This is a genomic window from Cohnella nanjingensis (assembly GCF_014212125.1).
GTDB lineage: Bacteria > Bacillota > Bacilli > Paenibacillales > Paenibacillaceae > Cohnella > Cohnella nanjingensis.
On sequence record NZ_JACJVP010000006.1, the window covers coordinates 1 to 115,343 of the forward strand.

The window sequence follows — 115,343 nt, forward strand, 5'->3', positions numbered from 1 at the left end:
GAATGGCCCCCTCCCGCTGATATCGCCACTACGCCGGACTGCGCTCCCGTTGGCACGGTCGTTTGTCCGTAAACATTATATCCCCAAGCAACAACGGAGCCGTCTGTTTTGAGCGCCATGGAATGATTCGATCCCGCTGCTATCGCCACTACGCCGGACTGCGCCCCCGTTGGCGCGGTCGTTTGACCGCTACCATTATTTCCCCAAGCGACAACGGAGCCGTCTGTTTTGAGTGCCAGGGAATGAGTCCCTCCCCCAGCAATCCTGATCGCTTTGACAGGAGAAGCTATATTCGCCGGCACGTTCATTTGACCGTAACCATTATTTCCCCAAGCGACGACCGAGCCGTCTGTCTTGAGCGCCAGGGAATGGTCCTCTCCCGCTGCTATCGCCGCCACGCCGGACTGCGCTCCCGTTGGCACGGTCGTTTGTCCGTAATCGTTTTTTCCCCAAGCGACAACGGAGCCGTCCGATTTGAGCGCCAGGGAATGATCCCCTCCCGCTGCGATCGCCACTACGCCGGACTGCGCTCCCGTTGGCACGGTCGTTTGTCCGTAACGATTATCTCCCCAAGCGACGACTGAGCCGTCCGATTTAAGAGCTAGAGAACGAAACCATCCCGCTGCTATCGCCACTACGCCGGACTGCGCTCCCGTTGGCACGGTCGTTTGTCCGTAACCATTATTTCCCCAAGTGACAACGGAGCCGTCCGATTTGAGCGCCAGGGAATGATACCCTCCCGCTGCGATCGCCACTACGCCGGACTGCGCTCCCGTTGGCACGGTCGTTTGCCCCCAGCTATTAGCCCCCCAAGCGACAACGGAGCCGTCTGTCTTGAGCGCCAGGGAATGATACCCTCCTGCTGCGATCGACACTACGCCGGACTGCGCTCCCGTTGGCACGGTCGTTTGACCGCTACCATTATTTCCCCATGCGACAACGGAGCCGTCTGTCTTGAGCGCCAGGGAATTATTCCCTCCTGCTGCGATCGACACTACGCCGGACTGCGCTCCCGTTGGCACGGTCGTTTGACCGTAATCGTTATTTCCCCAAGCGACGACCGAACCGTCTGTTTTGAGCGCCAGGGAATGATACGTTCCCGCGGCAATCTTCACGACCGACGCCCGGCTTCCGCTCCCCATTTGCGCTCCCTGTGCCGATCCGGAATCGAATGGAACCGCAATACTTAGAAGCATAACGATAAGCATGGCAACTTGAACGAGTTTACGAAACCAAATTCGTAACATGAAGTGCCCTCCCACTGCGTTTTTTCTCAGTAGGACAACCATACAGCATCGCTCTGACAATATTCTGACGAAATAAAAAAGCGGCTTACACCGTCTAAAAATAGTCGGCGTTGCCGCTGCACAAACGCTGGTACAATTGAACCGTGGATGCCTTCGGTTCCATGTTGGCGGCGAGTGATGCTGTGCAGGCTTAGGTATAATGAAGTAAGCTGCTCCTGACAGCATGAATGTTATGAATGACTAGGATTATTTCAAAAAAAGAAACCCCAGAAACTTCTGGAGTTTGATTGCAGGCATACGACATTCCGTCTCCCGGAGCGCATGCGCAGAAGCCAGCGGAGTGTCCGCTGGCTTCTGCGACGTCGTATGGGCCGATGTATGATTAACGGCGAATAGGGTATGATAATCATGTCGAACAATAGTGATTGTTCGACATTTTCTGTTTAATTATCCCTGCTTTGTTACTCATTATAAACGACCTAATCCTTCATAACAATACATGTTTCAGCACATTATGCACGCTCTCGGCCACAAAATCCGGCGCGGTCTTCTTCATCAGCTCGACCGTGTGCAGGTAGCGCTGGGTCGTATTGATTTGTACGTGGCCTAGCGTATGCTGCACCTGTTGAAGCGATGCGCCATTAAGAAGCGCCAGGGTGGCATTCGTATGACGCAGCCAATGGGGTGTCACCGGTTTGGCAATTCCGCATTCTTTGCTCGTCCGGCTGACAATGCGCTCTACTTGGCGAATCGTAATCGGAAAAATACGGCTATTCGGATGGATATGCGCAACATCCCCTTGCAACCATTGCCGGGTGGAAGGGTCGTTATGGAGTCTCCATAACGCCTCCGGTATTTTTACCTGCCTCGTCCTGCCTCCTTTACCGTTCGCGATGGTTAACCACGCACCGCTTTCCAATGGATCCGTAACAAAATCGCTCCATTTCATCTGCACAAGCTCCGATACCCTTAGTCCCAGTATGACCATATAAAGAACCATCATCCACTCCCGGATGTTCTTGGAGCTCAGGTGGGTCAACAGGTTTGCAAGCTCGCGTTGCGTCAGAAAATGATGTCCGCTCGTCACCTGAACCTTGGGCAAGCGGATGGACGAGGCGGGATTATGCGCGAACAAGGCGATATTGGCGTCGCTGCCCCATCTGTAAAACGAGCGCAGCGGAGCGATCAAGCTGGCGATAGTCGACGCGCTAAGCGGTCTTCTTGAAGAGGTTCCCCGCAAAAGGGATGTTTTGTACCGCTCCAGATCGTGCCAGGTCGCATCGCTGAGCGAGGTTGTCCCAATGAACGATCGGAAAAGGCGAAGCGCCCGTTCGTAATTGCGAATCGTATTCGGGCGATGGTATCCGGCCAGAAAGCTCTGGATCATCTGCTCCTCGTCCATGCCGACCGCATTGCGTTCCGCATTCATGAATGGTTGGCTCCTTTCTACTTGCTAACTTCGCACAATCACTATTGTTCGACCTCGCTTGTCAGAGCGGCTCTGCCACTATGTATATAAGGAAAGGGAGGCTTTGCAGATGCCGAGCTTGATTCGTTCGGAACTTAAAGCCCTGGGACTGCGGAGGGATCCTACCACTTTCTCGCATAGCGTGCGGGTAGGCATGTTTGCGCAAGCAGCGGCTCTGGAACTCGGAATGGCCGAAGACGAGAAACGAATGTTTACCGCCGCCTGCAGCTTTCACGATATCGGAAAACTGCTCGTTCCTCATGACCTGCTCGTCAAACGGCTTCCGCTCGACGATGCGGAACGGGCGCGGATTCGGGAGCATCCGCTTCTCGGCGTGCGATTGGTTCGCCAACTTGGCTGGCGGGATCCGAGAATGATTGCAACCGTGCGATCTCATCACGAACGCTGGGACGGAAAGGGATATCCGGACGGACTGCGGGGCGAGCTAATTCCGCCATGGGCGCGCATGTGCGCCGTCTTCGACTCCTTCGACGCCATGGTTCAGATCCGTTCCTACAACCGGATCAAGACGGTTGCGGAAGCGGCGGACGAGCTTAGAAGGCAGAGCGGAATTCAATTTGATAAAACCTGCGTCGAGCTGTTCCTCTCTATTCCCGAAATTACGATAAAAAAAATTCAGCGTTATCGTTCATAACGCGGGACTAAAGGCAGGATGATATCCATGAAACCAACAGCCACCTATACGCTCCGTCCGGGACAAACGCTGGCCCATCCGGTGCTGAACAAAAACGGAATGGTCATGCTGGGCGCCGGAACGCAACTAACCGACAAGTATATCGAACGATTGCGGACGCTTGGCATTACGGACATCTTTGTCGAGGAAGATACCCCGCGCCGGTCTCCAGGAACAGAGTCCCCGGCCGTCCCGGCCGCGCAGGAGAAAATGGTCCGGAAAAGAAGTGCGGCCGCCTCCAAGAAAGCGGTCGACGAGGCGTTCGACGAACTGATCAACAATCCGTTTATCGGTCAGCAGCTATCCGTACCGATGCTCGGCGATCGATTCTTGCGCATTTACCAGAGCCTGCTGGGAGAATTGTCCGATCATCGGTTCATGAAGGACAGACTGACCTTGCTTCATCTCAAGGACCCCTTGCTGTTCGAGCATACGCTGAATGTCGCCACCTTATCGGCCATTATCGGTTTCGCCAAGCAATATGCCATCGAACCTCTCCACGATCTGATCGTCTCGGCTCTGCTGTTCGATATCGGCATGATCCATCTCCCGGATGAGTTGCTGACCAAGAAGGGCAGATTGACGGAGTACGACCGCGGGCTCATCGAACGTCATACGAACGAAGGCTACCAGATGCTCGCGCATAGGACCGACGTCCCTAACGCGGCCGCGCTATGCGCCCTGCAGCATCACGAGAGGTATGACGGCTCCGGCTACCCGTCGGGAATCGGACGCTCCCAGATTCATGAGTTCGCCCAGATCATTGCGCTTGCCGATACTTACGATGCTCTCGTCTCCCGACGGCATCATCGCAGCTCCTACACGCGAAGGGACGCGTTCGAGTTTCTGCTCGGCTCAGGGGACCGCATGTTCGATCTGTCGCTCGTCAAACTATTTATCAGCCATATTTCCATCTACCCGATCGGAAGCCGCGTCATCCTCAATAGCGGACAAACGGCGGTCATTGCCTCTGTCGACTCCTCCCTGGTCCAACGCCCCGTTGTCAAAATTATTCTCGAAAAAGACGGAAGCTATGTCGTCGTCCCGTATGAGATCGATCTGAGAGTACAGTACGATCTGGTCATCGTAGATACGGCCTTGTAACAAAAAAAGACCGTTCCGAAATCAGGAACGGTCTTAATCGTGTTGTTCATAGGCAAGCTGCGGAAGATCCGGTCATTTTCGGCGGCTCAGCTACCCTGGGATTTATCCTGTAGGCCTGAAGCTTTGCGTCCCCGTCTTTCGAGCGGGTTTGCCCTTATCGATATGGTCCACGGTCAAATACACGACCATTATACCTAATAAAGCACTTCCTATTCAATACTTTGGTAGGAAGACTTTGGTAGGATAATCGTTACGTCGGTACACCAGGTCAGTCGTCCACCTTGCCGATCGATGGATATCGCCCATGGCTTTGAGCATTTGATTCAAAGTTCTTGACTATGACGTTAGGTCATAGTGCATAATTCTCACTATAAATAACTAGGAGTGAGAGATATGAACATAAAATCACTGCGCTCGGATCATATTTATCAAAAAGTTGCCCAAGCTTTGCCCGAGGAAAAACTTGAATTATTCAGAAACGAAATGATGGCTCCCTTTATGAAACAATGGCAAATTCAACAGATCCCTTTTAGAGCTGAAAAGGAAAATGGTTTTGACGTTGTTACGTTTAATAGTATGATGCATCGATCCCCTGATCAGATTACCCAACAGATTTTACCTGAGATAGAGCTGATTTCGTCCGAATCATTTTGGTTAGAGTGTGAGCATGCTGTGAAGAAAAGCCTACATCTATTTGTAGAGCATGAAATTAACCTCCCCGTATCCGAATATTTGTTTACCATTCAACTAGGGAATCCGGAAAGCCGTGCCTTAGTCATAAACGAAGGATATAGCGGCTTTGGGGGCATTCCCGGGTTTATCTGGGGTACACTCTTGCCAAATGAGTACACGATTCCTCGAATGAAGGCTGCGCTGGCGCACGAATGCAACCATAATGTGCGATACCAATTTATTCAGTGGGATCACACCGTTAATTTGGGCGAGCTAATTGTAAGTGAAGGATTAGCTGAAAACTATGCTACGTTCATGTTTGGAGAAGAATCGCCCGGCCCTTGGGTAACGAAAACAAACGCAGAAACACTTAACAGGCGCATAAAGCCTGTGCTTAGAGAGCAATTGCAATTAACTGGGTTTGATAAATTTGCTCCGTATCTTTACGGTGATGAGATCGCTAAACTTCAAAACTTTGAACCGGTCAACATGCCTTATAGTGCCGGATACGCTTGCGGATATTATTTAATCCAATATTATTTAAGAAAAACAGGAAGAACGATTTTCGAGGCCACAATAACGCCTGCTGCTCAAATACTAGACGAAATAAAAGGATTTTGGGATGAAGAAACCATTATTAGCTGTTAAAGATATTGTTCAGATTACAGGCATTACAGGTCGGACCCTGCATTATTACGATAGAATTGATTTATTTAAACCGACACATCTGACGGAAAAAGGGTATCGCCTATACGATCGAAGCAGTTTGGAAAAGCTTCAAACTATTTTGTTCTTAAAGGAATTGGATTTTTCCTTGAAAGAAATTGCGGACATTTTAAAGCTGACCAGGCAAGAACAGAAACAAATACTAAACAACCAGAGTCATGCTTTACAAGCGAGAATAAAAAAGCTAGAAACGATCAAGACTGCTATCGATGAGTACGTTTCTGGGAAAGATATCGGCAATTTGAATATTTTTAATAGTTCTTCCGTGTTGCCATTGCAAGAACAATATGCGAATGAGGCGAGTTTCTTTTATGGCGAAACAGAGGCATATAAGGAGTATAGCGAAAAGTTAGAAAAATTATCACCAGATGAAAGAGAGAAGCTGTTTTCTAATGTTGAACAAGTGTTCAAAAATATTGCATCCAATATGAATCAGTCTCCTTCCTCCGTTGAAGTGCAGCGATTAATCGGAGAGTGGAAGGATCATCTAGAGCAACTCATGACTTGTGATTCAGAGTTACTGGCTTGCATTGCCAATACGTACAAATTCGATGCACGATTCAAAAACTACATTAATCAATATAGCAATGAGGATTTAGCAGATTTTCTATACAGTGCAATCATGCATAATATCAATCGGTTGAACGTCTCTCCGAGTAGTTAATCTTGATATGTGGGGACAGAGCGGCTTAGGGAATGGTTTGTTAGAATCCGCAAAAGCCTTGAAGACTTGGGTAGGATGACAAGGGGTGTTAGCCTAGCCAACTAGCCAAGCCCCCGGCTTAAGTGCCTGGGGCTTCTCGTTCGCTTGCTAGATACGAACCGTTTATTTCACGAAAAACGTGGCGTCTTGTTGATCCGTAGCGTTGTTGATGGAAGTGATGTACAACAGCCCGTTCATGTGTCTCATGTATTGACCAGGGAAATTGTAGGACTCGAACGATGCCGCGAAGCCGTTCGCGAATCCCGTGCGAAGCTTCCAGGTTGCGTCGTTCTTGAACAACGTTGTCCCGTCGTTCGCCTCCATCCATATTTCCCCGTTCTTGTGCCGCAAATATTGGCCCGGAAAATTGACGGATTCGATGGATATCGCCGATGCGTTGGCGAGACCCGGAACGATCTTCCATTGTGCGTCCGCGATGTATTGGCTTCCGTTCGTCTTCCCTCTGCCGTCTTGATGGCGAATGAAGCTCCCCGGGAAGTTATACGTTTCGAATTGGCTGATTGGCGTCTCGACGTCGATGCGCACGGCCTTCCAGCGCTGCGTATCCAAACCATTCGCCGTATACTGGATCAGCTGCGTTCCTGACGGCGACCCGCCTCCCGCGTTGTCGACCATTAGTCCGCTGTGCTCGTTCGCGATCGTGTAGTAGCCGCCACCTGCGTACGCGAATTTCCAGCGCTGCGTGTCGAGGTAATTGTCGGTCCATTGGTTGATCTTCGTGCCGGGCGTCTTCACGCCATCCGGATCGTCCCACACGAGATTATTGTTCAAGTTCATGACCCGGAAAAAACCGTTGCTCCGGAACTCCGTCTGAAACCATTGCGTGTTCAGCCCGAGATCGTTATATTCGATCAATCTCGTTCCCGCAGGGGAACCCCCACCCGCATTATCGATCACGAGCCCGTTGTTCTGGTTGATGAACTTGTAAGCCGCTCCCGATACGAGCGCCGCGTCTCCGTTCATTTGGGCGACGTTGGCGCGAATTTCGTTGCGGCTGCCTACTTTGACGGTATTGACTTCAAGCAATAAGGAATTGTCTAGCGGGACGAGCGTGCCGCTCCAAGCGGCGGGCGTATTTTGATTGCTTCCCGCAACCGTCAGCGGAGCATCGACCAGCGTCCAGGTCGCGCCGTTGTCCGCGCTCGCGAACATTTGGTTGTGATCCGGCACGACATCCGTCATGCCCCGAACGTAAAACCTTCCGTTCGCGCTGCCATCGTCGACGTACGCGACTTCCGGCGCTTGGGACGCACGGTAAATGCCTGTACCTACGACGGTACCGAGCGAGGACGGCGTTCCCCAGTTCAAGCCGTCGGACGACGTCTTGAACCGGACGGCGAAGTCGGGCTTCGCTCCTAAATGTTCGTAGAACATGTAGTACGTACCGTTCTTGTGACGCACGACCCTGGGCATGCCTGGGCGCGCGCTCCCATTCGTATTGTCGCCTATGATGATGCTGTAATTGCCCCAAGTTAAGCCGCCATCGCTCGAGATTTCGCGCGCGATCGCCTGGTTATAGCCGGCCTGCCTTTCATCCGAATAATAGCAGACCAGCCTTCCGTCGCTTGAAACCGCGAATTCGGGTTCCCACGTATGGTGCGTTCCCGAACCGCCCTGCGCGGCGAGATTCCCGTGCAGCTGCCAATGGGCACCGTTGTCCGTGCTCCGCCAAATATGGATCGTATACGTCGCGCCCGGATCCCAGTCCGTCGAAGCGAACAGCAGGGTGCCGACCGGATATGCGCCTACTTGTTGCGGCAATACATAAAGTGTCGTCATCGCTTGTTTATCGCGGGTTAAACCGAAATTATTCGGGTCGATCTGCGAGAGGTAGGTCCAGGTTCGGCCGTTATCGGAGCTTCGATAGAAGTCGAACGGCTGCATGCCGGCCCAACTGGTATTCACCGGAAACTTTCTTGTGAATGTCGCTATCACGTCCCCGTTGCCAAGCTTGACCGCTCGGGCATAGTAGGGCTCCGGCTCCGAAGCGTTGCTGTAGACGACCGAGCCCGACGTAGCGGCATGAACGGGTCCGACAACGAACATTTGCATGAGCAGGAACAGCACAAGCGAGAATACCAATAATCGATTCTTCTTCATCACGATTATTCCTCCTCAGTCGGCAATCTTCCTAAATCTCGCCAGCGATAACTACTTCCTCGTGATCGGACCATCCTCTTGCAGAGTAGAACTCGGCCCGCTGCCGTCGTGAACGACCGGCCATCCGTCTTTCCAGCTAATGCGATCGAGCATCAACACACGACCGGAGGTCGATACGTCTTGTAAATCGATCGCGTGATACAGCATCCAATCGCGGCCGGCATCGTCCTGGATGACGGCGTTATGGCCCGGAGCCAGAAACGCCTCGTCCTTCTCCAGGATGGGATTGTCGGGAAACGCTTCGAACGGGCCGATCGGGGATTCGGCACGCGCCGCCATCACCGCGTAATGGGCGGCATTGCCGCTATTGTCCAGGCAGCAATAATCTCCGGAGTAGAACATGTAGTAGTACCCGTTCCGCTTCACGACCCAGGGGGCTTCCACCAGAGCGTCGTAGGCTTCGCGGCTTTGCACGCCCGGATAGATGACGGCTTTTTCCTCCCCGACCACGCCAAATCCATCATCGGAGAGCTGCTGGGCATAGATGGGCTGCTTGTCGGAGCCCCAATACAAATATCGTTTGCCGTCATCATCGTCCAACACGAACGGATCGATCTTCTCGAATCCGGTTCCCCAGACGACAGGCGCGCCGTGATCCCGGTAAGGTCCAAGAGGATGATCCGCGACGGCGACGCCGATCCCCATCCCCTTTAGCGGATCGCCATCGTTCACTTTGGTCGCGTAATACACGTAGTACTTTCCTTTGTAAGAAGTCAGATGAGGCGCCCACATATAATTGCCCGTTGCCCAAGACGGAACCTGCTCGGCCGTGAATACGGACCCCTTCCTTTCCCAATGGACCAAGTCCTTGGAACGCAAGATGGGCAAGGGAACGAAGGTTCCGTCGTAATTGGTCTGCGTGGTGATCGCGTAGTAATACCCGTCTTCTGCCTTAAGCACGGTCGGGTCCGCCGCATCGTGGGCAAAGACCGGGTTGGAATAAGCAACGGGCACGCCAACCTGATCATGATGTAGAATACGCCAAGCTGCATAGAATCCGGCCAAGAGTACCAGAACGATACCCAAAGCGATGATCCCGCGCTTCATTCCAATGCCTGCCATTATTCCTCTCCGGAAGGAACGAGGCAGGCGGTGCCGGATGCAACCGGTTTTCCGAAATCAGGGAACCCTTCCGGCATCCATCCGAATTTTTGCATGCGGGGCTGCCGATTTTCCGCTCCTCCCTCAGATTCAGGAATGGCGTGATAGACGATCCAGTCCTCCCTGCCGTCCGGCGATACGGTAAAGCTGTTATGCCCTGGCGCATACACCTCATTTTCCGGGCACTTCGCGAATACCGGGCGCTCGGATTTCGTCCAGGATTCCGGGTTCAGCAGATCGCTCCCTTCATCCGCCGTGAGCATGCCTAATGCATAGTCGTCCGACCAAGTCGTGCTGGCCGAATAGATCATGAACACTCGACCATAGCGGACCAGGAAACAAGGCCCTTCATTGATCGCCATCCCGCCTTGCTTTTCCCAATCGTATTCCGGTTTCGTCAGCAGCGTTTCGGGGCCCTTCAGCGTCCATGGATTTTCCATCAAAGCCGCGTAAATCGCGGAACCGTATTCGGGGAAATGCCCATACCCCGCATACATGAAATAAAGCTTGCCGCCGTGCGCCAGAATCGTGCCGTCCAGACCCGGCAAAGCCGTGTTGACCGCGCCTATTTCCGTCCAAACGCCTGTCGTCGGATCGGCATTCCCGTTTTCCAAAACGTAAATTTGGCGCGAGGCATCCCCGCTCCCGTCGCTAGCCGTGTAATAGATGTACCATTTGCCGCCGACAAAGTGAATTTCCGGCGCCCACAATTCCCGGCTTCCCGGTCCTTCTTCGGGCGGCAGCCAAATCGTCGTCTTGGGCGCTTCAGCCACCTCGCTCATCGAGGGGGATCGATGCAATTCCAGACGATCGCCGCGTGTGACCATGAAGTAATAGAAGCCGTCGCTATGCCGATACATCCAGGGGTCTGCCCCGCTTGCCATAATCGGGTTGGTAAATGTCTTGTTCGTTTGCGTACTCATTTCGAGCTCCTCCTGACTATCCTTTCATTCCCGTCAAAGTGATGCCTTCGACGAAGTAGCGCTGCGCGAAAAAGAACAGCAGCACCGTCGGGATCAACGCCAGCACCGACCCCGCCATGATGTAAGTCCATTGCGCATTATAGAAACCCTGGAACGATGCCAACACGAGCTGAAGGGTGAATTTCTCGGGACTGTTGATATAAATGAGCGGGCCGAGAAAATCGTTGTAGCCCCCCAGAAAGCCGAAAATGCCTTGCGCAACCAATGCAGGCTTCGACAGCGGCAGCACAATGCGGATAAAGATCCAGAACGGATTCAGCCCGTCCATCATCGCGGCGTCCTCCAGCTCGGAGGGGATCGTCATGAAAAATTGCCTCATGAAGAACACCGCGGCGGCTGCCCCGAACATCCCCGGAACCATTAACGGCAGCCAACTGTCCACCCAACCGATCGATTTGTACACGATGAAGGCGGGAATCATCGTCACGACGCCCGGAATCATCATCGTGGCGAGCAGCATGACGAACAGCACGTTACGCGCGGGAAAAACCATGCGAGCGAAAGCATATGCCGCCAATGCGCTGGTAAACAAGCCGATCAAGGTCGTCGGAATGATGATGATCATCGTATTCATGAAGCCGTGCAGCAGGTTGGCCTCTCCTAATACGAACGAGTAGTTGCTCCACTCCCAATGCTCGGGAATCCACTTCGGCGGCATATCGAAAACGACGCCTTGTTCTTTCAAGGAGGTGGAGAGCATCCATAAAAAAGGCACGGCCATCACCAAAGATCCGCAGATCAGGAATACATAAGCTGCCGCTTTTCGTATCCGCTCGTTCGCGCGTCTTCCTGTTTGTCTCACTCCAATCGAGGCACCGGACATTCCATTTCCCCCTATTCGTAATGCACCCAACGACGGGATAACCAGAAATTGAGCAGCGTAATCGCCATGAGCAGAATGCCAAGCACCCATGCCATTGCCGATGCATACCCCATGTCCATATAACGGAAGGCATTCTGGAACAGGTAATAGACGATCGTGGTCGTCGAATAATTGGGCCCGCCCTCGGTCATGATTTGGAACCGCGGAAAATCTTGCATCGCGCCGATAATCGACGTGATCAAAATGTACAAGGTGGTAGGCGATATGCACGGAATCGTAATCTTCACGAATCGCTGCCAGCCGCCGGCCCCGTCGATTTCCGCAGCTTCGTACAGACTGCCCGGCACCCCTTGAAGCGCGGCCAGATACAGCACCATGTTAAAACCTAAGCCGCCCCATACGCCCTGCAGGATCATGGCCGGCATCGCCCAAGTCTCGCTGCTCAGCCATGCGGGACCCGTAATGCCAATTAGGCCAAGCAAATAATTCAGCAATCCGTAATCTCCGTTGAATATCCACTTCCACAGCAAGGTCATGGCTACGACAGAGCTGATCGTCGGCAGGAAGAAAGCGGTTCGAAAGAATCGGATGCCGACGATCTTTTGATTCAAGGCAACGGCGATCGCCAGCGCCAACGCCATTCCGATCGGAATGGAGAGTACGGAGTAGATCGTGTTGGTGAGCGTTTTCCAGAACAACGGGTCATGGCTGAGGAGTCGGACATAATTGTCCGCCCCCGTAAAGACAGGCTTCTGATAGCCGCTGTACTGGGTTGCGCTGACATACACGGAAAAACAGATCGGTATCAGAGCAAACAGCAGAAAACCCAGAATCGGAGCAGAGATAAAGGCATACGCCCACAAATACGACTTCCGTTTGTTGCCCAAGATTACCCTCCTCCAGATGCCGAGGAAGAAAGGAGGGTGACTCGCGTTCCTCCTTTTCCCCCCAACGTATGGACTATTTAAATATGGCCGGATTGCCTTCCTTGATCGCTTGGTCGATCTTGGGCTTCAGTTCGTTCAGCAGATCGGCTGCCGGACGTTTCCCTTCCCACATCGGCCCTAAATTTTGGCCCAGCATATCCCACCATTTGGCGTTCGGCAAGTTGGTCCACGGTCCCGGAATTTCGCTCTCCGCGGCTTTAATGAATACTTGCGCATGCTCCGGCTTTTGCCCGGGCTGCAGGAACACGTCCGTGTTCGCCATCGACTTGAAGCTCGGAATGGCGAAGCCCATAAGGGACTGCTCCTTCTGGCCTTCCGGTCCGCTCAGATATTCCAAGAGTTTGAAGGACGCATCCGCGTGCTTCGACTTGCTGGAGATGCCGAGTCCGACAGAGCCGCTCCATCCGGACCAATTGCCGTTCGCCGGCAGCGGAGCGACATCCCAATCGAATTTCAACTTCCGGTAGTTGGGGACCATCCAACGGCCCTGGATGATCATCGCGAGTTTGCCGGTCTCGAACATTTGCCCGTCGTTCATCGCCTGCAGCGCCCTGCTGTCCGGAATGACCTTGTATTTGTGAGCCAGGTCGACCGCGAATTGCAGCGCGTCCGTCGCTTCCTTGCCGTTCAGCAAAAATTCTTTCCGATCGTCGCTTAAGAACTTGCCGCCGTTCCCCAAGACGAAGCCTTCCCACCAAATCGGGCCCATGCCGTATTGCTCGACTTTGTCGCCGTTTCTTACCGTCAGCTTCTGAGCCGTATCCAGCAGCTGGTCGAACGTCATCGGCGTATCCGCGCTCGGAAAAGGAACGTTCATTTTTTGGAAAATATCTTTGTTATAGTAGAGCACCGTCGGACCGATATCCTTCGGCAATGCGTACAGCGAACCTTTGCCCGTGACGGATCCGTCGTAACGGTAACGAACCAGGGCGGAATCCCACATGTCCCCCGTATCGATCTGGCTTGATTCCATGTATTTGTCAATCGACTGCAGCAAGCCTTGGCTTACCCAACGTCCGAAGTCGCCGTCCGGCACGTAGAATACGTCGGGAGCGTCGCCGCCGGCCAGGATCGTGTTCATCTTGCCCACGTAATCGGCAGGGATGTGCAGATAGTTGACTTTGATGTTCGGATACTTCTCTTCGAAGTTTTTGATCAGCTTCGTAAACACTTCTTTCTCCGACGGATCGCCCCAGCCGGCGAATTTAATGGTCACCTGCTCTCCGGGAGGCGATTCGCTTGGGCTGGCCGAGCCGGTCTGACTTGCCGTGCCTGTAGGGCTTGCTGCCGGGGAGGAGGTACCGTCTTTGCTTCCGTTTCCGCATCCGATTACGCCGCCGGCCAATAGAATGAGTGAAGCCATAGCGAGCGAGCTTTTTTTCCATGGTTTCATTGCTTCTGACCCCTTTCCGGTAATTAATAATAAAATTGTTGTTATAAAGCTGAGATAATCCCGATATTCCATGAGATTATAGCGCCAGACCACCTCATTAAATACATATTTATTGGTACAAAACAGATTATAATTGGATAAACCTTCAAATGTCAACGGTTACAAACAATATATTTGTTTTATATAAACGAAAAAAATGGCGCTTCTGCGCCATTAGTAACAGACTTTTTGTTATTTATCGTTCAATCCTTCTCATTAGGCTCGTAATGAAGCTTCATGATAATGTCCTGATCGTAATCCCCGAATCCGCGGCCGAATAGATTCACGCCGCCTTTATTAACGGCATCCGGCTTGACGCCGATCTTAAAGCGGATATAGGGGAACGAATGAAGCTGCAAATCTTGCAAGGTAACGTCGGAAATTTTATGGTTGTCCACCGTGCTTCGATGATTGTCTACCCTGAACGTCTTCAATAGGCCGTACTGCGTGCTGGTGTCATGCCACCATTCCGGGTTGTTCTTGCCTCTATGATCGCCGAAGTCGCCCGGCGACGTCCAGGTACCGATCTCGACGTTATTGATCCATACCGTAATGTCCGACGGCCAATCGTTGTTAAAATTGGGCGCTTCCGAACACAATTCCAGAGAAAATTCGATCGATTTGATGTGAATGTTATGCGGAATAGACCGAGGAAAACGATATTCCATCCAGCCTTGTCGGAACCATATCATTTCGGCCGTTCTACACTCGGGAAAAAAGAAATTCGAAGGGTCGTCTTCGGGAATGATCATGGCTTGGGTATTGGCGATTCCGCATGTCGATTGGACGTCGACATCCACAAAATGGCCGATAGGCATTTCGATTTCGTAGATTTGGTCCGTATTTTTGTACCCTTTAATCGGGTTCAAAATCACTCTCACGTCGTCGAAATTCCTTCTGCATACCTTCATGGCGCCGCGGCTTGCAGGCAGGACCTCCGTCAAGATAAGCCCCGCTTCTTCCAGGACCTTCACGTTTACGCCTGCAGTAGATACCGGCATTTTGAGCTTTTCGCCGATTTCATTGACATTGATATTATTATGATTCAGCAACAGCTTGATAATTTTCAGCCTGGTATGGGAGGCTAGGGCATGAGCTACCTTCACCAGTTCATTCGGATCGTTGATAGATAGTTCCAGCAAATCAAGCCCTCCTTTTTATAAAATTTATAACATAATATTTAGATTAAATGAAGTCCGTTTTTTTCAGAAGATGGAGGCTTGAGCCTTCGGCAGCGGCAAACAAGCCCCCTATCTCAAAAGAGATTGGGGGCGCTACAATGATTTGAAGTTTGACCATCAAACGAGCGTCCTTCCGCCTCCCTTTAAGGATAACAACCCCATTACGGCAACCAGCACGGCCGTTTCCTTCCCGTCTACAGTTGCGGGAATGCCGGCAGCCCATGCGATCGCCAGGGACAATGCGGCGGCCACGAGGAAGAACAAGAAAACACGGAACATTCGCGTGCCTACGGGTATTTGCTCCATGTTCCACATTCTCGTGCCGATCAGACATAAGGGCAATCCGGCCGCAAGCCCCGCATAGGACAAATACGTCACGAGTGAGCCCGCCCGGTTTTGCAGCCATTCGTCCGGAGTGGAAACGGCGCCCGTTCGCGCCGCCTGATGTTGCCAATACGACAGAATCTGATCGCGATAAAACGACCAATCGATCAGTTGGCCCGGAATGGAGTCCGCCGGAAAATGAAACGGGAAGCGGACGAGCAGCCAAATCGCGGCGGCTCCAGCCACTCCCGCCGTGGCAACGGTTGCATGCCGGGCAAGCGCGAATCGGTTCCGTTTCACAACATCCGTCCATTCAAGCGACAACGTTTCCATCCGAATCAGCCGGTAAGCGGATCGGCAGCTCGCGATCAACAGCCGTATGCATCGCCATATGGCCGTCAAACCGCAAATCCACAACAGCAACGCCGGTTTTTGCGCAACCGACCGGTAGTATTGCGAGGCATCAGAGATCACGTAAACGGACGAATCTCCTCCCGCTTCCGCAATGGCCGCGCGGACTTCCGTATCTCCTTCGATATCCGATGTTGATTTGGCTTCAAATACGGCGGACTGCACCGAAATGTCCGGGCTCACATCCTCCAAAGCGGAATACGGAACGAGAATGTCCGGCAACCCGTCGTCCGTCATCCATTGAAGCAGCGAGTTCCGCTCCCGATACACGCCGACGACCCGAAATTTCGCGCCCAAAATATCGAGGCGGAGTCCGATCACGTCTTGCGAATGGAACAACCGATCCGCCAACCCGGATCCGATAACGGCCACCTTGGCGCGTTCGCGTCTCGCAGCCGGGGAGACGGAAACCCCGTTCGAAAGCCATATATGCGTGAATCGATCATATTGGCCGCCAACGCCTATGACATTCGCGTCCGATGTCCGGCTGCCGGCCGAGACGGTCGTACGCGTTCTCGCGGAATAGGCCGTCGACGCTCCCCATAAGCCGGATAACTTCTCCGCTTCCCTGCCCGTTAATCGGGCTCCATTAGACGGACTGACCGCCGCGTCGACGGATGCCGATAGCTTCGCCCGTTCTGCCGGCCCGCTCCACTGACGCCATTGGGCGAGCAAGGCGGAAGATAAGGCAAGACTCCCGAACAGCAGAAGGATGCCGCAAAACACCAGATAAGACGGAAGGCGGGCTTTCATCGCACGTTTCGATACCTCCCCGAGCCTCAATCGGCAAGCCGGACCCGGTCTCCGTCCGACACCGGCGCGCTGCTGGAAGCGATCACTTTGTCCCTGTCGCCGATTCCGCTTTTGATTTCCGTATTCGACTCGTCCGCATCGCCCTTCACGACCGAGACTTCCTGCACGTAAAACTCGTTGCCGAGCACGCCGCTCTTTTGTTTGAGCACCAGCACGTAATTCCCGTCCGCGTTTTCCCTTACGGCATCATTCGAAAGCAGCATCTGAACGGGTTTCGTTCGTTTGCCGATCCAATATTCGGCGTATTCGCCGCCTTTCAGCCGGTTGTCTACGACTTCGATCACGATTTCTTTGGCGTCGGGGGATGATGGCTGCGCCTGCTGGCCGATTTCTCCGGTCGTTACCGGGTTTCGGATTTCCGCGATTTTTCCTGGTATCGGCTCCGGAGCGACAGCACCGACGGTTATGTCGGCTTCATCGCCGGCCACCAAATATTTCGCCTGCTCTCTCGGCACCAACACGGTAAGCGTACGCGGCAAGGACAAATCGGCGATGCGGACCGCCGGAACCGAGCCTTGAACAGGCAATCCCGCCGTAACATTCACCTGCGTGACGATTCCGGAAACATCGGCTTGAATGGAATCGCCTTTCGCCAACTGCCGGCGAAGCTTGTCGATTTTCCGCTGCTGGATTTGCATGTCGAGATCCGCCCGCTCGATATCCCTGCGTAAAGTCTGTTTGTCAGTCGCTTCATGCTGCGCCGCGACATAATCTTCGCGAAGCCCATCAAGGCTAAGCTGCAGCTGGCGATATCGCGCCGTTTCATCCGCCAGCTCGATGTCGGCATTTGCAATATCGAACGTAACGAGCGTATCCCCGGCTTTCACCCGGTCGCCTACCTTCACTTTCACCTCGTCGACGGGCCAATGCAAGTCGGGATCCGCATACAGGTCGGACACTTCGGCCGCGGCAATCGTCCCGGAGCCGCTGACCGTATGGTTCAGCGTGCCGGGTCCCGGCTGTTCCAGGGAAACTTGCGGAAGCGTGAACTGCAGCAGCGTATTGGAAAACAGCGTCAGCACGATCATCAGCAGCACAAAGGCGAGCGACGCGTTTCGAACCTTTCGTTTGATCATGGCTCTACCCCTTGATTCCGGAAAGTTGAATGCCTTCGACCAAATGGTTTTCGGCATATAACATGAGGAGGATGACCGGCGCCATATAGACGGTGCTGGCCGCGAAGGCGATGCCGAGTTCCCCTTCCCCGATGATGGATAAGTAGACCGACAGCGGCTGCTTGTTCGCATCCTGCAAAAAGATCAGCGGCTGTTCTACCATGTTCCAGTTATCGATAAACAGCAGGATGGCCAGCGCGGCGATGCCGGGTTTACTAAGCGGCAATACGATGCGCAGGAAAGTCTGCAGCCGGCCGCACCCGTCCACTCGTGCCGCTTCCCCATAGGAGTAAGGGATGTACGTCATGAATTGGCGGAGCAGGAAAACGCCGAATGCGCCGAATACGCCGGGAAAAATGATCGCCGAATAGGAATCCAGCAGTCCCAGCCGGTCCGCGATGATGAAGTTGGGCACGAGCGTTACCTGGAACGGCATCAGCATCGTCACGACGTACAGGAAGAACAGCGGTTCACGCCATCGGAATCGCAGCTGGGAGAAGGCATAACCCGCCAGTGAAGATACAGCGATTTGGCCGACGATCACGGGCACGGTCAGGAATACGGAGTTCCAGAACATGAACAGGAACCGCGGCTGTTTGACGAGCACCTCGTAGTACTGGGACAACGTCGCCCGGTCCGGAACCCAGTTCAGGGCCATGTATTCCTTATCCGCGCGAGGATCGAGGGTACTTTCCGATGATTCGGCGCCGGATACGGGAGCGAGATTGACCGTAATTTCGTGTTCGCTTCTAAGCGACTGGGTCAACGTCAACGCGATCGGAAAAACGAACAGAACGGCGAGAACCGCCAAAACAGCCGAGAGCAGCGCTTTTCGCATCTTCTTCATCCTCCGATCGAACGGGCGAGACGCCGTTCCGCCCGGAACAGCGTCCATACGAGAACGGTGATCGCCAGCGCCATCAGGAAAGCGGCGCTTGTCAGCTTCTGATAGTCGAGCGACCGGAACATGTTGTTCATATAATGCTGCATCATGTAGATATCCTCGTGGGGATATTCGCCTGCGATCAAGTACGTTTCCCGGAACACTTTGAACGAATTGAGAATCGAGATGATGAATACGAAAAAGGTCGTCGGCATCAGATAGACGAGCGTGATCGAACGCCATTGCCGGAACTTCCCGGCGCCGTCGATCGCCGCGGCTTCGTAATATTCCGCCGGGATGTTCTGCAGGCCGGCCAGAAAAAGGACCATATTGTACCCGACGTTTTTCCATAAATAAACGACGACGACGACGGCCGGCGAATATCCGCTTTCCATCCAGTCCCGGGGGATCCATCCCCAAGCGTGAAGCAAGCCATTCAGCGTTCCGTTCGCGTCGAAGACAATCCGCCAGATCAGCACGACCGATGCAACCGGAATGACGAGCGGAAACAGGAAGGAAATGCGAAGCCAGCTTCGAAAATAGGCGTTCCGGTTCAGCAGCATCGCGAGTCCCAGAGACAGGAGCATGTTCAGCGGGACGCTGACCGCGGTGAACCGGAACGTGTTCCACGCGGCTCTATGAAATACCTCGTTGCGCAGCAGATCGCCGTAATTGCGCAGCCCGACGAAGGAGCCGTCCACAGGCGAATCCAACAAGGAATAATAGCAGCCGATCAGAAATGGGACGAAAAAGAATAACGCGAATCCGGCAACGCTTGGGGCCAAAAACAGCGCCGCGGCGACGCCTTCTTGATTATTCAGGCGCTTCAGCATCCGATTGTCCCCGCTCACTCGTTTAAATACGTTTCCACTTTGCTCTGGATCGATTTGGCGACTTCATCGACCGATTTCCGGCTGCTCAAGAAAGACGCGGACTCGGTTTCAATGAGGTTGAATATTTTGTCGTCCGTCTCCTGCATGGTACGGATTCCCGTCATATAGCTCTCGATTTCGTCCATTCGTTCCGGCGTAAGGGGGGGCACTGCGATCGGTTTTCCGTCGGGCCCTTTAAGATCGTCCGGCGGTTCTTTAAACAGCTCCAGAGCATGGCGGAATGTGGCTTTGCGGACCGGCATGCCTCTCATGCCGCCTTTTCCTTCGAAACCCTGGATTTCTTCGGAAAGCACGAATTTCACGAATTCCCACGCCATCTGCTTGTGTTTCGATTTCTCGTTGATCGCCAGCGTCAGGTTCGAGCGGTACGAATATCCCCCGTTCGGCGTGACGGAGGGTGCCCGAAAAATAGCTCCTTTGCCGCCCGCCATCATGAGCGGATCAAAGATGAGTTCATCCAGGTACCGGAATCCGACGTATTCGAACAGGCTCATTCCCTTGTCTTTGCCGCGCGTCACCAGCTCTTCGAACGATTCGGACACGATCCCTTCGTCGAGCAGCGTTTTGGCCTGCGTAAGTAAGTTCTTGAACCCCGGCGAATCAAAGGCGGCTTTTTTCTTTTCCGGATCGACGAATTGCTCCAGTCCGGGAGTAAGCATCGTGCTCAGCAGAAACTCCTTCGGAGTCCCCCCCAAGGCGGTACCGCCTTGCGGTATGCGCGGCTTCGCGATTTCGGCGAAATCCTGCCAGGTCCAGGCGTTGTCGTCGATGTGCGCATCGCCGAGCAAGGACGTGTCGCCAAGCCACAGGTTGGTGAATTGCACGGACGTCGGGATTGCGTACACCCCCCCCTTGTATTTCATCGTATCGAAGATGTTCGTGTAGTATTGGCTGGAATCAAACGAGGAATCGTCCGCCATGAGCTTGGAGATGTCGGCGAGCAAATGTTTGTCCGCGTACTTCTTGTACGGCAAAATGTTAACTACCAGCAGATCCGGCGCGTGCCCGCTCGCGAGCTCCGTCGTGATCGTGGACACGAACTTTTCCGTGTCCCGCTGGGCTTGCTTCATCGCGCCTGCGGCGCCTTTATCGAGTTTGGTCGCGATGTATTCCTTGAAATTCACGGTGACGCCCGGATGGGAAGCTTCGAATTTCTGCTTCAGCGTATCGAAGAACCCTTCGTTTCTCTCGACGGCGATCGTCAGCGTGATGCCGGATTCCGGGCTTGTGCCGCCCCCTTCCCCGGCCGTTGCCCCCGAACCGTTTTTCCCGCCGCCTCCGAAACAGGATGAGAGCATTGCCGCGGTCATCACCAAGGCTATGGAGCATGCGATTATTTTTTTCACTGGACTTTTCCTTTCTTTTTAGGATAAATTCAATTCAAATCCTATCCAATTGCCAGTTTAATCCTGTGGTGTGACAATCCTGTGTCATCCATGGTCATCCATTGGACGAGGAGTGACGGAGTTGGAACGTTTGAAAACGGTAATGATCGTCGAAGATGAAACGAAAATGCGCAAGCTTCTCGTCGATTTTTTCACGCACGAAGGTGGCTACCGGCTGCTGGAAGCGTCTAATGGACGAGTAGCGCTCGACCTGTTTGCCAAGAACGAAGTCGATTTGATTCTTCTGGACATCATGATGCCGTTTGTCGACGGCTTGACCGTCTGCCGTTCGGTTCGCGCGCGTTCGAACGCGATGATCGTCTTGTTGACGGCGAAATCGGAAGAAGAAGACAAACTCGTCGGATACGAACTGGGCGCGGACGATTATATAACCAAGCCATTCAGCCTCAAGGTGCTGTCGGCCAAGATGAAGGTGCTGTTCAAGAGGCAAGGAATTGGGGCGGCAAAGGATGAATCATCGGATGGTTGGGTCCGCACGGGCGGGCTGGAGCTCAATGAACTGTCCCGCGAAGTGCGGGCGGATGGCGGCCGGCTCGAACTTTCCCCGAAGGAGTTCGAACTGCTTCTGTATCTGTATAAACACCGGAATATCGCGCTCGCGAGGGAAAAAATGTTGGAGCAAATCTGGGGCTTCGATTACGAGGGGGATATCCGGACCGTGGATACGCATATCAAGAGGCTCAGGCACAAATTGGGGAAACAAGCCGGACAAATCGCCACCGTGATCGGTCACGGATACAAATTCCAGGTGAAGCCATGAGAGGAAGAAGCATTTCCACCAAGCTGTTCCTCATGACTTCCGCGTTTATGATCGGCCTAATCACGCTGATGATGTTTTTGCAGCTGCAATCTTTCGAGTCCTATTACAAATCGCAAAAGATCTCCATGCTCAAAAGCAAGGTCGACGGCCTCAAGATGGCCAACGGTTTCGATAATATGAAAAACGGTTCATTTTCCGTGCCGGAAAACAAAGATCTTCTCAACCGGCTCCTGAAGGAGATGTCTTTTCAGTTAGATCAAAACATAATGACCGCGATCGTCCAAACTGACGGAGAAGTCTTCCAGTCTTTCGCGCCGAACGAAAAATTGCATGTCTTGGCGGAAGATGTTTTGAAGTCGTTCTTGAAGGAAAATAAATGGAAGTCCGGCGGTTTGCCGAGTTTCGAAAAGACGATCGTCTATGAGCCGTCGACGATACGCATTAACGACAGCGGCATTATCTCGGTCATCAGTCCGCTTTCCTCCATGCCGGGTTCGCAAGATATTCTGATTGCCGTCACCTCCCTGCAGCCCGTCGGGGAAGCGGCAGGCGTCATCCGGGACTTATACCCGTATTTTCTGGCCTTGGCCGTCGTCGTCATCCTGCTGTTGACCTTCCTGTATTCGCGGATGATTTCGAAGCCGCTTGTCCGATTGAACGCCGTGGCCGCGCGTATGGCCGAACTGGATTTCAGCGCACGGAGTACGGTCAAATCGCGGGATGAAATCGGAAATCTCGGCAGGACGCTCAACTTCCTGGCGCAAAATTTGGATGAAACGCTGCATCAGCTTCATGCGGCTAATCGCAAGCTGACAGCGGATATCGAGAAAGAGCGGCAGATCGAACAGATGCGGAAAGAATTCGTAGTCGGGGTATCTCATGAGCTCAAGACGCCGATTAGCCTGATCAGCGGGTACGCGGAGGGCTTGAAGGAAAACATCGTGAGCGGGGAAAGACGGGGAGAATACGCGGATGTCATCATGGAGGAAGCCGGCAGGATGTCGGCGATCGTCTCCGACCTGCTCGATCTGTCCCAGCTCGAATCGGCGAAATACAAGCTCGATATCGTGCCTTTTCCGCTCGGCGAAACGCTGAAGTCAGTCGCAGGAAAGATGTCGATCGAGATGGAGAAGCGGGGGGTTCGCTGCGAATTGCAGCTGCCGGACGAGGACGCGGCCGTCGCGGGGGACCGCTTGAGGATCGAACAGGTGGCTGCCAATTTGCTCGGCAATGCCGTCAAACATACGCCCCCGGGCGGTAATATCCGCGTGTCGCTCACGCTGGCACCTAGTCAATCCGAAGTGCGGGTCGACATCTTCAACGAAGGGGATCAGATTCCGGAAGACGAGCTCGAATCGATCTGGGACGCCTTCTACAAGGTTGAGAAATCCCGTATCCGGGAAGCCGGCGGAACCGGCATCGGGCTGACCATCGTCAGCGGCATCCTGCTGCTTCACCGCAGCCGGTTCGGCGTCTCCAACCGCCCGAACGGCGTAAATTTTTATTTTACGCTTCCGTTGGCTGCGGCATAAAACGAAAAGCTTCGTGACGGCAGATGCCGTTGCGAAGCTTGTTTTCATCAGTGAATTAATCGATGAAACACTTCTCGAAAATTGGGGCCTCACTCACTTTAACTGTCCGTCAACGCCTACCGCTGAACCGTTTGATCGCTTCCTCGGTCACCGGCTCGAAGAGGTTAACGAGGTTGCCGTCGGGATCGCGGAAAAGCACAGAACGGTTCCCCCACGGCATCGTGGTCGGTTCCATTACCCAATCATCGACAAATAGCTTCAAGCGCGCGTATTCGGCTTCGACATCGTCGACGCGGAACTCGATGATGACAGTGCGATTGTTGGCCGCCACTACGGAACCGGCGCCGAATAGTTGCGCCGTCTGGGAGTGGGCGATTGCCAGAGTGCATGATGGCACAACGAGTTCGGCAAAAACGGGCGCGGGGCGCTCCGCAGAAGCACCCATGACTTTCTCATAGAACTCGACGAGACGATCCACGTCGTCGGTAATGATGCGCACAGAAGCGAAATTCACAAGATATCATCCTTCCTATAATAAATGATACAATACCGTATTATCGCAAAATAGCTGTAAAAAATAGATTGGCTAGGTCCCCCAACCGATGCAAGACGTACTTCGCATTTATTCTCACCACTCCTTTACGTTTACATACCCGATTATAAAACAACGCTACTGACAACGTTATGTCAGTAGCGTTTTAACATTTTTTGGGCTTCCTCACGAATCCAATTTCGGAATGATTCAGGTTCCAATACGATCACGCCCGCTCCCCAGCCAAGTACCCATTGCAGCAATTCATCCAGTTGACGAACGCGTAAGACCACATGCAATCCATCTTGATGCTCTTCCATATCCTCCATGTAATGATAGTTCGATTCCTTCACCTTATCTGCGATGTCATGGTTAAATCGAAGGCGAACTCGCAAGTGGCGATCATCCGAAGGGGTATACTCCTTTAAGTTAAAATGCGCCGGTAGTTCGAATCGTTCTTCCAGATCGACAAGTTCGGTCATTCGGGACAAACGGAAATGGCGAATGTCTTGGCGTAGATCGCAACGGGCCACGAGCATCCAAGATCCTTCAACGAGTACCAGGCCATAGGGAGCGACGGTACGATCACGATGGTGATTCCCCTTGGAATCCCCAATTCCTTTCGAATAATGAAATCTGATCTTTCGTTCAGCTAATATCGCTCGACGGATCTTTTCGAAATATTCCCTTTCTTTTGACAGCGCGACCCGTTTACCGGGAGTGAGCAAGCGCAGCGCCTTGCGCACACGAGTGGTCTCATTGCGAACGCTCTCCGATAGAATGGCCTCGATTTTCCTCCGAGCGGCTTGGGCCCTGACACGATACTCATCATCAAATCGTTGCTCGATAAAGTCCGTTCCTATAAGCAAGGTCACGGCTTCTTCTACCGTGAAACTGATCGGCGGCAGGAAATAGCCTTTCATCAAAGAATATCCTGTGCCTGGGGCACCTATAATCGGCACGCCCGCTTCACTAAGTGCCTGAATATCACGATAGATGGTCCGCACGCTGGTATCGAATAGGTCCGCCAAATCTTCGCCCCGTACCACTTCTCTGCTTTGCAGCTCCAGAACGATGGCTAATAAACGGTCTGTTTTGTTCATTGGCTGCCCCCTTGAAACTTAATGCTGTTCACCAAGCTAGACAAGCGGCTCGGTTAGTACCTTGTCAGCCCTTCGGTGTTGTCTTTGGGCACCACAAGGTCATAAAGAGCCGCGTCCGTGTTGCTTACATTATACAGCAAAGAATAAATCGGCTTTTAGTACGAGAGACAGCGACATTGATTTTGCATGGATCGTTAACACTGACTTCTGCGATTCAGCACAGCCTTCCCGACTGTGGTTACGAAGTCGCTTCGCGTACCCGCAGGCCTCCCCGGATAAGAACGTCATCTTTCCGACCGTACCTGCCCAAGTTTACGGCAGCAGCCTTTGGCAGCTTTAGATTTCGTCATGTCGTGGCGACTCGTTCGGCTGCAACCACCTCAAATTGGATTCGTGGGACGCCCATGCCGGGCGAACACGCAAAAAAAAGCCATGGCGCACATCCTATGCGCCACAGCTTATCTAGGAATAAGCTCTCACTGCCCCCTACTAACGCTTCAAATCACGATAAAAACGGGAGTCGCAGTCGCAGCTCCCGTTTCAATTCAATTATCGTTCTCCGTGAAAATTCCACAGCTGCTGTCTTGTTAAGCTATCGCACCAGTTAGAAACCAAAGCCATTCTGCCCATGGGTTATCGGCCGAATTCGCCTTGACGTCGACGCGCGGCTCTCCGAACCAGCGCTCGACCAGAAGGGATCGACGAGCTTCGTGCCCGACGATCCCTTCGATTACGCATTCGAAACTATATCACCACGGGAGTGGACCGTCCTCGTTCGAGAACGTGCCCGTCGGACCGTTCTCGTCGAGGAGAGCGAGGCGCACGGGCTCACGTGCGTCCTGTTGGACGGTGCGCGTGCCCGCGAAGCCATTGCACGCAACTTATGGTTGATCCAACCACGTTTTAGACTCGGAATCGTATATGATATAATTAATTAATCTTGATCCGAAAGGTCGTGATCCTGTGAGCGTAAATCGTGAAGAGTTAAAACGCATCATTGACCAGATACCCGAACAAGACGCTGTTGAAGTTGCTGACTTTATTGGATATTTAAATTCGAAAAGAGAACGCGAAGCACAGAATAATCTTGAACAAGCTAGTGTAACCAGTATGGAGTTCTGGAACAACCCTGTGGACGACGAGGTCTGGAACAATGTATAAACAAGGTGATATCGTGTTAATCCACTTTCCATTCAGCGATTTGTCCGCTACAAAGCAACGTCCCGTTCTCATCTTGTCCAACACGACTTATAACAAGTCCCAGTCGGATCTTGTCGTGGCCGCGATTACTTCCAATTTAACCAGTAAAACTTACACGATACAAATAACTGCCGATGACCTTGATGAAGGTCAACTGCGTGTTACATCTGCTGTTCGAGCGGATAAAATATATACGTTTTCAAATCAAATTGTCCTTAAAAAGTTCGGTCACTTAAAACCTTCGATTTTCACAAATGTCAAACTGCAATTAACGCATTTACTTAACGATTGAATAACAAGCAACAGCCCTCCACCGCTGAATAGAGCGGTAGAGGGCTGTTGCTGTGTATAGTGACAACGAAGGCTTAGGCATCCCCGTCAGTTAAAAACTCGATGCAATGACACTACTGCTTCCACATGTGTTGAGTATTCAGTGAGAACACCTAACGAAGTGCTCTCGCCAATTAATTAAAGCTTGATTTGATCCTTGAGTGCATCAGGTTTATAAATTCATGTTTGGTGCGCGGTCACAAATTTTGTTTTGTTAGTTCCCCGATTTTCTCCGGTTGTCTTCCTTACAGAGCATTTGACAATTTTCAGCGGTTGTTTTACCGCCATCATGCCTCGGGGTAATATGATCGGCTTCGATTTCATAAAGCTCAAAATGATTTCCGCACTAAGCGCAAGGAAGCCAATAAGGGCTTGAGAGAATTAGCGATATTCTATTTATCCCCAGCGCTCCCACGGATGGTATTTACACAGCCATAAATAAAATAGTGCTAGGTGCATTTTCCAGCCAGCATATTTACTTTGTAAACACCTTTTTCGTTCCATAAATTTTCCTCCACGTTTGTTTCGCAGATGAAGTCAATTAGTATACCGCTATTGAATCTTTTGATCAAAAATTGGAGAAAAGTAATACAGAAGGAGGAACTCAATCTGTTCCTATAAAAAAACGATATTGGAGGTAGTTTTCCATGCCAAAAAATTTGCAAGATACATCAACTTTGTACAATGGTGTGAAAATGCCCTGGTTTGGTTTGGGTGTTTTTAAAGTAGAAGATGGCCCCGAACTTGAGAATGCGGTCAAAATTGCCATCAAGCATGGATATCGCAGCATTGACACGGCTGCCATATATGGAAATGAAGAAGGAGTCGGGCGAGGCATCCGCGCGGGGCTCAAAGAGACTGGGATTTCTAGAGGCGAGCTTTTTGTAACATCAAAAGTATGGAATGCCGATTTAGGGTACGAAGCTTCTTTGGCGGCATATGAAACGAGCTTGAGAAAACTGGATTTGGATTATCTGGATCTATACCTTATTCACTGGCCGGTGAAAGGCAAGTATAAAGAAGCGTGGAGAGCCCTGGAGACACTTTATAAGGAAGGCCGCGTAAAAGCGATCGGGGTCAGCAATTTCCAAATTCATCATATTGAAGATTTGATGAAGGACGCAGAAATAAAGCCCATGGTCAACCAGGTTGAATACCATCCTCGTCTCGCGCAAAAGGAAGTGCATGATTATTGTAAACAACAAGGAATTCAATTGGAAGCTTGGTCTCCGTTAATGCAAGGACAGTTACTGGATCATCCGGTCATTAAAGAAATTGCAGATCGATACCAAAAATCGATTGCCCAAATCATTCTCCGCTGGGACTTGCAAAACGGTGTCGTGACGATTCCAAAATCGACAAAAGAACATCGAATCGTAGAAAACGCATCCATATTTGATTTTGAACTGAACAAAGATGATATGGAACATCTCAATAGTCTGAATCAAAATCTTCGGGTCGGTCCGGATCCAGATAACTTTGATTTTTAAGATAAATTAACTTAGGTTATTTATCCAAATTAAAATTTTTGGAGGAATGCTCGTGCAACTTCATTTACAAGGAAAAACAGCACTTGTTACGGGGTCTACGGCAGGAATCGGAAAAGCGATCGCCGCATCACTAGCGGTGGAAGGCGCCAACGTACTTATTAATGGACGCCGTGAAGAAAATGTGATTAACACGATCCAGGAAATTCGAGACCGGCATGCCGGCGCTAAACTCGAATCCGTAGTCGCGGATCTAGGAACAGAGCAAGGATGTCAACAGGTGATTGAGAAATACGCTGACGTTGACATTTTGATTAACAACATTGGCATATTCGAGGCTGCCGAATATTTCGATATTCCGGATGAAGTTTGGTTTAGATTCTTCGAGGTCAACATCATGAGCGGTGTTAGGCTCTCCCGCCACTACCTGAGCCGAATGATTCAGAAAAAAGAAGGTCGAGTCATATTTATTGCTAGCGAGGCAGCCATCATGCCTTCGCAAGAAATGGCCCATTATAGTGCAACCAAAACAATGCAGCTCTCGATTTCCCGGAGCTTAGCCGAGCTGGCCAAAGGAACGAATGTAACGGTCAATACCGTTATGCCTGGTTCCACTTTAACTGAAGGAGTGGAGGCTTGGCTAAATACTCTCTATCCTAATGAAAAAATGACAGTAGAAGAAGCTGAGAAGCGATTTATGAGAGAGAATCGGCCAACTTCCATCATTCAAAGGCTTATTCGGCCAGAAGAAATAGCCTATCTTGTTACCTTCCTAAGCAGCCCTCTTTCCTCGGCCATTAACGGTTCCGCTTTGCGGATTGACGGAGGATTAGTACGCAGCGTGTTTTAAGACTTTTCGATTAGAATAATGAAGCGATTTCAATGATAGCTTGTAGTAACAAGGAAGTAAATCATACACTACGTCCGCGCGGACTGAACCCCGGGGTACGCCCCCTGGGCATTCCGCCAAACAATAAAGAACCACTTCGTCAAGAAGTGGTTCTTTATTGGACCCTAGCGGGATCGAACCGCTGACCTCTTGCATGCCATGCAAGCGCTCTCCCAGCTGAGCTAACTCCCACGAACAATACATCTCCAAATATGGAGCCAACGTCATCATTTGCTCTTGCTGAACAGCGGGATGTGCTGCTATAAGATCTCAAATTCCTTTCTTTCGATCCGTTTGGCCTCCACAAACACAGAAGCCCGAATACTGAATACATTCGGGCTTCAATATGCAGGTAAATGCGGCCTGAAATCTCTACTTCCTTACGAGCGACACGCAGCACTCCACATGTGTCGTCGAGGGAATAGGAACACAATTCGCCCCCTTCATTTTTCAACGGCTTTTATACGGATTAGGTTTCTCTGGATCACAAAGACATCTGAGGTTCGAATCTGTTGCGCGGGTAGATGTTACCGGTGAAATGGTACATCGGGTTGCTTCAAGAAGGGCAATTAGGTTCCGTTGGCTGCGTTCTGCCGGGATTCCGGAAACCATTCGATGCCGTTTGCTAAGCGGCGACGGTTTACCGGAATCCGCTTTCTTCCCGATAAGAGGCTGGGGAATCGGAGACGATCCCGAGCATCATCTGTTTGGCAGCTGAAGTGCTGGTCCACTGATTGTTCGGTCACGAAGACAAAGTGTCCTTCTTCTGCCTTGTCGCGACAGCCTCTGAGCAGCATCACCCGCCCGGTTTGAGCACCCGCGCGACTTCCTCCGCAAATCGCCCCCGATTTTCTTCGGCGATACTGTGAAAACATCCGCGATCATTGACCATATCCACGTACCGGTTTTCCAACGGCAATTTCAAGGCATCGCCCTGACGCCAATCCACCTGAACCTCCGCCCTGTTTGCCCGTTCCCTTGCGATGTTCAAGGCAGCGGCACTCAGATCGACGCCGATTACGCGATATCCCCGCTTGGCAAGAAAAATGGCTTCGCTGCCTGCGCCGCAGCCTACATCCAAAACGGCAATGTTAGGGGGAAGGTCCATGGAAGCCACGAACGCGACCAATTCTTGAGACAGGTACGGGAGATCCCAGTAGTCTCGAAAGTTTCCGCTGGTATACACTTCTTCCCAATCTCTCATCGTCTTTGGCAGCTTTAGATTTCGTCATGTCGTGGCGACTCGTTCGGCTGCAACCACCTCAAATTGGATTCGTGGGACGCCCATGCCGGGCGAACACGCAAAAAAGCCATGGCGCACATCCTATGCGCCACAACTTATCTAGGAATAAGCTCTCACTGCCCCCTACTAACCGCTCACTCAGCGACACCTTCCCAATTCTCTCCCGCAATGAGCGCAAGCAAAACTTGGGCGTAGCAGCGGATCAGAAAATCGTTGGGATGGTTTACGTTGTTGCCCGTCAGGTCGGTATAAGATTTGCGCAGCAGCAGTTCCCGATGCACGGTCGTCATGTCGGCTACGGCGACCGAGCCGCCGCTTGCTTCGCGGAGCTTCAGCAATTCGTCGACATATTCGTCCTGATTGCCGCTGAACGCCGTCTCCGGATTCGCCAGCATCGGCGCGACCAGAATATACTCGGCCTCGCCATTGGCCTGCCGGATCCTTTCCATGATCGCCGCGATATTGGCGGCGTACTCCTCCTTCGGCACCCGACAAGTTCCGTCATTCATGCCGAAGGCGATTACGGCCAAGTCCGGGGCCGCTCCTTCCAGCACATCGTCTACGATCTTCAGTCCGCCTTCGCTTGTAATGCCGCCCACCGAGCCATTGCGATACTCGATCTCCGTGCCGTACGTCTCGCCGAGCAGGCGGACGACGATTTCGCCCCATGTCGGCAGATAAGGCGGAGCGCCGGTCATGCCGCTCGCGTTGGCGCCCTCCGCGATGCTGTCGCCGAAGACGAGCAGTTGCAGGGGATCGCCTGCCGCCAGCTTACGCGCGGTTCGCGGCGGGCAGTCGCGGGCGACGAAGACGGCAGGGCCGCTCCGTTCCTTGCGGCACGTATAGCTAACCGCAATCTGCTTGTCGTGGAAAAAGTGCCCTTCCGAGAAGAGGCTATATCCGCCTCCCTTCCTTTCCTGCACCCAGCCTTCGCGAGGCTCAGCCGGAAACAGCTCGTCCAGGCTTGTAATCGGGATGCGGGAATCGGTCGGAAACAGCAGCCGCTCTTCGCGCAGCACCCAATCCCGACCTTCTTCGTATACGACGTCCAGCCTCGCATTCCGCACCTCGATAATGTTGTCCGGCTCGTAGAGAAGCCGGCCTGCTCCCGCTTCCCCGGTCTTCGCGGACAGCGGAAGCACCGACTCGGCATAGACGCGGTCTCCCTTCCAGAACGGTTCCGCAAGTTCCCTGAGCGTATAACCTCCAACCAGTTGTCCGTTCATTCCGCGTTCCTCCGCTGCAGCCGCTCTGTGTCGGCATCCGTGGTTTTCGTTGCGAAGCGAATCTCGATAAGACGCGCCTGATAAGGCTTGGGCATTCGAACGGTCAGCTGTCCCGTGTTCGGGCTGTAATGGCAATCGACCGCATAACCTTCGCGAGGATACAGCTGCACGATCTCCGCCTGAAGATCGCCTATTCCGCCCCGGCCGTTCGAGCCGGCCAGCGGAATCGTCCGATATTCGTCGCCGTCCCCGAGTCTCCAAACGGACAGCAGCAGCCGCGAACGGTCGCGCGACGCCAGCCCGACGGCAGCCCAATTCAGCCCGTCGTTGATCCTCGTAAAACCGAGCGGCCAGAAGGGATAGGCTTGCGAGATAAACGAGCGCTCCCGCTTGTACAGTTCGACTGCCTCCGCGATCAACGCGCGGTTCGTCTCGTCGGCAAGATGAATGTGGCCGGACAGATATAGATTGCCGCACATGCCGTTCACCATATTAAAGATCGTCTGCTCCCCATCGGCCATCGCCGCCAGTCGGCCCGTTTCCTTGATGCCCTCCGGATTCGGCAGGTCCGTAAAGAGCATCGGGTACGGATAAGCCCAAATGCCGAGCTGCTCCGGCAGAACCGCCGCCAGACTGCCTCCGATGATAGAAGGATATTTGCGGTAATCCTCCTGGTCGCTGGAGCTTTGCAGATGAAAATGAGCCAGCGCCTCGTAGTCCGCCCTCATGCCGCCGGAGCCGCAATTTTCCATCATCACCTGCGGGTGGCGCGCCCTCGCCTCGTCGATGAAGCGGTAGAAATCCGCCATCGCCTGTCGCAGGCCCTCCGCGGCCGCCTTGCCTCCGGTGTCGTCGCCCGGCCCGATGCACAGATTGTAATCGTTCTTGAAGTAACGGACGCCCATTCCCACGAGGCGGTCGATTACGCCATGCATGTAAGCTCGCACGTCCGGATGACCGAAATGAAGAAAAGATCGCGGCCCCCCGCCTACGCGGATGCCGTAACGGCGGATGAACCAGTCGTCCGGCTTCGCGGCCAGCGCCGCGTCGTCTCCGCACGCTTCCATCTCCAGCCACAGGCCGGGCTTCATGCCTTTGCCGGCGATATATGCGAGGAAAGACTCCAGTCCTTCATCGCCGAATCGGTTGCGGCTCGGCTGCCAATCGCCGAGTCCGCTGCCCCATGACGAGCCGATCTCGCCGAACCATCCGGCGTCGATGCAGAAATATTCGCAGCCCCCAGCCGCGGCCGCATCGACGAGCGGCGTCAGCTTGTCTTTCGACGGATCGCCCCACAACGCGTTCATATAGTCGTTGTAGACGACGGGCGCCGCAGGCAAGTCCCCGTACAGTCCCTTCGTCAAGTGGCGGCGGTAAGCCGTCAGCTCCCGAATCGCGTCGGCGAAATCGCCGTCGCAGCAACCGAACGCCGCCGGAATCGTCTCGTAGCTTTCTCCCGGCAGCAGCTGCTTGCTCCAGCCGCCGAACCGTTCGTCGGCTCCGTCCGCATGAAGGAACAAGCCGCCGCTGTCGTCGCTCCAAGAGCCGCGGTGACCGATCTCGAGATGCCAGTTCGCGGACGTCTCCAGCTGACAATACCATGCTTTGCCCGTCTCCAAGTCTTCCAGCACGATCATCGGCAGCAGCTTGCCCGTGCTCCAGCTGCCGACGGATGAGAAGTGGACGGCCGACGTGCTCGGGTGGACCGATGTCGGGTACAAGCCCAGCTCCTCCAGATCTCCGAAGCGCCATTGGCCTTCCCCATTCCAAGTCTGACGGCAGTAATGAACGCGGATTTTGCGTTTGTCGTACCAGGGCAGAAGCCCGTCCGTAGCGACGCCCTGCACGCACATCGACGACAGATGGGTCAGCACGACCGGCGAATTCCCTTCATTGGTCGCGACCGTCGTCTGGCGGATCGCGGCCGCCCCCGGAACGAACCGCATCTCGACCTGTACCTTCAGCTGCAGCTGTTCGTGCCGGTACAGAAGCTGCAGCCCTTCGGCGTCGGCGGAATGGGACACCAGCCTCATTTCCGATGGAAGGCCGGTCAGTCCGCTGATCAACGCCGGATTATGTCCGTACGGATGGCCTGCGACGGCCAGCTCGAAATTCGGAAAAGGGACGCCGGGTACCCGCTCCCGCAGCTCCTTGGAAGAGTTGAACGTTACCTGCATCCATCCTTTTTCCGTATTCGCAAAGCCGATATGCATGCCTTCATGCTCGATCGTCATCCTTTTAGCGTTGTCCGTCATTCGTTCCCTCTCTCCTGTAAACCAGCTCAAGCTGGCCGATCGTCAGCGGCTTCAGCACATAGCGGTCGGTCCGGCGCGAACGGTCGAAAAAGTGGCTTGGCGTTAAAAAATGCACCGATTCGTCGTCCTCCAGATGATGCGGCCCGATCAAATTGCGCAGCGTGGAAGTCACGACCAAAGCGAACTTCGTCCCTTTGCCCCATTGCTCCGTAATCTCCCACTCCCACGGCGCCCATGCCCGCGCGCCGCAAAGCTTGCCGTCCGCACAGAGCCTTGCCGATCCGACCGACGGGCGCGGCAGCCGGAGCAGCCACCGGCCCGGAAGACGCGCTTCCGCCCGCAGCTGTTCGAAGGCGTCCAGCTCGAACTCCAATTCCATGCCGCCCGCATAGAAAGGGTATCCCTGCGCCGAAAGATCGCCTGCCGGATCCCCGATTCCGTCCGCCGCTTGACGAATGACCGGATCCTGTCCGTTCTCCAGCAGGACGGCGAAATCGCCCGTGACGTACAAATTTTCCATAGGGCCGACGGTCCGATCGCTCAATTCCGCCTCGACTTCGTTCGCGCCTGAACGGACAAGCTCGACGGGCACGTCGTAACAGAGCCAGTCGGGATCGATCCAGCTCTCCCCGGAAGCGGCGAGCGCCATGCCGTTCCAGCGGATGCTCGCCTCCAGCGCCCGCTCGGCAACGACCCGCAGACGCATGGGCTCGCCGTCTACGCGTACGGCCGCGCGATAGCGGCTGCCCGCGGAAGAAGCGGCTCTCTCCAGCACCCAGTCCGCCAGCGGCCGCACTTCCGACCATACCCCAGCGTCGTTCCGGCGCGCGAAGCGATCCAAGACAAGCGCGTTGGGATGGAGCGGCGCCGGGGACTTCCGCAGCGCGACGGCGAAAGCCTCCTCGCGCACTGCCGCGGCATCGCCTTTCGGCTCGGAAGCCGCCGCATCGGCCGGCTCCGCCCGGATGAGCAGCGAATCGCGCGGCCCGAACGTCCAGTCCAGTTCCGTTCCGCCGTTCACGTAACGGCAGGCCAGCGGGCGTACGCTCCCGGTCTCCGCATCCCATACGGACAGCCGCATCGCGTCTCCTAGCTTCATTTTAACTCGGATGCTTTTCGTATCGGACATGCTCGCCAAAAAAAACTGCCGGCAGTCCCCTTCCTCCCGCTCATGCAGCCAAATGAACCTTGCGTCTTTCCCTTCCAGGACGAGGACGGGGGAAATCCGCTCCCGCAGCAGCTCCGCCGAATACGGCAGCAGCGTAAGATGGCGGACTTCGGCGGGAACCGCCGCCAAGCCCGATCCGTCCGCCGCATCGCCGGCATAGAAAACCGGGAAGCCGAACGCCGCGAACTGCTCCAGCAGCCGTACCGTAGAGGACCGCAATCGGGTGCATGCCGGCAAGATCGCCGCAGAATAGACCGCTTCTTTGATCCGCAGTCCCTCCGCGTCGGCCGCGCCGAATTTGGCGAGCAGGTGCTCGTTCCCGTAGTCGAAGCCGAGTTGGGCGTCGAGCAGCGAGAGCGACAGCGTCTCCAGCGCTTCGTTCATCGCGTCCGTCTGGGACCGGTCCAGCGGAGAATACCGCTCGAATGCCGACTCCATCGGATGAAGGACGAGAATCGGAGCCGCTCTTCGCCCTCGCGTCAGCATATAGCTCATGCGCGTCTGATAATCGGTCAATTGCCGGTAATCGTCCCACCACGGCTGCTGCGGGCCGATCGTCGGCGGATAATCTCGCTTCCCCTCCCCCTCCAGCGAATACGGGAGCAGATGCGGGCTGAACAGATTGATGCCGTGAATGAAATGCCAATCCGTCATCTCTTTCTGCCGAGCCGGCTCGAAGCCTTGGCCGGCGCAAGCGAACAGCTCGGACAGCGCCCGCTCCCGGCCTAGCTGGCTGGCCACGCTCGACACCTGCTTCGCCGACAGCACCCGCGTATACGGCACGGCGTTGTCGGGCGTGCGGCCGACATGGCTATGACGGCCCAGATGATCCAAGCCGGGAATATGCATGTATTCATACTGCCGCATGATGTCGCCGACCCATTCCATCTGATAGGCGAGCCTGTCCTCGGCCATCAGATGTCCCGTGTACAGCAGACCGCGGCTGTCGCACCAGTCGTACACCTTCTTGCTGAACCGCTCGGCGAACAATTCTACGATCAGCGACCAGTAGTCGTAGCGGATGCGAGGATACTCGCCTTCAGGCAGGAACAGCTCGTGCAGACGGGGGAGCAGGGAATAGCCGTATCTGTCCGCGAAAATCCGTTCCAGCCCGGTCGTCCAAGGCAGCGCCGGAACGGCGGGATCGAGCCACAGCAGCGCGCATGCTTCGTCGCTGAAGACGCCGGGAACGACCGCGCCGAATTGCGCTCCGATCTCCCGCTCGTAACGTTCATGGGTGCTGGCGATAAAAGCTTCCGTCACCCGCTCGTCGAGCAGATCGACGTAAGACGCGGAATCGAAGCGGAGATCCCCCATCGGCTGCACCCATTCGTACAGATAACGCGGCGGCCCCTCCGAGGGTTCGTATGCCTCCAGCAGCCGCCGGCAATCGTCGTCCTCGCGCTTTTCCTCCAGCATGACGAGCGCCTTAGCCCGGTATTCCCGGCCCAGCGACGGAACGGCGCCGCCCGCGAATCCGCTCGGCCAGCCCTTCTCGTCATAGATCCAGGCCTTCATGCCGAGCCGCTCCGCTTCCTCCACGCATGCCCGGACGCAGGCGAACCACTCGTCCTCCAAGTAGGCGGTCTTCAGCCCGCTGCGGGCATGCATGAAAAATCCCCCGAAGCCGGCCTCGTGCATCCGTCGGATCTGGGAAACGAGACGATCCGGCGTCAGTCGGCCGTTCCACGACCAGAACGGGACGGGACGGTATTCGGCCGAAGGCACCCGAAATTCGGCTTCATTCGCGTAACGTTGCCGACTCATCGCACGACAATCCCTTCCGCCTCGGGCGCCCTGATGATCTCCACTCCGCGCGGCGCGTCGATCGAAGCCGCCAGCGTGCCGTCCTCGCGGCGCTCCCATTCGACGCGAATCGGTCCGTGCGGCGTGGCGACCTGTCCGCGGCAACGGTTCATGCCCGGCACCGCGTTCGGCCTGAAATAGACTTTAGCCGAGCCGGGCGCCGCGGGCTCGACGCCGAGCAGATGCCGGCTCATCCACTGCACCGGCGTGCTCGACCAGCTGTGGCACAGGCTGATCCGATACGAATCGTAAGCCGTGTATGTCGTCAGCGAGCGGTGGTAATCTTCCGCGGGAGCCAGCGTCACGCCTTCCCAGAAAGTCGTTGCTCCCTCTTCCAGCATTCTGCCCCATACCCGCTCGATCGCCTTCCAGCCTAGCTCCGGCCGGCCGAGAGCGACGAGCCGTTCGGCCAGCCAATACGCGGACAGCGGGGTCACGGGATCGCTTGCTTCATAGCCGATAAGCGCGGCTCTTGCCTGCTCTTCGCTTACATAGCCGCTTTCTGCCCCCAGCAGCAGCGCGATAATCGAAGGGCTATCCAGAAAAGCGGAAGCCGGAATCGACGGCAAGGGGACCGGGCTTTCCGGCAAATCGAGACCCGGTATCGCTGCGTTCAACCGGCGCACGCTGTCCAGCGCCATAGCGAGGACGGCATGCAGCGTATGCCAAGCGTCCTCCTCCGACATCGGCACCCACTCGATAAACGCTTGATGCCGTTTCGCGAAAAACCCGGTCGCCGGGTCGATGCTCGCCATCGTCCAGCGGAGATGACGGTTCAGATCGTCCTTGATCTCCCGTACGAACTCGCTGTCGCCGGTATGCCAGTAATAGTCCCAAATGTTGACGAACCACCAGCAGGTGTACGCCGGGAACGAATTCATCCAGTATCCGTCCGGCGTCTTCCCCAGCTCGCGGATCGTTCGCTTCAAGACGTCCATGTCGTTCCACAGCACGTAATCGGCTTTGGCCGCCATGAAGAAATCATAGGTCCAGTTCAGCCGGTCGCGCTTGACCCCGTCCCACAATCCCGTCTGATGACAGATCAGGTTCGTGTGAGCCGCCACCTCGTAGATCCGATTGGCCGCCGGACAATCCGAATCGAACTGCCCGATCCGCTCCAGCAGAACGCCAACCTCCTCGAAGACGACGCGCAGGCGGAACGGCTTTCCGGAAGGCCCGAGCGGGAAGAGCTGCACGTACCGCATGCCTTGGGGCAAAATGGTAAACGAGCCGCCCGCTTCGACCGTGAACGCCTCGGTGATGCAGCCGTCGTAGCGTTCCAGCTCGGCCGACGACTCGGCTCCGTTCCAAACAATCGTTGCCGGTTCTTCGCCGTCGTTGTCGATGCGGAACCGCATATTGTATTCCGCCGCCATCGCCGCGACGACACGAGGGCCTCCCTCGATCCCCGATCTCCGCTGGAAAGCGCGCAGCTCGGCCCATTCCTGCTGCTTGCGAAGATGGTAGAAAATATGGCGCTCGCCGCGGCCAAGCTCCGGCAATTCCAACGACTCCGGCTGCGACGCATAGCTGCCCGACAGCGACAGCAGGCCGTCCGGACCGATGTCCGCCTCCGCCCCGAATCGCTCCGCGATCTCGTAGCCCGTCAGTCTTCGGGTGCCGATATCTCCGTAGCCGCCGCGGACGAACCAATCCGGGCCGTTCTCCAGGTCTCCGTACGGCTCTTCGCCGAGCAGGCAAATCACGCGCGCAGGCGACTCGCCCGACCGCCAGCTATCGTCGGTCGGCAGCCACAGGCCGTCTCCCTCGAGAAATCCGATGCATCCGACCCGCCGCTCCAGCAGATGGACGTTCACCTCGACGATCGGCATCGGCTCGGAGCAGACGATCCTCAGCTCCAGTCGGTGGCTGCCCGCGGCAAGCCGGTCCGGGAACCCGACGAAACGCGTAAACGACGCGAGATGGCGCGGATGCTCCTGCAGCTCGCCGATAACCGCGCCGTTCAGCGCAACGGTGACGCGGCCCGTCACCGCAAGATACAGCCGCGCCTCCACCCCGTCCTTCTCCGTCTCGAAACTTCTGCTCAGCACGATTTCCCGCGCCGTTTCGCCTCCCCGGTCCCAGATCCACTTCGGAACCGCCCGCTCGTCTTGATGCCGTCGAGCCGCAATATCAGCCATTTCTTTTCATCCCTTCTGTCACCCTTTAATTCCCGTCGAAACGGCCGTTCCGGATATCAGCTTCTTCTGCGCGAAGAAAAAGACGAGCACGACAGGGATGACCGCAAGGCTGCAAGCCGCCATCAGCTGCGCGGTCGTGATCGAGTTGATCGTCGCGCCGCCCGCTTCTCCCGGCGACAGCGCGTACAGGCCGAGCGCCAGCGTGAAGCTTTTCTCCTTGCTCAAATAAAGAAGCGGTCCCATAAAATCGTTCCAGGTGTTCATGAACGATCCGATCGCGACCACCGTCAGCGCCGGCTTGCACAGAGGCATCGCGATGCGCCAGAAAATATCCCACAAATTCGCTCCGTCGATTTTGGCGGCCTCGTCCAAATCGTTCGGCAAACCGGCAAAAAACTGCCGCAGCAAAAAAATATTGAACGCCCCGCCGCCGAAAAAGGTCGGCACGATCAGCGGCATCAGCGTATTGGTCCAATGGAGTTTGCTAAACAGCACATACACCGGAATCATCGTCACGGCGCTCGGCAGCATCATGGTCGCCAGCACGACGCCGAAGATCAACCCTCGCAGCGGGAACTTGAGCCGCGCGAAGCCGTAGGCGCACAGAGCCGACGACACGGTGGCGCCGACGACGCTGCACGCCACGACGATGACGGTGTTGCGGATATAACTCAAAAAGGGCCGGATCGTCCATATATCGTCGTAAGCCGACGCCTCCCATTTGGTCGGGAAGACGATCGGCGGAACCTTGTACAGATCGTCCAGACCCATGAAACTTCTGGCGACCATCCATACGAGCGGAAAAAGAAAAACGACCGCGCCGACCAGCAACAGCGGATACGCCAGCCAAGCGGATTTGCCTGAATCATGCATTTATTTGGCTCCCCCTTCGTAATGGACCCAGGAACGGCTCGTTCTGAAGATGAACGCCGTCAGCAGCAGCACGATGACGAACAGCACCCATGCCAGCGCGGAAGCGTAGCCCATGTTCAGCGTACGGAACGCCTCCTTGTAGATCATGACCATCAAGAAATTGCTGGCATTGAGCGGACCGCCCGCCGTCGTCGCCATCACCTGGCCGAATACTTGGAAGGAACCGATGAAGCCCATAATCAGATTAAAGAAGATCACCGGCGTAATCATCGGAATCGTGATGCTCCAAAATCTTCTCATTCGGGAAGCCCCGTCGACGATCGCCGCTTCGTAGAGATGGACCGGAATGCCCTGGAACCCGGCCAGCCAGATGATCATCGAGCCGCCGGCCTGCCACAAACCCATTATGATAATCGAAGGCAGGACCGACTCCGGCTGCGAAAACCAGGTGTAGGGCGGCAGGCCGACCGCCTCGAGCAGCCGATTGGCGAAGCCGTAGGTCGGACTATAGAGCTGCTTCCACAGCATGCCTGACGCAACGACGGGAACGACGACCGGCAAATAAAAAATCGTCCGAAACAGCCCGATGCCCCGCAGGCTGCGGTTCAGCAGCAGCGCCATCAGGAAGCCGACGAGCAGCGAAGCGGGCACCGAGACGCCGGTGAATATCGCCGTTATTTTCAAGGAATGCCAGAACTCCGCGTCGCCGGTCAGCTTGGCGTAATTGTCTCCTCCGACCCACTGCGGCTTCTTGATGATATTGAACTTGGTAAAGCTGTAATATAGAGACTGCGCTACCGGCCAGGCGGTGAACAGCAGAATGCCGAGCGTTACCGGCGACGTGAACAGATAACCGGCTATCGCTTCCCGAACCGCTTTTCTTGATTTCATCCCGCAACTCCCTCTCTACGCCCGAGCGGAAGGGGACCGCCGGTCCCCTTCCGCCGCGGATTCTTCGGGCGCCGCCTCGGTTATTTCCAGGCTTTGTTGATTCGGTCTTCCCATTCCTGCAGCGCCTTTTCGAGCGGCAGTTTGTTCAGCAAATATTTGTTCATCGCTTCTTCGTAACCGGTATTCGACTCGTTGATCAGCGAAACCGGCAGCTTCGAGCTCAGAATCGGCAGGATATCGGCTTCCGGCGCGATCGTATAAGCTTCCACGTTCTTGCCTTCCACCGGACTGTTGCGCCACGTGTCGTCGTTCACCATCGATTTGAGCACGGGAACCGCGTTGCCGGCCGAATTGAACGCCTTCTGTCCTTCCGCCGTCAGGAACATCGATACGAACGCTCCGGCTTCCTCTTTATGCTTCGTCGTAGCGCTTACGGAGTAACCGCTCGTCCCGCCGCCGACCGCATGGACGGATGGCAGCTTCGGGAACGGAAGCACGTCCCATTCGAAGCCTTTCGCTTTGGCGACGTCGTTCACTTGGGAGGCGACGGCCTTGACCGCAAAGTAGAACGCTACTTTGCCGGCCATGAACATATCCTCGGGATATTGACCGTTCGGGTCTAGCGCATAGCCGTTCTTGGACAAGTCCCACAGATCCTTCAGCCCCTGGCCGACGAGCGGATCGGAAGCGACCGTCAGCTTGTGGTTGGCTTCGTCGATCAGCTTGCCGCCGCGGCCGAGCGCGAACGGCGTCCACACCGCCCACCAGTGAATGTTCGAGTTGACCGCCCATTGGATCGTGTTCCCGGAAGCGTCCTTCTTGGTCAGCTTTTGGGCGTAATCCATGAACGTGTTCCAGTCCCAGTCGTTGGACGGCATACTCAGACCGGCTTCCTTCAGCAGCGACGTATTGACCAGCGTCACGACATGCGCGTAATCGCGGGGAACCATATACGTCTTGCCGTCCACCTGGCCGAGGCCGAGCATGCTGGAGTATACGTCTCCGGTATCGATGCCGTTCGCCGCGATAGCATCGTCAAGCGGGGCAAGAATTCCCAGATCCTGAAACTCTCTTACCGACGTATCCGGCAACCAGAACACGTCCGGAAGCTCGTTAGCCGCAGATTGGGCCAATACCTTCGCGTGCGGATCGCCGACCATCTTCTCTACGTTCACGGTCACGTACGGATATTTCTCCTTGAACGCTTTGACGACGGCGTCGACGTTCTCGGCTTCGCCCGGCCATTCCGGCACGCCTACGCGGATTTCCACGGGGTCATGCTGCTTCGTCTCCTCCGTCCCTTGAGCCGCGCTAGGACTTGGGCTTGAATCCGCTTTATTGTCGTTATTTCCTTTGTTGCCGCCGCACGCGGCCAGCATGATCGTCGTACAGATGATGAGCGCGGCCAGAGCCGATTTTTTAATCTTCGCTTTCATGTAGTCGCCCTCCCTCAAATTTGTAAAGCGCTTACGAAACAGGTCCGACTTGTTTGGCCTTCTTTGTCTATCCTCCCCTTCGTCTTCTCGCGAACGAAATAAAACAAACAATAAAACGTTTTACTTTTTTCATTTTATTGCCGTTGCTTACGGTTGTCAATTCCCTTTTCCCCGATAACAGAAAAATAACCTCCGTACGGATTCCGGGAATTTCCCGTTCATTCCGTACAGAGGATACCTTCTACTTGCTGGGTACGAACGTATTGCGGACGATCAGCTTGGAGTCGATCACGATGCTTTCCGGCTCTGTCCGGCGGGTATTGGCGATCCGTTTGATCAGAAGGCGCGCCGACTCTCCCGCAATGACGTTCGTCGGGATATGGATGGCCGATATGCCGTAGCTTTCGGCGAGCGGACTGTCGTCGAACGTGATGACCGCCATGTCGCGATGATCCAGGCCATGCTCCTTGAGCGATTCGATCATGCCGATCGCCAGCAGATTGGAACCGGCGAGCAGCGCCGTAGGCGGCTCCTTCTGGCGAAGGAAGTGCTCCATCGCTTTCTTGCCGCTCTCGATGTCTCCGCTCCCGATCGACACGTAATTCTCGTCGTAAGCGATATTGTGGCTGAGCAGCGCCTGGCGGTAACCGGAATGCCGGTCGCTGCTGACGAGAAAATCGATCGGTCCCGGCGAGGAGAAGCCGATCCGCGTATGGCCGGACTTGATCAGCGACACGGTGGCCTGATAGGAGGCGTCGACGTTGTCGACGTCGACCCAGCTGCAGTACACCCCTTCGGGCGGACGACTCATCAACACATACGGAAAATTGAGATCGTTAAGCGTCCGGAACGTCTTGACGTCGTTCAGCGGAAGGAAGAAGAGCAGGCCGCGCACGATGCCGCTCTGCACGAGATCCAGCGCCTTCGAGCCTCCCAGGCTGTCTTCCCAGTCGAGCAGCATATTGTACTTCTTCTCGCTGGCCACCTCGCCGACTCCGCTCAGAATGTCCATTCCGACGAAAGGAAGAAATTCGGTTCCGGGCTTCGGAATGATAAGGCCGATCGTATTGATTTTATTGCTTGTAACCAATCCTTTGGCCAGGGCGTTCGGCGTATAGTTCAGCCGCTCGGCTGCTTCGATGACTTTGGCGCGCGTCTCATCGGACAGGCTGCCTTTGCCGTTCAGCGCCAAAGAAGCGGCCGCGACCGATACGCCGGCCTCCCTGGCGACATCTTTAATCGTAGCCAATTAAACAACTCCTAAATCGTTTAAGTACTAAAAACATAACATATTGACGTTGCTTATTCAATCGCTTGTCATAACCAAAGGCGGAAGCGACCGCCTCCGCCTTTGCGCTGCTACCGATTCGTCCGTCTGCCGCGATTACGGCAGTTGGTAGTGATAGATTTCGATCTCCGCCAATTGCAGCCGGTAGCTTCCTGGATCGTCCACCGTCGGCGTGCCGAGCTTGGTTACGAGCACCCGAACGTGACGGGCGGTAACCGGCGTAAAATTGTATTCCTGCGGGAATCCGACTGGGTTGCCCTGATTCGCGATCGTTGCGACGGTGCTGTAGCTTCCGCCGTCCGGCGCCGTCTGGATCGTGAAATCGACCGGGAAATTGGGCGTTCCCCCGCCCACGGCGTCGGTGAACAGCCGCGGGAACAGCTTCACTTTATCCACGGTTTGGTCCGAGCCGAGATCCACGTCGACCCAGACCGGCGTCGAGGAAATATCGTCGGAAGCGTAAGGATGGGTCGTATAACCCGCCGAACCGAATACGGGCGATTCGATGCCGTCCGTCAGCTTCGATACGTCCCAATCGGCGATCGCGAGCGAATCGTTGGCCGTCACCGTCTTGAATCGCGCCAAGTTGGGAATGTTGGACGAGCCGAGATTAGCCGTGCCGCCCGGCACCGTCTGGGTCGTCAGCCGGACATTGTCGAACGAGACGCTGCTTTTGACATTGACCAGGCTAAGATAGCCGCTGCCAAATGCGGTATGCGGTTCGTTCCAGTCGATTTGCGGGCTTGCGGCGTTGCCGACGAATACTTGAATATTGCCTTCGTGCTTCATGATTTTCAGATGCACGAATCCGGCGGTCGGATTCGCTTCCGTGGGGACCGGCTTAACGACGACTTTGTTTTCGGCTCCTCCCTTGTATAGGGAGAGATTTCCGTTTGATTCCATCAGCACCAAATAGCCGCTTTCGTAATAGGCATCGGCAGCGTTCGTCTTGGCGAAGTGGAGACCGACCCAATTGCCGGCGGAAGCGGAATTGATCTTCACGTCCATCTCCATGACCCCATTGCCGAAGACGACGCCGTTCATTGTACTGGCGCCCGGGTCGGCGGCCATGTTCGTCTGGTTGTACGTTCCTCCCGAGATCGACCAAGTCCCCGAATCCGCAGTCCAGCCGCCGGCGCCCGAGGAGAAATCGTCTCCGAAGTTGTTGGCCGCCGTCACATTGTCGAACACCGCGCTTGCCATTCGGGTGACGAGGCCGAAGCGGCCGCTATCGTAATAAAGACCGGGATCGGTCCAATTGATGACGGGCGAGGCGGCTCCGCCTGCATATACTTTTAGATTTCCGCCGCTTTTCACGACTTTAAGATGAACGGAACCGGCTGTAGGATCGACGCCGGAGGCGATTTCGCCCGTCACCTGACCCGTGCCGGCCTTGAAGATCGCCATATTGCCGTTGGCGCGAATGAAGACGAGGTACCCGCTTTCGGTAAAATTATCGTCGGCTTTGATTTTTCCGATATGCAGTCCCGCCCATTCTCCCGGATCGGCCGCCCCCGTAATATGCACATCGGTCTCATAGGCGGCGTCCCCGAAGACGGTTTTCTTCACGTCTGCGTATGCCGTGTCGGCCGTCAGACTGCTCTGCCGATAGGCGCCGCCGCTCGCCGACCATTTGCCGGCGTAGGCGGTCCAATTGCCGATGCCGGTAGAGAACGTGTCTCCGAAAGCGCCGCTCTTGACGGTGCTGAATGTAATGGGCGTCAGTCGCGTATTCCAATTCAACGCGGGGCCGAAGGAACCGTAAGCGTAGCTGATGAATGGCGAATCGTCGGCTTTGATATGTCCGTATGCGTCTCCGCTAAGACCGGCATTACTTGATTTGGCAAAATGATCTCCATCCATGTAATACTCCCTGGTGAACGAGTAGCCGTCGGTCGAGCTGAATACCTCGACGTAGGAGACATCGGATCCCCAGTTGTTCGTCTGAACGCCGATGAACTTATTCAGCGACTCGACGTATTTGACGTCGGTGGCGTCCTCGAACGTCGACTTATTGAGAGCGACGCCGTGGTATGTCAGGCTGCCCGGCCAGTTCGCATTGGACGTCGAAGCTGTCGCCACCCGCAGCTGATTCATGTTGTTGTCGACCCAGCTGTAATAGATATAAAGCGTGGAGTCCTTAACGACAAAACTAGGCTGTCCCGCGCCGTACACGAGCGGACTGCCGTCGTATACGATGAACGGCTGCGGGTAGCCGCCCCATCCCGAGCCGTCCCATTTCTCCCAAGGCCCCGTCGGACCGGTCGAACGGGCCACGTAAATCTGGTTGTCCGTGCCTCCCCGGTTAGTCGTCGACGTGTAAGCGATGTAGTAATAGCCGCCGAATTTAATGACGCCGGGATCGCAGGTCGAAAGCGCATCCATCGAGCCGGCCGTTGGCGGCAGCACGATCTGGTTGCTTCCCCAAGTCCGTCCGCCGTCCGTAGACCGCTGATAACGGATGTAGTCGTAAGGCAGCGGGCTGCCTCCTTCCGAACACGCCCACATATCGATGCTGCCGTCGCCGTTATCGATAAAGGATGGCCCGTAGCGGTAGCCGCCGATCGTTGCGCCTTCGTAAATATCCCATCCCGGCGATCCGGTGACGGCGATATGGGACGCGGAGGACGAAGAAGCGAATGCTAGCGATGGAAGGCATACAACAGCAATCAAAACTACGGAAAGCATCCATTTCAAAGATGAGCGAAACATAAATTCCCTCCTCATTTTTTAGTGAAACGTTTTATTTAGATTTTATTTTAATGTAAGCGCATTATTTTAGCAAGATGCTGGATGAAACCTCTTGATCTTCCTTCATTACGCCATAGAAAAAGCCTGTTGAAAGGCACTCATCGACAAGCTCATTCGTAATGGCTCTTTGAACATTTCCTTCCCGAGCAAGTAAGCATCTTCCATTTCCGTTCTTCGTCGGAGCCGGGCCTTATCGGCAAAAAGCCGGCCGACAAAGGAACGAACTCCCCTTGTCGGCCGGCTATGGTTGCTTGCGCCGCCTTACGCGTAAACGCGCACTTCGACGATCTCGGCGTACTCGCTGCCGTTGGTCGATTCGACGACGATCCGCAAGCGCTCCGCCTTGACGGCGGCGTCCAGCGCGTGCACGCGCTTGCGCTTGTAGTTGTCGCGGCCCTCCGCGACCGTCCTCCAGCTTCCTCCGACGTACGCTTCGATCCGATAATCCTTGACGAGCGTAGGCATCGCCTCGAACGGCGTGATGTGATGGTGCAGGTTGATCAGGTCCTCGTTCACGTCGTCGTTAAACGTGACATGGACTTGCCGAATGTCGACCGGCTCGCGCCAAGTGAGCTCGAGCCACTCGGGACGGCCGGCGGCGATCCGCTCGGACGACCACATGTGCGGCCCGCCGTAAGGACGGACGTAGCCGTCGATCGCTTTGGCCGCGGCGAAGGCGGCGGTCGGCCCCATCAGCCGGATGCAGGGCGTCTGGCGAGCGAATCTCCGCATCGACCATTGCACGACCGGCTGATCCGGCTGGTGCTCCTCGAGATCCGACGATACGCGAGGCTTATCGCCCTTCCAGTAGGCGAGCGCGCCCGTCGTCGGCCGATCGTCCAGATGCAGCGCCAGCGCATCGTTCGCCTTGACGATCAGGAACGCGTTGCATGCCTTGGCCGGCTGCCAGCGCAGATCGAGCTTCACCCACTGGAGACCGCCGGCCGCGACGGGCGCCGACGCCTGTTGCACCTTCCCGCTCGGCACGTAGTTCTCGGCCCGTCCGGTCTCCCATAGCTCGACGGTAAGCGTCGTATCGGCGCTGGCATCGACGAGCAGCTCGATGCCGTCCAGCGTCGGATCGACCGGCACGGTGAGACCGATGTCGGTCTCCAGCGCCGCCGTTCCCGCCGTACGCTCGACCGCGAAGCGGCGCCGCTCGCTCGAGGCGCCGACGGCTGCCTTGCGCGCCAGATCAGCCTCGTCCTCGTTGCGCAATCCCAGAATCGACGCGTCTTGGCGCAGCATCGTCTGCTGCAGCTCTCGCAGATGGTCCGCGTGCAGTTCGCGCGGCGTGACGCCTTTGGCGGCGCACAACGCGGCGCCGGCGCCGGCCGCTTCGCCGATGACGGCGCACGTCGCCATGACGCGCGTCGTGCCGAACGCCACGTGCGAGGCGCTGATGTCGCGGCCGGCCATCAGCATGTTGTTCACGTTCGCCGAGTAGAGCGAACGGAACGGAATATGGTAGTTGCCGTCCATGTGCAGATGCTTCGACCCCGCCTCGGTAGCGTATACGCCTTGCGGGGGATGCAGGTCGATCGACCAGCCGCCGAACGCCACGCGGTCCTCGAATTCCCGCTGCGCCAGAATGTCGTTCTGGTTCAGCACGTAATCGCCGACGAAGCGGCGGTATTCGCGCTTGCCGGGAATCGAACCGACCCATTCCAGCGTCATGTTCTCGGCGTCGAACTTGCCGGAGTTCTTGATATAATCCCAGATGCCGTAGATGACCGACCACAGCTCGTCGCGGATGCCCTCGTTGTCGTGAACGGCATCGCGTTCGCCGCCCCATTCGATCCACCAGTAGGCGCAGCCGTTGTCGCCGCTGCGAATGATGCGCCGTTCGGGAATCGTCGTCTTCGCGATGTCCTTGGCGATGCTAGGCGCCTTGAATTTGACCGGATGACCCGCGTCCTTCGTATAGAAGAGCAGCGTGCTGCCGAGCGTGATATCGTCGGCGACGAGCGGCGCCCAGTCTTCCTGGAACTCCTCGCGCGCTTCGCGGCCCAGCCGGTACTTCGCGCCTGCCAGGAAGCCGACCAAGCCGTCGCCGGTGCAATCCAGATAGACCTTGCTCTCGAAGCGGATGCGCCGCTCCGAGCCCATCATCCAGCCGGTCGCCGAGCGGATCGTCCGGTCGTTCTCCTCCCCGTCGGCTTCGACCTCGTGCACGTCGGTGTTCAGGAACAGCTCGATGTTCGGCTCCGCCCGGACCGCCTCATGCACGGCCATATCCCAGAGGTACGGGTTGCCGTCCTTGTTGCGGTACTGATTCTCGACGAAAAGTTCGCCCATAATCCCGGTCTCGCGCGCGTAGCGATGCGTCCCGTGCGCGGTGGCGCCGCATACCCATACCCGCACCTCGCTGCTCGAGTTGCCGCCGAGCACCGGCCGATTGTTGACGAGCGCCACACTCCGCCCGAGCCGGGCCGCCGCGATCGCCGCGCACACGCCGGCCAACCCGCCGCCGACAACGGTTACATCCGTTACGACCGTTTCATTTCGCATCGATTGATCCTCCTCTGATTCATACCATCTTATCCGTGATTTCATCTTAATCCAGCGTATTGCCAAATAACATGCACCGTATTACGATAGGCATATCCTTTATTTCATTTCTACCCATTTGCGGGAAAGAGGCGAAGGCATGCGCAGCCATTGGTCGGTACAGCCGATCGGGTACATGTATTGGCACAAGAAGGAGCAGTTCCTGTTGGAGCGCGATACGGATTCCTGCTGGACGATGTTCGCGGTCGAGAGCGGGCAATTCGCCTTCCGGATCGGCGACCGGGAAGGCGAAGCCGGATTCGGCGACGTTGTCGTCTGTCCGCCGGACATCGCCTTTCACCGAAGAACGATAACGCCGCTGACGTTCCATTTCGTCAAATTCGCCTGGGAGCAGGATCTTTCTCCGGAAGAGGCCGACGTACTGGCGGGACGTTGGACGGTCAAGGACGCGGAGCGGCTCCTGTCGACGTACCGCTACATGAGGGAGTTGGGGAGCAGCTTCCGGGAAGAGCCGGCGTTCGGCCGAATGAAGCATATGATCGAGGATCTGTGGCGGCTCCTCGAGATGGAGCGCGTCAGCGTCGAATCGCCCGCGGAGAGCGATAGGCCCGATCCGGACATGCAGCGGGCGCGGCAGTGGCTGCGCGAACGCGCCTACGGGCCGCTCGCGATGAGCGAGCTGGCGGCCGATCTCGGCATTAGTCCGGTGCAGCTGACGCGGCGATTCCGCGCGGCTTACCGGACGACGCCGTCCGGCTTTGTGACCGAGCTTCGGCTCGGCCGCGCTTGCCGGCTGCTGGAGGAGACGACGCGGCCGCTGGAGTGGATCGCGCAGCAGTGCGGCTACGAGAACAGCTTCTACTTGAGCCGGATATTCAGCGCGAAGCTCGGCATGACGCCATCGGCGCACCGCAAGCTGCACCGCGTGTAGCCGCGCGCGCAGTCGCCCGCGTCAGACATCTTTTTGGAAAGGAGCTTCCGGATGCCGGTCGATTCTACCCGGCGGCAGCGCCCAGGTGGCTCTTTACGATTTTCGCGGTTACCTGCATTCGACGCGGACGCATACGACCAAGACCGACTATGCCGCTCTCCGGCAGGAGCCGTGGTTCAAACGGACGATCGAGCGGCAAGGCTCGCCCAATTGGATGGTCCCGATCGAATCGCCCGAGACGCCCGGCGAGCCGCTGCTCGTCATGACCCGGCTGCTGAATGCCTATCGTCAGAACGGTAGGGAGGATGGGCTAGAACTCTACTGTTTGGTATGAATCCTATTAGCTTTGTCGATACTGTTCATATAGATCCTGGTAGACGAGGAGTGTCCCTCATGGCCACGAAAAGCATCACCAAGGAAGAAGCAGAGCGCTTCAGCCTGATTATGAAGAAGATCGCCAAGCTCCATGGTCCAGTGACCCAGACAAAACGTCCAAAAAAGTGAATAGTCACGCTAAATAGCCGCCCAGGAGCTTCTGGTCGGCTATTTAGCGTCTTCTGGGCTCTGAATGCCTCTCTTGGATAGTGTGAAGTCATTCGATCCTATCCAGAGATCCCTCGGAACTCCCAAAAGGCAAATGGAGCTCTTTTTTGGGATTGCCCTCGGCGGACATTGAACTATCGTTTTCGATAGTTTAGCGACGGTTCTTCTTTAGCCTGGAAAGCGCGTGACGAATACAAATTCTAGCCCGGGGCGATCTGGTGCATCCCGAATATCCTCAACATGTAAATTTGTACCTCTTATGGAGTCAATTATTTCGGACCGGTTCCGGAACTTCAGTGTCGAGTCCGAACTTATTACTGCACCGTCCTTTTGGAACACGAATGTTTGACGGAATGTAACTAAAGGGAGTTGTACATTCAGCAGATCTACCCATTTCTCTATCTTTCCTATTTCTGGCACATCAATTACCTGAAAGGATTGCTCGCGGTTCCAGTCCTTCCACGCTTCCTTTGAAGGGTCCCGAACCTCAAATACAAGCCGTCCACCAGGTCGAATAATATCACGACATTTGCGAAGCGTTGACATCCACTCTTCATCATCTATAAAGACTTGTGCGACGTTTCCAGTCATCGTGACTAGATCTGCTTTAAGTCCAGAGAGCATTGCAGCTGTACCATGAATCCATTTGACCCGATCTGCATATGCCTTCTGGCTTGCAACTTTGAGCGAAGCGGCCGCTGGATCGATCCCAATGACTTCTTTGCCGATTGCGGCTAATCGACAAGCAAGAATGCCGGTTCCGCAACCAAGATCAATTATGGACTTCGCACCGAATTCGTCTGCCATTGCAATGTATGGATCAAGATCTGGACGTTCCGCTGAGTCAAAAAAATCGTAAACATCTGCAAGACGTGGCTCTTCAAATATTCTGTCAGCCATTGAATTTAACCACCCTTACTTTATCAGGCTCCTTGTTATCTCAATGTAAATTGTATCGCATTTTCCCGTTCACAAAAGGGTAGAGATTAGATATAACGATACTACCTCTATAACGATCGCGTTTCTTCAACGCTTCTGCCAGTTAGTTTAGCGGCCGGGGTCGAAAAATTAAACAACTTTATATATTTAAACGACTTTATTATGAATTAAGCAATTTAATAATCAAAACAACAGCTCGCATAGAATACCCCCGATGAATACCTGCCACGCGTTAATCACAAGATTGGGCAGCTGTAGATTGGCTTTTTTGTAAACGAGACTTCCAACAGCCATGGAGATCATCGCCAATATAAGAAGCAAAATGCCGCTAAAAGTGGCATGACTGGTTGCCAATGACGGATAGATCGCAATGAATAGACCTATGACTGAAACGGCCATCCCCACCCATTCTTTCAGCCGAATGCGTTTTCCTAAGAAAGCCAGAGAAAAAAGCGTGAAAACAAATGGATTTATAGGGAGAAAGAGATTAAATATCCCGGCGGAAATGGTCCGAAGCGCCAAATTGCCAAGCCCAATAAACAACGCGGTATTTAGTAAACCGAGCAAGAGTAAAATCTTCCATTCTCTTTTGTTAGGTAAAGCGTATTTTCCTTTTTAAATACATAAATGTATATCAATAGCAGCAATCCGGCGGTAATAAAACGTAATGGCGCCAATGTCAATGGAGACGCTGAATGTAAGCCAATTTTCATGATAATAGCTCCAGATGAATATAAAACAGTAAAAAGGGCAATGCCCAGAATGCATTGATATTAGCTGTGGAGCGTACGCATGTTTCCGAAGCGATCGACGAGCTTAAAGGTGATCTTAAACACCTCTGTGTCCTTAACATGAAGTTCAAGTGCACGCCCGCTGCCGGCACAGAAATCTGCGACGGGAAAAGGGGAAGCGGGAAGATGAAGAAGACTGCGGATCGAAAGTATATCCTGATCCACCGTTTCATAATTTCCCATACTTGCTTGTTCCTGATAACGCGGTCGAACATGCCCTTCATTTGGTTTTCTGCCATTCCAATCTCCTCCTCGGTGGAAATAAAAAGAGAGCTTCCGCTTATGCGTCAGCTCATCTCATTTCGCATATTCTAATTACCGCCATTGTCTTTTCCCTTTGAGGAAAGATAGGGATTTGATTACTTCTCCGTTATCAAGGGTAACGAAATTACCTGACTGCATTCACGATAACGACAACGGAGTTATCTCCATCAAATTCAATGTAGCCAGGAGAAGAAGGCCCGCTTGACCTCGCGGTCCCCCACCAATAGTGCTTCCTTCAGATATCTCCCATTGAACTTGATAGTCGGAAAACCCTCATCAATCCTGGCATCCGGGAAGCTTTCACAGATTTCACCAGTTACAGACTGAGAATGCACCCGTGAGTTCACCAATCTCGTTTAATTCCAAGGTGACACGGTTGTTCTCCACATCTACGAGCGATAGCATCCGATGAAGCGAATCGTCCATCATGGCGCGGGAGACCGAAATTGCCGCCCCTTGATCGTTTTTAACAAAAATGTGATTGATGTCCGGGAAATTGCCGTCAAGAAGCCGTCCAAAGTAGATCGTATTTTTGTCTCGCAGCACGAGGTATCCATCTGAGATGGCTATGCCCACTTTTGGTGATTTGAGTCCATCGAAAATGTGGGTGCCCGTCCCGGCCGTCACGAGCGTAATTTCGAAAAATTCGTGCCAGTGAACCTGGATCAGACAATCGATCTGGTGACGGAACAAACGAAAAGGCGTACTCAGGGACATTTACCGCCTCATGCAGTAATCGTTCCGGCGTCTCGTGATCCACTTTCGTTCTCTCTTCCGCGCAAGGTTCTTATTTAAAATCATACCCCCGCGGCGGTTTTTTTTCCAGCCGGACGCTACTGAACATATAATCTTCCATTGCCTTGCCCCACGCCGCATGGAATTCCGGATCGGGGTGGTTGATGCCGTTGGACAAGCGGGCATGGATGTCGATGCCGTCTCGCTCCATTTGCTCCCACATCGCATACGGATCCAGCAAAGGAATGTCCCGCTCGGCCGCAAACTGCCGCACGGCGTCGACATACAACGGTAAAATGCCGTCCTTCGCCAGCTTGATGAAGTCCGCGACGAGCGGTTTATGCGCTTCCGCCACCCGGTCGTTGTCCTGCTTCATCATCATACACGGGGTCATGAGCAGAAGATCGGCTTCCGTTTCGGCACAGACCCGTCCCACCGAATCGGCGAGCGCACGAACAAACGGTGCAACCCCGGCCATGCGGCCGTGAGCGTCGTTGTGCCCGAAGCAAATCGTCACCAAGTCGGGTTTGTACATCAGCACATCCCGCTCCCAGCGGGAACGCGATTGCTCGGCCGTATCGCCGCCCACGCCCGAGTTGACGACATTGAGCACCGTACCCGGGTACCGCCGCTCAATGGCGCGTTTCAGCACCTGATGGTATACGCGTTCGTATTCGACGACCCCGTCCTGCATGCAACCTTGCGTCACACTGTCGCCCATCGCGACGTAGACGACCGCGCGTTCCCTGGCATCGGCCGCCTTTTCGCGCAACCGTTCGTGCAATCGTTGAAATCGGTTCATGCCATACACTCTCGTTTCGTTTTTTTTTGGCCCGAAATGGGCATCTCGAGAAGCTGGATGACTTACAACGGCTGGAATCCATCTTCTTCTGAACTCCCCGCCAACTACGCCAACAAATGCCTGAAAAACGCGTCAAACCCCTCGTCACCGGGATTAAGCTCGTGCCCCCCGGCAAATGTCACGCCGGAGAAGCGGCTGTCCATCTTGAGCTCCCGGTACCATGCGGCTACCTTGTCCATCTCCCGTCGCGCGTGCCCGACAAGGAACGTCTCGTCCTGTTCGCCGGCTTCCACATGCAGAAAGCGCGGGGCGATCAACGCGCACACTTCCGCGTCCAGATACGTGTTTCCCGCATTGAACCAAGTGAAATCGGACCAATCGACGACAAACCGGTTGTTGATGAAACACGAGGAGTAAACCGCTTTGATTCTGGTATCAAGCGCAGCCGTGAACAGCGTGTAAAATCCTCCGTAAGACAGGCCGACCATCCCGACGCGTGCGGCGTCGATGTCGTCCCGCGACGTCAAATAGTCGAGGCTCCTTCTGATCTTGTAGATTTCCACAGCCGCGATCGAGCTGCCGAGCTGCTTCAACTGCACGTCCAGCTCGCGCCGGTTGAACGCCGGCCCGTATTGCTTCTCATCCCACAGAAGCAGTTGCGGAGCGAATACGGCGACGCCTCTTGCCCATATTCTGCGTGTCATGCCGTTGTAGTTGCTTGGGCCGTAAAACCCCGAGCACAGTTCGGGCGTTCCCCATCCGCCATGCTGGGAGATGACCAACGGATATGGACCTTGCCGGCGCGGCAGAAACAGCAGACCGTAGGTGGTCAATCCATATCCTGCATCCAATTCGACCCGATGGATACTTCCGAGCGGATCCTCCGCAACGAAAGAAAGGGACGCCTGCAAGCTCGAACCCGTATTGGCGCCTAACCCGCCGGATGAAAACTCGGGCGGCCATTCCGGCCACCCGAGCATGCTTTGCAATTGCATGCGAAATCGCTGCGCATCCCTCTCAAATGCTGCCTGAGACGACGTGTCCGGGCGAAAGAACCGGTTTCTCCGGCCTTCCGCACCCTCACGCATCCGTTCGACGAGGCGGTCGAATTCCACCTTCTGCTTCTCGCGATACCGGTTGCCAATCGCTTCCGGTTCCTGGTACCCTTCCTTGCCCCATGTATCCATCTTATCCTCCCGTTAACCGGCCGGCAGCGCGCAGCGCATGCCTGCAACTTTTTATCGATCTCGGAATTCCTGCGGCGTAAGCCCAGTGTATTTCTTGAAAGATCGCGTGAAATGCGGTGCCGATTCGTACCCGACCGCAGCCGCAATCTCGTGAACTTTCATGGCGCCTTCCTTCAGCAGCGACTTGGCCCGCGTCATCCGCTGCTCGGTAATGTAGTCGAACAACGTTCTGCCAGTCAATCTTTTATACAATCGCGATAAATAAGTCGGACTATGGTGAACCATCTCCGACAGCTTCGTAAGCGACAAATCTTTGTCCAGGTTGCCGTTCACAAACAGATCGATGCTCTCCACAATGTGAGAAGAGGCGTCCTCCGCTTTCTCTTCTGATCGCTTCAGCATTTGCTCCGCAATCTCCGCGAAAAAACCGACCGTTGCCGCCCACCCGTCATGACTGTCGAAACGCAGCATTTTCGGAAAATGCTTGTTCAACGTCAGCCCGAAAAACATCCCTGTCCTGATGGAATAGGAAACGAGACACAAAGACACCGCGTAGAAACGTTCCAGCAATTCCGTCTGGCTCCCGGGATTTTCCGCTTCCATGATTTCGTGGTACAGCTTCATAAAAAGCTCTCGCTGACCATTCTCCAAGTATTGCTCCAACAAGACGAGCTTGCCGCGGAGCGGATTCGATCCCGAATATGCCTTGTCCGCCTGTCTGAGCGGCTCGAGCATTCCGTCGTTCTGGATCAGCAGTTGCTGCTCCTGCCCTCCTTTCTGTCCCAACAACAGTTTCAAATACGTATAGCGGAGACCGATTTCCGTCCAAGCATACGGCCCGCTGTCGATCGCGAAGGATACAGAAAGCTTCAGCCATTTCCGGCAAGATTCTTGAGCGGCCTCAACGATACTGCGGATTCTGTCGCTTAAATACGAATAACTCCTGTCGCCTTCCTCTTGTCGGTCCTCGGTTGCACCGCCCGGACTCGGCTGAATCGTCCACAGCATATATTGGTTGTCGAACACGACCGGGACTTGTACGGCCGCGGGGGAAAGATATTCGTCCATAATGTTCTGGCAGCCATAGATCAGCAGCGGCCGATCCGACTCGGCGACGTCGTCGTCCCATCGGTCGATTCGCCCTACGACCAAACATGCCGGTTTCTCCGCAGCAAGGGGAATCTCCGACTGGATGAATTGCTGACGCAACCGTTCCAGGGAAGGAGGCACTCCCTCCATGAGCTCCGCCAACACTTTTTTCTGCAGGGCCGGCATCGCAAGTTGCAGCTTCGAAGCCGCCTTCAGAACCCGGTCCTTGTCCTCCTCCCTCCTCTCGATTTCCGCGATGGCTTTCTCTACGGCCCGCACGATCAACGCTTGATCCTGATTTTTCAACAAGTAATCGACGGCGCCACCGCTGCGGATTGCTTCCTGCGCATATTCGAATTCATTGTAGCCTGTCAGGAAAATGATCTTGCAACGCGCCCATAGCCGCATGACCCGCTTCTGCAGGTCGATTCCGTCCATCCCAGGCATCCGGATATCCGATATGATGAGATCGATCCGGATACGCTGTAACCATTCCAGAGCCTCGTATGCGTTGTAGGCGCGGTATATTTCCAGCTCCAGATGAACGGCGCCCTGCAACAGTTGATAAATGCCATCCACAATAATCCGCTCGTCGTCAACGATCAGCAGTCGGTACATCGCTATTCTCCTCGCATGGAATATGAACCGATACCACAAACCCTCCGCCAGGGCCCGTTTGTACTTCGATTCCGCCCTTGTTGCCGAACTTGATTTTCAGACGCCTGTGTACGTTGATCAAACCCGTGCTCTCGCCTGTCACCTCTTCGGCGCTCAGCTTCTGCTGAAGATTTGCCCGTTCGTCCCCCGGCATCCCCGAGCCGTTATCCTCCACCACAATACAAAGCTCGTCTCCTCGATCTAGGAAGTCGATGACGAGCCGGCCGCCCGATAGGACATCCCTCAGTCCATGCTGATAGGCGTTCTCGATAATGGGTTGCAAAACGAGCCTTGGCACGAGGATGGTCCGAAATTTGTCGGGCAGCGAAGTAAACGAAGCCGATATCCGGTTGGAAAAACGAATGTTCTGAATCTCCAAATACGATCGTACATGATTCACTTCCGCTTCCAAAGCCACCTCATCCATGCTGTTGCGGGTAATATATTGGAAGTATTCACCCAAATTTTTCGATACCGATTCCGCTTTCTCGTTGTCATAAGAGACGATGAGCTGATGAAGGATGAAGAAGCTGTTATACAGAAAATGGGGAGCGATCTGCGCCTGCAGTTGCTTGAGTTCGGTCTGCTGCAGTCTAATCTTTTGTACGTACAGCTCGTCGATCGACTGCTTCAACTTCCTCACCGTTCTTTCGAACTGGCTGAACAAATAGCCGAATTCGTCCTTGCGGTTTTGCTTCTTCACGATATGGAAGTTGCCTTCTTCCACGTTCCGGAGAAGCCGGACCAGCATAGACAAGGGACGCTGGATCAACAAATGGATGCCATAGGAGAACAATAGGATAATCACCAGAGAACAGGCGACAAGCAGCCAGAACCAGATCCGGTAAGATTGCAACGTGCCAAGCAGCGCCTTTTCCGGAATATAAGTGAGCAGTTCCAGATCCATCGACTCCGATTTTTCCGAAAAAACGAAATATCGCTGTCCGCCGACCGCTACGCTCGAATCCGGGGTCCCCCTTATTTCTCTATCCCCCAGCTTCGTTCTGATTTCCGCCAAAAGAGATTGGTCTCGTTTGTTTCCGACGGCCCAGCTTTTGCCGTACAATGCCGCGCCGCCCTCTTGGGAAATGCGGCTCAGCATTTGCTGCAGCGCCTCCGTCGATAATTCGATGTTATTGATAAACAGCGGCGGCCGATTGGCGATATCCCGGGCGCTCTGCCGATTCGGAAAGGTCATGCTCAGATACATGCGGTTATTCCACTGCGTGATCGGGTATCCGCCCTTATAAATCGCCGCGGCTATTTGTTTCATTGCCACTTGATTAGCCGCCATGTCTGTCACGGTTCCCGTTGTGACGATCCGGTCGGATGAAGGGATGTATACGCTTACGTTTCGGATCAAAGGGCTGGCGTCTTTCCACAATTGCAGCTTATCGTGCAAATCATTGATTTTTTTCGTTCTCTGGTAATCTGAAAGCAAAAAAATCGAACTGCCCAGATCAAGCACTTCACCGTCGTTCACCAGTTGCTTCTGCGTATTGGCAATTCGCTGAAGTTCCTGTTCGAGTGACAAAAATTCATAGCTGATCTTATCTTTCATGGACGCGGAAATTCGCGATTGGACTTCCATCTTTCCCAATTCGTTCAATATGAGACTGAGGGCAAACAAAGGGATGATGACAATCGTAAAGGTAGCGACCAATTTAGGAAAAATGGAGCTTCTCTGAAAGATTGCTCGGAGCATCGCGTGGGCGCCTCTTTCCTCTGCCGGTTGATGAAGCCGCAAAGCCCCGAACCAATCGCGGGATTGGTTCAGGGCAAATGAACGATTCGCCTAGCCGTTATTGCCGGGGAACGGTGTACGTGCCGACATCCTTGACGGCAAAAGCGGGAACGTCGTTTAGAGACGTATTGATGCCGAGCTTGATTCCCTTTAATCGATCGAGGTCCAATTGGCCGTTGTCGTCCTGTCCGCCGAAATTCGCCCAGACGAGGGACCCGAAAGGAACGATCACCTGATTCCAGCCCGGCTTGATCGCGAATGCGTTAATCGTATAGTAGGTGCTGCCGTTCATCTCGTCAACCATGAGCCGCAACTCCGTGTCCGGCACGCCATTCTCCGAATAGACCATGAAGGCGATGCCGTCTTTGCCGGAGTAGTTCGTGCCTGCCGGGAATTCCAGGATCGGATACGTCCACTTGACGGCATCGACGAACTCGTATTTGAATTGCACCGATCCCGCCTCGGCTCCAGCCGAAATGTGCGATACGCCTCCCGGACTGATGTTCGGAATCCAGCGAGCCGGATCATCTGCGCCGGGAATCGGATCTACTTGCACGCCCGTCAATTCCGTGGTAATCCGGGCTACCGTGGGCGATGTCGGTTTCCCGCCGATCGTTCCCGTAAACGTTACGTCGGCTATCGCGTTGCGCTTCGTCTGCGGACCGGCGGTTACCTCGAATGAGAGCACTTTCCGCTCGAACGGATCCAGCGATACGAGCTGCTCGGCCGGGCTCATTTTCCATCCGCCCGTCGCCTCTCCCTTTACTTTACCTGTTACCGGGGAATCGTTCAAATTATAAACCTCAAGTTCGACCCGGTTCGGCGTCTCCGTCTCCAGTTTATAAGCTCCGAAAGCTTTCATGTTTTCGCGCGCGCTGTCGGCATACTTCTGATTAAGCACGATTCGCTCCGCTTGGGTCAGCTTCGTTTGCGCTTTGCCATTGTTTCCGCCGTTGTGCGGAACTCCGGCTTCGGCATCGGACGGATTGCCCGTGACCACATACATGGGATCCGGGCCCGCCTGAACCGTAAGGACATGCCGGTCTGCTTGGATCGTTTGCTTCCGTCCCATCATATCGACGAGGTCGACCTGGTCAGCATGCAGGTCGAGCCGGATCGATTGCGGCTGCTCCGACCACAGGACGAGTACGGAACGATTACCGTTGCGGAACCAATGCCCTTGGGCCCCGGACGGAAGATTCGCTTGAGCGCGGGCATATTTCGCTTCGCCAAGCACATCCGTCATGTTGGCTTCCGCCGCATATGCGGGATAGGGAGCATTCTCCGCATTAAACATGCCGTACTGGCTTGTGCCCTCCTTATAGTAAGGCATGACGAACCAAAAGTGTTTATCCACGCCGACGGATAGCGATTCGACCGCAGAGGTGACCAAATACCGCGCTTGGGCCCGCTGCTCCCGAAGCGTCATATCGGCCGCGCCGTTGGCGGAGATCGGGATGCCGGCTTCCGTCACCCACAATTGTTTTTTCGCGCCGCCATTAGCGAGAAGAAACCTGTAGTGATTCGCGGCATGATCGGGGAACGGTACGATGTCGGGGTCGTCCGGCGCGTATCCTTTCGGATAACTGTGAACGTTATAGATGTCAATATACTTTAACATTTGATTATCCATCAGGAGCTGCGCGTAGTCGCCGGGACGGAACGCCAGACCCCCGACGGCCGTCAACGGTTTCGCTACGCTGTCGCGGTAGCCGATGGCGGCAGCCTTCAAGAAAGCGGCAAATTGGTCGGCGGATTCGCTTTGCGAAGTGAACGCCGCCTCCTCCTCGTTCCAAATCTCCCATGCCTGCACCGTGCTGCCGAAGTGATCGGCCGAATCTTTGGCGTACCGGTACGTAGCCAGCAGATCGGTCGGCAGCTTATCGCCCGCCTTGCTCTGCGTCCAAGTCGGCGCATCGGCGTACACGTCCAAAATCTTAATTCCCTTGTTCGCAACGGCTTGGATGAGCGGATCGTAATGGGAATAATCGAATACCCCTGGAGCGGGATTGACGACGCTCCAAACGATGCGGTCCCGCACCCACTGCACGCCGATTCGTTTCATCGCCTCGGCGAAATCGGGAATATCCCCCGGCTTGACCAGATAGGAGAAAGCAGCGTCGATCGCAAAGGGCGACGATTGCGGCATTTTCCGCTGATCGTAAGGGACGACAACCGAAAAATAAGTCGTTATCGCGCTTGCGCTGTTTGCCAGGCGAACTTCAACCGTGTAATGCCCTCTCGCGAGCGTGCCAAGCGGGATTTCCGCTTCCCGCTGCTTCGCCGGAACTGTGGCCTGCCCGCTGTACAAGACCTGCCCCCTATAATCCTTCACTTCAACGGATACGCTCGCGGCCGCAGCTACGCTCTCCGTCAATTCGACGGTCAGCTTCACGTTGTCCTTATCCTCGTACACGTTCATTGGAGCATCAGTGCGTATCCGATGAATGCCGAGCGGCACCTTGCGGAAGCTGAAAGCGTCAAGGAATAATACATAGTGGTTGTCTCCAAGCTTCCTTCTCTCGTCGACCTTGAACGAGACCGTATTGACGCCTTCCCGAAGCTCTATTAGACCTGCGGTATACTTCCGGACCGTATCGTTTACCCGTCCGATCTCCCTGGCGCCTACGACCGATACGAAGTTTCCGTCATTAATGCGGACGGCGTACGGCGAAGTCCATATCTCATCGGCGGGAGTCGCGATGATGCCAAGCTCGTAAACTCCGGAGACGGGAGCGTTGACTTCGTAGGAAGCCACATAACCGCCGGCTGGCGCTGCATCGTCGGTCAACAATCGGAAATATGCCCCTCCGCTGTAGGCCGGATCCACGATGGTGCCCGATCCCCATCCCGTGAAATTGTGACTGACTGCTTGTTCTCCTTCCACCACGATCGTCTCGTCGACAGGCGTCTGCGCTTTGACGTCGGCGCCTCCTGCCGGAACGATCAGACCGAAAGCAAGGAACCCAGCGAGCGCAAAGGCAACGAATCGGTTCCACCGCCCGCCTCCGCCTTGCCTCGTTTGCAGATGCATGAATCATGCTCCTTTCATGTGGGCATGGCCTTGCCGTTCCTTTCGCTTTCCCTATGATTTGACGCTTCCGAGCACGATGCCTTTTACAAAATACTTTTGCAGAAAAGGGTAGACGAGCAAGATCGGCAGCGCGCCTAGAAAAATTTGCGCCGCCCGTGCGGTTCGTTGGGAAACGGCGATTAACTCGAACAAGCTTTGTCCGCTGAAATTGAGGCTGCTGCTATTGGCCACCATCAGCTGAAGATAGGTGGACAACGGATATTTTTCGGGAAAATTCATCAGCACCAACCCATCGAACCAAGCGTTCCAATGCCCGACCAGCGTAAACAACGACACGGTTGCGATAACGGGGAGAGAGAGCGGCACGTACATTCGCCATAACACGGTCCAGTGCCCCGCCCCGTCCAGAAACGCCGATTCTTCGATGTCCTTCGGAAGGCCACGGAAAAAGTTCAGCATCAGGATGACATTGAACACGGGAACGGCTCCGGGAATGATAAGCGCCCAGATCGTATTGAGCAATCCGGTTGTCTTCACGGTCATATACCAGGGAATTAACCCGCCGCTGAACAGAATCGTCAGGATGAAATACCAGGCGTACGTCGTGCGAAGACGGAATTCCCGCTGCTCCTTGGACAACGGATAGGCGCACAGAACCGTGAGCAGCATGTTGACGGCGAATCCCAAGGGCGTTCGTAACAAGGTTACTTCGAACGAACGGATGAACTCCTTCTTATGCAGGATGAATTCATACGACGCGAACGTGAAATCGACCGGCCACAGCTTCACCATCCCGGACGTGGCGGCGGTGCTTGAGCTGAATGAAATGGCGAGAACATGAATAAGCGGGAAAAGGCACGTGGCCGCCAGTCCGATCAGAAACGCGTAATTGATAACGATAAACAGCCTTCGGCTCCAGGACAATTGAATGTTCATCTCGGCTCGCCCTCCTTCAAAAAATCCGATAATTGGCCAAACGGTAGGCCAAATAGTAGGATGTCGAAATGAGGACAAGAGAAACGACCGACTTTAGAAGTCCGATCGCCGTCGCAACGCCGTACTGGGCGTCCAGGATGCCCATCCGATAAATCAAAGTGTCCAGAATATCTCCGCTTTTGTAGACGGAAGGACTGTACAAATTGAACACCTGCTCAAAGCCGCCGTTCAAGACGTTGCCAAGGCTGAGCGTCGCCAGCAGCACCACGATAGGAACGATTCCCGGTAAAGTGACATGCCACACCTGTCGCCAATGGTTCGCCCCGTCCATGACGGCCGCCTCATACAGCACCGGATTAATGCCGGTTATCGCCGCCAAATACACGATCGTGCCGAAGCCGAACTCCTTCCAAACATCCGAGACGACCAACACATAAGGGAACCAGCGATTGTCGCCGAGGAAGAACACGGAGTCGAAGCCGATCGCTTGCAAAATCCGGTTCACGATCCCTTCGGAGGGCGAAAGAATGTCGAGGAGGATGCCGCTCAATATGATCCACGACAAAAAGTGCGGCAAATAAATGAGCGTCTGAATTCCTTTTTTGACGAACGTTTTCCTTACTTCGTTCAGCAGGAGCGCGGCCGCGATCGGCATGGCCAGCCCGGCTACGATCTTCATCGAAGCGATGAAGATCGTGTTCCGGACGACTTCCGCGATGGTCGGCATATCCGCCACGTATCGGAAATTGCCAAGTCCGATCCATTTGGATCCGAATACGCCCTTGATCGGAACAAACTTCTCGAACGCGATGACGATTCCCGCCATCGGAACATACGCGTAAATGAAAACCAGTATAACGCCCGGCAAAAGCATCAAATGTAAGGGGAGCCCGCGGCCTCCGAATATTTTATTCAACTATCTCTCCCCCTCGTATCGCTTGTTGTCCAAGCTTATTTGCTGGCCTTCCAGTCAGCGACTTCCTTCGTCACTTCGTCCCCGCCGAGCTTTTTCCAATTGGCCACGAAATCGTCGAACGTATCGACTGAAGATTCGCCCATAATTATTTTCGTGAACGTCTCTAACTCCAGCTTCGACAGCGTCGCTTGCTTCTCCGCCATGATGGACGACGGGGCCGAGATGAATTCCGTCGGTTGATAACCATTGTTTTTGTTATAATCGTACAAAATCCCTTGAGCGCCGCGCTCCCCGAAAATCATCGCGTAGCCCCAGCCATTTACGTCGCCATCGTAATACGATTTCACGATTTTATAGGTGTTCGGCTCCGGCGTATGTTCGTCCAGCTTCGAAGTGTCGTTCGTCTTGAACGCTTCCGTTACTTTCGCGTATACGTCAAGATTTTGGGTCGGGTTGCTGCCTTTCACGAGCGCATACTGCCATTTCTCGATATCGCCTTTGATCGCGTATTTCTCGACCGGGAACGCTTCCCGCGACCTCGGCTCCAAATACGTATTCATCAGCTTGACGACCGCCTCGGGATGCGTCATTCCTTTGCGAACGACATAATATTCCGCCACGTTGAACTTTGTCTGCGGCTTGGCCGGCTGACCGTCGATAGAAGGTAGCCGGTACGCCTGCAGATCCAAATTGGGATCTTTCTTCTTGGCGTCCGGGAACAGCAGCGGCGAGTAATGCAGCCCGTAATACATGCCCACTTTCCCCGCGTTAAAGTCCTGGATCAGCGCGTCGTGATTTTTGACGCCGAACTCTCGGTCGATGACACCTTTTTTGTATAGCTCCTGCAGTTTGGCGAGCGCCTGCTTCATCTCCGGCTGAATGCTGCCATAGACGAGATTTCCGGAAGCGTCTTTGACCCAGATGGTAGGATAAGCATGGAAGCCGTTGAAAATTCCCGTCAAGTCGCCGTAATCGCTGTACAGCTCTTTGGCGACGGCGAGGCCGTACGTATCCTTCTTGTTATTGCCGTCCGGGTCTTGCGTGGCGAACGCCTCGGCGATCTTGAACACGTCCTCCATCGTTTGCGGCTCCGGCAAATTCAGCTTCTTGAGCCAGTCTTTGCGAACCCAGAGAAGCGGAGCCGAATCTGTGGAACCCGGGTTCAGCGGCAAGCCGACCAATTTCCCTTTGAATGTAGCGGAATTAAGCGCGGTGCCGCCGTCTTTCATCATAAATGCTTTCGTCGTTTCCGAACCGTATTTATCCAGGGCTTCAGTCAAATCCTCCAGTTGACCCGCATCGTTCATCTGCCTCATTTGTACGCCCGGAACCGGCATAATATCGGCCAACTCTCCTGAAGCCAGCATGAGGTTCAGCTTTTGCTCGAACTGCGTGTTGTCGACGACCCACAAATACTTCAGCTTGATGCCGAGATCATTGGCATAGTGCTGCGTCCATGCGTTATCCTGGATTGTCTCTCCGTTCTCGAATTTCAGCGCCGAATTGACTTGCCGGACGGCCGTCACTTCGATCGGCGGATCGTATTTACCCAGCGGGTCTGCCTTTCCCTCTGCCGGGGAATTCGACGGTTGCGCGCTGCTCTTGCTTGGCTGCGATGCGCCAGCGCTTGGACTTGGACTCGATCCTTCATTTTTGCCGGAACAGCCTGCAGTCACTGCGAGCAGGCATGCCGCGGCTGCGATCAGTGTGATCATCTTTTTCTTGAACATGCGAATCCTCCCTGAACTGGTGAAAGAGTATGAGTTTGCTCTTTCATTTTAATAGTCGTTAAGAAACCGAAACTACGAGCATCTCTTGCCTTTCTTGCTTTTCATTATCCTCATGAAGCAGCGCTGCCGGCGCGACTGTTAAGTCCTGATTCCTTCGTCCAGGCGATATCGAGGCTCATAGCCGAACGCCGCTTTGGCCTTCGCGGTCGAAATCAGCGAATCTCGGCCTTGCAACGGGGCAGACAAACGGCCGACAAGGTCCGGCTTCCATTGGCGCAGCAGCTCCATCGTCGGCTCCGGACAGCGCGTATCCGCCGCGTTTAACGTGTAGGCTCCGTAACCGGGCAATTGCTCCGCCTCCAGCGCTTGACGGATCGCCATCACGATGTCGCCGACGTGAACCCAGGTGAACAAATCGTCGGACCACGCCGCAGTGGGAGAAAGCCCCGCTTCGATCGTCCGGCGGTACATCTCGTCCGTCCACACCGCCCCGAAGCGCAAGGCGGCCGTTTTCACGCCGTAAGCCCGGTGAAAGGCGGCGCACGTCTCCTCGTTGACCCATTTGCTGAGGCTGTAGGGATCCTGCGGAACGGGACGGAAATCTTCGGTCAACGGCAATTCGTTATAGACGACGGGCTCCTGATTGATGCGCCAATAGAACGTGCCATAAGCATTGATGCTCGAAGCGGCGATGAACCGGCTTACTCCCTGCAGACGGCACGCATCGAGAAGATTAAATGTCCCAAGAGCGTTATACTTAAACGTATCCACGCCTTGTTCCGGCAATCCGGTAGGCGAAGCGGCCAAATGCACGACTGCGTCCACCCCCTCGACATGCCGGCGCATCTGTTCATGGTCCATGATGTCTCCCAGCAAGAACGGCCACTGCGTCACGAGCGGGGAAGCGGCCCGTTCGGCCAAACCGGGCACGAATACGGTAGCGTCCTCCAGACGCTGCCGATCTGTCAGCACCAGATCATGGCCGTGAGATTCCAACTCCGAAATCAGATTTCTGCCTATGAAGCCGCATGCTCCCGTAATCAATATTTTCATCGCTGCTCTTCCTTCCAATCCAATGTGATCCCCAGGAAAGGGGAATGTTTTTGCAAAATCATATCGTACATGTCCGGGGCCTGGCGGTAATTTACGCGATGCGTAATGAACGGAGATAAAGAGAGATTGCCGTTTTCCATTTGCCGTAGCGTTTCCTCCATTCGCCGTCTGTTCCATCCGGACACGAAATGGCAAGTCACTTCGTACCGCTGCAGAACCGACATGTCGGCCCAGACCTTGCCGGGTGTGAAGCCGGCGTATACGATCTGGCCGGGGCTGCTGCGGAAATGCCCGAATAAGGCGATGCAATCGTGCAGAACTTCTTCCGCCTGAAGGGTGTCGATCACGCCCGACAAATCGCCGTCCCCGATCGCCTCCCGAATTTGCTCGCTTACCCTGCCTTCACGGCTGTCCACGACCTTATCCGCCGAATGAGCGGAAGCGATAGCGAGCCTCGCCTCGTTCCGGCCGACCAAAATGGCTTTACTGCCACGAGCCCGAACCGACTGGGAAGCGCATTGGCCGACCAGTCCGTCTCCGAAAACGACCACCCACTCCCCTTCGGATAAGCGTAGACGGGAGGCGGCATTCCACCCGACCTGCGCCACAACGGCACCGGAAGCGTTCTCGTCCGCGATATTGGACGGCAGACGGAAAACTTCCTCCATCCGGCTGTTCGCCAACCGCAAATGGGAACCCCAAGCCGGCGCTACATCCCCCGGCCATATGCCCGTCGTAGCGGCCACGCGATCGCCGATGCGGAAATCGTTGACCCCTGGTCCTACCTGAACGACCTTGCCGATCCGTTGATAGCCCGGTACGCAGGGGTACGGGGTCGGCTGCCAATCAAACTCGTTTTTGAGAACCCAACGTTCCGTGCCAACGCTGATAAAGGACACGTCGGTTTGGATCTGAACCTCACCCGCTTGGGGAGCCGGCATCTCGATTTCCGCGATTTCCGCTTTGCCCATTTCCGTAAACACGACCGCCAGGGTATTCATCTTCGCTTCCTCCCGTTTTCTGCCTCATTGCGGGATCGCACCGTCGACAACCATATACGTTCCGCTCACTTTGACCGCCCGGATGCTGTGATAGCCGATCGGCAGGCCGCTATCCCCATGAACCCGAATAAAGAAAGTTGCCGTCCGTATCGTTCCAATAAGCGGGAACGGTGATCGCATCGACCGTCATGTAAGTTCCGCTCTTCTTGACCCCTTTGATCGTGTGGGTGCCGGCAGATAGCCCTCTTTTCACGTATACATGCGCTTGCGGAACCCGGGTCGCGGAATAGGTCGACACCGTCCGGTCGAATACACCGTCGATGTAGAGATCGATATCGCCTTGATCGCTGTTCGTCTCCGATACGAGATCGACCCCATCGCCGGTAAACGTAAACGTGAAAAAATCGTTATTCTGCGTAGCATAGTGCACATCGTCCTTGTAATCCCCGACATGGCGCAGCGAGGACACGCCCCAGGACGATCCCGTGTAAGACAGCTGCGAATCGTTCCGGACGGAAGCCATGCTTACCGCCTGCGTCATGCCCGCTCCATTGAAGGCTCCTCGGTTGGGCGGCGATGACGAGGAGACCGTCTGGCCCCAAAAATCTTTGCCGCCATTATAAGAGACGACGGTTCCTGTCTCGAGCGCGGGAGAGCCGGCACGGAGCCGATAGGCCGTCAGGACCGACGACCATCCGTCGGACCCGGCTCCTGGCGCGTAGAGAAGAGGATCGGCATTCGATTTATGGGCGTCGTACGGCCCTGTAATGCCGTAAAACGCATTGTAATCATAGCTGTAAACGCTGTCGAAATTTTGTTCGCTGCCGACGAACAAGTTGTTCCAGAAAAAAACGTTTTGATTCAGCGCGCTGCCGCAAGGGATGGCCGGATTGCCGAGTTGGCAGTAAGCCTGGATTTTCCCCGTCGTATAGATCGTGTTGTTGTAGGCCTGAACGCCCGCATGGTCGATCAGGAACCTTGCGCCCAAATCCGTTCCCGCCCCATCGTTCTGGCTGATGTTGTAGCGGAATACGAGCCAGGAGGTGCGGGTATTTTCCTGCTGCAAAATAATGCCACCCGCGTTGTCGTGGCTGTAATTGTATTGGTAAGTGACCGTTCCCGTGTTGCCCCAATCGTTGTCCCACGCCTCTCCGTCCTGCCCGGGACCGAGATCGGCGATCCGCCCCACCTCGTTGTATTGGAACAGCGCGTTCCGACTGACGAAAGGGAACATGCCCGCGATCAACCGCTGATCGGCAACGCCCGTCCGGTTGATATGTCCCAAATCCAGCGCCAAGTTGTATTCGATCACGGGCGCGTCCGCCCCGCCCACGATGATGGCGTCCCGGCCGATGTTGCGGATCATGTTTCCGACAATATGAACGTTGGTGCTGTAATGTAAATTAAGCTCTGGGTCCGCGGTGATCGGACCGAAATTGTTCATCAAAAGGATGCCGGCGCCGGTCGAGTCGTGGATGTAGTTGTTCTGAATGAGCAAGTCGTCGAAATTCGCCCCGATGACCGGGTTCGGGGAGCCGCGGAAGTTGTTGGGGTCCTCTTCGGTGTACACGTAGATGGCCGCGTTGTTGAACCCGCCCCGCGGGTTGCCCCGCGTCGTCCGTACACTCCCAGCACGAAATCGACTTGACGTCCGCGATCTCCAGGTTGCTCAGGTGAAGGCCGCGATAGGTGCCCGCCGCGCTCGCATGGATGTATACGCCGCTTCGCGGCAGGTTGTTGTTGTCGGCTGCGGGAAAAGTCAGTTTCAGATTTTGCACGTGCCAATAGCTCTGATTGTTCAAATATAAAGCCGCCTTGTTGCTGACGACCGACTTGTCCCCTGCGATGACCGGGGCGCTGCCCGTACCGTAGCGGTCGATGACGATCGGAGAGGCCGCGCTGCCCGAGCCTTTGGGCCATAACTGGCCGGACCAACTTCCCCCCGCTTTAAACAAAATGTTGTCGCCCGGTCCGAACGTCGTTCCGTTCACCTTGACCAGCGACTTCCAGGCGGTGCCGGGAGAGAGCCCGTCGTTGTCATCGCTGCCGGCAGGGTCCACGTAATAAGTCGTGTTGGCGGCCCGAACCGTCGTCGTAGGCCATCCCGGGACCGCGAACAGCAACAACGCCGCGAGCCATACGCCAAACCGCATTCTCGAACTTCCCGATACCCGTTTCCCGTGAGCCGAAATCTTCAACATCGCATCCACCTCTTCGGATCGGATTGAGGCCGGCTGCGTGCTCCTGCCCGAATGCCGGCGCGCCATCATTATACGGGATGGCGCGCCGGCGCCAATACGGGCACTTGTTGCCTTTCATTGCTTTTCGTTGTCTTCTTGGCCGCATGCCGGACGCGGGACGCGAGTCTGCCTCGGAGACGCGAAGAAGGAACCGTCTTGCGGTTCCCCCTGGCGTTTATCTCCTCCCGCCCCGCCCCATTTTCTACCTGCCGCCTTATCTCCAGTCCAGCACGATCCCGAGAAAAAATTCCGATTTGTCCATGATCATCCGCCAGGCTTTTTCTGCCTCGCGGGCAGGCAGCCGATGCGTGATGAGCGGCGTCGTCTGTAGCCAGCCGTCGCGGATGCCTGCGAGCGTCGCGTCCATCCGCGCCTTCTCCCAGCCGGCCGGACAATGCAGCGTAATCTCCTGCGCCCGCAAGTACTGGATATCGATCGTACCCGCCGTGCCGTAAAATCCGGCCGACACGAAATGGCCGTTCCGCTTCATCGCGGGCATCAACTCCCCGAACGTCTCGAGCGAGCCGACGGAGTCGACGACGACGGCGAAGTCGCCGCGTGTCCCGAGCCATTCCGCCAGCGGCCGCTCCCGCAGATTCCAGGTGCGGATGTGCGGCGGCAGCATGGCTAACCTCCGGTTGTGCCGGCCGAGCACGGTCACGTCCGCGCCGCGGTGCGCAAGCGTCTGCGCCGCCCATTGGCCGACCAAGCCGTCTCCGATGACGACTGCGACGTCGCCTTCCGCGACGGCCGGGCGAATGCCGCAATTGTAGCCGACCTGCGTCAGCACGAGCGCGCTGTAGGCGACCGGGTTCGCCCCTTCCGGCAGCTTCCACACTTCGCTTCGGTGCGTGATGGACGGATTCAAGTGACCTCCCGTCTCGAAAAACATCTCGTCCACTTTGCTGATGGACGCGAATACCCGGTCGCCCGGCTTCAAGTCCGTTACCCGCTCCCCCACGCTGCGGACGATGCCGACCTTCTGGTAGCCGGCCACCTGGGGGAACGGCAGCTTGTCGCCCGGCCTGGTGACCGTGTCCCCCAAGATCCGGTCTCCGTACAGAAAGGAAGATTCGGTGCCGTTGCTGATCCACGAATATTCCAGCTCCACGCATACGTCCTCGGGCCCGGGGGCAGGCACCTCCACTTCCATGAAGCGAACCTGCCTCACGTCCGTAAATACGACGGCTTCCGCCTTCATCCCCGGTCACCTCCGGCTGCCGACGGAACAAAGTCCGTTGCGGGATAAGCGAACACTTTGATCGCCTCCTGGCTGCGAAGCAGCGCAATCGTCTCGCGGTAACGGTAAAAGGGGACATGGTGCGTTTGCAGGCATTCCGTGTTCAAGCCTTTATTCACGACCAGATCGAGCAGCAGCGCCTGGTCTTGCTCGCCGAATTTCCGGTAACGGTAAGATTCCAGCCTCGTCCCTTTGAACCATAGATGGTCCCCGTACTTCACTTCGCCTTTCAGCACGCCGAAAATGACCAGATGCGAGTCGACGCGCTCCAGCACCTGCTGCACGGACGCCGCGGCGCCTACGCAGTCGTAGCCCAGATCGAAGCGCTCCTCCCCCAGCTCTTCCGTATGAACCGCGCGGCCGAGTCCGAGGCGGTTCACGAGCGCGATCCGGTCGCGGTTGATGTCCACGGCCGTCACGCGCGACGCTCCGAGCAGGCGGGCGGCTTGCAGCGCCAGCATGCCCGCCGGGCCAAGCCCGGACACGAGCATCGATTTGCCCGTCACGTCACCGAATTGCAGCAAGCCGATCAGCACGCATTTCAGCAGCTCGAACGACACCGCCTGCTTCCAGCCGACCGCATCCGGCAGCTTGATCAGCTCGTCCTCGCGGTAGTTCAAATACTCCGCGTAAGCGCCGTTGGCGGACAGATGATCCAGCGCCGCGACCCGGTCGCCCACCCGCAGCCCTTGGACGCCGGCTCCGACCGCCGTAACCGTCCCGGCCATTTCATGGCCCGGCCATCCGGGCGGCAGCGGATAATCCGGCTTGCGTGAGGCGTCGAACATGTCTTTGCCGCCCATCATGTTCATGTCCCAGCGCGGACAGGTGGAGACGATTTCGATGCGGACCGTCACTTGATCGTCGCGCGGCGCCGGCTGCGGAATATCGACGATTCCGAACGCGTCTTCCCCGGTAATTTGCAAAGCTTTCAAATGGATCGCCATCCTTCGTTCTCAAAATGGGTGTTCGCAATTCCTTTTGAGTGTACAATAGGAATGTGTCATCGTCTTTGCACCTGATCTACCCTTTGTTTCTTTGCAAATGCTGTTTTTTCAGTATCATAGCAACTTTTTTCACCATAGGTATGGAACGGTATTGACATTCGTTTTCCGAAAGGAGCTGCCAGGATGAGAATCCGTCTGTACGGTACCGGCGCCATCTCCGCGGCGGAAGAGTTTCCGGCCGGAGGCGTCCATTTGTCCAATTACGAAATTTTGCATATTACGGGCGGGAAAGTGCGCTTCCGATGGACAGGCAAGATGTGCGAGGCGGAGGCGCCGGCCGTCTTCCTCATTTCCCCTTCCACGCCGCACGAGCTGGAAAGCCTGGTCCCCGAGTCCAAGTTCCGGTTCCTGGAGCTCGCCGACATGGACGAATCTCCGCTGACCGGAGAAGAGATGGACGACTGGAACTTCCGGCAATCGCGCCCGGGCCTGTACGCGAAATCGTTGACGGCCTCCGCCGTGCTGCAATCCCTGGAGTTCGTACACCATCTTTATGCGACGGAAGCCGTGTCCGGCGACCCGAATCTCGAAGAGATTTGCCTGCTGGAAGTCCGGAAAATATACCGGCTGATCGCGCTTATGCTCCATACCGTCCCTTCCCGCAAGCCGGCGGGCGGCCTGACCCGGAAATGGGACGCCCGCGAAGCGGCCGACATGCTCATCGATTACATGGACTGGCGTTACAGAGAAACGATTACGCTCGAGACGATGGCCGATTGGGTCCGCCTGAACCCTTCCTATCTGGTCCGTTCGTTCAAAAAGCACAAAAAAATGACCCCGTTCGAATATTTGCGGGATCTGCGCCTGAAAGCCGCCGTCAGCTACTTGTCCGGAAGCGACCTGCCGATTGGCGCGATCGCGGAAAAAACGGGCTTCAACAGCATCCACTATTTCGGCAGGCTGTTCAAGCGGGTTTACGGACAAAGCCCAGGCGAGTGGCGGAAGCAACTGAAAAAGAAGTAACGGCGCCGAACAAGTAGAAACCGACTTCGTCGTCCTCGTGGACAGAAAAAAAGGAGTAAGTGAGTTGTATGGCGGCCACTAGAAGGAAGTTTACGCCGGAAGAAAAAGCACGAATTGTACTGGAAATTCTGAAGGAGGAAAAGTCGGATACACAGCTCGCTGCAGAGCATGGCATCCATAAGAATGTCCTCAACCGGTGGAAAACGGAAGCAGTTCAGAACCTCTCGCAACTATTCGTCGACGATCGAAAGGGCATCACGAAAATGAAAAACGAATACGAACATACGATCAATGAACTCTACGCCGAGATTGGAAAGCTGACCAGTCAATTGTCGTGGCTCAAAAAAAATCTGGCGGATAGCCTTACTCCCGACGAGCGTATCGATCTGTTGGAATAGGATTGCCCCGAACACCCGATCAGCGTTCAGGCCGACTACGCCCCGTCTGGTCTTCGAACTACCGATTCCATTACGCGCTCGCCTGCGCGTTTGCTGCGGACGAAGATGTTACAGTCGTCCGCAAAGCGCACAAATTTCAGCCCTCTTGCCGTTAATTCCTTGTCCAATTCGTCCAGCAGAATGTTCGCCAAGAGTGGGCTAAGAGGACCGCCTTACGGCGTTCCCTCTAGCGTTTCTTGCCTCGTTCCATCGACCATGACTCTAGCGTTGAGGTAGGCTCGGATTAGCTTCAGAACTCGCTTAATCCTTCGAATTCATGAGCTTGAGTGAGGATACTGAATGATTTCGAGGGAGCGTAATGAACTCTGTCAAATGCCCCGAAGCGTGAACGTGGTGTTATCTGAAGGATACGGCTTCTATGAAACACCAACACTTCTTTTATTTAACTTTTTAAAAGCAGAGTATTCACGATTTGATCTAATAAAATTTAATATCAAATTTGCGCATTCGTTTGGTCTCAAGGTTTCAGTATTTAGTTCAATGTCATACTCACCAAGGCAATAAACTTTATCATACTGTGAGATTGCTAATCCAATCTCTCTATCTCCCCTTAGTTTTTCTCTTCGAATAAGTTCTTCTTTCGAGCAAGTTACTCCTACAAATAGTACAGGATGATCGCTTAATAAACCTAGACATGCATTTAACCGCTCGTCATTATCATTTACTGTATCTACAACTATATTCATCCCCTTTGCCGACATAAATTTAATTGTTGAATAAAATAAAGTAATCATTGAATCAAGAAGTATTTGGGGCGAAACTTGCACAGTGAACCCTTTTTATTCGCCCTCCTCCTGCCGCTTCCGGTATTCTGCGGGAGTCAGGCCGGTTTCTTTTTTGAACACTTTGTAGAAATACTTGGCATTTTCGTAACCGATCATGGTCGCAATCCGATCGATCCGGTATTTGTTGGAGACAAGCAGTTCCTTCGCCCGTTCCATTCGCAACCGCTTCAGGTAGTCCTGGAACGTCTCTCCCGTATTCTCCTTAAATACCATGCTTAGATAGACGGGATGCAGGTAAAATCTCTCCGCCACCTCCTCCAGCCGGATTGGCTGGGCGTAACGCTGGTCGATATAATGCCTGATCTGCCCCATCTGCCCTGCGGCGGTCGACGTTACGGCAATGGCGTTTTCGGCCGCCGACCGCGCCAACCCCGTGAACCGGCGCACCAGCTCGGCGGGGTCTGGGGCTTCGCGAATCGTTTCGTTCCAGCCTAGAATATCCTTATCCGACTCATCCGCCGCCTCGCTGTCCCGATGTCTTTTCTCTGCGATGTCACGCGCAAGAAGAGCGCAATAATGCTTGGCCTGGGCCAGTGTCACTCCGCTTATAGCACGTATGTAGCCGAACAGATCCCCTGTCAAATTTACAGCTCGCTCAACGTGACCCTCCTCGATCTCAAACAACAGATCGTCGCGTCGCGGCCACTTCCAATCCGTCTTCTGCATCGCCGCGTCGTGTGCCTGCAGCACGCCTGCCCACGGGACAAAAGGCCGCTGCTCCAGCAAAGCCGCTGCCTCCCGATATGCGAGGCGAAGCTCCTCTGGCCTGCCGTGCGTTCCGCTCACCGCTCCGACAGCCGAGCCGCCACAGCGCCGGGCTTCCTCGACCGCTTGCCGCAGCTTGCCCCAAGCAAAGCGTGCCGCAGCCGGACGGCTTCCGACGACAAGCAGCGTCACATCCGGCCGGTCGGGATGGGAAAGCCGCAATACGCCCTCTCCTTCCGAACATTCGGAACCTCCTGCGGCGGCCCCATGCATTCCGTGCCCATCGGCGACGGACGACTCCGCGAGTCTCGCAGATATACCGCGGGCGCTGCCTTCGACGTCCTGGTTCGCGCACTCTGAATCGCGCACCGTCACGGAGAGCAAGCCGACGGCGAACGAATCGGACGCGAGCAGTTCCCTTATCGGTCCGGAGCGGTACTGCTCCGCTCGCAGCGGCGCCCGCTCGTCCGCTCCCGATCTGCACAGCCAGGCGGATAGCCGCTCGCTTTCCAACGCCAGCTCCCGCTCCCGGACGGCCCGCCGCCTGTTTTCCTTCTCCAGGCAGAAGGCGATCGCTTTTTCCAGTGAGGCGCGCAGCTCGTTGTTGTCAAAAGGCTTCAGCATATAGTCGATGACGTTCGTCGCGATCGCCTCTCGCGTATATTCGAAATCCGAAAAGCCGCTGATGACGATCAGCCCCGTCTCGGGTTGCCGCTCCGCCAACACCCGGAGGAGGGAGACGCCGTCCATCGTGGGCATCCGCATATCGGTCAGCACGATATCGGGATTTTCCCGCAGCGCGAGCGCAAGACCTTCCTCGCCGTCGCAAGCCTCGCCCACCCAAGCGAGGGGCAGATCGAGAGAGGCGATTTTTTTGACGATAGCTTTGCGAATAAGCGTCTCGTCGTCGATCACGATGTATCTGTACATATGTCCCTTCCACCCTTTCCAAAAGCGGACGCCCGTCTATTATCAGAGCCCGCCGTCGGCTCTTTTTCTAAAGATCTGGCCGTATCGGCCTATGCTTGTCCTGTCCCCTTCGCGGAGGCGGCCGGAAGGCGAATCCGGATCGTCGCTCCTTCGCCCTTTCCCGCGCTGAACGCCTCAATCCCGTACGGCTTGCCGTAAAACAGCGTAATACGGGCATGGACGTTGTATATGCCGATGGACCGACTGTCGCCCCCCTCCGCTCCAAGCTGTTCAAAAGCAGGCGGGCTGTCCAGCATCTCCCGCAGCCGGGCGAGCTTGGCTCCGTCTATTCCGAGGCCGTCGTCGGCTACCTCGATCCATACGCCGCGTTCATCCTCGCCGGCCGAGATCCGGACGGAGCCCTTGCCTTTTTTGGCTTCGAGGCCATGGAATACCGCATTCTCCACGAGAGGCTGCAGAAGCAGCTTGAGCATCGTCGCGTTCTCCAGCCCGGGAGGAATACCTAACTCCCAGCCAACTTTGTCCCCGTAGCGGTAAGACTGGATGCGTATGTAATTGCGGACATGCTCAAGTTCCTCGCGCAGCGTCACCTCGTCGCGGTTCAGCTTGATACTGTAACGAAACATGTCGCCGAGCGCCTTGGACATTTCAGCGATGCTGTCGACATCCTCCAGCACCGCAATGCTGTTGATCGTAGCTAGCGTGTTAAATAGAAAATGAGAGTTGATCTGCGCTTCAAGCGCCTTCATCTTGGCGGACATGGCGATAAACTGGCTATGATAGCGCTCGCGGATAAGCGTGTCGATCTGGGTCAGCATGTTGGCATATTGTCCGTACAAAATACCGATTTCGTCCGTGCGGGACTTGTAGCGCTGCAGGCTGGCCTGCGGATGCAAGCCTTTGTCGTAGTTTTTCATCAGCACGGCGATCCGGCTGACCGGCTTGGAGAACGCGTTGGCGATCCAGAGCGACAGCGCGACGGCGACGACGGCCCAGCAGGCGCCGAAACCGATCGCGAAGGTCTGCGTCGATCGGACCTGCTTGGTCACGGACGCTAGCGATACGGAGATGACCATGCGCCAGTCATATGTGGAAAAGGTATCGTACACATACAGTTCGTCGCCTCGCTTGTCGACGCGGCTGCCGCTCGCCTCTTCGGGAACAAACGGTTCGGCATCCTTAATCCCGCTGCCATAAAGCTTGCCGCCGGTCCTGCTCAGCACGGTAATTCGCTGATCGGCCAGCACTCCGTTTTTCAGCTCGTCGAACAGGTTCGCGCCGCAGTTCATAAGGAGCACGCCGATCCGCTGCTTGGTCTTCGGATCGTAGAGCGCCCGCGAGAAGGTGATTGACATTCTGTCCGGCAGCAAAAAATCGTGATGTGCCAATTCGTCGACATACATGCCGCCCTGACGCTCCAGCGTGCGCTTGTACCATTCCGATTCGAACGGCGCATAGCCGAGCTGAAGCTCCGAGCCTTTGGTGCTGGAAAACACGGTGCCGTCCTCCGCGAAGAGATACAGTCCCTCGATATAATCGTGGCTGAGCAGCAGACTCTCCGTAGCCGAGCGGAAGTCTCGTTCGTTGCGCAGCCTGTCGTAATCGCTCTCCGAGCCGGACGGGACATAACGCTTGAGAAACGACAAGGACGCATCCGCTCCCGCCATCTGCTGGTAGGCGATATATTCGGACACGCGGCCGATCTCCTCCAACTGGTTGGACATGCGGATCATGGATCGCTCCAGCACGTTGGCCGACACCTCCTGGACCTGTCGCTCGACCAGCGAAGCGTAGTTTCGGGAGGTGACGACAACGACGACGACGATCGGAATCAGCGAGATAAGCAGCAGTGCGACCAGCAGTCTGTTTTTAAGACCCCAGGCGAATTTCATATAAAGGCTTCTCCGTGAAAGCGTTTTTTCGTATAATTGTAGCATATTTTGAGAGGGTGGATGCGATTGTTGTCGATATATCGTTCCCTTCCGCTCCTCGCGTTGCTGCTGCTCCTGACGACAGGCTGCGACAGCGAGAAAACGGCGGAACCCGATAGCGGCGGCCAGGTAACCGTGCGTTATATGCACATGGGCGTGGCGGCGGATGACGGGGATAATAATCCGTACGTCACGCGGCAATTCCCCGATGCTGTCGCGGAGCATTTTCCCGACATTGCGCTGAAGTCCGAGATGCTTCCCGAGGACCCATATACGAAAACGCTGCTCGTCCAGTTGTCATCCGGCGAAGGGCCGGATTTTTTCGAATGGTGGCCAATGCGCCAGCTGGAGGAGCTTGTGGCGGCGGGGTATTTGCAGGATTTGACGGGCATGGACATTCTAAACAGGTTTACGCCCGACGCGCTGGAGGGCTATACGATCAACGGCAAGGTGTACGGGATGCCGAAGGGTCTCAGCATTATGGCAACCTGGTACAATAAGGAACTGTTCGAGCAGCACGATATCGACGCTTTCCCGTCGGACTGGCCCTCCTTCCTTGCCGCGTGCGAGAAGCTGAAGCAGGCGGGCGTCACGCCGATCGTCATGCCTGACGAGGACCGCTGGTTCATCCAGTTCGGCCTGTACCAACTCGCCGCGTCCATCGTCTACGCCGCGGACCCCGACTTCGACAAGAAGCTCTTGGCGGGCGAGCGCGCTTTCGCGAATTCCCCCTGGCGCGAGGTGTTGTTGATGTACAAATCGCTGTACGACAGAGGCTATATCGCACCCGGCTCCCTCGACATCGGCGCGGAGAAGGCGGCAGCGCTGTTCAACGACGGAAAAGCTGCAATGATGTTCAACGGCAACTGGGATTACGCCCGGTTGACGGCGAATCCCGCAAGCCGGGGCGCTGGTAGCGCGGGTGGCCTGAAATCGAACGGCGGCGCGAACGATTTTCAACGCGGCTTTATGCCCCTGCCGGGCAACGAGCCCGGCCAGCCGCTGCTCCTGTCCATCGGCCCGGCCGGCGGAACGGTCATCAACGCCAATACGCGGCATCTGTCCGAAGTGCTCGACATTCTGGCTTATCAGTTCGATCCGGATTCTCCGCTGTACGGGCTGTACAAGCAGAACTACGACGTATTCCCGATGTACAAGGGCGAGGATCTCGGCATCCCCGAATTCCAGGACTACACGGCGCTGTCAAAAACGCATGACTCCGTCTACTTCAGCAACCAGGCCTGGCCGGTCGGCGTGGCGGACGCCCTGTGTCGCGGCTTCCAGGACTGGATCGCCGGCCACGGGACGGTCGACGACATCCTAGCGGCGATGGACGAGCGATTGGAGGCGCTGCGAGACTAGCTGCATTTCCAGTCTTCTCGGCCTGCGAAGCCTGAAATAGCGGGCTCCGATCCCGTCAGCTTCAGCGCCTAAGCCGCAAGCCCATCTTAAGCAAGTAGACCGAAACGCCTTAAAATAGTAGACCGCCGACCTCCTATAATGATGGCTGTGAGCATGAAAGTGCTTACAGCCATCTTTTTTGGCATTAAAGAGAGGAGGGTTCAAGTTGGGCTATACCTTACGCAAGGCTGCGGGCCGGAAAACCGCCGCATGGCTGCTCGGCGCGGCGCTTGTCGCACAAGGCGGCACCGCCGTCTCGCCGGGCACGGCCGAAGCCGGAGCGGCCGCCGCTCAGGCGAAGCTCGTGCGGGTGACGCCGGATCTGACGAACGAGGTACTGCATAACCCCGGCATGGGCTGGGTGCTGATCGACAACGCGATCCCCGGCCATCTGGACGCAGGGCGCACGGGGGCCTATCCCGAGGTCGATAACGTCGCGGTTCTGACCCACTGGGGAGAGCTGGAGCCGACGGAGGGACAGTTCGAATGGTCGCTGCTCGACGAAGCGATCGACTATTGGTCGAACTTGGGCAAACGGATCCATTTCCGAATTTCCACGGATGCGATGATGATCTCGGGCTACGGCTACGCAAAAAGCGTGCCGGAATGGCTGTTCCAGCAATACGGCGTGCCTTACCAGGAGCGATTCGACCAGGGGTACACCTTTAAGCTGCCGGACTACACGCATCCTGTCTTTATGGAAAAGCTGGAAACCTTCCTGGAAGCATTCGCAGACCGGTACCGGAACGATCCACGGCTGGACATCGTCGACCTGCGGGGCTACGGCACATGGGGAGAATGGCATAGCGGCCACGACTTCGACAGCTATTCTGAGCGGACTGCGACACTGCGGACAATTATCGACAAGTGGTATGACGCATGGAACGGCGATAAAATACTCGCCCTCTCCAACTCCTACGAATGGCGCAGCGAGATGGAACCGTCGGTAAGCAATCCCGCCTCCTACGAGGACTATATGAGCTGGTCCGCGTTCGACTACGCGCTGACGAAGCCGAATCTGACGTTCCGCAGGGACGGCGCCGCCGGTGCGCTGCGAGAATACGACAGGCAGCTGCTAGAATCGTTTTTCCGCAGCAACCGTAGCTTGCCTATAATCGCGGAATTTTTCGGCGGATACGGCTACTACGTGGGCAACGGCTCCGGCTATTCCCCGGAGGCGGCGCTTGAGGAAGCGCTGCAGCTTCATCCCAACTACATCACGATTATGGGGCATGACGGCGATTTTGGCGCAGCCGCCTTCTACGCGGAGCGCCCCGATCTGATCGACGAGGGCAACAAAAGAATGGGCTACCGGCTCGTACTTAACCGCGCGGAATTCCCTTCCGCCGTCCAGGCTGGCAGTACGTTCGAGCTCAGGCAGCTCTGGTCCAATCTCGGCGTCGGCCGCAGCTACGCCAATTACCCGCTCAAGCTGTACCTTACGGATAGCGGCGGCAATACGGTATGGAGCGCGAAGGACGAGAGCTTCGATATAACAGGCTTCGTTGCGGGCGAGGTGTACGAAACCTTCTCCAGCTTCGAACTGCCGGCGTCGATTGCACCTGGAGAATACGACATCCGGATCGCGCTTGCAGACGAACAAGGCAATCCCGCCATCAAGCTCGGTATTGTGGGACGCGACGACGAGAACAGGTATACGCTTGGCAAGCTGAAGGTGGCAAGCGGCGCGGTAACCGCCCCGCAGGACCTATCCGTCCGCGAATCCTTCGAAAGCGGCTCGTTTGGCTCTTCGCTTTTCACAGGCGGCTTTCAGGGCCTCGGCGTTGTAACGAACCAGCCGGAGCAGGTGGCAAGCGGCAGCTATTCCGCCTATGGCAGCGCGCCGGCGACACAGGACTGGACCGAATTTCTGTACAGCGACACTTCCAAAATCGCGCTGGAGCCCGACACGACCTACACGGTCTCCTTCCGGTACAAGGCGACGGCGGCGCCGGGGCCGGGCGGCTTCTATTATTTCCTTGCCCGCACGGGCAGCGGCGGCTTCGCGCATGACAAAGGTTTTACGACCTGGCGCGACGACTCCGGGCAGACACGGACCAAGACGGTCACCTTTACGACCGACGGCGGTCTCCAGGACTATTATCTCATCTGGGGACTCCGCTCGGGCGGGGCGCTCGCCGTTGATGACATCGCCATCACAAAGCAGCCGGACGCGGCCTACGATTCGTTCGAGACCGGCGGACTCGCCGCCTCCCGCTACCAACTCGGCACGGGCCAGACTGCGGGAAGCCTGAGCGGCTCCGCAGGGCTGCATGGGAGCTGGGCGATCTCCTCGATATCGGATGAACGCAGCTTCCTGTACAGCCGCGACAACGCCCTCCGGCTCAAGAATAATTCTACCTACTTGGTTACCTTCAGTTGGAGGCCGCTTGCGACGCCGGGCGGCGGAGGTTCCTTCCGCTTTGCGGCACATTCCAAAAAATCGGGCTCCGCATCCGCCTTCGGCGTTGCCGGCCAGGAGAGCGAGTCCCGCAGCCTGATCGTCCGCACGGACGGCGCTAAGGATTACCAGCTTGTCTGGGGTCTCAAAGGCGGCGAGATGGCCGTCGACGACATCAGCGTCATGAAGTTGTGATGGCGGCAAGCCTGCGGCGCGATCCACGTCAGCCTTGTCTGCAAGCATTCAGCCGCACGACACCGTCAACTCACCCACCTATCCACTTGGAGGCGAATATATAAATGATAATTAATCGTACGCGCAGCATGGCCGGTCTCTTGGCCGCCAGCGCACTCATCCTGTCCAGCGCCTGCTCCGCCAACAACGGCGAGAACGGCGCCAGCAGCTCCGCGTCCCCCTCAGGGAGCGGCGCGCCGGTACAATCCTCCGCGCCCGCGGCCGACACGAATCCGCTCGGCAAATACGATCCGCCCATCGAAGTATCAGTTGTCGGCACAACGGGCACGAACGTCCTGTTCGCCGAAGGCGAAAACATCGATGACAACATAATGACGCAGAAATATAAGGAAATTCTCGGCATCCAGTTCAAAAACAAATGGGTGTCCGACGCCTCGCAATCGGTGGAGAAACTGAATCTGGCCATCAACACCAACAACCTTCCCGACATATCCAAGGTTGACCTGAACCAGCTCAGCCGCATGATCAATCAGGACCAACTGGCGGATCTGACCGAAGCTTATGAAACGTACGCCTCCCCGCTTCTGCGCAAGGCGCTGGAATACGGCGGCGGCGCCGGCTTCGCTCCAGCCAAGAAGGACGGTAAAATATACGGCATGCCGGTGCCAAACGACTATTACGAAAATGTCGCGATTATGTATATCCGCAAAGACTGGCTAGATAAGCTGGGCCTGCAGCCGCCGAAGACGATCGACGAGCTGTACGAGGTGGCCACCGCCTTCGCAGAGCGCGATCCCGACGGCAACGGCAAGGCGGATACCTACGGCATCGGGCTCGACAACGCGCTTGGGATGGCGTTCGACGGCGTCGCTTCTGCCTACAAAGCATACCGTGCGACCTGGGTCAAGGATGCCGACGGCCGGCTCGTCTACGGCAGCGTTCAGCCGCAGATGAAGGACGCGCTTGCCAAGCTTCGCGAGCTGTATGCGTCCAAAGCGATTGATCAGGAGTTCGGCGCCAAGGATTGGGGCAAAACAGCGGACGACATCGGCGCGGGCAAGGGCGGCATCTACTTCGGCGCATTCTGGCAGCCGCTCTATCCGCTGCAGACGACCATGACGCACACGCCGGACTCCGACTGGAACGCCTATCCGATTCCGGCGGCGGCGGACGGAAGCCTGGTGCCGAAGCGTCCGAACAACGTGTTCAGCTGGATGGTCGCAAGCAAAAGCATGAAGCATCCGGAGGCGCTCATCAAGTCGATGAACCTGTGGGCGGAGATGTGGATCGAGGGCGGACAGTACAATGACTTGTTCTACAAGGAAATTCAGGGCAGCGAAAAATACGCGGGCAAGGAGGTCCACCAGTATGCCAAGCCTTACTTTTTCGACGATCCCGGCAAAAATATGGTCATCGGCAAGCAGTTCAAGGAAGCCGTAGCCAAGGACGACGGCTCGCTCGTTACGCATCCCGACGGCATTTGGAAATGGAATGCCTACAAAAACAAGGAGTCGAACGGATGGGCGTACTACAAATATTTGCTCGAATCCGAGGGCGTGCTGGCCCAATACGGCGAGAGCTTCGTCCATGAGTCGTTCCTCGGCGCGCCTACCGAGACGATGGTCAAACGCCAGGCCAACCTGAACAAGCTCGAGGTTGAGACGTTCACCAAAATCATTATGGGCAAAGCAGATCTCGCCGCGTTCGACAAATTCGTAAGCGACTGGAAGTCACTCGGCGGCGACGACATTACGAAGGAAGTCAACGCCTGGGCGGCAGAACAATAACCCCTCTGCCCCGGCTCAAGGCTAGGCGCAGCCCGGCTTGAACTTGAAGCCGGCATCAATCGGGTGGGCAGGAGAGCCGTTCGCATGGACGGCTTGCTCCCCTCCCTTCTACCATCAAGCAATTGCGGAGGGACAGCCATGAAAATTACCAAAAGGGATGTCGCTTTTTTCCACCTGCTGCTCGCTCCCGGCGTACTCTTGCTTCTGCTGTTCGCGTACCTGCCCATGTTCGGCATCGTGATTGCCTTTCAAAATTTTAATCCGTCGAAAGGCTTCATCCATTCGGAATGGGTCGGTCTGGAGCATATCCGCTTCCTGTTCGAGCTTCCCGATACGATGGTAACGATTCGCAACACGGTCGAAATCTCGCTGATGAAAATCGTCGCGGGGCTCGTCGTACCGGTCGTGTTCGCGCTGTTTCTGAACGAGGCGCGTCTTATGTGGTTCAAGCGGACAGTGCAAAGTCTCGTCTACCTGCCCCACTTTTTGTCCTGGGTCATTCTGGGGGGCATTCTGGTGGATGTTCTGTCCATCAACGGCGGCGCATTCAACCAGGCGCTGGGGGCTGTGGGCATTCCGCCGATCTTCTTCTTCGGCGACGAGACCTGGTTTCGCGTCATGATCATCGTATCCGATGTTTGGAAGGAGTTCGGATTCTCCACCATCGTCTACCTGGCCGCGCTGACCGGCATCAATCCCGCGCTGTACGAGGCCGCGGCGATCGACGGCGCCACCCGCTGGCAGCGGACGCTGTACATTACCATTCCCGGCATTTTACCCGTCATCGTGCTGATGTCGACGCTCAGCCTCGGCAACGTGCTGAACGCCGGCTTCGACCAGATTTTTAATCTGTACAACCCGATGGTCATCAGCTCTACGGATATTATCGACACCTATATTTACCGGATGGGCCTGATCCAGGCGCAGTACGGCCTGTCGACCGCGATCGGCCTCATCAAGTCGGTCATCGGCTTCGTCCTGATCGTACTGTCCTACAGGCTCGCCAGCCGCTACGCGAATTATCGCATTTTCTAACCTTCTTAAGACGATCGGGGGTATTTCGATGCACGGACGGCTGAACAGAATGCAGCCCTTCGATATATTCAACTATGCAGGCCTGGCGATCATCTCGCTGTTGTGCCTTCTCCCCATCTGGCATATCGCCATGGTGTCGCTGAGCGGCGAAGGACCCGCCTCCAAGTTCGCGGTCGGCCTGTGGCCGGTCGAATTTACGGCGGACGCCTACGGGACGATCCTCCGGATGGGCAAGTTCTGGAGCGCGTTCGGTATGTCCACGCTGCGCGTGGCGGCGGGGGGTCTGCTGAATTTAATCCTGACGATCATGATGGCGTATCCGCTGTCGAAGGAGAGCGCCTACTTCCGGGGGCGTAACGTCTATATCTGGTTTCTCGTCTTTACGATGCTTTTCAGCGGCGGACTGATCCCGATGTACATGATGATCAACGAGCTGAACCTCATCAACACCATATGGGCGCTGGTGCTGCCCGGAGCCGTGCCCGTTTTCAACGTCATACTGATGGTTAACTTTATGCGCCAGCTCCCCAAAGAGCTGGAGGAAGCCGCGCTGGTCGACGGAGCTTCCCAGCTCCGGATTATGACGAGTATCTTCGTCCCGTTGTCGATGCCAGTGATCGCGACCGTCACGCTGTTCAGCGTCGTCGGCCATTGGAACGCCTGGTTCGACGGATTGATCTACATGAACGATACCTCCAAATATCCTTTGCAAACGTATTTGCACGTCGTGCTGGCTTCGCGCAACCTGATTAACGCGGATCAGCAGACAGTGATGGCGTCGCTCACGAACCGGACGTCGATATCGGCCCAAATTATTCTGGCTTCGCTGCCGATTCTTGTCGTTTATCCGTTCCTGCAGCGTTATTTTATTCACGGCATCGTGATGGGCTCGGTCAAAGAATAGGCTCCTACGCAGGTAGGAGCGTGACAGGAGAGAAACAAATGAAAGCCATTTGCGTCATCGGAAGCTTAAACATCGATATGGTAGCGGCGGTAGAGCGGTTCCCGCTTCCCGGCGAGACGTTGACGTCCGTCGGGTACTCGACCTATTTCGGCGGAAAAGGAGGCAACCAGGCTGTCGCGCTCGGCAGACTGGGCGCCAACGTTCGGATGGTCGGCAAGGTCGGCAGCGACATTCACGGCAGCGACTACATCCGCCACCTACGAATGAACGGCGTAGACACAAGCGGCATTCGCGCCGTGAAGAGCGCTACGACGGGCGTGGCGATGATTCTGGTCGACCCGCAGGGAGAGAACCAGATTATTATTTCTCCGGGAGCGAACGGGCTTCTAGCGCCTTCGGACATTGACGAGAATTGGGAACATCTGATGGAGGCGGACATTTTCATGTTTCAGCTGGAGGTGCCGATCGGCACGGTCGCCTACGCCATGAAACAACTCAAGGGAGCGGGCAAGACGGTTATCCTGGATCCCGCGCCGGCCTCCCAGCTGCCCGACGCCATCTTTAAACATATCGATTATATGACGCCTAACGAAACGGAGATCAAATATTACGCGGGCCGGCACCAGCAGTATGTGCTGCAGCTGAAGGAAGCGGCGAACATCCTTCTTCGCAAGGGCGTGAATACCGTGGTGGCGAAAGCCGGCGCGGAAGGCGCGTATCTGATTAGGGACATCGACCTGCAGCATATCGCCGCTTATCCGTCGAAGCCCGTCGATACGACCGGCGCCGGCGATAGCTTCAATGCGGGTTTCGCCTTTGCGCTGGCTACGGGGAGTAGCCCCGAGGAGGCCGTCGGCATCGGCAACGCCGTTGGCGCGCTCGCGATCCGTCAGGTCGGGGCCCAGTCCAGCATGCCGACCAAAAGCGAGCTTGACACGTTCCTTCGGCAGCAGGAAGCGTATCGGCGCGGCAGCTCTTCTATTCAGGGAGGTGCGTAATGCGAGACAACGACGCTATGAAGGCTGAGCGAACGGTGCAGACCATGCGAACGGAAAGCTTCTACGAGCCTGGCGACGGGCCTGTCCCCGTCATTCTGGATACCGACATCGGCCCGGATTGCGACGATGCCGGCGCCGTGGCCGTCCTTCACGCCTTGCAGTCGGAGGGGCGGCTGCGCGCCATTGGCATGATGAACTGCACCTCCAGTCCGTGGGGTGCCGGCTGCCTGGACGCTATCAACGCCTACTACGGACGGGGCGACATCCCGGTCGGGACACTTGAGGCGCGAGGCTTTCTAGTTGGCGATCTTTTCGAAAAGTACAACCGCATGATAGCGACCACCTGCGTCAACCGCTACACGGACGGGCGATCCGCGCCGGATGCCTCGCGGCTTTATCGCAAGCTGCTCGCTGACGCTGGCGACGGCAGCATCGTAATTATCGCAATCGGCCCGCTCATCAATCTGATGCGGCTCCTGCTTACCGGCGCGGACGATATCTCACCCCTCTCCGGAACCGAGCTCGCCGCCTGCAAGGTTCGGCATCTCGTCGTTATGGGTGGCTTATTCCCTGAGGGCAAGGAGTGGAACTTCGAGATGCACCCCGAATCTGCCGCCATCGTATGCGGCCAATGGCCGACGCCGATTACGTTTACGGGCTATGAGATTGGGGCTGCCATTCCGACCGGCAAGCGGTTGTTAGCGGAAGCGCCGGAGGATCATCCCGTGCGCCGCAGCTATACCGCCTATCTTGGCGACGAGCCCGCACGGCCGAGCTGGGACCTGACGGCAGTGCTGTATGCGGCCCACGGGGCGGCCCCGTATTGGGACATCGTGCGCGGCCGAATTACGGTCGACCCCGCAAGCGGCGCCAACGACTGGAACGCCGATCCTCTCGGGCCGCACGCCTATCTCTCGGCGAAGCTGCCCCCCGAGGCTATTGCCGACTTGCTCGACGAGCTGCTAACCCGTGGCCACAAGACTAAGAAAACCTTATGGACTTGATGAGTAACTCGTAGAACATGCGGTCTTGGAATGACGACGTAACATTCGTTCTCGATTATTTGGAATTTGCTCAACTTCCCGCATATCGGTATTGCGTCGTGTTATAATCGGATCTGCAAACTGACGTGGAAACCAACCGGTAATCCTATGAAGGCGGAGAAACGCGATGAACCATGATGAACTTTCTTCCATGCAACCTTCAGAAACGATCGAAAAGCAACCGGACTATTATTTCCTGCCGTATATTACGCTTGCCCACATGTTTCATGCGCCCAAGGGCTGGTCGATTCGCAACCGCGAGATGTCGCAGTTCGTCCTGCAGTACGTGGTAGACGGCTTCGCTTATTACCCGGTCGGCGATTTTCATTATGAGACGCGACGCGGAGACTTGCTGTTTCATCGTCCGCAAGAGCGCCACTCCATCCTTACCGTCGAAGATCAGCCGTACGTATGCATTTCGATCGTGTTCCATTTCGGCACACAGCCGTTTCCTTACGACGACCTGTTTCGGAATCGGCATCTGCTCGGGAACTTCGCCGATCATCCCGTCGATGACATGCTGTCGCAGCTCGTTGCACACTATCGCCAGCCGGGGCTGCCGCATCAAATCCGCTGCCAGGGCCTCCTGTTGCAAATTTTCGCGGAAGCCGCCCAATGGGGAGAAACGTATGCCGCCAGAACGAGGAGCGACAAGCCGCACATTCCCAAGCTGGTCCTGATCAAGAACTATCTGCATGATCACTATTACGAGGAAGTCCGGATGAAGGAGCTCGAACACGTATCCGGTCTCAGCAAAAACTACATTCTGGCCTTGTTCCGCAAACACGTCGGCATGTCGCCGATGCAGTATTTGACCTGGCTGCGCGTCAACAAAGCGAAGGAGCTGGCCGTTCAGAGCAATCTGTCGGTCAGCGAAATCGCCGAGCGGGTTGGATATGCGGACGTGCACACGTTCGGGCGCATGTTCAAGAAAAAAACCGGGCTCAGTTTATCCCGGTTTTGCTCGAATATGATTTATTCCTGATGGGCCGCCGTTTGGCGCCAATATTGCTCATGCGGGTATCGGAACGTCCGCGGCGGCTGCGGCTCGGCGATGGCAAAAGCGCCGGCCGGCCGGTATTTGAACGGCTTCTCGCCGGACGCGTAGGAAGCTCGCTTTCGGCGCTCGATGCAATCGAACAGCATGTGCTGCTTCAAAGCAAGATACTCCAGCGTATGCGGACCGAACTCGGCCTCGATCTCCCCGGGCCGAAACTCGTAATACACCGTGCGGCGCAGCGAGTTGCCGTCGCCTTCGGGAGACCCGTGAAGCAGTTGGATATTGTGGAAAATGACATCGCCCGCATTCATCGGCACCGGCACCGCATCGGCGAATTCGAAGCCGGGCAGCGAGCATCGCTCTTCCGACTTGGCGGCGTCCCAACGGTTGCTGCCCGGAATGACCCACAGGCACGACTTCTCATCCGCCGGGTCGAGATAGAAGTCGACATTGAAGATGGGCCGGGGATCCGCGCACCCCGCCGGGACGGCCGCATCCCTGTGCCACGGAACGCTTGCGGCGTTGTTCGGGACCTTGACGACCAAGGAGTCCCAGTTCGGAATGAAATTGCGTCCCTGAAGCTTCTCCACCGACCGCAGGATGAACGGATGCCCAAGCAGCGCTTTACCCGCCTCCGCTTTGCTGATGACATATTCAGTCCGCCAATAGATGCGATCGCCGTTTTTCCTGTTCCGGTACATGAAATCCTTGTCGCCGGATCCCCCTGCAAGGCCTCGCTCGACAAGCCTCATCGTTTGCTCCTGCAGCAGCCGAAGCTCTTCCCCCTCGACGACGTTGCGAATGACAAGAAACCCGTTTTCGATAAAAAATTGCGCCTGCTCGTCCGTTATGACATCCTGCAACTGCGCGTTGACTTCCGGAATCCGACTATGCGATACGTTCAATTCTCATAACCTCCTTTATCATGGATACAGCATTACTGTAACGAATTCCGGCGCAAAAAGATTTAGCCGAGATAGACAAAGGAGTTGCCGAAAGCACACTCGCGATTAACCCATTCATTCCTCCGACGCATGGGAGGAATCCTGTGTTTGCCAAGTCCCTGAGCTCTTGTGTTTGGGTCCGTAACAAGGTAGCAGCTACCGTACCGTACAGCATTGGTTTGATTATGTGATCATCGGGATTCGGACCTTATGGTTCCTGCTGGGGGTTCATTACCTCCTGATCCGCTCTGGCGGCGATCTAGGCGGCAACTCGGGGCTCGCAGTCTCAGGTGAATATTTCGATGAAATAGAGCCGCCATTCCGGTTCGGTTGCCTGCTTAACTATTACAACAACTAAAAAGATGACCCCTACAACACTGGAGTCATCCCCTTGCCTTGTAACTTAGGTCTTTTCATTGTGTCCTTGATAAAGATGAAGGCTCCCCTTTAAATTGTTGCCCAAACGCCAATCTAAAGGGGAATCCCTCCCTAAGCAACTTTGCTAAAACTTATTTGCTATTTGTTATAAATTCTGTAAATGATGACTGCCGTTTCAGCTCTCGTAGTATTACCTTGCGGATTCACCTTCTCATTGCTGCCGGTGATGATTCCGTTTTTGATCAAAGTGGCTACGCTTTGCTCCGCGTAAGCAGCCACACTCGTCTTATCCCGGAATTGATTCAGATCCGCGTTGCTTCCTTCCACCAGATGCTTTTGGACCGCATTCATCGCCCTATCCACAAGAACCATCATGTCCTGTCTGGAAATTTGCGCTTCAGGATTAAACTTGTTATCGCCCACCCCGGTTGCGACTCCAATTTGCTTGGCAATCCCGAGGGCTTCAGCATAGTATGCACCAGAGCTTACGTCCGCAAAGTTATCGTCTCCATTCGCAGTGAGACCAAGTGCCTTAACGAGCATAAGGATGAAGTCGGCTCTCTTGATTGCTGCCGCAGGGTTGAAGCTATTGGCCGAAGTGCCGTTAATGACTCCTTTAGATGCCATAATCTCTATTGCATGATTTGCCCAGGAGTAGCCATTAAGGTCGCTAAAGCTTTTATTTGCCAACGCTACTGCATATTGACCCGACTGAGTTGTTTTAAAAGTTACCATGCCTGTTGCAGGATCATATTTTCCTGTCGGTACGGGGACTGCTCCTCCATCGTTCCCGATGCGCAAGACGACAATATGCTCCGGATCGGCAAGCTCAGCCGCCGTAGGCGAATATGGAATTTCTACCGTGATTGGCGATTCATTGTTTTGCCAAGCTTTCCGGCTGTCGTTCACATACACATTGATATCTACTACAGGTCTGTTTCCTACAACCGCCTGTACCGATTTCTCAAGCTTGTTGGTATCTGCCTTGGCAATCGAGACATTTACTTGCTCAACTCCGCCGAGGTCTGTGCCGAGCGTATTTCCTGCTACAGTCACCGTGCCAAGCTCCGTTGTAACTTTAATCTTCTTCGAAGAATCGCCGGATGCAAATGTACCAGCCGGAAGTTTTACTACATAAGCGTTCGCACCGTCAGCCTTCGGAACGATAATTTCCGCCGTATTCGATGCTTGGATAGCTTTCGTAATTGTCTCTTGATCGATTGTCATTGTGGCTACCCCTGAGGAATCCACTACAGGTGCATGAGGATCCTTGGTAACCGGCGGATTAATTACAGGAGGCGTAGTTGTGCCGCCACCACTAACGCGATCTGTCGTCGCGGAAGCAACGGCCGACTGCTCGGATTCTCCTGCTCCATTGACCGCTGTCACCTTATAGTAGTAAGTGGTTGCAGGACTTAAGCCGGTATGGCTGTAGACCGTTCCCGTTACCGCGCTATCCGTCAGCTTCGTGTAGGTTCCGTTCTCTGAAGCCGAGCCATACACATTGTAGGCTTCCGCTCCGGTTGCCGCTGTCCAGGAGAGGTTGATCCCGTTTGTGCCTGCCGCCGTTGCCGATAAGCCAGTTGGAGCTTCAGGGGCTTCTACAGGCGTTGGCGCCGTAGTCACAGACGCAACTGCCGACTGCTCGGATTCTCCCACTCCATTGACCGCTGTCACCTTGTAGTAGTAAGTGGTTGCAGGACTTAAGCCCATATGGCTGTAGACCGTCCCCGTTACTGAAAAGTCCGTCAACTTCGTGTAGATTCCATCCTCCGAATCCGAACTGTATACATTGTAAGCTTCCGCTCCGGTTACTGCTGTCCAGGAGAGATTGACCACGCTTGCGCCTGCTGCTGCTGCCGACAAACCAGTTGGTGCTTCAGGGGCACCTGCAGGCGCTGGCGCCGTAGTCGCAGACGCAACTGCCGACTGCTCCGATTCTCCCGCTTCATTGACTGCTGTGACCTTATAATAGTAAGTGGTTTCAGGACTTAAGCCGGTATGACTGTAGTCCGTTCTCGTTACAGGACTGGTCGTCAGCTTCGTGTAAATTCCATTCTCTGAATCCGAAACATATACATTGTAGGCTTCCGCTCCGGTTACCGCTGTCCAGGAAAGGTTGACCACGCTTGCGCCAGCCGCCGATGCCGACAAGCCAGTTGGTGCTTCAGGAGTCGTTATTGGGGCTTCCAATGCCAATATAGCCGTGTTCAGGTTTGCAAGAGCCGTATCCACATCACCTTGCGATACGTTCTGATCGCCGTCGACATTAATCGCCGCAGTTAACGCTTCTTGCAATGCAGACCAGGTTGCTTGCGAATAATCCTGTTGCTCGAACGCCTGCGCGCTCGCAATCTTTTGTTCCAGGTCTGCTTTATTAGCTGAAATAACAATGTAGTCGACATTCGTGGCTACATCGTCTGCGTCAAATTGAAGCTTAAACGTGGCCCCGTCGGGAATACTCACATCAAACGTTTTTTGGGCATACGCGCCATTGCCCGTCCATTTACCGGTTTTGGTAAAGTACAAATCCTGAACGTACACCCCGTTGATGTACATACTAAGGTGTGGATTATTGGAATTCGATGCATATGAAACGACAAGCTTGTCCGTAGCTGCGCTATGCTTAATCTCAAATGCGGAACCGACATGATCGATACTTCCAACCAAAAATGCTCCAGATGCATACTGATCTGCTTGGCTATAGGCAGTTCCATAGGTTTTACCGATTTCAGCCTCGATTTTACCGGAGTAGCGTCCTGTAAACATCTGCAGATTAGCTACAACATTCTGCAAGCTTGTGAGTGCCGTATCTACTTGCTCCTGCGATGGAACGGCTTGAATAACATTAGTCGCCGCTATCAACCCTGCTTGCAAGGCTGTCCAAGATTCCGGCACGTAATCCAGTCGATCGTAATTTTTCACATTTGCAATGAGCGCGGCCAGTTCCGAATCGTCCGCACTGGTTAGACCAATATAATCGATATTGGCGGCAATGTCGCCTGTATCATACTGAATTTTAAGCGTTGCTCCGTCGGGGATATCGATGTCAAATGTTTTTTGAGCATATCTGCCTTGCCCCGTCCATCCCCCGGTATTCGTAAAGGTTAAATCCTGCACGTATTGTCCATTGATATACAAACTAAGATGCGGGTTATTAGAACCTGAAGCGTACGAAACAAGTAATTTTGAAGCGGCAGCGACGTTTTCAAATTCGATTGCAGAGCCGACATGATCAATACTTCCTGCGAGCAAGCCGCCGGATGCATAGCTATCCGACTGGCTATAGGCAGTTCCATACTTCTTGGCAAGCTCGGCTTCTACTTTTCCTGTGAATTTAAAGCGTACCAGTGCATGGACGACAGCATCCAGATTTCCCACTGCCGTATCTACATCACTTTGAGTCGCATTTGCGTTGTTATAAACTACGACCGCAGCATCAATTGCCGGCTGCAAGGTCGCCCATGTTTCCGCTGTATAAGCAGTTTGATCAAGATTCATGGCGTGATTGAGATCTTCTTCTAGTCCCGACTTATCTGGCTTCAGCGAAGACACTAACTTGATGTAGTCAACATTTGCGGCCACATCGCCGCTAGCTTGATCGAATTGCAGCTTGACAGAAGCGTCGTTGGGAATGTTGATATCCAGCGTAACTTCCTCATACGCGCCTACGCCCGACCAACCAGCCGTTTTCGGCAAATGGACATCCGCAATGCGGCCTCCATTAATGTACAGTCCTAGCTTCGAGTTATCCATACCGGAGGAGTATCCGATGACCAGATGCTGCGATTCGATACTGTGATCGAACTCAATTGCCGCGCCATCCGAATTCAAGTTAGCTACGTAGTATTGACCGGATGCAAACGGGTCTGCCCGTCTCTCAGCACTGCCAGTCTTGATGGCATTCTCGGCTTCCACTCTACCCGACAATTGTTGAGGTTGTTCGGATGTCATCAGGGAGTAAGCCATAAGCGTAAGACCTGTGGCATTCGCTGTCGACCTTACGTCTGAACCGTCGTATGGCGTGTCCCAATTGGGTGCCGTAAGATTTTCGACACTTCTATTATTGAATGCCGCCTGTGCGTTGTTGCTCAACCAATCGATGTACTGCGTTTGGTGACCCAACGTGATGAGCTTATATATTCCGCGCATCAGTATACCTCTGAACACAATCTCAGCATTGCCGGCAGGGTCCGGCTTGTAGAGACCCTGACCGCCCACATCGTCTTCATAAACAACGATTTGTTTAACTCCGTTTGTGAAATGTACTCTTGCAAAATCGGCAGCTTTGACCGCATCCTGCAGATAAGTTTCTTTGTGAGTCAGACTATACAAGTTAGACGCCAGTTCAATAAAAATTCCGGCATTATACGTATAAAGATTGTCGTCCCAAAAAAGATGCCCGTCAGAAAATGAGTTCTCTATTCCTCCATCCGGGCGCATAAAAGAGGTTTTCATCCAATCATAGATATCTTCCGCGATTTCCAGATAAGTTTTATCGGTGTTCATCAGGTTGTTGTGAACCTTAACGCTAGGATAGTACTTGGAAAGCTCGGTCGCCACAATGGCCCAGCCGTTCGTCGGCACATCCTTTTGGTTTCTTGCCGACCGTTCGCGCCACATGCCACCACCGTATTTATCGTCCACGTTGTTGCTGTAGAAGAAATCGAAGTGCCATTTAGCCTGGTCAAGCATATGCTGATCTTGGGTTGCTTCATACGCGGACATTGTAAACTGTGCCTGCCAAGAGTAATCGTCATTCCAGTCCCCATCGTTTTCGATCCAGGACAGTGGATTTCCGAAGCGATCTCTAGTATGGGTAGCTTCAAACCAGTTGTAGGTTTCTGTAATTTTATCCTTATTCAATCCTGTTGCATTATAGAATTGAACAAGCGCTTCACGCGAATAAGCAGCTTCCCAGAAGTGGGAGCCGACGATGTTGCCTTCATCATAATGCGCATCCAGAAAAGCATTCATACTATCTATAATGTCAGATTTCGTAAAAGTATATGAAGCCGACGACGGTTTAGGAAAACCGACACTAAGGAAACAAATGACCAAGACATATATCAGCAGCTTGGTGGATACTGTCTTCTTTCTAATCATTAGGATAAGCCTCCTGTATACGGAGCTTAATTATTCAAGCTCCCTGTTGAAAACTCTGCTATTGGAATGCGCTTACACTCATGAACGATTCATTCGGGGGTACGAGTTTCGTATCCCCCGAACAGAAACAGTTCAGTTATTTCGCTGCTCCTAGCTGAATCCATGCCTTTTGAATTTCCTCAATCGCTTGATCTCTTGTTTTGTTTTTACTGATATACCCTTGCATGATTTCGCCGAACTTCTGATGGAAGCTGTCGAGAGAATAGATAACGGACGATTCTCCCGCTTTCTCCGTTTTCAGCAGTTCTCCCATAGCGCTTGGCATTTGCAAGTTCGGCATTGTTCCGTCCTTGATCGGCGAAATGATTTTCGCGATGTCCGGGAACCAAGTCTTGCCATAGTCCGATGTGTAAAGCCAGTTAAAGAAGTCTTTCGTTTCCTGCAGTACTTCGGAATCTTTGTTGATGCGGAAGCCTGCATCGGCGCCGGTAATAATCATCGACTTGCTCGGATCGTCATTGATCGGATAACCCATGATACCCAATTGAATCTCTGGATTGATTTTGACAATGCCTTCCTCGGCCCATGCACCTTGACCGGTCATAATCGCCGTCTTTCCGCTGGCAAAATCGCTGGTTTCAGCCGCGAAGTCTTTTTCCAACTGCTTCGGCAAACCGTGCGCCACCGTCATATCGACAAAATCGAAATACTTCATCAAGATCGGATGGTCCTTAAATGTTGTTTTCCCAGCTATAAAGTCGTTTACCAGTTGTTGCGGGTTATCGCTCTCCGCATCAAGGAAGTGTTGGAAAATATGCTTCTGGACCCACCATTCCTTGTATCCGTTTGCAAATGGCGTAATCCCTTTCGCCTCCAGCTTTGCTATCGCGTCCTCCAATTGAGCCGTCGTCTTTGGAGCCTCGGTAATGCCTGCATCCGCAAACAGCTGCTTATTGTAGATCAGCGAAAACAAGTTGATCTTGAAAGGAATACCCAACAGCTTGCCATCCATAGTCATGTTCTTCTTAGCGCTATCGGACAGGACACCCGCAAGCGGCTCGTTCGTCAGATCCGCGCTATATTCCGCATACTGCTCCAACTCGCCGCCAGCCGTCGTTTGGAATACATCAGGAAGGTCCCCGGATGCGATCTTCGTCTTCAATAGCGTCGGATAATCCGCTTGTGTAACTTGAAGCTCGATTGTAACGTTAGGCTTTACTTCCTTGTACTCCTTGACGAAGGCGTTAAACGCGTCAGTATACTCGGGCGAAGCGATAAACATATGAATCGTTGCCGGTTTATCCGAAGCCGTACTAGCGCCACCTTCGGTCCCGGCTGTCGTACTGGCCGATGCGGACACGCTCGGGCTCGGCTCCGGGCTGCTGTTCTCTTCAGAATTGCCGCCGCACCCTGCCAGAAGACCGATTGCGACTGTCGCGCAGGTCGATACGGAAAGCATTTTTTTCACTAAAGCTGCCAAGATGACCCCTCCACTATGTTAGAAGATGCTTGCAAAACTAATTATGCATAATCATGGCATAGAGCTAAATGCAATTAAGTACAGTGTTTAGTGTAATAAAGTTAATAGCTCTTATGGACGATTATCCGACTGGCGAGCACGATATTCAGTGGGGGAGATCTGATAATAATTTTTAAAGGCTTTACTGAAATAGTGGTTGTTGCTGTAGCCGACCAATTCCGATATGACTTGAATTTGCAGCATCGGATCGTTAAGGAGTTCCTTCGCTTTCTCCATTCTGACCTTCTGGGCATACTCATAAATCCCGCATCCGAACTCCTCTTTGAAGAGCTTCATGAGATGTACCCGGCTTATAAAATACTTCTCTGTGAAAAGGGAAATTTTTATGTCTTGAAAATAAAATCGGTCAATATATGACTTGATCTCGTTGACGTCAAAGGCTTTTTTCCATATCAATACAGTGGCGATCAGTTCTCCATAACGATCGACAAGCAGCATTAAAGTCCGCTCGAACTCTGCCGCATCCTTAAATTCAAAATCTGCGCCGATCCAGCCTTTAACTTGCGCTAATTCCTCAGAGGAAACGCCCAGTTCCAGTGCAATATCGTAGAGCAACATGCTAAGTTCCTCTTGATTGCGGTAAGCATTGCCCAAACCCAAATAACCGGACAGCTCAACCGTTCTCATATACTCTTTTATAATCGAGTGGCGAATCCCACGGCCGTCATGCTCCAGGGCGTGCCGCATCAAAGGAGCCTTTGGCGTTAGAGAGTGCATTTTGAGCTTCGCTTGCTCATCCGGCTCATTAAAAACAAGTTCTTTCCGATCCAGAATATTGATCGTATTCATAATCTGTTCCGCAATCTTATATGATTCGTTAAGTGAAAACGGATCCGGATAAACAGGTCCGATAGCAGCAATCGAAATGATCCCTATCAGTTCCTCTAGCTTCTTAATGCGTTGCTTGATGAAAGAAGCAGCCTCGTACTTCGCAGCCTGCGACGGATTCCCCTTGTGGGTAAGAACAATAAATATATCGCTCTGCTTCTTGGGATGGACAAAACTATAGCACGCGATGCCTTCCTCGCCTGATTCGTTGATTACGTTTGTGACGGCAAAGTGGAGCAAGTCCAGCTCCTGATTAAACTTTGTCACGGCAATTTTCTCCAGATTGAGCAGGCGAAGAAGTATCACTTGCAAGCTTGTATTCGCATAGTCTGGTTGAAAGTAGGCTAAATTGGCTTTAATCGTTTGAATATTGAATTTTTTTTCAATCAAAGAGAAATAAGTGTGCTGTTTGAGCATGGGTAACGACATATTAATTGCCATGTTACGCTCGTTGTACTCTTTGATTTTCTTTCGTTTTCCTTCCAACCGCGCAATTGCCACCGACAGCGCCTTGTTGATTTCCGCCTTTTTTACGGGCTTGGGCAAATAATCAACCGTGTTTGATTTGATGGCTTGCCGCATATAATTGAAATCGTTATAGCCGCTGATTACGATGGCGACTAGATCAGGATACTCGCTTTCTACGATTTGTAGGAATTCCGGGCCCTCGAGCTTCGGCATTCTCATATCGACCAGTACAATATCCGGTCTTTGTACCCTGACGGCCTCCAGCCCTTCTTTTCCGTTCTCCGCTTCAAGCACTTCTGTGATTCCGTGAAGCTCCCAATCTCCCAAAATTTTAATCGCTTCTCTTAACGGTTCTTCATCATCAATGATCAGTACTTTATACAATCGTTCCGCCATCCTTTCTCGGCATCATCATGCGAGTTTCGGTCCCAGATTCGTCACTGTTGATTTCAATGCCGGCTTCATCGCCGTATAACAGTTCAAGGCGCGTATTAACATTCTTCAGCCCGATGCTATCACCGTGTCGATCCTCCCATCTTTCAAGCAGAGAGCTTCTCACTTGCTTTAACCTGTCTGCGTTCATCCCAGGACCGTTGTCAGTCACTCGAATGACCATATGTTGTCCCTCCATGCGTGCTGCAATGACGATCGTAACTGGAATATCTGCCTTCTCGACCGCGTGCTTCACCGAATTTTCCACCAGTGATTGAAGCGTAAGCCTCGGAATTTCAAATTCATGCCATTCATCTTCGAGATCATAGACAATAAGCAACCGTTTTCCAAAACGCGCTTTTTGAATTAACATGTAGTTCTCGATATGCTCGATCTCTTCCTTAAGCAGCACAAATTCCTTGCCGCCGATACAATATCGCAAAGTCAAAGCCAGCGCATCGACCATCTCGGTTATATCCTCCACGCCACTTTTTAAAGCTTTGGTAGAAATCGCTTGGAGCGCATTATACAGAAAATGCGGGTTGATCTCGGCCTCCAACGCCTTCAATATCGCGCTGTTTTGGACCAGTTTCATTTTATATTTCTCGTTAATCAAATTCCCGGTTCTCAAGACCATAAGGTTGAACTGGTCGGATAGATAAGCAACCTCATCCATTCCCTTTACCTTCATCTCTACATCGAAGTTCCCTTCGCTAAACCTTCTCATTTTTCGCGTAAGAATTTTGATGGGCTTTGTTATGGCATTAACCGTTAGCATAATTAACAAAATAGAGAAAAACAACAAGACAGCTCCAATTGAATAACTCAGGTTTCGGTTCGTTTGGGCTGCTTTATATATTTCAACGTAGGGAAGAAGCTTGATCATACGCCATCCTTCTTGCTTCTCTACGTCAACGATTGCCATATATTTTTTTATTCCGTCCGACCAGGTGAATTGGCCCCCCTGCGGCAAGTTTAGCAGGTGGCTTCGAAATTCGGCATCGTCCAAATATTTTAAGGTGGGCTGATCGCTGGCGTAGTACGGAACCATGTTCATATCGAGGAGCAGCAAGTCTTCCCCTTCTTTTAATGAACTGTCCTTCACCATTTCATCCCGATAGGAAGAATTCATTACCATCGACAAGATGGCTCTAGGCTTGCGATCCACTAGGTCGCGAAGCACCCGATGCGAGGCTATAAACACCTGATCGCTATTCACGCCATATCCTATATCTGTATTCTCAAGCAAAGATTGAGCATATCTATTTTTTTTGTCGGCTAGCGTCATCTTAAACCAGGGCTCGTTCGGAATGGTATCGTTGTAGGAGGTTTTGACCGTAATATCTTTGCTAGTTAAGGTGTAAACCTTATTTTCGTCTATTAAATAGAGAAAGATGCCCTCCACATCCGTCCTGGAATAGAAGAGTACCCGTAAATAGTCTTCCAAATACATTCTGGACGTCGTGTCATCGGACTCATTGCGAAGGGCATTCATGATCTGCTCGTAGCGGTACTGCGGGGAGGTGAACTGGGATACTTCTCCAATGTAGTTGCGAACATTTTTGTTGACCAATCTCAAATTGTTCGTACTTCCGGCCAGATTCGACTCCACAGACTGCTTTTCCAGCATTTTATACGAAATGAAAGTGAGCGTACTTACGGCAAGGATGATGATCGAAGTAAAAAGCAAGATCAGCTTGATGACGAGTTTGCGGGTGCATATCCTGATTAGGGACAGGAATAACGATGCCAGCGCTTTTTTCATGATTTAGGTTTATCTCCTCTGAGCGTACCTTATTACCCTTAGTTGAAAACTTTAATACATTCAATCCTCTTTGCCCAGTCCTTATAATAAAATTCGTAAAGCAACTATCCATCTGAGGTGAAACAATGCAAAGAATTGGCAAGAGAAAAAGAGAAACCGCGGAATTCGGAATATTTACGCTTCCGGCAATCGTTTGCGTACTATTCGCTTTTTTTATCCCGTTTTTTATGAGTATGAAATACTCCTTCACGGAGTGGAACGGGATCCAAAAAAGCCCGACTTACATCGGGTGGGATAACTTTAAAAATATTTTCAGCGGCGACAACAACTTTGTGAATTCTTCCTTGTTTACTTTAAAATACAGCATTCTGTACATCGTTTTAGTTAATGCTATTGCAATAATATTGGCCGTTATTCTTGATCAAAAGCTAAAATCCTCCACTTTCCTTCGCACGGTGTTCTTTATCCCATATATTATTAGCCTCATCATTGTTGGATTTATATGGAAATTTATTTTAGCTCAAGGATTTACCTCGCTCAGCGAACTAACCGGATTTTCCGTCTTCGATCTTAGTTGGCTCGGAGAGCCTCGCCTAGCCTTCTTTTCTATTCTCGCTGTATCCATTTGGCAGTCGATCGGATTCTACATCGTTATTTATATCGCGGGATTGCAATCCATTTCACCCGAATTGCTTGAAGCAGCAACTGTAGATGGGGCCGGACCTTTTCGCCGATTTTTCTCCATCACGTTTCCCTTGCTTGCACCAGCAATTACGGTATCCATCTTCATGTCCCTAACGAATGCCTTGAAAGTGTTTGATATTATCCTATCGCTAACAGGCGGCGGACCTGGCGGTTCCACCTACAGCGTCACCCTGGATATCTATCGTGATACTTTTCAAAACAATATGTACGGGTACGGCACGGCCAAAGCTCTGCTGCTGTTTGTTGCCATCATGCTAATTACTATCATTCAACTTAAATATTTCAAAAGCAAAGAGGTTGAAGCTTAATGCAACTCAAAAGAAGCAAGCTGATCCTGATCGAAGTTATAATGATTATTATTGGAATTTTGTTTCTGTTTCCGATTCTCCTCGTCCTTATGAATTCGTTCAAAACATTCGGAGAAGTCATGACGGACGTAATGGCGTTGCCACATAAAATCCAGTTTGCGAATTATTCGTATGTCTGGACCTACCTTCATTATCCGCGTCTGTTTCTGAACACCGCGATCATTACCGTGCTGGGCGTTGCGGGGATTATCCTGTTCGGTTCGATGGCGTCTTACAAACTCGCCCGAACAAAAAACAAATGGAGTGGAGCCGTCTACTTGTACTGCATCATCCCCATGTTAATCCCGTTCCAGACCATTATGATTACAGTGCTTAAGTTGGCCAAACAATTTCATCTTTCGGAAAGCACTTGGGGATTGGGAATGCAATATTGGGGATTCGGGATACCGCTCGCCGTCTTTATTTATCACGGCTTTACGAAAAGCATTCCGTTGGAAATCGATGAAAGCGCGAAGATTGACGGCGCATCTGGCCTTTACTTATTTTTCAAAATTATTTTCCCTCTGCTGCGCCCCGTTACCGCGACCGTCATCATTATTGATGTGATGTGGATATGGAATGACTTTTTGCTGCCTCTCATTATGGTTAATGGGACGAATTCAACCCGGACCTTGACCCTTGCCGCATACACGTTTGTCGGACAATATACAACGGATTGGCAATATACAATGACCGCCATGGTAATGGCCGTATTCCCTTCGATCCTGGTCTTTATCTTGCTGCAGAAGCACATCGTCAAAGGCGTAGCTGCTGGAGCGGTTAAAGGATAAGTTTAACATCTTCGCCTTTTTGAACTGAAGTGTGACCTCATTCGTGGACCGAAGAGCGATATCGCCTTCAGCCGCTTCGTGACAATGCCACCTAATGAATTTTTGTAATACGGTTACCAACGCTGCTTGTAACGACAGATTCAAGGCCATCCTGAGCGGAAGTGCAAGTACCTTCATTTCCCATCGTATTATGAGGTCACCAGAACTTACTGGTCGACCTCATTTTCTTTTCCTGGGGGACGCAATCGATCCTGTGAGCTATACTGTCTCCACGACCTCTATGGACTTACAGCTTTCGTCCATGAACACCTCTGCGAGGTCTAATGATCGGGGAGGATAGCTTGTGTAACTGATAGATCCTGGACCATAGCCGATCGAAACTGAATAATTACCTAAGATGTTGTTTGAGCCTCCACATATTTTGACACGGCCCTGTTGGTTGTAGAACCCTTGTTTTTCATAACCAGATGAGCAGTTCCTTTGAATTTTTGAATACCTGTTCCTCCATGTAGTTGCCAACTCAGGAATCCTAACTGGGATCGTTAGTTCAATAAAACAGCGACAGTCTAGGACTTTATTTTCAGGTTCTTGATTGCAGATCGGTCTATCTGTAAGCTCGCTCTCTAACGGCCAGGTGATTCCCAGCTCGTCTGCCCGTTGAATAATCTTGGAGACGGTGTTGCGCGAGCAGGCGCAACTGAGGGCGATGTTACGTTGGCTGATCCCTTGGCTATGCAGCCGCAGGATTTCGCGATATTGGGTCATAGTGACCTCCTATAAATGATTTGCGTTATCTTTCGACAACGCATAAAGTTCATTCTAACAGGAGGTCATTTGGGTTGGCTCACCCCGTCCGGAAGGGTGGCTCAAAAACGCCGGAGACGTGGCTCTCACTCACCGGAACGATGGCTCAATTTGCTCCGGATTATTCATCAAGTGAAGGTGGTTCATTTTTCTGTTTTACACCTTGGCTTTTGTTACGCCGATGGTACTCTTTATTATGCGCCGCAGCATTCCGCGGATGTTGCCTGTTCTGGCCGAATTATTGCTATCTGAGTTCCAAATGCAGCAAGACCGCACCGATCTTCCTGTATTATATGGAGTCATGTTGCTCGCAAACGAGCTGATCGGAAATGGGTATCCGGTAAGTGAGGCTAGTTCTAATTATGTTAACCAAATAAAAAAGGACCGGTTGATTCCGGTCCTTTTTCTAGTGTAGTTGCAGCAGACAGATACAGCAACTATAAGACTTACCGTTCGAAGCAATTCTTATTGGTGCTGTATCTGTCTCTAGTGCTTGGCTATGTAACTGACTGGTTCGTACCTGACTCCTCGCAAAGCGCCAAAGCAACTACTACTACACCGATCGAGCACATGAAGATCGCCTCCGTCTGGACTGCGTAAGCGTTGGAAAGATTAGAGATTGCTGTGGAGAGAATACCAGATAACAAGGTTCCGATAAACCACCACTCGGAGCCGGCTACTGGCGGGTCTTCTGGCAGATCTGCCTGCCGCTGACCAAGCCGGCGCTGGTGACGCTCATGATCATCACGTTCAACTGGCATTGGAACGACTACGAGAACCCGCTGATCTTCCTCCGAACCCACCGCCTGTTCACGATCCCGCTGGGCTTGACCACCTACGTGGATGAGATGGGCACGAACTACGTACTGTCGATGGCCGCGTCGGTATCCAGCTTCATTCCGTTGCTGATCGTCGTCATCATCGGCCAGAGATGGTTCGTCGAGGGCATCGCCAGCACGGGAGTCAAGGGATAGAACGGCAGAGGAGACCGCTTCGTCGAAGCGCCTCATCCCGCCGCAGTCGACGATCGCGTCGCCCGTGGCTTCCGTTTCGCATAGCGTGACGGCGCGCTGGCTAAGGATAAGTTTCTAGCAGAATGCCGAGATCTCACTGCGGAGCGTTTCTCTTTTGCGACTCAGACTAATTGTACGCCACCCCCTACCGGAGCCAGAAGCCTAACATAGACGCCATGATCAACACCGCTGCTTTCTTCGGGCTCAAACGTGGCCAATCTCGCCGCCAACACGACGCTGTTGGCGCTCGTCCGTAAAGTTGCTTAGTTCGTCAGTGTCGCCGTCTTGCTTATACGCCACTTGTGGTATTTGTCCATGTCGAATATGCGTATCCGTCCCCCAGTGGTTTTCTATTTCTATGAGGACTGATCTGAGAATCCGGGCTATTGGCGGCTTAGCAATACGGGAATCCTTAAGGGGAGGGACTAGGGAATGAAAGAACAATTCGTAGGTTGGTTGGGTGCTACTTGAAACGATAATAGTTTGTTTTGAAAATCAGCAAGATGCTACGCCTGGTATGCACACGATTTGTGCCGGCCGTGCGAAACGCTTCCGACAAGGCCATCACTCAGATCGTCATCGAGAACTCGCCGGCGGAGCAGGTTAGCGGCAATAAGGATACGGGGAAGGTGGTTCGGGATAACGGAATGCTTGCAGGTCAAAACTAAACGGCCTTTGCCTAATAGAGTTTAGGACAAAGGCCGTACCAGTGAGGGTCTATTTGCTATGTCTCTTCTTTCTGAATTTCGTATATTGATCCAAAATAACAATCAAAATCAATATAATGATGGAATGCAGTAGAGGTTTAACATAGCCGTCTTCGTAGATAAAGTAAGCTAATATAAAGTTTCCTGTGAAAGTAATAATGTAACCGATTTTATTTATTCATCTCACCTCAGAACCAAGGTTCAATAATAGTACCTTGTTGTACTTCTGTTTCAACGTTACCTCCAGTATAATCTGAATTTTTTGTAACTCGTATTTCTTTTTTGACATCATAATCTCCGTAAAAATTACCGTTTGAATCAAATCTTCCGGGGCCAAATTCTCTATAGTAGTATTTAATAGCGAAATATAAGTCTTCTTTTTCAGTGTTGAGGAAATAATAGACCGCAAATCCACCGGCAGCGGTAACACTAATTTTATATGGGTTGGGGAGAAAACCACCTTTTGCCCATTCAATTACGGCTGCTGCTAAAGCTGTTTTTGATGCTGCTTCGAACTTCTTTGATCTAAAAATGTCATATTGTTTCATATGCGTGTAGGGAGTTGGATAAGAAACAGCAGCTATGGCAGTTCGAGCGTTAGGATTGGCTGCATTGAACTCTGAAGCGATCAGTTTATTAACCTCAGCAATAGATTCAGGTGATGTTTCGACTAACTTTAGATTACCATCCTGAACTTTAAAGTCAACGTTATTTTTCTCTAAGATATTGACGACTCTTTCATTGAGTACAGGGGCAGCCACAACACCACTCGATGTGTTAGATCCAGCAAATGCTGGTATTACCGAAGAGAGCATAATCACAACTGCCAAGCTTGTTGTAGCGAGATACTTCCCGATTCTCATTCCATTTCCTCCTTAATGATGCAGGTTTTGGTATTTTGATACAATTCGAGTATATCTTTTGTTGACCAAAAATCCCATAATCTGTTTGAACTAAATAAATTATAGTTTTTTATACTCATGACTTCACTAATATTTTTTGTTAACTATTAATACAACCTCCCTATGGGCTATAAATATCCAAAGGTTTACTAAACCATCTTTCTCCCGGATAGTTTTTATCATTTAATCTCGCGAAAATTGTCATACGAAATTTTCATCTTCTTAGGCACGATCCTGGACAATATCCGCTACGGCAAGCTTGACGCCACCGAGGAGGAGATTATCGCCGCCGCCAAGACCGTTTGTGCCAACGAATTCATCCGCGAGTTCGAGAAGGGCTATTGACGGAGGTCAAACGCGGTTCGAAGCTGAAGGTCAACGGCAGCTCATCTCGTTTGCCCGCACGCTCCTCGTCAACCCGCGCATCCTCATCCTGGGCGAGGCGACTTCGTCTATCGACGCGCGGACCGAGCGCCTGCTCCAGAAGGGCTTGAACGAATTGCTCAAAGGACGCACCTCGTTCATCATCGCGCATCACCTCTCCACGGTGAATAACTGCGACTGCATCCTATACGTCTCCGACAATGGCATCTCCGAGTCCGGCTCGCACGATGAGCTGATGGCGCAGCGAGGCCGGTACTACAAGTTGTATTCCGCTCAGAAGATGGAGGCTCAAGCTTCAGGAGGTATAAGTAAGGCCCCCGATCTTTATTGAGATTAGGGGCTTGTTTGTGATTTGAGATTGCATGTAAGGTTTTCGCCAATGCTCAAGTTTGAACTATCTTTTTTTCAATCGATGTATTTATTTATTTTCTGGCAACGGATCAGCCAGGAGCGCCATGACCAGCTGCACGCCGTCTCTCATACCTTGCAGATACAAGCGTTCATTCTCCAACGCTCGTTTCAGATGATGCTGATCCTCCCATGCCATAAACCTTGCAAATTGCGCCTCGTCCATGCTACCGTATAACGACTCAAACGCCGTTTTCTCTTCGGCGCGTACTTGCAGTAACTCAGGGTCGCAATTGCTTCGGGCGGATACAGCATCCAGCCGCTGCTGAATCGCACTCTGGAACCACGACGGAAAGCCCATCCACCTCTCCCTTTCCTGGTATCCATTCTTTTTAGCGCAACTGCTGCTCGCGTCCGACCTTCTTCTGATGGAATTGGACAATCAGCTCGTCTACCTTTCGGCTCTGAGCCTGAACAGCCTCATTCTTGAACAAAGGGATCCCTTGCTCCAGAGATTTACTCCCCAGCTCGTTTAACTTTCGCTTTTCCTCCTCATACTTATGAAGTAGATGGTGCATGGTTGGCACTCCCTTTATGTTCATTGTTTGCTTCTATCATGGTTGGCTATCTGCTTCTAGAAGCCCCCTTACAAACCCTATAATACGCATTATAATTCGCCAATTATAATTTGTCATCAAAATTTCTCAAATTGTCTACGATGATAGAAATGCAGTAAGGAGTGTTTCTCTAACTATGAAGCTGATTGAAGCGAGAAATAAAAAAGGCTTCACGCAAGAACAAGTGAGCCGTGCGATCAACGTTTCGCTAAAGCATTATCAAAATATTGAACATGGTATCAGTGCGCCAACGATCAACATCGCTCTACATATTTGCGAAATTCTAGACGTTGACCCTCGTGAAATTGAAGAGTGGAGAGACAGAAGAAAAGTAGATGAGTTGTGATCGGATATATCATTAAATTGATTTCTCTTACTTCAAACCTAATATATTAATTTGTACAAATTCCCCAATAACAATATATTCTCATAGGTGAATATCTATCTATATAAGTGAGATGAAATTACATGAACAAAGAGATTTTCAATAAATATGAGAATGTAACTTATCAGAGACTAAACGATATTTGTAAGGCTATGAACGCTTCAGTTTTTCCGAAAGTTAGAATTGCAGATGTTTTTAATATTTCTCAAAGTGGTCTGACGAATACTGAATATAGTTTTGCTTTGAAATCTCACTTTGATTTTACGATATATAATAACGATAGATTGTTGCCTCTCTTCGCACTTGAATTTGATGGTGAAAGCCACAAAGGCGAAGTTCAAAAAGAAAGAGATGCTATCAAGAACAAACTTTGTTTACAATTCGATTTACCTTTGCTTCGGATTAATTCAAGGTATTTAGTAAAAAAATATCGGAATTACGATTTACTCAGTTGGTGTGTCGATGTTTGGTTTTCTGCAGAAGCATTCTTTAAATCTCAAGAAGACGGAATTGTTCCTTTAGATGAGATTTTCGACCCACAATCTATTTACTATGACTCAAGTAAAGAAGATATAAAATTCCCAATGTTCATGTCCTATGATATTAGACGATCCTTTAGAAATCTTAATGAACAAGGCAAATTAAAAAGTTCAAGTCCAAATATTTGGATTGGTACAGATTCCAACAAAAATTATTATGGACTCAGTTGGATATATTTAAATGATTCAGAAGGTCTCCTTACTACAAGCGGAATAAGAACACAACAATTCCCAATTTCAGAGTGTGATCTTTTGAATGAGATAATGACCTTCGATCTTTTTGACCAGTATAATGAACATCAACTTTTTAAAATACCAAAACATGAAATCCATAATAAAATTAAAAAGTACGAAGAAAAGTATAAAATAGCATTTTTAAGTGTTGGATAACTACCTTATTACTTTTATAAAAAGCCCAGAGTCTCCACTTGGGCTTTTTCGTGTATGCTTACCAAAAATGCTTATATTAGCAAAGCACACGCATTATTTAGTTTGAATACATATCAAGATAATCACCAATCAAAAGGCTGAATTTCATTCGAAGCTAATCGAATATTTATTACTTTCTAAATGATCTATTTTCCAACTACCATTTTCTTTAGTCATTATATATCTAGCGGTATCATCGTACTTATTCCACATTTCGTACACATACACTTCATATGAACCATCATAAAGCATTTCTGGTATAGAAAGTTCAACACCTATATATTCATTAAGTGGATGCCCATTATACTCATTGTTCACATTCCATCTTTTTGCAATCGAATCAAGCGAATGTATTTTATAATTTGATTGGTAAAAATCATCGGTTATTACACTAAGTAATTCGGATGAGTCTTTATCAATTATTCTGAGTTGATAATACTTTAAAATCGTATTAGCTATTTCATGTTGATCTGAATTTATATTTGCTGTTTTAATATCACCAAGTTTCTTTATGTCATTTTTTAGTTTTACACTATTAATATCAAGTCTCGATATTTTAGAAATTGGAACTATTGAAGCCTTGTTATTATAGTATCCAATTAATAAATCTTTTGAAACATCAAGTACATAAAATTGTTGATAATTATTCGAGTTATCATAATACACATTTGCTATTTTATATGCACCCACTCCTTCAGATAAACTTATTAATTTACCTTTTTGCAAACTAACACCGTATACACATATAAATAACGATGTAAAAAAAAGAAATATCATCAAGTAGTATGCATTTGTTCCATTCGAAATTCGTCTTCGAATCAATTTTAGTTCCAATACACTAAGAAGTGAATTGTTAAATTTACTCACTGGTTGAGTTTCTGGAACTCCATTAGTATCCAGGATTTCTGAGATTACGGCATTTTCTTTCTCGATTTCGCTTATTATGTATGCCTTAACACGAAAGTACCATATAAATAGATATATGAAAGTTAAAATAAACATTACGTGTATTACATAAATATTATAATGGGATAATTCAATTATTATACCAGGAACAATTGCAGGCGGTATCATTTCCAACGCACTTCTGACCGCCCCATTTGCAGATAATCTTAATTTTACTATCCTTTTCTTTTTCGTTTTTTTTCTCCCTTTGCTTATATTACTAATTGGTGTGTATAGGTAAAATGCGACAACGTAACTGATTAATAATGTGCAACATACAAACACACCATTTCTCAAATACAAATCTAAAGTTGTTGGAAGACTTGAGGAAATAATATCAAAGGGACTCAGATCATTAATAAACACAGAATACTTTGCAGTAACAAATAAGAAACCAGAAAAATATATCGAAAAAGTTAGTGCAATTGAAATATCCTTCACAACCTTCAATGTGTCCATCATTGAGCTATTTTTTGGTTCTGGCACTTTTCTCCCCCTCATTTTCATAATTCGACATGTTCGCAATGCATATCAATTAAACGTCAAAACAATTAAATCCTTCTTTAAATCTCTAGATTTTCTTTTACAGAAGAAAAAGACCGTATGCGCCGACGAATTCATCCGCGAGTTCGAGCAGGGCTATAGGACGGAGGTCAACGAACGCGGTTCGAAGCTATCTCAAGGACAGCGGCAGCTCATCTCGTTCGCCCGCACGCTCCTTGCCAACCCGCGCATCCTCATTCTGGACGGAGCGACTTCGTCCATCGACGTGCGGACCGAGCGCCTGCTCCAGAAGGGCTTGAACGAATTGCTCAAGGGGCGAACCTCGTTCATCATCCCGCATCGCCTCTCCACGATGAAGAACTGCGACCGCATCCTATACGTCGCCGACAAAGACACGCCGAATCCGGCTCGCACGATGAGTTGATGGCGCAGCGAGACCGGTACTACAAACTGTATTCCGCTCAGAAGATGGAGGCGTAAGCTTCAGGAGGCATAAACAAACCCCCGATCTCGATTGAGATTGGGGCTTGTATGTGATTTGGAGAATGCACGCATCCTATTCGACGATGCTCAAGTTTGCATTATCCCTTTTTCAATGGAAACCATTATTTAATTTCTGGCAACGGATCAGCCAGGAGCGCCATGACTAGCTGCACGCCGTCTCTCATACCTTGCAGATACAGGCGTTCATTCTCCAACGCTCGCTTCAGATGATGCTGATCCTCCCATGCCATAAACCTTGCAAATTGCGTCTCGTCCATGCCACCGTATAACGCCTCAAACGCTTTTTTCTCTTCTGCACGTACTTGTAGTAACTCAGGATCGCAATTAGTTCGGGCGGATACAACATCCAGCCGCTGCTGAATCGCACTCTGGAACCACGACGGAAAGTCCATCCACCTCTCCCTTTCCTGGTATCCATTCTTTTAGAGCAACTGCTGTCCGCGTCCAACCTTCTTCTGATGGAATTGGACAATCAACTCGTCTACCTTCCGGCTCTGAGCTTGAACAGCCTCATTCTTGAACAAAGGGATCCCCTGCTCCAGAGATTTACTCCCCAGCTCGTTTAACTTTCGTTTTTCCTCCTCATACTTATGAAGTAGATGGTGCATGGTTGGCCTCCTGCTTAATTTGGATGCAAACATATTTTTCGTAAATCCACGAAAATGTAAATTAATTACATTTTGTTGAATACATTATCTGTTGCAGTTAGTATACCAGATTGATAATGGACATAAAAGGAGTAATTTCCTTGAGCGAACAGCCCGTTATCATTAAGCAAATTATCGGGAAAACTTTGAAAGCAATACGAATTAAGCAAGGCTTGAGTCAAGAGGACTTGGCGCAGGAATGCGACGTTGATCGATCCTATATTTCCATGATCGAAGTTGGCAGGAACGAGCCTTCCGTCACAAAAATATTCGACCTCTGCAAAGGACTTAAGATTAAGCCGTCCGACTTTTTCAAGATGGTAGAAGGTGAGTACGAGAAGACTCTAGAGCAAGGATAAAAATCATATAAACATCTAATAGAGCCCGTTGTTTAGATACTTTAATTGTTCACCGATTCCTAATCCACGCAAGGGCACTTTGCACTTCAGCCCGCGGGCTTCGAGTAGCGGGATCAAAAACTGCCTATACTTTTCACCTGCGTAAATATCTACTGTAGAGAAATCCAAATCAATGACTTGACTTGCTGTTTCCTTAGCCCATTTTTTTCGGTCCGAGCTATTCATGTTGTTAAGAGTGACGTCGTATGGCTCTATCACTTGGTTTTTATGAAGCAAACCATATTGGGCAGAAAGCACATACCAATCTGAATATTGTTTGGACTCAATATAACGTACCATTTTCGAAAATAACTGCGACTTCGAATACATTTCCCGAACTTCGCAGGGAAATTCTTGTTTCACTTTTGTGCAGCTTATCAGAGCCACTTGTCTCATTCATATACCGTCCTTATTCAATAAGGCATTTCCAAAGTTAGCAGAGGCTATAGCGATAATTTCTTTCTCAACGGCAGGTAAAGAGCAGGCTAATCCGGATAAGCCCAGTTGACCTTCGTACCATGGCGCGAGATAGAAGTGGATTGGCTCCTTCAAAATAGGTGGATTATAAGAGGAGAACAGCGCCTCTGCCCATCTCTGGTACTTTGATTGGGGTTTCTGATAACCTTCAAAACCAAACAAAACATGACTCAAATCACCGATATGATAGGCAAGTCCATCTCCCCAGCGGGCAAATTTATGCTCGTTCTTTCGAATGTTCTTAATGTTAACGCTGATGTCGTGTCTTACGCCCTTCTTCTCTGCTTTCCCGATATATAGCGGAGTGAAATTTCCCGGGATGCCTTTACCCATAACATAGATAATGCCTTCCCACTGCGGGTTAGCCAGATTCGACTCAATAAGATTTATGACAGCCTCCTCCATCAATCTTGAACGTTTAAGAATCTGTCGTGGGTTATCTTTTACAAGCTTCATTTTTACTTGTACTTGTAAACGCTCATCGGTTTCGAATAGTGGAGTTAACGAATAACCGCCGATTGACAGCAACCAAGGTTCCAATTGGATCATCTTCGGTTCCCTTCATGATTTAATAAAGTAGCTGGGTACGCGTCAGAGGCAAGACTAACTAGTTGATACTCCACCGCTCCTATGGTGCATGGAAAGCCAGGGATCGGTGGTTTTTTAATCATCGAATCCAATACAATCATCAAGTCCACTCTCTGATTCATAAGACCATCCTCGGTCAATAATAGCCTTTGCCATCTGCTATATAGCTTTTTGCCCCCTATTAATCCGGTCAGATGTGATTTCCATCGGGTTACAGGTGCATTACTTCGACCAATGTAAATAGGGATGCAACCTTCATCCGTCCACATGCGCAAAATATAAATAGAATCCTCGAAACTCATCCCCGCAGTTTTCTCTGCGATCATTTGAATGATATTCAGCACATTTATCTTATAATCAATCGTTGAAAATGGTATCACGATTTGCTCATAAGCCGCCATCCATCTGATTAACAAATCCTTCTTCGTCATAAATCCTCCGGGAAATCATCCTACTTCTTGCAGCGAAAAAACAGAAAACCCGCTGATATTGGTACATAAGCGGGTTAGTATTGTCTAATATGCCTGAATACCGAATTTCAGCAATTTCTTTGGAAGAAGGTCATCCAGATTTTCGATATCACGATCGTCTAGCTCGATCAAGTTAAATCCATATTTCGCATATATGTTTAGCTTCTCTTTCTTGCGTTCTGCATAGCGTTCGTTGTTCACTAGGCCCCAGAACTCTATATACACTTTTCCTACAGGCAGGTAAAAATCACAGTAAACCTCTTCTTCCACCGGCAGTCTCCGCTCATAGGCATGTGCAATTTCCGACATGTAAAGCCAGTTGTCGATTAACATCTCTGCACGAGAGCGAACATAATGACCATCCGCCGCGCGATGCTTCGCCTCAAACCTCTCTCTAAATCCGCTCAGTCCCGGCTGTTGAGATTCCATGGGTTCCTCTGCTACATCTTCGTACGGACTCGCTATACCTTGTACGGCACTGATTGTTTCCAAGAGCCTTTGATTTGTGAGGATTCGTTCATCCCAACCGACATACGGGATTCCTGTTTGCTCATACTCAAACTGCTTCCCGCCAAGACTCTCGCCTAGCTTTGTGACGGTCCAACCCTTAAGATTTTTTTGAACCAAACCAAGCTCCGATAAGATCGGATTGATTCTGAATTTTGATATGCTGAAGTGCTTACTGAGTGTTACAGCGGTCACCATTTTCTCTAAGCTGCCCTTGTTCGAAAGAAAGTCCCTGATCGACTCAGTCCAAGCAATATATGCACCATGTTGAGGATGGTTTTTCCTCGTCCCGCCCAGTTCAATACCTTTATCCGTCAGTTCCCATGCTTCGCCTGCACGACAAATGCATCCTTCATCCATCAACCTCTGAAAAAGAATCTTTGCAGGAATGCCCATTTCCTTCGCTAAAGCAGATGTAGATATCATCTTATCGCTCATGTAGTCCTCCAGCGGAATCTAAAGTTACAGTGGTTGAAGCCAATTTCAAAAGCAATTAAATTTAATCGACCCGCATACGATCGAAGGATTTATTCCCCCTCTTCTTCCACATCCAACCGCTCCAGCTGTGTTGCACGATCTACCTCATAGCGATCCCATCGCACGCTCACCTTACCTCGACGACGCTTCTCGCGCCAATCCCGTAGCTGGTCCTCTGTCTCCAGTCGAAGCTCCGCCACTTCTCTCGCACGTTTGAACATATACTCGGATGTTAGCAGTACGCTCTTCACTCCATGCCCTCCTGGGACAATAGGCATTCTCTTGGGGAGCCACTCCTCCACAACCAGCTTAGCGTAAAGCTCAGTTGGGGCGCCCCGGCGCAAAGGAATCTCTTGTATCTGATCTCGCGGCATGACACTCCACGACTTGATCCGTCCATAGTAGTGGATTCCTGCTTGTTCGCGGCCAAATAATGTATTGGATTGATAAATAGCCACATATGCCAGATTAGCCAGATCACCATGCCGCACAAAATGCCGCAAAGGTACATGATAGAAGCCATACGCTAACAAGTCATTCAACTGCTCCGGGCGGCTGAGTGTGCCCACTAGCACCGTTTTCCCACTCAGCTTGTCCTCATAATAGGATTGCGTACCTCTGGGCCGCGTCGAACGCTCGTAGGCTTTCTCAGGGCTATCGAGGATAAGCTCATCCAAGAATTGCTCAACTAGCGACGTCGCGCTTGGCAAGAACGGAAGCGCCCCAACATTCACAAGCGCAATACTCCGGTAGAAACGATGCTCCCGATACTCCTCCTCATTCGAGTACGGAAACAGCACATACGCCCCAAACATCGTATGCTCTACTTCCCGCTGTCCCTGGTCACGAGACGTTGCATACACTATCGCGTCGCGATACCGATGCATCGTATTGATGTCATCCTCCTGTGGACCTGGCGTCTTGTAGGACTGACGATATGGCGTGCCTTCATAGGCTGGATTAATCCGATACTTCGCATCGAATACATATTTATACTCGATCGAAGCATCTTGCTTCTTAAGCGTTAAGACATTATCCGGCCGCTGCGAGACCGTTTCACTTCCATCTCCGGATGGCAGTGAATTATAGTAAAGAGTAAAAATTTCCCCGTTCTTCGGGTTCCGATACTCAATCCGAGAGGCCCGGGTCCGATCCAACGTAACAAATAACCCGCCACGGTTTAGCTTCACTACATCTTGCCTAATCAACTCGTGTTTCCGACTGAGAAGCTCATGGATCTTTAGGAAGCACCAGTACTCATAGAGCTGTGCCAAATCCTTCATCGATAACCGGAACAGATCGTCTTGAATGGCAAGGCCTTTCATCAGCATCAGGTAGTAACGGTATACATCCCGGTAACCAGGTGCCATCTGAAGCACAAGCGATACCGTCATCTGACGCATTTCCCCGACCCGAAGAAAATCTAGCTTCAACAGCCGCTGTAGATCGCTTTGCATCCGATTTAGCTTACTCATGAGTACGGGATCCGTCGCACGTTCCTTTTTACTCAATAGATGTTTTAAGCTACGAAGCCGCTGCTGTACCCGAAGGAGCACCTACCGGACAAACCGATTCTCCATCGTGTCATACTCGATATTTCGTTTGGTCTCGAGTACATGAGTTGGCGTGTATCGCTGTCCTTGTATGTGCAAAAAACCATGTCGATTATCTAATGCGAGGTAATGAGGACGTTTAGCGAGAAAAGCAATATTCTCGCGACCTGCTTTTTTCACCCGGGAGGCGTCCACCAGCCGATTCTCCATCCTCATCCGATGATGCGGGGCACTTTGCATTCGTTCAACCGTCTGCACGAGCTGCTGAAACACATGCTGGAGGATGACGAAGAACTCGGTTAAGCTCTGGTTGCGCGTCTCTTTGAGCCCGGTAAGCTGGTACGTCTTGCGTAGAAAATCAAACGATAAATTATAAATCTGCGCATTGACCTCGCGAAGGATCGCCTCATAATCCTTCTGGTAATCCATCTTCGATGGGAAAATCTCCAGTTGTAAGCGAAACACAGGCTTCCCTTCACGCCGCAACTCGAACTCCGTATAACCGACTTCGTTCTGAAAATTAAGCACGCCACTCAGTAACCGCCTCCCTTTCGGAAGGACTGCCTCACGTATATATTGATTGTCATGATAAAACGTTAGCGACAAATCCTCCACTAACTCGACCACTAGCTCGTATGCCTGAGTCTCATAGAAGAGTGGCTGACAAACGTCTCCGATCTGCCAAGCCTTCAGCTCCCGAAGTTCAGGATCAAATAGATCCATGGAACGGATTTCCAGATCGGAGGTAAGCGACTGCGGCTGCAGACGCGCCTCCACCCAATTAGCGTCGTCTTGACGATGAAGCTGCAACGTATCTACAGTAGGATGGAATGGCTTGCCTTGGAGATAGAGATGAAACCAATTCGTCTCGATACGCAGTAGCTCAACGGCACGGTTAGGAAAGCCAGTATGAGGTGAAACCATCTTCATCTAACCT

The 115,343-nt window shown here is 53.2% G+C and carries 91 protein-coding genes, 1 tRNA gene, 8 pseudogenes and 1 riboswitch (1 of these 101 running past the window's edge); of the genes and pseudogenes, 31 read left to right on the top strand and 69 right to left on the bottom strand.

The features are described 5' to 3' along the window. Together H7C19_RS04615 and H7C19_RS04620 are read right to left on the bottom strand one after the other, a co-directional pair. Positions 1-1,247, bottom strand: a pseudogene (locus H7C19_RS04615) (RCC1 domain-containing protein); the annotation flags it as partial. A 487-nt stretch (positions 1,248-1,734) separates the two neighbouring features. Beyond that, a complete protein-coding gene (locus tag H7C19_RS04620) occupies positions 1,735-2,676 on the bottom strand; it encodes a tyrosine-type recombinase/integrase (protein ID WP_185141417.1) in 942 nt (313 codons plus the stop codon). A gap of 109 nt (positions 2,677-2,785) precedes the next feature. Between H7C19_RS04620 and H7C19_RS04625 the strand changes: the two genes are divergently transcribed. From H7C19_RS04625 to H7C19_RS04640, 4 genes are all read left to right on the top strand, one after another. Next, complete coding sequence (locus tag H7C19_RS04625) at positions 2,786-3,370, top strand: HD-GYP domain-containing protein (RefSeq protein ID WP_185141418.1); 585 nt, start codon at positions 2,786-2,788, stop codon at positions 3,368-3,370. A gap of 27 nt (positions 3,371-3,397) precedes the next feature. Beyond that, complete coding sequence (locus H7C19_RS04630) at positions 3,398-4,513, top strand: HD-GYP domain-containing protein (RefSeq protein WP_185141419.1); 1,116 nt, start codon at positions 3,398-3,400, stop codon at positions 4,511-4,513. Between the two features lie 77 nt (positions 4,514-4,590). Further along, positions 4,591-4,676: riboswitch (cyclic di-GMP riboswitch) on the bottom strand. A gap of 230 nt (positions 4,677-4,906) precedes the next feature. Further along, on the top strand, positions 4,907-5,833 hold the full coding sequence (locus H7C19_RS04635) for a DUF2268 domain-containing putative Zn-dependent protease (protein WP_185141420.1): 927 nt from the start codon (positions 4,907-4,909) through the stop codon (positions 5,831-5,833). Further along, positions 5,808-6,575 (top strand): MerR family transcriptional regulator, encoded by a 768-nt coding sequence (locus tag H7C19_RS04640; protein WP_185141421.1) that lies wholly within the window; start codon positions 5,808-5,810, stop codon positions 6,573-6,575. The genes H7C19_RS04635 and H7C19_RS04640 overlap by 26 nt, the downstream gene beginning before the upstream one ends. A gap of 162 nt (positions 6,576-6,737) precedes the next feature. Here the strand turns inward: H7C19_RS04640 and H7C19_RS04645 are convergent, their stop codons facing one another. The 12 genes from H7C19_RS04645 to H7C19_RS04700 all read right to left on the bottom strand — a co-directional run bounded on the left by H7C19_RS04645 (position 6,738) and on the right by H7C19_RS04700 (position 21,011). Then, positions 6,738-8,735, bottom strand: coding sequence for an AbfB domain-containing protein (locus H7C19_RS04645; protein WP_185141422.1), 1,998 nt, complete (start codon positions 8,733-8,735; stop codon positions 6,738-6,740). A 51-nt stretch (positions 8,736-8,786) separates the two neighbouring features. Continuing rightward, positions 8,787-9,857 carry a glycoside hydrolase family 43 protein gene (locus tag H7C19_RS04650; RefSeq protein WP_185141423.1) on the bottom strand — a complete coding sequence of 357 codons (1,071 nt, stop codon included), beginning with the start codon at positions 9,855-9,857 and terminating at the stop codon, positions 8,787-8,789. Beyond that, positions 9,857-10,819, bottom strand: coding sequence for a glycoside hydrolase family 43 protein (locus tag H7C19_RS04655; protein WP_185141424.1), 963 nt, complete (start codon positions 10,817-10,819; stop codon positions 9,857-9,859). The genes H7C19_RS04650 and H7C19_RS04655 overlap by 1 nt, the downstream gene beginning before the upstream one ends. A 16-nt stretch (positions 10,820-10,835) precedes the next feature. Next, the gene (locus H7C19_RS04660) at positions 10,836-11,681 is read right to left on the bottom strand and encodes a carbohydrate ABC transporter permease (RefSeq protein WP_313731374.1); all 846 of its coding nucleotides are present in this window, start codon (positions 11,679-11,681) and stop codon (positions 10,836-10,838) included. Between the two features lie 32 nt (positions 11,682-11,713). Beyond that, positions 11,714-12,589, bottom strand: a complete 876-nt coding sequence (locus H7C19_RS04665) for a carbohydrate ABC transporter permease (RefSeq protein ID WP_221469032.1) — start codon at positions 12,587-12,589, stop codon at positions 11,714-11,716. A 73-nt stretch (positions 12,590-12,662) separates the two neighbouring features. Further along, positions 12,663-14,042, bottom strand: coding sequence for an ABC transporter substrate-binding protein (locus H7C19_RS04670; protein ID WP_185141426.1), 1,380 nt, complete (start codon positions 14,040-14,042; stop codon positions 12,663-12,665). 242 nt (positions 14,043-14,284) lie between these two features. Next, positions 14,285-15,223 (bottom strand): ArsR/SmtB family transcription factor, encoded by a 939-nt coding sequence (locus H7C19_RS04675; RefSeq protein WP_185141427.1) that lies wholly within the window; start codon positions 15,221-15,223, stop codon positions 14,285-14,287. Positions 15,224-15,379: 156 nt separating this feature from the next. Further along, positions 15,380-16,750, bottom strand: coding sequence for an ABC transporter permease (locus H7C19_RS04680; protein ID WP_185141428.1), 1,371 nt, complete (start codon positions 16,748-16,750; stop codon positions 15,380-15,382). A 26-nt stretch (positions 16,751-16,776) separates the two neighbouring features. Beyond that, positions 16,777-17,886 (bottom strand): efflux RND transporter periplasmic adaptor subunit, encoded by a 1,110-nt coding sequence (locus H7C19_RS04685; RefSeq protein ID WP_185141429.1) that lies wholly within the window; start codon positions 17,884-17,886, stop codon positions 16,777-16,779. A 4-nt stretch (positions 17,887-17,890) separates the two neighbouring features. Further along, on the bottom strand, positions 17,891-18,772 hold the full coding sequence (locus H7C19_RS04690; protein WP_185141430.1) for a carbohydrate ABC transporter permease: 882 nt from the start codon (positions 18,770-18,772) through the stop codon (positions 17,891-17,893). Next, positions 18,769-19,641: a carbohydrate ABC transporter permease gene (locus tag H7C19_RS04695; protein WP_185141431.1), complete on the bottom strand. Its 873-nt coding sequence runs from the start codon at positions 19,639-19,641 to the stop codon at positions 18,769-18,771. The genes H7C19_RS04690 and H7C19_RS04695 overlap by 4 nt, the downstream gene beginning before the upstream one ends. A gap of 14 nt (positions 19,642-19,655) precedes the next feature. Beyond that, on the bottom strand, positions 19,656-21,011 hold the full coding sequence (locus H7C19_RS04700) for an extracellular solute-binding protein (RefSeq protein WP_221469033.1): 1,356 nt from the start codon (positions 21,009-21,011) through the stop codon (positions 19,656-19,658). A 178-nt stretch (positions 21,012-21,189) separates the two neighbouring features. Between H7C19_RS04700 and H7C19_RS04705 the strand changes: the two genes are divergently transcribed. Beyond that, positions 21,190-21,867 carry a response regulator transcription factor gene (locus H7C19_RS04705; protein ID WP_185141603.1) on the top strand — a complete coding sequence of 226 codons (678 nt, stop codon included), beginning with the start codon at positions 21,190-21,192 and terminating at the stop codon, positions 21,865-21,867. After that, the gene (locus H7C19_RS04710; RefSeq protein ID WP_185141433.1) at positions 21,864-23,399 is read left to right on the top strand and encodes a sensor histidine kinase; all 1,536 of its coding nucleotides are present in this window, start codon (positions 21,864-21,866) and stop codon (positions 23,397-23,399) included. The genes H7C19_RS04705 and H7C19_RS04710 overlap by 4 nt, the downstream gene beginning before the upstream one ends. Before the next feature lie 109 nt (positions 23,400-23,508). Here H7C19_RS04710 and H7C19_RS04715 read toward each other — a convergent pair whose 3' ends face one another. Both H7C19_RS04715 and H7C19_RS04720 read right to left on the bottom strand, forming a co-directional pair. Then, positions 23,509-23,913, bottom strand: a complete 405-nt coding sequence (locus H7C19_RS04715; RefSeq protein ID WP_185141434.1) for a VOC family protein — start codon at positions 23,911-23,913, stop codon at positions 23,509-23,511. A gap of 173 nt (positions 23,914-24,086) precedes the next feature. Next, positions 24,087-25,034, bottom strand: coding sequence for a helix-turn-helix transcriptional regulator (locus tag H7C19_RS04720; protein ID WP_185141435.1), 948 nt, complete (start codon positions 25,032-25,034; stop codon positions 24,087-24,089). Between the two features lie 963 nt (positions 25,035-25,997). Between H7C19_RS04720 and H7C19_RS04725 the strand changes: the two genes are divergently transcribed. Both H7C19_RS04725 and H7C19_RS04730 read left to right on the top strand, forming a co-directional pair. Continuing rightward, positions 25,998-26,195 carry a DUF2281 domain-containing protein gene (locus H7C19_RS04725; RefSeq protein ID WP_185141436.1) on the top strand — a complete coding sequence of 66 codons (198 nt, stop codon included), beginning with the start codon at positions 25,998-26,000 and terminating at the stop codon, positions 26,193-26,195. Next, on the top strand, positions 26,188-26,526 hold the full coding sequence (locus H7C19_RS04730; protein ID WP_185141437.1) for a type II toxin-antitoxin system PemK/MazF family toxin: 339 nt from the start codon (positions 26,188-26,190) through the stop codon (positions 26,524-26,526). The genes H7C19_RS04725 and H7C19_RS04730 overlap by 8 nt, the downstream gene beginning before the upstream one ends. Positions 26,527-26,778: 252 nt before the next feature. Here the strand turns inward: H7C19_RS04730 and H7C19_RS35635 are convergent. Further along, positions 26,779-26,898: pseudogene (locus tag H7C19_RS35635) on the bottom strand (HNH endonuclease); the annotation flags it as partial. A gap of 313 nt (positions 26,899-27,211) precedes the next feature. Here H7C19_RS35635 and pgoN point away from each other — a divergent pair. Then, a complete protein-coding gene (gene pgoN, locus H7C19_RS04740) occupies positions 27,212-28,054 on the top strand; it encodes a glyoxal/methylglyoxal reductase (protein WP_185141438.1) in 843 nt (280 codons plus the stop codon). Between the two features lie 52 nt (positions 28,055-28,106). Then, entirely contained in the window at positions 28,107-28,901 is a 795-nt protein-coding gene (locus H7C19_RS04745) for an SDR family NAD(P)-dependent oxidoreductase (protein WP_185141439.1), read from the top strand. Positions 28,902-29,059: 158 nt separating this feature from the next. Here the strand turns inward: H7C19_RS04745 and H7C19_RS04750 are convergent. From H7C19_RS04750 to H7C19_RS04805, 12 genes are all read right to left on the bottom strand, one after another. Continuing rightward, positions 29,060-29,130: transfer RNA gene (locus H7C19_RS04750), tRNA-Ala, on the bottom strand. Positions 29,131-29,736: 606 nt separating this feature from the next. Next, positions 29,737-30,144: a class I SAM-dependent methyltransferase gene (locus H7C19_RS04755; protein ID WP_185141440.1), complete on the bottom strand. Its 408-nt coding sequence runs from the start codon at positions 30,142-30,144 to the stop codon at positions 29,737-29,739. A 173-nt stretch (positions 30,145-30,317) separates the two neighbouring features. Next, positions 30,318-31,409 carry an SGNH/GDSL hydrolase family protein gene (locus H7C19_RS04760; RefSeq protein WP_185141441.1) on the bottom strand — a complete coding sequence of 364 codons (1,092 nt, stop codon included), beginning with the start codon at positions 31,407-31,409 and terminating at the stop codon, positions 30,318-30,320. Further along, positions 31,406-33,664 carry a glycoside hydrolase family 36 protein gene (locus tag H7C19_RS04765; protein ID WP_185141442.1) on the bottom strand — a complete coding sequence of 753 codons (2,259 nt, stop codon included), beginning with the start codon at positions 33,662-33,664 and terminating at the stop codon, positions 31,406-31,408. Before H7C19_RS04765 ends, H7C19_RS04760 begins: the two co-directional genes overlap by 4 nt. Beyond that, positions 33,648-36,599, bottom strand: a complete 2,952-nt coding sequence (locus tag H7C19_RS04770) for a glycosyl hydrolase (RefSeq protein ID WP_185141443.1) — start codon at positions 36,597-36,599, stop codon at positions 33,648-33,650. The genes H7C19_RS04765 and H7C19_RS04770 overlap by 17 nt, the downstream gene beginning before the upstream one ends. After that, positions 36,596-38,779: an alpha-L-rhamnosidase C-terminal domain-containing protein gene (locus H7C19_RS04775; RefSeq protein WP_185141444.1), complete on the bottom strand. Its 2,184-nt coding sequence runs from the start codon at positions 38,777-38,779 to the stop codon at positions 36,596-36,598. Before H7C19_RS04775 ends, H7C19_RS04770 begins: the two co-directional genes overlap by 4 nt. An 18-nt stretch (positions 38,780-38,797) precedes the next feature. Then, the gene (locus H7C19_RS04780) at positions 38,798-39,652 is read right to left on the bottom strand and encodes a carbohydrate ABC transporter permease (RefSeq protein ID WP_185141445.1); all 855 of its coding nucleotides are present in this window, start codon (positions 39,650-39,652) and stop codon (positions 38,798-38,800) included. After that, the gene (locus tag H7C19_RS04785) at positions 39,653-40,543 is read right to left on the bottom strand and encodes a carbohydrate ABC transporter permease (RefSeq protein WP_185141446.1); all 891 of its coding nucleotides are present in this window, start codon (positions 40,541-40,543) and stop codon (positions 39,653-39,655) included. It lies immediately after the preceding gene. 80 nt (positions 40,544-40,623) lie between these two features. Next, positions 40,624-41,979: an ABC transporter substrate-binding protein gene (locus tag H7C19_RS04790; RefSeq protein ID WP_185141447.1), complete on the bottom strand. Its 1,356-nt coding sequence runs from the start codon at positions 41,977-41,979 to the stop codon at positions 40,624-40,626. Positions 41,980-42,220: 241 nt separating this feature from the next. After that, on the bottom strand, positions 42,221-43,228 hold the full coding sequence (locus tag H7C19_RS04795) for a LacI family DNA-binding transcriptional regulator (RefSeq protein ID WP_185141448.1): 1,008 nt from the start codon (positions 43,226-43,228) through the stop codon (positions 42,221-42,223). Positions 43,229-43,363: 135 nt separating this feature from the next. After that, positions 43,364-45,955, bottom strand: a complete 2,592-nt coding sequence (locus H7C19_RS34150) for a galactose-binding domain-containing protein (RefSeq protein WP_221469035.1) — start codon at positions 45,953-45,955, stop codon at positions 43,364-43,366. A 324-nt stretch (positions 45,956-46,279) separates the two neighbouring features. Beyond that, positions 46,280-48,529, bottom strand: a complete 2,250-nt coding sequence (locus H7C19_RS04805; RefSeq protein ID WP_185141449.1) for an FAD-dependent oxidoreductase — start codon at positions 48,527-48,529, stop codon at positions 46,280-46,282. Between the two features lie 139 nt (positions 48,530-48,668). On the opposite strand from H7C19_RS04805, the gene H7C19_RS04810 reads away from it, so the two are divergent. Together H7C19_RS04810 and H7C19_RS04815 are read left to right on the top strand one after the other, a co-directional pair. Next, positions 48,669-49,460 (top strand): AraC family transcriptional regulator, encoded by a 792-nt coding sequence (locus H7C19_RS04810; RefSeq protein WP_185141450.1) that lies wholly within the window; start codon positions 48,669-48,671, stop codon positions 49,458-49,460. A gap of 85 nt (positions 49,461-49,545) precedes the next feature. Then, a complete protein-coding gene (locus tag H7C19_RS04815; protein ID WP_185141451.1) occupies positions 49,546-49,794 on the top strand; it encodes a hypothetical protein in 249 nt (82 codons plus the stop codon). Between the two features lie 377 nt (positions 49,795-50,171). On the opposite strand, the gene H7C19_RS04820 is transcribed toward H7C19_RS04815, so the two are convergent. From H7C19_RS04820 to H7C19_RS04900, 18 genes and pseudogenes are all read right to left on the bottom strand, one after another. Continuing rightward, the gene (locus H7C19_RS04820; RefSeq protein ID WP_185141452.1) at positions 50,172-50,903 is read right to left on the bottom strand and encodes a class I SAM-dependent methyltransferase; all 732 of its coding nucleotides are present in this window, start codon (positions 50,901-50,903) and stop codon (positions 50,172-50,174) included. A 222-nt stretch (positions 50,904-51,125) separates the two neighbouring features. Beyond that, a pseudogene (locus tag H7C19_RS04825) lies at positions 51,126-51,527 on the bottom strand (EamA family transporter); the annotation flags it as partial. Beyond that, positions 51,494-51,706, bottom strand: coding sequence for an EamA family transporter (locus tag H7C19_RS35640; RefSeq protein ID WP_185141605.1), 213 nt, complete (start codon positions 51,704-51,706; stop codon positions 51,494-51,496). The pseudogene H7C19_RS04825 and the gene H7C19_RS35640, both read right to left, overlap by 34 nt. A 600-nt stretch (positions 51,707-52,306) precedes the next feature. Beyond that, positions 52,307-52,714, bottom strand: a complete 408-nt coding sequence (locus H7C19_RS04835) for a hypothetical protein (protein WP_185141454.1) — start codon at positions 52,712-52,714, stop codon at positions 52,307-52,309. Positions 52,715-52,784: 70 nt separating this feature from the next. Next, a complete protein-coding gene (locus tag H7C19_RS04840) occupies positions 52,785-53,516 on the bottom strand; it encodes an SGNH/GDSL hydrolase family protein (protein ID WP_221469036.1) in 732 nt (243 codons plus the stop codon). A 122-nt stretch (positions 53,517-53,638) separates the two neighbouring features. Beyond that, positions 53,639-54,721, bottom strand: a complete 1,083-nt coding sequence (locus H7C19_RS04845) for an alpha/beta hydrolase family protein (RefSeq protein WP_185141456.1) — start codon at positions 54,719-54,721, stop codon at positions 53,639-53,641. Between the two features lie 51 nt (positions 54,722-54,772). Next, the gene (locus tag H7C19_RS04850; RefSeq protein ID WP_185141457.1) at positions 54,773-56,428 is read right to left on the bottom strand and encodes a response regulator; all 1,656 of its coding nucleotides are present in this window, start codon (positions 56,426-56,428) and stop codon (positions 54,773-54,775) included. Beyond that, a complete protein-coding gene (locus H7C19_RS04855; RefSeq protein ID WP_221469037.1) occupies positions 56,406-58,028 on the bottom strand; it encodes a sensor histidine kinase in 1,623 nt (540 codons plus the stop codon). The genes H7C19_RS04850 and H7C19_RS04855 overlap by 23 nt, the downstream gene beginning before the upstream one ends. 241 nt (positions 58,029-58,269) lie before the next feature. Continuing rightward, positions 58,270-61,245, bottom strand: a complete 2,976-nt coding sequence (locus H7C19_RS04860) for a beta-galactosidase (protein WP_185141459.1) — start codon at positions 61,243-61,245, stop codon at positions 58,270-58,272. A 51-nt stretch (positions 61,246-61,296) separates the two neighbouring features. Further along, entirely contained in the window at positions 61,297-62,181 is an 885-nt protein-coding gene (locus H7C19_RS04865) for a carbohydrate ABC transporter permease (RefSeq protein ID WP_185141460.1), read from the bottom strand. Positions 62,182-62,197: 16 nt separating this feature from the next. Continuing rightward, the gene (locus H7C19_RS04870) at positions 62,198-63,055 is read right to left on the bottom strand and encodes an ABC transporter permease (protein ID WP_185141606.1); all 858 of its coding nucleotides are present in this window, start codon (positions 63,053-63,055) and stop codon (positions 62,198-62,200) included. Between the two features lie 77 nt (positions 63,056-63,132). Further along, entirely contained in the window at positions 63,133-64,827 is a 1,695-nt protein-coding gene (locus H7C19_RS04875) for an extracellular solute-binding protein (RefSeq protein WP_185141461.1), read from the bottom strand. A 138-nt stretch (positions 64,828-64,965) separates the two neighbouring features. Next, on the bottom strand, positions 64,966-65,880 hold the full coding sequence (locus H7C19_RS04880; protein WP_185141462.1) for an NAD-dependent epimerase/dehydratase family protein: 915 nt from the start codon (positions 65,878-65,880) through the stop codon (positions 64,966-64,968). After that, a complete protein-coding gene (locus tag H7C19_RS04885; RefSeq protein WP_185141463.1) occupies positions 65,877-66,881 on the bottom strand; it encodes a zinc-binding dehydrogenase in 1,005 nt (334 codons plus the stop codon). The genes H7C19_RS04880 and H7C19_RS04885 overlap by 4 nt, the downstream gene beginning before the upstream one ends. Before the next feature lie 109 nt (positions 66,882-66,990). Beyond that, complete coding sequence (locus H7C19_RS04890; RefSeq protein WP_221469038.1) at positions 66,991-68,247, bottom strand: hypothetical protein; 1,257 nt, start codon at positions 68,245-68,247, stop codon at positions 66,991-66,993. Positions 68,248-68,284: 37 nt separating this feature from the next. Continuing rightward, positions 68,285-69,034 (bottom strand): hypothetical protein, encoded by a 750-nt coding sequence (locus H7C19_RS34155; protein ID WP_221469039.1) that lies wholly within the window; start codon positions 69,032-69,034, stop codon positions 68,285-68,287. Positions 69,035-69,335: 301 nt separating this feature from the next. Beyond that, a complete protein-coding gene (locus H7C19_RS04895; protein ID WP_185141465.1) occupies positions 69,336-70,322 on the bottom strand; it encodes an alcohol dehydrogenase catalytic domain-containing protein in 987 nt (328 codons plus the stop codon). Continuing rightward, positions 70,319-71,296, bottom strand: a complete 978-nt coding sequence (locus H7C19_RS04900; protein ID WP_185141466.1) for a zinc-dependent alcohol dehydrogenase — start codon at positions 71,294-71,296, stop codon at positions 70,319-70,321. The genes H7C19_RS04895 and H7C19_RS04900 overlap by 4 nt, the downstream gene beginning before the upstream one ends. Before the next feature lie 195 nt (positions 71,297-71,491). On the opposite strand from H7C19_RS04900, the gene H7C19_RS04905 reads away from it, so the two are divergent. Both H7C19_RS04905 and H7C19_RS04910 read left to right on the top strand, forming a co-directional pair. Further along, positions 71,492-72,331 (top strand): helix-turn-helix transcriptional regulator, encoded by an 840-nt coding sequence (locus H7C19_RS04905; RefSeq protein ID WP_185141467.1) that lies wholly within the window; start codon positions 71,492-71,494, stop codon positions 72,329-72,331. 68 nt (positions 72,332-72,399) lie between these two features. Beyond that, a complete protein-coding gene (locus H7C19_RS04910) occupies positions 72,400-72,729 on the top strand; it encodes a transposase (protein WP_185141468.1) in 330 nt (109 codons plus the stop codon). A 41-nt stretch (positions 72,730-72,770) separates the two neighbouring features. Here the strand turns inward: H7C19_RS04910 and H7C19_RS04915 are convergent. The 4 genes and pseudogenes from H7C19_RS04915 to H7C19_RS04930 all read right to left on the bottom strand — a co-directional run. Then, positions 72,771-73,031: pseudogene (locus H7C19_RS04915) on the bottom strand (reverse transcriptase domain-containing protein); the annotation flags it as partial. Between the two features lie 114 nt (positions 73,032-73,145). Continuing rightward, on the bottom strand, positions 73,146-73,556 hold the full coding sequence (locus H7C19_RS04920) for a phosphotransferase-like protein (RefSeq protein ID WP_313731379.1): 411 nt from the start codon (positions 73,554-73,556) through the stop codon (positions 73,146-73,148). 12 nt (positions 73,557-73,568) lie between these two features. Next, a complete protein-coding gene (locus H7C19_RS04925) occupies positions 73,569-75,209 on the bottom strand; it encodes a response regulator transcription factor (protein ID WP_185141469.1) in 1,641 nt (546 codons plus the stop codon). Positions 75,210-75,298: 89 nt separating this feature from the next. Then, positions 75,299-77,101: a cache domain-containing sensor histidine kinase gene (locus H7C19_RS04930; protein WP_185141470.1), complete on the bottom strand. Its 1,803-nt coding sequence runs from the start codon at positions 77,099-77,101 to the stop codon at positions 75,299-75,301. Positions 77,102-77,170: 69 nt separating this feature from the next. Here H7C19_RS04930 and H7C19_RS04935 point away from each other — a divergent pair, with 69 nt between their 5' ends. The 8 genes from H7C19_RS04935 to H7C19_RS04970 all read left to right on the top strand — a co-directional run bounded on the left by H7C19_RS04935 (position 77,171) and on the right by H7C19_RS04970 (position 87,889). Next, positions 77,171-78,502, top strand: a complete 1,332-nt coding sequence (locus tag H7C19_RS04935) for an ABC transporter substrate-binding protein (RefSeq protein ID WP_185141471.1) — start codon at positions 77,171-77,173, stop codon at positions 78,500-78,502. 205 nt (positions 78,503-78,707) lie between these two features. Continuing rightward, positions 78,708-81,137 carry a DUF4832 domain-containing protein gene (locus H7C19_RS04940; protein ID WP_185141472.1) on the top strand — a complete coding sequence of 810 codons (2,430 nt, stop codon included), beginning with the start codon at positions 78,708-78,710 and terminating at the stop codon, positions 81,135-81,137. A gap of 104 nt (positions 81,138-81,241) precedes the next feature. Next, positions 81,242-82,924 (top strand): extracellular solute-binding protein, encoded by a 1,683-nt coding sequence (locus H7C19_RS04945; protein ID WP_185141473.1) that lies wholly within the window; start codon positions 81,242-81,244, stop codon positions 82,922-82,924. Positions 82,925-83,062: 138 nt separating this feature from the next. Continuing rightward, positions 83,063-83,959, top strand: coding sequence for an ABC transporter permease (locus H7C19_RS04950; RefSeq protein ID WP_185141474.1), 897 nt, complete (start codon positions 83,063-83,065; stop codon positions 83,957-83,959). A 28-nt stretch (positions 83,960-83,987) separates the two neighbouring features. Then, a complete protein-coding gene (locus tag H7C19_RS04955) occupies positions 83,988-84,863 on the top strand; it encodes a carbohydrate ABC transporter permease (RefSeq protein ID WP_185141475.1) in 876 nt (291 codons plus the stop codon). A 38-nt stretch (positions 84,864-84,901) separates the two neighbouring features. Next, a complete protein-coding gene (rbsK, locus tag H7C19_RS04960) occupies positions 84,902-85,861 on the top strand; it encodes a ribokinase (RefSeq protein ID WP_185141476.1) in 960 nt (319 codons plus the stop codon). Beyond that, positions 85,861-86,865: a nucleoside hydrolase gene (locus H7C19_RS04965; protein ID WP_185141477.1), complete on the top strand. Its 1,005-nt coding sequence runs from the start codon at positions 85,861-85,863 to the stop codon at positions 86,863-86,865. The genes rbsK and H7C19_RS04965 overlap by 1 nt, the downstream gene beginning before the upstream one ends. Before the next feature lie 190 nt (positions 86,866-87,055). Continuing rightward, positions 87,056-87,889: a helix-turn-helix domain-containing protein gene (locus H7C19_RS04970; RefSeq protein WP_246469307.1), complete on the top strand. Its 834-nt coding sequence runs from the start codon at positions 87,056-87,058 to the stop codon at positions 87,887-87,889. On the opposite strand, the gene H7C19_RS04975 is transcribed toward H7C19_RS04970, so the two are convergent. The 5 genes from H7C19_RS04975 to H7C19_RS04995 all read right to left on the bottom strand — a co-directional run bounded on the left by H7C19_RS04975 (position 87,880) and on the right by H7C19_RS04995 (position 99,365). Then, a complete protein-coding gene (locus H7C19_RS04975; protein ID WP_185141479.1) occupies positions 87,880-88,809 on the bottom strand; it encodes a phytanoyl-CoA dioxygenase family protein in 930 nt (309 codons plus the stop codon). The two genes, H7C19_RS04970 and H7C19_RS04975, sit on opposite strands and share 10 nt — an antisense overlap. A 555-nt stretch (positions 88,810-89,364) precedes the next feature. Continuing rightward, positions 89,365-94,332 (bottom strand): fibronectin type III domain-containing protein, encoded by a 4,968-nt coding sequence (locus H7C19_RS04980; protein WP_185141480.1) that lies wholly within the window; start codon positions 94,330-94,332, stop codon positions 89,365-89,367. Between the two features lie 136 nt (positions 94,333-94,468). Further along, the gene (locus H7C19_RS04985; RefSeq protein WP_185141608.1) at positions 94,469-95,791 is read right to left on the bottom strand and encodes an ABC transporter substrate-binding protein; all 1,323 of its coding nucleotides are present in this window, start codon (positions 95,789-95,791) and stop codon (positions 94,469-94,471) included. Between the two features lie 132 nt (positions 95,792-95,923). After that, a complete protein-coding gene (locus H7C19_RS04990; RefSeq protein ID WP_185141481.1) occupies positions 95,924-97,552 on the bottom strand; it encodes a response regulator in 1,629 nt (542 codons plus the stop codon). Continuing rightward, a complete protein-coding gene (locus H7C19_RS04995; protein ID WP_185141482.1) occupies positions 97,545-99,365 on the bottom strand; it encodes a sensor histidine kinase in 1,821 nt (606 codons plus the stop codon). The genes H7C19_RS04990 and H7C19_RS04995 overlap by 8 nt, the downstream gene beginning before the upstream one ends. Before the next feature lie 125 nt (positions 99,366-99,490). On the opposite strand from H7C19_RS04995, the gene H7C19_RS05000 reads away from it, so the two are divergent. Then, a complete protein-coding gene (locus H7C19_RS05000; RefSeq protein WP_185141483.1) occupies positions 99,491-100,378 on the top strand; it encodes a carbohydrate ABC transporter permease in 888 nt (295 codons plus the stop codon). Beyond that, entirely contained in the window at positions 100,378-101,208 is an 831-nt protein-coding gene (locus H7C19_RS05005; protein ID WP_185141484.1) for a carbohydrate ABC transporter permease, read from the top strand. Before H7C19_RS05000 ends, H7C19_RS05005 begins: the two co-directional genes overlap by 1 nt. A gap of 258 nt (positions 101,209-101,466) precedes the next feature. Here the strand turns inward: H7C19_RS05005 and H7C19_RS34615 are convergent, their stop codons facing one another. Then, entirely contained in the window at positions 101,467-101,973 is a 507-nt protein-coding gene (locus H7C19_RS34615; RefSeq protein ID WP_246469308.1) for a helix-turn-helix domain-containing protein, read from the bottom strand. A gap of 716 nt (positions 101,974-102,689) precedes the next feature. Between H7C19_RS34615 and H7C19_RS05015 the strand changes: the two are divergent. After that, positions 102,690-102,986: pseudogene (locus H7C19_RS05015) on the top strand (ABC transporter permease subunit); the annotation flags it as partial. 527 nt (positions 102,987-103,513) lie between these two features. Further along, positions 103,514-103,693 carry a hypothetical protein gene (locus H7C19_RS34160; protein WP_221469040.1) on the top strand — a complete coding sequence of 60 codons (180 nt, stop codon included), beginning with the start codon at positions 103,514-103,516 and terminating at the stop codon, positions 103,691-103,693. A gap of 227 nt (positions 103,694-103,920) precedes the next feature. On the opposite strand, the gene H7C19_RS05020 is transcribed toward H7C19_RS34160, so the two are convergent. After that, the gene (locus tag H7C19_RS05020) at positions 103,921-104,595 is read right to left on the bottom strand and encodes a hypothetical protein (RefSeq protein ID WP_246469309.1); all 675 of its coding nucleotides are present in this window, start codon (positions 104,593-104,595) and stop codon (positions 103,921-103,923) included. Positions 104,596-104,841: 246 nt separating this feature from the next. Here H7C19_RS05020 and H7C19_RS05025 point away from each other — a divergent pair. Continuing rightward, a pseudogene (locus H7C19_RS05025) lies at positions 104,842-105,349 on the top strand (ABC transporter ATP-binding protein); the annotation flags it as partial. 87 nt (positions 105,350-105,436) lie between these two features. On the opposite strand, the gene H7C19_RS05030 reads toward H7C19_RS05025, so the two are convergent. Then, positions 105,437-105,727 carry a hypothetical protein gene (locus tag H7C19_RS05030; protein ID WP_185141620.1) on the bottom strand — a complete coding sequence of 97 codons (291 nt, stop codon included), beginning with the start codon at positions 105,725-105,727 and terminating at the stop codon, positions 105,437-105,439. A gap of 392 nt (positions 105,728-106,119) precedes the next feature. Here H7C19_RS05030 and H7C19_RS05035 point away from each other — a divergent pair, with 392 nt between their 5' ends. Both H7C19_RS05035 and H7C19_RS05040 read left to right on the top strand, forming a co-directional pair. Next, positions 106,120-106,329: a helix-turn-helix transcriptional regulator gene (locus H7C19_RS05035; RefSeq protein ID WP_185141485.1), complete on the top strand. Its 210-nt coding sequence runs from the start codon at positions 106,120-106,122 to the stop codon at positions 106,327-106,329. 122 nt (positions 106,330-106,451) lie between these two features. After that, entirely contained in the window at positions 106,452-107,297 is an 846-nt protein-coding gene (locus tag H7C19_RS05040; RefSeq protein WP_185141486.1) for a DUF2726 domain-containing protein, read from the top strand. Between the two features lie 144 nt (positions 107,298-107,441). Here H7C19_RS05040 and H7C19_RS05045 read toward each other — a convergent pair whose 3' ends face one another. Continuing rightward, positions 107,442-108,767, bottom strand: coding sequence for a hypothetical protein (locus H7C19_RS05045; protein WP_185141487.1), 1,326 nt, complete (start codon positions 108,765-108,767; stop codon positions 107,442-107,444). 109 nt (positions 108,768-108,876) lie between these two features. Between H7C19_RS05045 and H7C19_RS05050 the strand changes: the two are divergent. Further along, a pseudogene (locus H7C19_RS05050) lies at positions 108,877-109,265 on the top strand (ATP-binding cassette domain-containing protein); the annotation flags it as partial. Between the two features lie 125 nt (positions 109,266-109,390). Here H7C19_RS05050 and H7C19_RS05055 read toward each other — a convergent pair. Further along, positions 109,391-109,681 (bottom strand): hypothetical protein, encoded by a 291-nt coding sequence (locus H7C19_RS05055; RefSeq protein WP_185141621.1) that lies wholly within the window; start codon positions 109,679-109,681, stop codon positions 109,391-109,393. A 30-nt stretch (positions 109,682-109,711) separates the two neighbouring features. Continuing rightward, entirely contained in the window at positions 109,712-109,897 is a 186-nt protein-coding gene (locus tag H7C19_RS05060; RefSeq protein WP_185141488.1) for an aspartyl-phosphate phosphatase Spo0E family protein, read from the bottom strand. 140 nt (positions 109,898-110,037) lie between these two features. Between H7C19_RS05060 and H7C19_RS05065 the strand changes: the two genes are divergently transcribed. After that, positions 110,038-110,295, top strand: coding sequence for a helix-turn-helix domain-containing protein (locus H7C19_RS05065; protein WP_246469310.1), 258 nt, complete (start codon positions 110,038-110,040; stop codon positions 110,293-110,295). A gap of 15 nt (positions 110,296-110,310) precedes the next feature. Here H7C19_RS05065 and H7C19_RS05070 read toward each other — a convergent pair whose 3' ends face one another. The 7 genes and pseudogenes from H7C19_RS05070 to H7C19_RS05095 all read right to left on the bottom strand — a co-directional run. Further along, entirely contained in the window at positions 110,311-110,730 is a 420-nt protein-coding gene (locus H7C19_RS05070; protein WP_185141490.1) for a DUF6884 domain-containing protein, read from the bottom strand. Beyond that, the gene (locus H7C19_RS05075; RefSeq protein ID WP_185141622.1) at positions 110,731-111,360 is read right to left on the bottom strand and encodes a hypothetical protein; all 630 of its coding nucleotides are present in this window, start codon (positions 111,358-111,360) and stop codon (positions 110,731-110,733) included. Beyond that, positions 111,357-111,830: a GIY-YIG nuclease family protein gene (locus H7C19_RS05080; RefSeq protein ID WP_185141491.1), complete on the bottom strand. Its 474-nt coding sequence runs from the start codon at positions 111,828-111,830 to the stop codon at positions 111,357-111,359. The genes H7C19_RS05075 and H7C19_RS05080 overlap by 4 nt, the downstream gene beginning before the upstream one ends. An 84-nt stretch (positions 111,831-111,914) precedes the next feature. After that, positions 111,915-112,814, bottom strand: a complete 900-nt coding sequence (locus H7C19_RS05085; protein ID WP_185141492.1) for a glycerol kinase — start codon at positions 112,812-112,814, stop codon at positions 111,915-111,917. Positions 112,815-112,903: 89 nt separating this feature from the next. Continuing rightward, complete coding sequence (locus tag H7C19_RS35170) at positions 112,904-114,223, bottom strand: nuclease domain-containing protein (RefSeq protein ID WP_313731401.1); 1,320 nt, start codon at positions 114,221-114,223, stop codon at positions 112,904-112,906. Then, positions 114,200-115,336, bottom strand: a pseudogene (locus tag H7C19_RS35175) (DUF2357 domain-containing protein); the annotation flags it as partial. The pseudogene H7C19_RS35175 and the gene H7C19_RS35170, both read right to left, overlap by 24 nt. Next, positions 115,302-115,343, bottom strand: partial view of an McrB family protein gene (locus tag H7C19_RS05095; protein ID WP_185141493.1) — the 3' portion only. The gene runs 2,151 nt beyond the window's last position; the window shows 42 of its 2,193 coding nt (coding positions 2,152-2,193); its start codon lies off the right edge, out of view — the gene reads right to left on this strand; its stop codon occupies positions 115,302-115,304. The gene H7C19_RS05095 and the pseudogene H7C19_RS35175, both read right to left, overlap by 35 nt.

Bases quoted from the DNA above. Each gene is read 5' to 3' on its own strand.
- H7C19_RS34150 (WP_221469035.1), bottom strand. From the start codon at position 45,955: ATGCTTTCCGTAGTTTTGATTGCTGTTGTATGCCTTCCATCGCTAGCA.
- H7C19_RS04835 (WP_185141454.1), bottom strand. From the start codon at position 52,714: ATGTCCCTGAGTACGCCTTTTCGTTTGTTCCGTCACCAGATCGATTGT.
- H7C19_RS04765 (WP_185141442.1), bottom strand. From the start codon at position 33,664: ATGACGGACAACGCTAAAAGGATGACGATCGAGCATGAAGGCATGCAT.
- pgoN (WP_185141438.1), top strand. From the start codon at position 27,212: ATGCCAAAAAATTTGCAAGATACATCAACTTTGTACAATGGTGTGAAA.
- H7C19_RS04730 (WP_185141437.1), top strand. From the start codon at position 26,188: ATGTATAAACAAGGTGATATCGTGTTAATCCACTTTCCATTCAGCGAT.
- H7C19_RS04955 (WP_185141475.1), top strand. From the start codon at position 83,988: ATGCACGGACGGCTGAACAGAATGCAGCCCTTCGATATATTCAACTAT.
- H7C19_RS04690 (WP_185141430.1), bottom strand. From the start codon at position 18,772: ATGAAGAAGATGCGAAAAGCGCTGCTCTCGGCTGTTTTGGCGGTTCTC.
- rbsK (WP_185141476.1), top strand. From the start codon at position 84,902: ATGAAAGCCATTTGCGTCATCGGAAGCTTAAACATCGATATGGTAGCG.
- H7C19_RS04930 (WP_185141470.1), bottom strand. From the start codon at position 77,101: ATGAAATTCGCCTGGGGTCTTAAAAACAGACTGCTGGTCGCACTGCTG.
- H7C19_RS04625 (WP_185141418.1), top strand. From the start codon at position 2,786: ATGCCGAGCTTGATTCGTTCGGAACTTAAAGCCCTGGGACTGCGGAGG.
- H7C19_RS04965 (WP_185141477.1), top strand. From the start codon at position 85,861: ATGCGAGACAACGACGCTATGAAGGCTGAGCGAACGGTGCAGACCATG.
- H7C19_RS05080 (WP_185141491.1), bottom strand. From the start codon at position 111,830: ATGACGAAGAAGGATTTGTTAATCAGATGGATGGCGGCTTATGAGCAA.
- H7C19_RS04790 (WP_185141447.1), bottom strand. From the start codon at position 41,979: ATGAAAGCGAAGATTAAAAAATCGGCTCTGGCCGCGCTCATCATCTGT.
- H7C19_RS04645 (WP_185141422.1), bottom strand. From the start codon at position 8,735: ATGAAGAAGAATCGATTATTGGTATTCTCGCTTGTGCTGTTCCTGCTC.
- H7C19_RS04945 (WP_185141473.1), top strand. From the start codon at position 81,242: ATGATAATTAATCGTACGCGCAGCATGGCCGGTCTCTTGGCCGCCAGC.
- H7C19_RS04870 (WP_185141606.1), bottom strand. From the start codon at position 63,055: ATGCTTTTGCCGGGCGTTATACTGGTTTTCATTTACGCGTATGTTCCG.
- H7C19_RS04680 (WP_185141428.1), bottom strand. From the start codon at position 16,750: ATGAAAGCCCGCCTTCCGTCTTATCTGGTGTTTTGCGGCATCCTTCTG.
- H7C19_RS04880 (WP_185141462.1), bottom strand. From the start codon at position 65,880: ATGAAAATATTGATTACGGGAGCATGCGGCTTCATAGGCAGAAATCTG.
- H7C19_RS04860 (WP_185141459.1), bottom strand. From the start codon at position 61,245: ATGCATCTGCAAACGAGGCAAGGCGGAGGCGGGCGGTGGAACCGATTC.
- H7C19_RS04720 (WP_185141435.1), bottom strand. From the start codon at position 25,034: ATGAACAAAACAGACCGTTTATTAGCCATCGTTCTGGAGCTGCAAAGC.
- H7C19_RS04885 (WP_185141463.1), bottom strand. From the start codon at position 66,881: ATGAATACCCTGGCGGTCGTGTTTACGGAAATGGGCAAAGCGGAAATC.
- H7C19_RS04650 (WP_185141423.1), bottom strand. From the start codon at position 9,857: ATGGCAGGCATTGGAATGAAGCGCGGGATCATCGCTTTGGGTATCGTT.
- H7C19_RS05030 (WP_185141620.1), bottom strand. From the start codon at position 105,727: ATGGGCTTTCCGTCGTGGTTCCAGAGTGCGATTCAGCAGCGGCTGGAT.
- H7C19_RS04905 (WP_185141467.1), top strand. From the start codon at position 71,492: ATGAGAATCCGTCTGTACGGTACCGGCGCCATCTCCGCGGCGGAAGAG.
- H7C19_RS05085 (WP_185141492.1), bottom strand. From the start codon at position 112,814: ATGAGCGATAAGATGATATCTACATCTGCTTTAGCGAAGGAAATGGGC.
- H7C19_RS04890 (WP_221469038.1), bottom strand. From the start codon at position 68,247: ATGATCCGCAACATCGGCCGGGACGCCATCATCGTGGGCGGGGCGGAC.
- H7C19_RS04705 (WP_185141603.1), top strand. From the start codon at position 21,190: ATGATCGTCGAAGATGAAACGAAAATGCGCAAGCTTCTCGTCGATTTT.
- H7C19_RS04655 (WP_185141424.1), bottom strand. From the start codon at position 10,819: ATGAGTACGCAAACGAACAAGACATTTACCAACCCGATTATGGCAAGC.
- H7C19_RS04760 (WP_185141441.1), bottom strand. From the start codon at position 31,409: ATGAACGGACAACTGGTTGGAGGTTATACGCTCAGGGAACTTGCGGAA.
- H7C19_RS04850 (WP_185141457.1), bottom strand. From the start codon at position 56,428: ATGTACCGACTGCTGATCGTTGACGACGAGCGGATTATTGTGGATGGC.
- H7C19_RS04695 (WP_185141431.1), bottom strand. From the start codon at position 19,641: ATGCTGAAGCGCCTGAATAATCAAGAAGGCGTCGCCGCGGCGCTGTTT.
- H7C19_RS34615 (WP_246469308.1), bottom strand. From the start codon at position 101,973: ATGACCCAATATCGCGAAATCCTGCGGCTGCATAGCCAAGGGATCAGC.
- H7C19_RS05070 (WP_185141490.1), bottom strand. From the start codon at position 110,730: ATGAGACAAGTGGCTCTGATAAGCTGCACAAAAGTGAAACAAGAATTT.
- H7C19_RS05075 (WP_185141622.1), bottom strand. From the start codon at position 111,360: ATGATCCAATTGGAACCTTGGTTGCTGTCAATCGGCGGTTATTCGTTA.
- H7C19_RS04700 (WP_221469033.1), bottom strand. From the start codon at position 21,011: ATGACCGCGGCAATGCTCTCATCCTGTTTCGGAGGCGGCGGGAAAAAC.
- H7C19_RS04630 (WP_185141419.1), top strand. From the start codon at position 3,398: ATGAAACCAACAGCCACCTATACGCTCCGTCCGGGACAAACGCTGGCC.
- H7C19_RS04710 (WP_185141433.1), top strand. From the start codon at position 21,864: ATGAGAGGAAGAAGCATTTCCACCAAGCTGTTCCTCATGACTTCCGCG.
- H7C19_RS04895 (WP_185141465.1), bottom strand. From the start codon at position 70,322: ATGAAGGCGGAAGCCGTCGTATTTACGGACGTGAGGCAGGTTCGCTTC.
- H7C19_RS04985 (WP_185141608.1), bottom strand. From the start codon at position 95,791: ATGCTTTCCGTATCGACCTGCGCGACAGTCGCAATCGGTCTTCTGGCA.
- H7C19_RS04780 (WP_185141445.1), bottom strand. From the start codon at position 39,652: ATGCATGATTCAGGCAAATCCGCTTGGCTGGCGTATCCGCTGTTGCTG.
- H7C19_RS04620 (WP_185141417.1), bottom strand. From the start codon at position 2,676: ATGAATGCGGAACGCAATGCGGTCGGCATGGACGAGGAGCAGATGATC.
- H7C19_RS05035 (WP_185141485.1), top strand. From the start codon at position 106,120: ATGAAGCTGATTGAAGCGAGAAATAAAAAAGGCTTCACGCAAGAACAA.
- H7C19_RS05020 (WP_246469309.1), bottom strand. From the start codon at position 104,595: ATGAGAATCGGGAAGTATCTCGCTACAACAAGCTTGGCAGTTGTGATT.
- H7C19_RS04785 (WP_185141446.1), bottom strand. From the start codon at position 40,543: ATGAAATCAAGAAAAGCGGTTCGGGAAGCGATAGCCGGTTATCTGTTC.
- H7C19_RS04820 (WP_185141452.1), bottom strand. From the start codon at position 50,903: ATGGCTGACAGAATATTTGAAGAGCCACGTCTTGCAGATGTTTACGAT.
- H7C19_RS05005 (WP_185141484.1), top strand. From the start codon at position 100,378: ATGCAACTCAAAAGAAGCAAGCTGATCCTGATCGAAGTTATAATGATT.
- H7C19_RS04845 (WP_185141456.1), bottom strand. From the start codon at position 54,721: ATGGATACATGGGGCAAGGAAGGGTACCAGGAACCGGAAGCGATTGGC.
- H7C19_RS04925 (WP_185141469.1), bottom strand. From the start codon at position 75,209: ATGTACAGATACATCGTGATCGACGACGAGACGCTTATTCGCAAAGCT.
- H7C19_RS04805 (WP_185141449.1), bottom strand. From the start codon at position 48,529: ATGCGAAATGAAACGGTCGTAACGGATGTAACCGTTGTCGGCGGCGGG.
- H7C19_RS04950 (WP_185141474.1), top strand. From the start codon at position 83,063: ATGAAAATTACCAAAAGGGATGTCGCTTTTTTCCACCTGCTGCTCGCT.
- H7C19_RS04855 (WP_221469037.1), bottom strand. From the start codon at position 58,028: ATGAAAGATAAGATCAGCTATGAATTTTTGTCACTCGAACAGGAACTT.
- H7C19_RS04910 (WP_185141468.1), top strand. From the start codon at position 72,400: ATGGCGGCCACTAGAAGGAAGTTTACGCCGGAAGAAAAAGCACGAATT.
- H7C19_RS04640 (WP_185141421.1), top strand. From the start codon at position 5,808: ATGAAGAAACCATTATTAGCTGTTAAAGATATTGTTCAGATTACAGGC.
- H7C19_RS04775 (WP_185141444.1), bottom strand. From the start codon at position 38,779: ATGGCTGATATTGCGGCTCGACGGCATCAAGACGAGCGGGCGGTTCCG.
- H7C19_RS04810 (WP_185141450.1), top strand. From the start codon at position 48,669: ATGCGCAGCCATTGGTCGGTACAGCCGATCGGGTACATGTATTGGCAC.
- H7C19_RS05060 (WP_185141488.1), bottom strand. From the start codon at position 109,897: ATGCACCATCTACTTCATAAGTATGAGGAGGAAAAACGAAAGTTAAAC.
- H7C19_RS05000 (WP_185141483.1), top strand. From the start codon at position 99,491: ATGCAAAGAATTGGCAAGAGAAAAAGAGAAACCGCGGAATTCGGAATA.
- H7C19_RS05040 (WP_185141486.1), top strand. From the start codon at position 106,452: ATGAACAAAGAGATTTTCAATAAATATGAGAATGTAACTTATCAGAGA.
- H7C19_RS04770 (WP_185141443.1), bottom strand. From the start codon at position 36,599: ATGAGTCGGCAACGTTACGCGAATGAAGCCGAATTTCGGGTGCCTTCG.
- H7C19_RS35170 (WP_313731401.1), bottom strand. From the start codon at position 114,223: ATGGCACCTGGTTACCGGGATGTATACCGTTACTACCTGATGCTGATG.
- H7C19_RS04980 (WP_185141480.1), bottom strand. From the start codon at position 94,332: ATGATTAGAAAGAAGACAGTATCCACCAAGCTGCTGATATATGTCTTG.
- H7C19_RS04865 (WP_185141460.1), bottom strand. From the start codon at position 62,181: ATGAACATTCAATTGTCCTGGAGCCGAAGGCTGTTTATCGTTATCAAT.
- H7C19_RS04635 (WP_185141420.1), top strand. From the start codon at position 4,907: ATGAACATAAAATCACTGCGCTCGGATCATATTTATCAAAAAGTTGCC.
- H7C19_RS05055 (WP_185141621.1), bottom strand. From the start codon at position 109,681: ATGGACTTTCCGTCGTGGTTCCAGAGTGCGATTCAGCAGCGGCTGGAT.
- H7C19_RS04685 (WP_185141429.1), bottom strand. From the start codon at position 17,886: ATGATCAAACGAAAGGTTCGAAACGCGTCGCTCGCCTTTGTGCTGCTG.
- H7C19_RS04755 (WP_185141440.1), bottom strand. From the start codon at position 30,144: ATGAGAGATTGGGAAGAAGTGTATACCAGCGGAAACTTTCGAGACTAC.
- H7C19_RS04670 (WP_185141426.1), bottom strand. From the start codon at position 14,042: ATGAAACCATGGAAAAAAAGCTCGCTCGCTATGGCTTCACTCATTCTA.
- H7C19_RS34155 (WP_221469039.1), bottom strand. From the start codon at position 69,034: ATGCGGTTTGGCGTATGGCTCGCGGCGTTGTTGCTGTTCGCGGTCCCG.
- H7C19_RS04970 (WP_246469307.1), top strand. From the start codon at position 87,056: ATGCAACCTTCAGAAACGATCGAAAAGCAACCGGACTATTATTTCCTG.
- H7C19_RS04875 (WP_185141461.1), bottom strand. From the start codon at position 64,827: ATGTTCAAGAAAAAGATGATCACACTGATCGCAGCCGCGGCATGCCTG.
- H7C19_RS04995 (WP_185141482.1), bottom strand. From the start codon at position 99,365: ATGAAAAAAGCGCTGGCATCGTTATTCCTGTCCCTAATCAGGATATGC.